Here is a 115,343-nt window from a genome sequence, read left to right as displayed (position 1 = left end):
GACAGGATCAACCACAGCACGGAATGCACCGGCTGGCGGCTGATCACCGTGAACAGCCCGCCGGTGATGGCGCTGATGGCGAACAGATAGAAGGCAAAGACGGTCATTGATCCTCATCCTCGTTATCGCCCATGACCTCTTGCGCCAATTCCAGCGCGCGGGTCATGGCCGGGATGCCGGCAAAGACCGACATCTGACCGATCGTTTCCACGATCTCTTGTTTCTTGGCACCGGCTTCCACAGCGTGGCGCACGGTCTGACGCACCGCCGCATCCGCCTGCGCGCCCTGACAGGTCAGCCCGGCCAGTGTCAGCAACAGGCGCGTTTTGGCATCCAACCCGTCTTTGTTGACGGTGTTGCCGAACATCATCTCCATGACTTCTTTTGGCATGGTCGGCCATAGAGTTTCGAACCCTTTGGGCGAGAAGCTCTCCATCGCAGGGTTCATCGCCTTGGCCATGTCCTGCGCCTGCTTCATCATCAGCTCAAACGGATTTGTCGGGGCGTCAGTCATCGGTACGGCGCGTCCATTTCTAGATTGCGGGCGATCTCGGCTTCCCAGCGCTCGCCGTTGTCGAGCAGTTTTTCCTTGTCGTAGAACAACTCTTCGCGGGTTTCCGTGGCGAATTCGAAATTCGGACCTTCGACGATGGCATCGACCGGGCAGGCCTCTTGGCAGAAACCGCAATAGATGCACTTGGTCATGTCGATGTCATAGCGCGTGGTACGGCGGCTGCCATCTTCGCGCGGTTCGGCGTCGATTGTAATGGCCTGTGCAGGGCAGATCGCCTCGCAGAGTTTGCAGGCAATACAGCGTTCTTCACCGTTGGGATAGCGACGCAGGGCGTGCTCACCGCGAAAACGCGGAGACAGAGGACCCTTTTCATGCGGGTAGTTCAGGGTGGCCTTCGGTGCGAAGAAATACTTCAGCCCCAACTTCATGCCGACCCAGAAATCCTGTAGAAGAAAATACTTGGCGGCACGGGTGTAGTCGATTTGGGTCATATCAGCCTCCTACGCTCCAACGCGCAAACGCGCCCCAGAACCAGTCGAATTTCGCCGCAAAGGCCACGAAGACTACCCAAGCCAGCGAGAAGGGCAGGAACACTTTCCAACCCAGCCGCATCAGCTGGTCATAGCGGTAGCGCGGCGTGATCGCCTTGACCATTGCGAAGAGGAAGAAGAAGAACGCCATCTTCGCGACCATCCACAACACGCCGTCGGGCAGGCCCGGGATCGGGGACAGCCAGCCGCCGAAAAACAGCAGCGTGGTTAGCGCGCACATCAGGAAAATGGCGATATATTCGCCAGCCATGAACAACAGGAAAGGCGTGGCCGAGTATTCGACCTGATAGCCCGCGACCAGTTCGGATTCCGCCTCTGGCAGGTCAAACGGTGGGCGGTTGGTTTCGGCCAGCGCCGAGATGAAAAACAGGAAGACCATTGGGAAATGCGGCAACCAGTACCAGCTGAAGAACCCAAAGCGCCCGTCTTGCGCATGCACGATGTCACCGAAGTTCATCGACCCGGTCGACAGGATCACACCGATGATGATCAGACCAATCGAGACCTCGTAGGAAATCATCTGAGCGGCAGAGCGCAATGAGCCAAGGAAAGGGTACTTTGAGTTCGACGCCCACCCCCCCATGATCACGCCATAAACCTCCAACGAGGACACGGCGAAGACATACAGGATGGCGACATTTATATCCGACAGCACCCAGCCGTCGTTGAACGGAATCACGGCCCAGGCGATCATCGCCAGAACAAATGAGGTCAACGGCGCGAGGATAAAGACGGTGCGGTCTGCACCCGCTGGGATAACCACCTCTTTAACCACATATTTCAGCGCGTCGGCCACCGTTTGCAGTAGGCCATAGACGCCCACCACATTGGGGCCACGGCGCATCTGAACCGCCGCCCAGATCTTGCGGTCTCCATAGACAAGGAACAACAGCGAAATCATCACAAAGGCCACAACGGCAAGCACTTGTGCCAGAATGATGAGGGCTATTCCGCCTGGGGTGTTAAAGAATTCAGCCATTGGTCCTCACACCGTGGGTATTCCGTTTTCCGCACGAAATGCTAAGGCCATGTGCCTGCGCAAAGTGCGTCTGGGTCGGCGCGTTGGTGTAAACAGCATCTGCAGCCGCTACGCCACCCTTTTTATTCCGTTTCATAGGCAAAACAGGGGCGAGCCCCTGTCCGACCAGCACAGGGTCGAGATGCGATATGACAGAGTTTCGGTTCATTCCGCCGCGATCTTTTCGCCTTTGCGTGCCTGCGTCTGCGCCGATAGCTCAGCCATCAACTGCGAGGCCCGTGCAATCGGGTTGCTCAGGTAGAAGTCCTTGACGGTGTGACGGAAGCTCGCCTTGCCCAGAGGGCCGAACTTCAGCGCCTGAACCTCGTTTTCGATCACCTCGTCGATACGGGCCAGATGCGGCACCGCCTCGATCAGCGCGGTGCGCAGTTGCGCCAGCGAGTCATAAGGCAGCGTCGCACCCAGTTCGGCAGACAAAGCGCGCAGGATCGCCCAGTTTTCCTTAGCCTCACCTGGTGCAAACCCGGCACGCATCGCCAGTTGCGGGCGGCCTTCGGTGTTCACGAACAGGCCGTTTTCCTCGGTATAGGCTGCGCCCGGCAGGATCACGTCGGCGCGGTGCGCACCTCGATCGCCATGGCTGCCCTGATAGATGACAAAGGCGCCGTCGCCGATTTCAACTTCATCGGCACCGAGATTATAGATCACATCCGCCGCGCTGATTGTATCCATGCCACCTTCGTTGGTGGCATCGACATCCATAGAACCAACACGTGAGGCGGCTGTGTGCAGGACAATCAAACCGCTTTCGGTATTCGCCGCAATGGTTTGCGCAGCGCCTAAAACCGCAGCGCCATCCGCTTCCTGCAATGCACCCTGACCAATGATGACCAACGAGCGTTTGCCCTTGACCTCATCATCTCCGCCCATATCCACCACCTGCTGCAATGCCGCACGATCATCGCCGACATGGTGGTAGTCATAGGTCAGATCGACTGCCGGGCCGACCACAGCAATCTCGGCCCCATACGCCCAGGCTTTGCGAATGCGCGCGTTCAGCACCGGCGCCTCATCGCGCGGGTTGGTTCCGATCAGCAGAATGCGCTCGGCGCAGTCGATATCTTCGATCGCGGCGGTCCCGGCATAGGCCGCGCGGTTGCCCGTTGGCAACTTGGCGCCATCGGTACGGCATTCGACAACCCCGCCCTGCCCTTCAATCATCTGCTTCAGAGCAAACGTAGCCTCGACCGGGGCCAAGTCGCCCACGATACCGACGGGCTTTTCAGCCCCTTTCAACGCCTCGGCCGCTTTGGTCAACGCCTCGGGCCACGTCGCCGGGCGCAGCTTACCGTTTTCACGCAAGTATGGCTTGTCCAGCCGCTGACGACGCAGGCCGTCCCACACAAACCGCGTCTTATCACTGATCCATTCTTCGTTCACGCCATCATGATTGCGCGGCAAAAAGCGCATGACTTCGCGCCCTTTGGTATCCACACGAATGTTCGAACCCAATGCATCCATCACGTCGATGCTTTCGGTCTTGGTCAGTTCCCAAGGGCGCGCGGTAAAAGCATAGGGTTTCGAGGTCAGCGCCCCGACGGGGCACAAGTCGATGATATTACCTTGCAGATTCGAATCCAGCGTCTGGTTCAGATATGACGTGATCTCGGCGTCTTCGCCCCGTCCGGTTTGACCCATCTGAGTGATCCCGGCCACTTCGGTTGTAAAGCGTACGCAGCGGGTGCAACTGATGCAGCGGGTCATCGCGGTGCCAACCAGCGGACCCAGATCCAGATCATCGACCGCGCGCTTGGCTTCCTTAAACCGCGTGCCCGACATGCCATAAGCCATCGCCTGATCCTGCAGATCGCACTCGCCACCCTGATCGCAGATCGGGCAATCCAGCGGGTGGTTGATCAGCAAGAACTCCATCACTCCTTCGCGGGCCTTCTTGACCATGGGCGAGTTGGTTTTGACCACCGGTGCTTGCCCTTCCGGCCCCGGACGAAGATCGCGCACCTGCATCGCACAAGAGGCCGCAGGTTTAGGCGGCCCCCCAACAACTTCGACCAGACACATCCGGCAGTTCCCGGCAATCGACAGACGCTCGTGATAGCAAAAGCGCGGCACTTCGACCCCGGCCTGTTCGCAGGCCTGAATCAGGGTCATCGCACCATCGACTTCGATTTCCTGTCCGTCGATGTTAACTTTGCGGAGGTCAGACATGATTTAAACTACCCTTTCAGGAATGTGCCGATAGCAGATTTTTTGGCGATTTCGCTTCGCCCTGCCGAGCACATCGTATCTGGAACGCCAATCACGATGCCGTTTCCTTGGATATAGCGAATAGCGTCGTCCTGTATCCGCTTCCGCGGCAAATTTCTTTCGAGATAGACAAAATCACTTTCCCGATACCCCTTGGCTTCTAGGTCGTCAGCTACCGTTTTCATGCTTTGCCTGATCTGCGAACGATTGAGCGACAAATTCGGACAACCGCCTGCAATCTGCTCTGCCATAGCGTTGGCAAAGGCCACATCATAGAGGCTCTGCGGAACCTGTGTACGAAACTGAGCGCGAGATGTGTCAGCGTCCAAAGCTTGGCTGGATGTTGACTCGCATCCAGCTAAGACCAAAAGCAAAACACCAGCAAAGCCCATCATCAAAGCTCTGAAACCCATACTCAATTCGCCCTCAAATACACGCCGATGGCGCTGTTTCTTTCAATTTCCGCACGCCCAAGCGTACAGAAAGAATTCGGCCGGCCATACGACACGCCATTTTGGGCCAGATAGGCCTCGCCCTTGGCGCGCATCCGGTCTTTTTCTGCATCCGAATCGACATAGGAGCGGATTTCACTGTCGGAATAGCCCAACTGGTTCGCTTTCGACCGCAAGCCCCACATCACACCAATCGCCTTCATACGCCGCCCGCTGATGGAGGGGCAGTATTCCGAAATTTCGTTCGCGATAGCGATGTAATAGAGTTCGTTGTCGATCTCTTTGACTTCGCGCAAGGGAGGTTTAGCCAAAGCAACCGCAGGCAGTGTCAGCGCCGTTGCAACGGCAAGCATTTTGATACCAGACATGACAAATCCTTTCGTCTTGGAAAGACCAAGACGACGGAGGCCAGCATTGCTATGCAATAGCAATGGGCCTGTCACGGCGTGATATGCAAAAACCCGCTTCATGGACGGCGGCAGCTCCCGGCAAAGGTTAGTCTGTCATCGTTGATCTGAAGGTTTTGTGGTTCGGTATCCGGCCCGACCTTCCAGTCGATCCTGGAGGATCCGAAATTCGCGATGCAAAACTTGGTGCCCTCATAACGGCCGGCCTCGCGTGCACCATCCAATGAGGCAGATACTCCTTTGATCACAACGGTGAAATCCGAAGGAGACGCTTTTTTGTTGATGTGCTTTGCTTTGGCTCTGAACGACTTGCCATCGAATAGAATACGATCTTCCGAAGGCTTAATCAGCCCGCAGGCCGAAACCGCCGCCAACAGTAAAACTGCGCCGATGAAGGAAACATTCTTGGTTCTGGTCACAAGATCAACAGTTCGTTCAATCATTAAAACGCCGCCACCAATGCCATGATCCCCATCACGAACATGCAAAGCCAGGCAACCACGTAAAGAACCGAGCGCAAGCCAGAGTTCGGCTTACCCAGTCCGCGCAGATGAACAAACAGCATTGCCAGACGCGAAACCAGTGCCACCGAGGCGAGCAAGTTTACCCAAAACGGGCTGACCCCCACCAAAATTGCCGCGATCGTAACCGCCGCAAAAGCAGGAAGCGTTTCAGTGCCGTTCAGATAAGCACGGTTCAACCGATAGGCCCTGTCTGAATAATCTTGCTCGGGCGTGGCGCCTGGCGCCAGCCCCTTACCCTGTTTGGCCACTGCCGAAAATGGGGCTAGGAACAGGACGACGAGGGTGAAGATCATCACCGATGCAAGTGCATGGCCATAGTCCGAGAATACTTCCATTTGAATCACTCCGCTGCCATCGCACCCGTGCGGCCCGATTTCTGGGCCTTGATGCGGTCTTCGATTTCTTCCCGGAAATTGCGGATAAGGCCCTGGATTGGCCAGGCTGCCGCATCACCGAGGGCACAGATCGTGTGGCCTTCCACCTGTTTGGTTACGTCAAACAGCATGTCGATCTCTTCCAACTCGGCCTCACCGCGCACAAGGCGATCCATGACGCGCATCATCCATCCGGTGCCTTCACGACACGGTGTGCACTGACCGCAGCTTTCATGTTTGTAAAACTTCGACAATCGCCAGATCGCTTTGATTATATCGGTGGATTTATCCATCACGATCACCGCAGCCGTACCCAGGCCCGAGCCCAGATCGTTGCGCAGGTGGTCAAAGTCCATGATCGCGTCGCGCATGTTCTCACCGCGCACACAGGGCACCGACGAACCACCCGGAATAACCGCCAGCAAATTGTCCCAGCCGCCGCGAATGCCGCCGCAATGGGTTTCGATCAGCTGTTCAAACGGAATCGACATCGCCTCTTCAACGACGCAAGGATTGTTCACATGGCCCGAGATCGCAAACAGCTTGGTGCCCGCGTTGTTCTGACGGCCAAAGCCTGCGAACCAGTCGGCCCCGCGACGCAAGATCGTCGGCACGACCGCAATGGATTCCACATTGTTCACCGTGGTTGGGCACCCATACAGACCTGCGCCCGCCGGGAACGGTGGCTTCATCCGCGGCATGCCCTTTTTGCCCTCAAGGCTTTCGATCAGGGCAGTTTCCTCGCCACAGATATAGGCACCCGCCCCGTGATGCAGGAACAGATCGAAGTCCCAGCCTGACCCAGCGGCGTTCTTGCCCAACAAACCGGCGTCATAGGCTTCGTCAATCGCGGCCTGCAGCGCCTCACGCTCGCGGATGTATTCACCGCGCAGGTAGATATAGCAAGTATGCGCATTCATCGCGAAAGAGGCGATCAGGCAGCCTTCGATCAGCGTATGCGGATCGTGGCGCATGATTTCACGGTCTTTGCAGGTGCCAGGCTCGGATTCATCCGCATTTACCACCAGATAGGACGGGCGACCGTCACTTTCCTTGGGCATGAAGGACCACTTCAGACCGGTTGGAAAACCCGCGCCGCCCCGGCCGCGCAGCCCTGAATCCTTCATCGTCTGGATGATCCAGTCGCGCCCGTTGCCGATCAGGCCAGCGGTGCCGTCCCAATGCCCCCGGGCCTGTGCACCGCGCAATGTACGCTCATGCATCCCGTAGATGTTGGTAAAGATCCTGTCCTGATCCTTCAGCATCATGTGTTACCTTCAGCTGTCCTGACGCATGCGCCAGAGTTGAAAAATGTTGACGCCCGCATAGATGAACCCGGCCAGCGCGGCAAAATCAAACAGCAGCGCATAGCGTCCCGGCAGTTCCATCGCAGGGCCAATGAACATGGTCATGGCAAGCCAGACCAGCATGGTCACGGCGATGACCACTCCGATATGTCGACCCTTGCGGGCCATGGCCTGTTCCTTGTCCTTGTCCATCTTGTCCTAAATGCCCAGAGCGGGCACGCATCCTAGTCTTCGTATGTACCGTCGTCCTTGGCCCGCTTGGCGAACTCGGTTTCTTCACCCGCCGCCAGCTTGGTGGCCTGATCAATCCAGCCGTCTCTCTCGATCCGGCCTTTGAACTTCAGCCGCGCATCAACCCAGGCAACCTGCTCAGGCGTCCATTTGGCGATCTGATCATAATGATAGAAGCCCAGCTCGTTCAGCGTCTTCTCAAGCTTAGGCCCGACACCTTTAAGCAGCTTCAGATCGTCCGACTTGCCGTCCCGCGCATCCGAAAGCGTGTCGGGCTGGTCTTCCGTGACCGCCTTCGCCTCAGCCGCCTGCTGCACCGCAGGTTTGGCCGGTGCGGGCGCCTTGGGTGGTTTCGGAGCAGCCTTGGTCGCCGCCGCCTTGCCATCCTTGCCCAGCCATGGCGTCAGGACCGGAACTTCGGTCCCGTCGATGCGTTTGACGGTATCCCCCAGATCTGAGGCCAACTGAACACTGGCGTTATACTGGGTTCGGCCGCTGTCATATTCGGACAGGCTGGTCAGCCCCTTCAGAGGCTCTGCCGCATAGCGCCCGTTCTGAGGGCCCGGTGTCGGCACTTTGCCAGCGGCCAGATCGTCGATGATCTTGCCAAAACCCTCAGCTGTCAGGTCTTCGTAATAGTCCTTGCCGATCTGCGCCATCGGCGCGTTGGTGCAAGAGCCCAGGCATTCGACCTCTTCCCAACTCAGCTTGCCATCGGCGGACAAAGCATGCGGCTTGGCGGCGATCTTGTCCTTGCAGACCGCAATCAAATCCTCGGCCCCGCAGATCATGCAAGAGGTAGTCCCGCAGACCTGAATATGCGCCACCGAGCCAACCGGCTGCAGCTGAAACATGAAGTAGAACGAGGCTACCTCGAGCACGCGGATATAGGCCATTCCCAGCATGTCGGCGACGGATTCAATCGCCGGGCGGCTCAGCCAGCCCTCCTGCTCCTGCGCGCGCCACAGCAGTGGGATGACTGCGCTGGCCTGACGCCCCTCGGGGTATTTGGTGATCTGCGCTTCGGCCCATTGCTGGTTGGCAGCGGTGAAGGCAAAGCTTTCGGGTTGTTCTGGATGAAGGCGGCGGAGCATTAAGCACATTCCCCATTTTCTGCCAATCCAAGTTTCCATAAATTTGGATCATTTGAATTATTGGACGAGATCACTTTGGCGTCCACTAGATCAAAAATGGCCCACAAAAATGGCTCTTGTCCGGCGGGACAGTTCTCAACGCCTGACCCCGCCAACAATCTAGAATACACCATGCAGCTTTCTGATGAGCTAAGTTTGCTCAACACATAGTTCGAAGCGCGCTCTTCAAGCGATCTGTAGTGCTCGAACACCTCCGGAAACTCGTCAACCGGATAACAACCTTTCGTTGCGCTACAGTCGGCTACTTTCTCCAGAATGTCTGGGGATAAAAAGAGGCAAAAATCACTCAAAGGCGCCGCCGATACCGCATGGCCCATAGGAAGGATAGCTAAGGTAAACGCTAAGAGCTTCTTCACCGATCAATCTCCCCGAACACAACGTCCATGGTGCCGATGATGGCTGCGACGTCGGCCAGTTGGTGGCCTCCGGCGATGTGGTCCATGGCTTGCAGGTGCAGGAAACCCGGCGCGCGCAGTTTGGCCCTGTAAGGCTTGTTGGTGCCATCGGCGACCAGATAGACGCCGAATTCGCCCTTCGGGGCCTCGACGGCGGCATAGACCTCACCCGCAGGCACGTGGAAGCCTTCGGTGTACAGCTTGAAGTGATGGATCAGGCTTTCCATCGAGGTTTTCATATCCGAGCGTTTCGGCGGGGTGATCTTGCCGCGCGCCAAAACATCTCCGGGGCAGTCGCGGATTTTGGCGATGGCCTGACGGATGATGTGCAGCGACTGGCGCATCTCTTCCATGCGGCAAAGATAACGGTCATAGCAGTCACCGTTCTTGCCGACGGGGATCTGGAACTCGAATTCATCATAGCATTCATAGGGCTGCGCGCGACGCAGGTCCCAGGCCAGACCCGATCCACGGACCATGACACCCGAGAAACCGTATTTCTGGATGTCGTCCTCGGTCACCACGCCAATATCGGCGTTGCGCTGTTTGAAGATGCGGTTTTCGGTCAGCAGACCATCAATGTCGTCGAGGATGGTGGGGAATTCGTGGCTCCACGTCTCGATATCGTCCAGCAGTTCCGGCGGCAGGTCCTGATGCACACCGCCGGGGCGAAAATAGGCCGCGTGCAGGCGGGCACCGCAGGCGCGTTCATAGAACACCATCAGCTTTTCGCGCTCTTCGAAACCCCAAAGCGGCGGGGTCAATGCACCCACATCCATCGCCTGCGTGGTCACGTTCAGCAAGTGGTTCAGAATGCGCCCGATCTCGGAATACAGCACCCGGATCAATGAGCCGCGGCGCGGCACCTCGACCCCGGTCAGCTTTTCGATGGCCAGACACCAGGCATGTTCCTGATTCATCGGCGCCACATAGTCCAGACGGTCGAAATACGGCAGGTTCTGCAGATACGTCCGGCTTTCCATTAGCTTTTCGGTGCCACGGTGCAGCAAACCGATGTGCGGGTCGCAACGCTCAACAATCTCGCCGTCCAGCTCAAGTACAAGCCGCAAAACCCCGTGTGCCGCAGGGTGTTGCGGACCAAAGTTAATGTTGAAATTGCGGATCTTCTGTTCTCCGCTCAGCGCGTCCGTGCTGCCGTCATCGTATCTTGAGCCGTCCATCAACGCCCCCGCTTATTCTTTTTTGCATCAGCCCGAACCCGGACCTTTTCGGCCTCGGCCACCTTGGCTGCAGCCCCCGCCAGAAGGACCCCCAGCGCACCCAGCACGATCAGTTCCCCCAGCATCATCATCTCAGCGGCGCTCCAGCTCTTGCAGTTTCAGCCCGACCCACCACAGCAACGCGATCGTGCCAAAGGGGATCAGACAGAGCAGGCACCAGTATTTGTTAATTCCGAAGAACGGCAAAATCTTCACCATCGGGATGATGGTCAGTGCAGATAGGATCAGCCACCAAATGCCACCCATTATTCGCTCTCCTGTTTCTCATCGCCGGGCAGGATGTAATTCGCACCCTCCCACGGAGACATGAAATCAAACTGACGGTATTCCTGCACCAGATTGACCGGCTCATAGACCACACGCTTTTGCGCCTCGTCATAACGGACTTCGGTATAACCGGTGGTCGGGAAATCCTTGCGCAGCGGATAGCCACGAAAGCCATAGTCGGTCAGGATTCGCCGCAGATCAGGATGGCCCGAGAAAAGGATGCCGAACATATCGAACACCTCGCGCTCGAACCAGTTGGCCGAGGGGTGAACGTCGACAATCGACGGCACCATGTCATCCTCACGGATCGACACGCGCAGCCGGATACGCTGGTTCTGGTACATCGACAAGAAGTGATAGACCACATCGAACCGCTTGGCCCGCTCGGGATAGTCAACGGCTGTGATGTCCACCAGGGTCGAGAACTTGCAACTGGCATCGCCGTTCAGAAATTCGATAAATTCCACAAGGTTCGACGGGGCCACGTCCACGTTCAACTCATCATGGGTGACATCCCAGGACAGAACGCAATCGGTCCGTTTGAGTTCCAGCTGCGCGCCGAGTTCTTTGAGTGCTTCGCTCATTGCCTCCTCCTCAGCGTACAATGGTGCCGGTGCGGCGGATTTTACGCTGCAGCTGCATCAGTCCATACAACAGCGCCTCAGCCGTCGGAGGGCATCCAGGCACGTAGATATCGACCGGCACAATGCGGTCACAGCCGCGCACAACAGAATAGGAATAATGGTAATACCCGCCGCCATTGGCGCAGGAGCCCATCGAGATCACATAGCGCGGCTCGGGCATCTGGTCATAGACCTTACGCAGCGCAGGCGCCATTTTGTTGGTAAGCGTTCCGGCCACAATCATCACATCCGACTGACGTGGGGACGCGCGTGGCGCGATACCAAACCGTTCTGCATCATAACGCGGCATCGAGGTGTGCATCATCTCAACTGCGCAACAGGCCAGCCCGAAGGTCATCCAGTGCAACGACCCGGTTCGGGCCCAGTTGATGATGTCCTCCGTCGAGGTCAGCAGAAAGCCTTTGTCCTGCAGCTCGGCATTCAGGGCCTGGGTGGCGACTTCTTTGTCGACGCCGGCGGTGTTTGCACCCGTCATCACTCCCATTCCAGGGCCCCCTTCTTCCATTCATAGGCAAAGCCGATGGTCAGAACGCCCAGGAACACCATCATGGACCAGAATCCGACATCGCTGATGTCTTTGAAAGCCACGGCCCAAGGGAACAGGAACGCAATTTCCAGATCGAAGATGATGAAAAGAATCGCGACCAGATAGAATCGGACGTCGAATTTCATCCGCGCATCGTCGAAGGCGTTGAAGCCGCATTCATAAGCGCTGACCTTTTCAGGGTCGGGATTGCGGACGGCCAGCACCACAGCGGCAAGAATCAAGACGATTCCAAGGCCCGCAGCGACGACCAGAAACACCAGGATCGGGAGGTACTCCCGCAGCAGGTCTTCCACGAATAGCTCCTTTCCTGCGCGTGCCCCGTAGGGGAGCGCCGTCAATTAGCGTGTTGACTGGACATTCTCTATCCGCGCGGGGTCAGAGGGTCAACCAAACACAACCGCATGGCACCCTAATATTCCGTTTCATTCCAGCCGAACTTCGATCCGTGAAACGCCCAAACCGACAGAACGTAAACCTAACTATTCCATACAGGTTTTCGCTTGTCGAAGAATGCGCTGATTCCCTCATGCGCCTCGTCAGTTTCCCAGCGCGCAACCAGCGCCCGGATCGTTTGGTCGATAACGGGATCGTCAACACGCGGCCCCAGACTATGGACCAAGGCCTTGGCCGAGGCCACCGCACCTGGCGCACATGACAAATAGGGTTCAACCTCGGCCTCGACAGCGTCCGCCATATCTTCTGCTGATACCGTTTTTGCCAATAGGCCCAAATCGACGGCCTCGGCCGCGTCAAACAATCGGGCCGACATAAAGACCCGCCGCGCACGTGCCGCCCCCATCCGAGCGACAACATAGGGGCCGATGGTAGCCGGGATCAGACCCAGTCGCGTCTCGGTCAGGCCCATTTTTAGGGTCTCGACACCTATTGCCACGTCGCAGACGGCGGCAAGGCCCACACCGCCACCAAAGGCGTTGCCCTGTAACGCTCCGATCAGCGGTTTGGGCATCACATTCAACGCCTGCAACATCTCGGCCAGTTTGCGTGCTTCGACAAAGCGTGTCTGAGGATCCGCTGCCATCTGGTCCTGCATCCAGCCCAGATCCCCACCGGCACAAAAGCTTTTGCCTGCTCCGGTCAGAACGGCTACGCGCACAGTGCCATCGCTGCCCAACTGCACCGCCGCTTGTGTCAGTTCCCGGATCATCTGCGCGGACATCGCATTATGCTTCTCCGGGCGGTTCAGCGTCAGGGTTGCAACGCCACGTGGATCAACCGTGACCGAGATCGTTTCAAACATCGCCTACTCCGCCCTCATGGCCAGTGCCATTTGTGCCGCTTGTTCCACGATCCCCAGATCAAGCCCCGTTTCGTATCCAAGACGCTCTAGATGCGCGACCACGGCTTCGGTGGCCACGTTCCCTGCGGCGCCGGGTGCATAGGGGCAACCGCCCAGCCCCCCGACTGCTGAGTCAAATGTCCGCACGCCCAGCGCCAATGCAGCGTCGATATTGTCGATGGCCCGACCATTGGTGTCGTGGAAATGTCCCGCCAAGCGGGTAACAGGCACCGTCTCACGCACCGCCAGAAGCATATGGGCGATAGTGTCCGGTGTTCCCTGCCCGATCGTATCCCCCAGCGATACCTCATAGCAGCCCAGCGCAAATAATGTGTCCGCAATCTCGGCCACCTTCTCGGGTGGGGTCGGACCATCATAGGGGCAGTCGGTCACGCAGGACACGTAACCGCGCACTGGCAGGTCAATATGGCGCGCAGCCTCTAGGATCGGTTTGAACCTCTCAATGGATTCGGCGATGGTCGCGTTGAGATTGGCCTTCGAGAACCCTTCCGAGGCAGATGCGAATACGGCAATCTCATCCGCTTTGGCAGACAAGGCGTCCTCGTACCCGCGCATATTCGGCGTCAGCGCCGCATAACGCACCTTACCAACCCGCTGGATCCCGGCCAGAACATCGGCACTGCCAGCCATCTGGGGCACCCATTTCGGAGACACAAAACTGGCAACTTCGATCCGATTGAAGCCTGCCTTGCTCAGGCAATCGATCAGAGCGACCTTCTCGGCAACAGGAATTTCCCGCTGTTCGTTCTGCAGCCCATCACGTGGCCCTACTTCAAAAATGTCGACCCGTTCACCCATAGTTTTTGCCTCCCGTTATGCCGTGTTGTCCCGACTGTGCCACGTTGCGGCGCAGCGGGACAGATCATTCCTCCTCCAGCCGGACCAGCGCCGCGCCGGCCTCGACCTGAGCGCCCGTTTCGGCCAGCACCTCGGCGATCACGCCATCACGGGCAGCCAGCAAGGAATGTTCCATTTTCATCGCTTCCAGAATGGCCAGTCGATCACCCTCTGAAACGGCTTGCCCTACGGTGGCGAACATGGCCTTGACCAGACCGGGCATCGGCGCCTCGACCACATTGGTATCACCCAAGGCGCTTGCATCGCGATCCAGCGGATCGACATGCTCAAACACTTGCCCATAGTCATCGAATACTGTGATTGTCGCACCAGCCAGTGCCACGGGCGGCATCGGGCGGTCATCAATGTACCAGCCTCCATTGCGCCGTTGCGCCAGAACCGTTGTGTCCTTGATCTGCCAGACCTGCCGGTCAGGTCCTTCGACCTGTACGTCTAGATCAATGAGCTCGCTATCGCACTTCAACTGGACGGCCCGGTGCAGCGGCGCCCACAGGCTGAAACCCGTGTCGGGCCCGGTCTCGACCAGATCAAGCGCCGTCATGGCTGCTGCAACAATCAAGCGCGCGCGCGCATCAGAAGTTCGGACCAGCCCGTCGATATCCCGACCGATCAGCCCGGTATCGACATCGCCCGCCGCAAATCCAGGTTGCCGGGTCAGCGCGCCAAGAAACGAGAGATTCGTGACCGTCCCGGCAACCTCGGTCCGCCGCAGAACCCGGTGCAGGTTTTCCAGCGCCACTGCACGCGTCGGGCCATGCACCACGACCTTGGCAATCATCGGATCGTACCAGTGGCTGATTGTATCGCCGGACCGCACTCCGCTATCGGCGCGGCATTCCGCAGGAAAGCGCAGATGTGTCAGCGTACCTGTTGCGGGCAGAAACCCTTTGGGCACGTCCTCGGCGTAAAGCCGGGCTTCGAACGCATGCCCGTTGATCGTCAGGTCATCCTGCGTTTTTGGCAACGCTTCACCCGAAGCGACTCGCAACTGCCATTCGACCAGATCAACGCCGGTAATCGCCTCGGTCACGGGGTGTTCCACCTGCAAGCGCGTGTTCATCTCCATGAACCAGAACCGATCCGGGCGCAGCCCGTCCGATGCATCGACGATGAACTCAACCGTGCCTGCGCCCTTGTAGCCAATCGCCTCGGCGGCGCGCACGCCCGCCTGCCCCATGGCCTCACGCATTTCAACCGTCATTCCGGGCGCCGGTGCTTCTTCGATCACCTTCTGGTGCCGCCGCTGCAGCGAACAATCGCGTTCGAACAGATGCACCGCCTGGGTGCCATCGCCGAACACCTGCACCTCGATATGCCGGGGCTTGGAAACGAATTTTTCGACCAGAACGGCATCGTTGCCAAAGGCGGTTTTCGCCTCTCCCCGCGCACTGTCTAGAGCCTCAGTAAAGTCTTCGGGGTGCTCTACCAGCCGCATCCCCTTGCCGCCGCCCCCCGCAACGGCTTTGATCAGCACTGGATAGCCGATAGTCTGGGCCGCGCCCGCCAGATGATCAGGGTCTTGGTTATCGCCGTGATAACCCGGAACCACGGGCACGCCCGCCTGCTCCATCAACACTTTTGCCGCGTCTTTGAGGCCCATCTTGCGGATCGCATCCGCCGAGGGCCCGATAAAGATCAGACCCGCAGCCTCAACCGCGTCAACGAAACCGGGGTTTTCAGACAGAAACCCATAGCCGGGGTGGATCGCCTGCGCGCCTGTATCCAACGCTGCCTGAATGATCACATCACCCTTTAAATAGCTGTCCGCCGGGGCCGCTCCACCGATATGCACCGCCTCATCCGCCATTTGCACATGCTTGGCCGAGGCGTCCGCGTCCGAATACACTGCAACACAGGACACACCCATTTTCTGAGCCGTTTCCACCACCCGACAGGCAATCTCGCCCCGGTTAGCAATCAGGATTTTGTTGAACATTGATCGCCTCCTACCACCATGACCCACTCTTTTCGTCTGTCAAATGCACGCGAACAAAGTTCGGCAACGGCCATGCATCCCGATCCATGCCGCTAATCTTGCCAAGATGACCATCGCGATATGCGTGGTGATAAAGTTCGGGGTGAATAGTGATCTCGATCTCAGCCAGCGCGCCTTCGACCTTAGTCTTTGTTCTGTCAATTTCGTCCGCAAGCTTGGCTTCATCGCTTTTACCCATCAAGATGCGTGGCAAAGCGATGTCACCGAACACTTTCTTCCCTACGGATAGGGCGATTGCCAAAATTAAATTACCGACCAATCCGCCAACGATATCCACAGCCGAGTTCAATCCGAAACTCCAACTCAACCAACCACGCTTACCCTTCTCGGCTGCGAGTTCTGCACGCATCCGATCAAATTCACGCGCAAAAACCTGGCGAAATTCGCGCGCAAACCGAACGCGACTGAAATCGTCTCGCCCAGAGAATATCTTTAACGCCGGGCGAACGAAGTAGCCGCCATTCGACCGATCAACAAATTCCTCGAAATCAAAGAGAAAAAAGTAGTCCTCCGGATCGCGAGAGTTGTGCACCAGAAAAACAGAAATCTCGGCTCTTTTAGTGAGGTCCGGCACTTTGACCTCAGGCATGGTATCAAGAATTTTCTTTTTTAGATTCATCGTATCTACATCCTGAACACGCCGAAACGTGTCTCTTCAATCGGGGCATTCAGGGCGGCACTCAGCGACAAGGCCAGAACATCGCGACTTTTGCGCGGGTCGATGATGCCGTCATCCCACAGCCGGGCCGAGGCATAGAGTGGGTGAGATTGTTCCTCGAACATATCCAATGTTGGGCGCTTGAATTCGATCTCTTCCTCAGCCGACCAACTGCCACCCTGCCGCTCGATCCCGTCTCGTTTGACGGTGGCCAGCACGCCCGCCGCTTGCTCGCCCCCCATTACGGAAATACGCGAGTTCGGCCAAGTCCACAGGAACCTGGGCTGATAGGCCCGCCCCGCCATGCCATAGTTCCCGGCCCCGAAAGAGCCGCCCACCAGCATGGTGATCTTGGGCACCGAAGTTGTGGCAACGGCTGTCACCATCTTTGCCCCGTGCCGCGCGATGCCTTCGTTTTCGTATTTGCGGCCCACCATAAAGCCGGTGATATTTTGCAGGAAGACCAGCGGGATTTTGCGTTGCGAACACAGCTCAACAAAATGCGCGCCCTTTTGGGCCGCCTCCGAGAACAGCACGCCGTTGTTGGCGATGATCCCAACGGGGCAGCCTTTGACATGGGCAAACCCGGTCACAAGCGTCTCACCAAAGCGCGGTTTGAATTCATCGAACCGAGAGCCATCGACGAGCCGCGCGATCACCTCGCGGATATCATAGGGCGTGCGCAGGTCGGCGGGAACAACGCCCAGAATTTCCTCGGGGTCATAAGCCGGGTCTTCGGGGCTGGCCCAATCCACGGTCTGCGGTTTGCGCAGATTCAGAGAACGCACCGCCTGCCGCGCCAAGGCCAGCGCGTGGGCGTCGTCCTCAGCCAGGTAATCGGCCACGCCGGACAGACGGGTATGGACGTCGCCACCGCCCAGATCCTCGGCGCTGACAACCTCCCCGGTCGCGGCCTTGACCAAAGGCGGACCTGCCAGAAAGATCGTGCCCTGATCTTTGACGATGATCGTCACATCCGACATCGCGGGCACATAGGCCCCGCCCGCCGTACACGAACCCATGACCACCGCGATCTGAGGGATACCCTTCGCGCTCATCCGGGCCTGATTATAGAAGATGCGGCCAAAGTGGTCGCGGTCGGGAAAGACCTCATCCTGGTTGGGCAGGTTCGCCCCGCCGCTGTCGACCAGATAGATACAGGGGAGTTGGCTTTCCTCGGCAATCTCCTGCGCGCGCAGGTGTTTCTTGACCGACATCGGATAATAAGTGCCGCCCTTCACGGTGGCGTCGTTGCAAACCACCATGACCTCGCGCCCCTGCACCCGGCCAATGCCCGCAATCACACCAGCGCTTGGCGCGGCATCGCCATACATCCCATGCGCCGCCGTCGCGCCGATTTCCAGAAACGGGGACCCTGGGTCCAGCAGGTTCGCAACCCGGCGCCTGGGGAGCATCTTGCCACGGGATTCATGCCGCGCGCGGGATTTTTCACCCCCGCCCAGACGGGCCGCTTCCGCAGCGGCAGAGATTTGCGCCAGCGCGTCGAGATGGGCCGCGCGGTTTGCTTTGAAACCCTCGGAGGCGGGCATGGATTTGGATGTGAGTTTCATTCCTGAACCTCTCTTTGAGCGTAAATCTGGAGTCGCTGCGCCGTACGCGCGTCTGCGAGGCGCATCGCCTCGGACAGCACACTGGTCAGTTGCGGTGGAACCGTAGGGCTTGGATCAAGGCGTATTGCCGGTTCTTTTGCGCGGGCAAATGCGAATCGGTAACTTCGGGATCGAAATGTGCCAGAGATGGTCTCGGGAAGATTCGTGATCGTTTTTTGTCGAATTTCGTCGATACTCATTTCGAGTTTAGAAAAGCACTGGTCCTGACTTTCCAGAATACCAACAGAACAAACATCGATTGCGAGCCCCGCACAAAGCGCCACATCCTGAGACGCTGCACCACGAACGTCAATCAATGTGCTTTCATCGGTCACTTTTTCCAGTGTCTCAATTAGGACCTCCGAAAAGGTTTGAAGGCATGATTTCATCAACGCATCAGCAAGGCGAAAATCTCCAGCTGCAACGAAAGACGGAAATGTTGCAAAGAAAAATGCGATGCTGACTAACATTCGACTCATTGCCTTACCTCACCCACCGCACGCGCCTTCAAATCCTTCCGGATCACCTTCCCCGTCACCGTCATCGGCAATTCTTCCAGAAACGCCACTTCGCGCGGATAGGAATACTGCGCCAGACGATCCTTGACCCAATCCTGCAACTCTCGCTCCGCAACCGTGGCTCCCGGTTTCAACACGACATAGGCCTTCACAATCTCAGTCCGCAAAGGATCAGGTTTACCGACCACACCAACTGTCGCCACCGCCGGATGGGTCAACAGGCAATCCTCGATCTCAGCAGGGCCGATGCGATACCCGGCGGAAGTGATCACATCGTCATCGCGGCCAACAAAGCGTAAGTACTCACCCTCCCACATGCCGCGATCTCCGGTGATCAGCCAATCGCCGCGGAACTTCTCGGCCGTGGCCTCAGGTCGGTTCCAGTATTCCAGCAGCATCGAGGCCGAGCCTCGGCGGATGGCCACGTCGCCCTCTTGATCTGTGGGCTGGCCATCCTGGTCGATCACTGCAACTTCATGCCCAGGAACCGGTTTACCGATGCAACCCGGGCGCACCGGAAAATCCTCAGCGCAGGAAGACACGACCATGTTGCATTCGGTCTGACCGTAGAATTCGTTGATCGTCAGGCCGAACGCCTGCTTCCCCCATTCCAACATCTCGGCACCCAGCGGCTCCCCTCCGGAAGCGACCGAGCGCAGACCGGGGATCGCCTGATCCGTGGCCTTGAGCATCCGCAATGCGGTAGGCGGAAAGAACACGTTCCGTACCCCGCCACGTGCGATCACATCCGCACAGGCCTCGGGGGTGAATTTCTCGAGCCGGGCCGCGACCACCGGAATGCCCAGCGCCAGCCCTGGCATCAACACATCGAACAACCCGCCAATCCATGCCCAGTCGGCGGGCGTCCACAGACAGTCATCTTCGCGCAGATGGTTGTGGCTGATCGAGACCCCCGGCAAATGGCCGGTCAAAACCCGATGCCCATGCAGCGCGCCTTTGGGGCTGCCGGTTGTGCCGGAAGTATAGATCAGAACTGCCGGATCCTCGGGACCGGTATCCGCAAAGGGCACCGGATCATCAGACGGAGCTATCTGATCGACCCGAACCGGTACGGCCAAATCCCCCAGCAGTGCAGCACCCTCTGCATCTGTCAACACCAGTTGCGCCCCTGCATCCGCGACACGCGAGGCCAGCGCGTCATGTTTGAACAATTTAAACAAAGGCACCGAAATCGCGCCGATCTTCCAGATCGCAAGATGCGCCGCCGCGCAGCCGGGTGACTGGCTGAGCAGTACTCCAACGCGATCCCCAGGCCGCACCCGATCGAGCAAGGCGAGTGCGATGTCATCGGCCAAGCGTCCGAGTTGTGCAAACGTGACGACCTTGCCCTCACCCCCGGTCAGATCGATGATCGCCGTCTGCTCTGGGGGCTGTTCCAAGCATTGCCGCGCCATGTTCAACCGGTCCGGCAGGTCCCAGCCCCCACCCTGATGCAAACCAGGTATGCCTTCAGCGGGACACATTGCCGAAACCCTTTGTTTTTCTAGGTCTTTTCTGAATCGAGCCACCAAAGACGGTCACGGGAATTTGATGCAGATCAGAGTCGGCGGGCTTTGCTTCATGCAAAACCCGGTCATCAACAAATCCAAAGGCCGTAAAATGACCAAGAAACTCGCCGCTTTGACCCTTTCGACCGCGCTCGTCGCGTTTGCTGCGCCCGTTTTCGCCCAAAATCAGGGCGACTGGACCGTTGGTGTCGGTGTCGGCTATCTCGACCCGAAATCCGACAATGGGTCCCTCGCCGGGCTGGATGCAGATGTCGATTCCGACACACGCCCGATCTTTACTGCCGAGTATTTCGTTCGGGATAATCTGGGTATTGAGCTGCTGGCCGCCACACCGTTCAGCCATGAGGTCACACTGGGTGGCAGCCTCGACGCAGGGACCGTCAAACACCTGCCGCCCACACTGTCGCTGAACTATCACTTCCCGACCAACTCGGTCTGGAAACCCTATGTCGGCGCGGGCATCAACTATACCATCTTCTTCGACGAAAAATCGGCTCTGGGTGATCTTGAGCTCGACAACTCGGTCGGCCTCGCACTGCAGGCCGGTCTGGACTATATGGTCACCGAAAAAGGCGCTGTTCGTCTGAACGTTCGCTGGTTCGATATCGACTCGGATGTCACACTGAACGGTGCCGATATCGGCACCGCTGAAATCGATCCTTGGCTGGTCGGCGTATCCTACGTTCACCGCTTCTGATCCTTTACACAGAACGCCCTGCCGTTACCTCGTCGGCGGGGCGTTTTTTTGCTCAGAGCATTTCGTTCATCAGTTCCCGTCCGATCAGCATCCGGCGGATTTCGCTGGTGCCGGCTCCGATTTCCATCAGCTTGGCGTCGCGGAATATGCGGCTGACCGGCGAATCCGACAGGAACCCCGCGCCGCCCATAGCCTGAACTGCCTGATGGGCCTGCGTCATGGCCTGTTCCGAAGCATACAGACAGCACGCTGCCGCATCTTGCCGGGTCACATCCCCACGGTCACAGGCCTTGGCGACCTCGTAGACATAAGCCCGGGCTGAATTCATGGCCGTGTACATGTCTGCAATCTTGCCTTGCATCAGCTGAAAGCTGCCAATCGGTTTGCCGAATTGCTTGCGCTCGGCCAAATACGGCATGACTTCGTCCAGACAGGCGGCCATGATTCCGGTTCCGATCCCGGCGAGCACAACGCGTTCGTAGTCCAGCCCTGACATCAGAACCGCGACACCCTTACCCTCTTCGCCCAGAACATTTTCAAAGGGCACCTCGACGTCATCAAAAATCAATTCCGCCGTGTTTGATCCGCGCATGCCCAGCTTGTCGAAATGGGGCGACGTGGAAAAGCCCGTCATCTCTTTTTCGACCAGAAAGGCGGTGATCCCTTTGGATCCAGCATCAGGATCCGTCTTGGCGTAAACGACCAGAGTATCCGCGTCCGGCCCGTTCGTGATCCAGTACTTGCTTCCGTTCAGCCGGTAGTGGTCGTTGCGCTTTTCCGCCTTCAGCTTCATCGAAACGACGTCTGATCCGGCGGACGCCTCAGACATGGCCAGCGCGCCCACATGTTCGCCGGAAATCAACCGAGGCAGATATTTCGCCTTTTGCTCTGGGCTGCCGTTCAGCTTGATCTGATTGACGCACAGGTTTGAATGCGCCCCGTATGACAATGAGATTGAGGCAGAGGCCCGGGCCACTTCTTCGACCGCGACGGTATGGGCCAGATAGGACAAGGCCGCGCCACCATATTCCTCGGGCACTGTAATTCCCAGCAGGCCCAACTCACCCATCTCGCGCCAAAGTTCATTCGGAAACGCGTTCGAGGCATCGACCTTCGCGGCCATCGGCTTCACCCGCTCTTGCGCCCAGCGATGCACCATTTCACGCAGTGCGTTCACATCTTCACCCAGATCGAATTGCATGGCCGCCGTGAACATCGAACTCTCCCAGTAAATGAACGATTGTTCAAATAATCTGCCATGACCATGAACCCGGGTCAAGCGCTGACCGAAAAAGGTTCACCCGCGAGCCGATCCGGAGCGTCACAAATTCACCATACTCGACGATTAGATCGCCAAAGCCGTTAAGGTTTTTGCTTCAAGGATTCTGCGAATGGCCCCAACCAATGTCATCGTAAATGGTACTTTTAATAGCGGTTCCGCAAATTGGTCTGGTACGGATATCGAAGCTGACCACACTGAGGGTGCCTATCTCGGGAATGGTTCATCGAATCGTGTGGCCGAAATGGATGGCAACGCAAGCCAAGTCACGGTGATGGAGCAAACCTTTACGCTGGATGACCCCAAATCCGGCGAGCTTAGCCTGGATTCCGCACTTAGGACGGCATCTAACTCAAATGCAGGCAGCGAAGGATTTACCGTCGAGATTCTGGACAGCAACGGCGTCGTTATCGCCTCGATGACTGTTCTGCCGACTGCGAACAGCTTTTCCACATTCACCATGCAGGTCGATTTCCCTTCCGCCGGTGACTATACCCTGCGCCTTACCGAACTTGGCCTTAATGATAGCCTTGGCGCCATTGTCGATAACATCGAGTTACTGGTGTGTTTTTGTCAGGGCACCTTGATCGAGACGGAACTCGGGGAACGTCCCGTTGAAACCTTGCGTGAAGGTGATCTTGTGCTGACCCGATCGGGGCTGAAACCTGTCAGATGGATCGGACAGCGGCATCTTTCGGCAACCGATCTGGCAATCAATCCAAACCTGAATCCGGTTCGAATCGCGAAATCCGCATTGGGGGACGGTTTGCCGAAACAGGATCTATTGGTTTCCCGGCAGCACAGAATGCAAATCTCTTCGGCGGTGGCGCAGCGCATGTTCGGATCGCCGGATGTGCTGGTCGCGGCCATCAAGCTGTCGGAATTGACGGGGATCGAGATAGACAACAGCCTTGATCAGGTTGTGTATTACCACCTGCTGTTCGACAACCATGAAATCGTTTTTGCAAATGGCGCCCCGAGCGAAAGCCTGTTGCTGACCGACACGTCACTGGCATCCGTTACGGCGCAGGCCCGCGAAGAAATCCAAATGATCTTTCCAAATCTGCTGGAAGCCAAAAATACGGTGCCGTCTTATCCGATCCCTGAAAATCGGCTGCAAAAACGACTGGTCGAGCGGCTGCGGAAGAACCAAAAATCCCCGCTCGAATCGCAGGCAATGTGATCAGGACTGGAACACCGCGCCGACTTCAGAGCGAATGATCCGTGCGATCAACCGGCAATCATCCAGTGAAAAAGTCAATGGCACCCGCATATCCATGATCCCGGTCAAAATGCGGTCACTCGCAGGCAGAGGCGCGCTTTCCACATATCGCCAACTGTCATAGCGCGAGGTAAACCCGGTGGGCTCTGCTCCGCCGAACCATTTCAGATCCACACCACGCGCCGCGCAGCGCTGCATCACAAGAGCAATCCGTTCGGGTGACCAGTCCAGCAGCAAGAACTGAATAGACGAGCCCACATAAGTTTCCGCCTCGGGTCGTTCGACAATGGTAAGTCCCGGCGTGCCGCGCAGCCCTTTTTCGATCTCGACATAGCGCTCATTCCACCGGTCAATCTGTTGTTCCAGGTTGCGAAGTTGCGGCCTAAGGATCGCGGCTCTCAAATTGTCCATGCGCCCTGAGACATTGGGCGTGGTGTACTTGATCCGCTCGAACACCTCTGGGCCCGGCGCTGCAAGGTGGCGCTCATACAGCATATAGGATCCTGAAAGGACCGTCGCCTTGGCAGCCAGTTCCTCGTCATCGGTGATCAACAACCCGCCTTCACCGGAATTTATGTGCTTGTAGGTCTGGCAGGAATAACACCCGATAACGCCCTGCCGTCCGGATTTTTGCCCGCGCCATGCGGCGCCCATCGTGTGCGCGCAATCTTCGATCACGGCCACACCGGCGGCATCGCAGATTTGCATCAACCGATCCATGTCACACAGATGCCCGCGCATATGGCTGAGCATCAGCACATCTGACTGATCCAGTTTGCTTTCGAGATCATCCAGATCAATCGTCAGCGCTTCGGTCACACCGACAAATACCGGCTTGGCTCCGATCGAGGCAATCGCCCCCGGCACCGGCGCCAGGGTGAAAGCGTTGGTCAGAACGGTATCTCCGGGCTGCACCCCTATCGCGCGCAATGCTGTCGCCAGTGCATAGCCGCCCGAAGAGACCGCCAGACAGTATTTTGCGCCGGTCTGCGCGGCAAATTCCTGTTCTAACAGGGCGGTCTCGGCCAGTTCGCCGGGCGAGACGTTATATCTGTGCAGCCGGCCATGACGCAAAACGGCCAGAGCCGCCTCGATCGCCTCATCCGGGATTGGTTCCTGCTGGGTGAAATTGCCAGTAAACTTCTCAGTCATCTTTTCGCTCTTGAGGCCGCGATGGGCCGGGGTCAAGGGGTCAGGCTGCAGCTCCGACCAAATCAAAAACAAGTTTCGGCAGGTCATCAAAATGATGCAACAGCGCTTCGGGTTTCAGCGCAGCCATGTCGTCGCCAGATGGCCCGAATGTTACAAGCACCGAAGGTACACCTGCAGCACGCGCCGTATTCCGGTCGGTGTCGGAATCCCCGATCAGAACGCACAGATCCGGGTGTCCGCCGGCCCGGCGGGCAGCTTCACGCAGGGGCTCCGGATCGGGTTTGCGAACCGGCAAAGTATCCGCGCCGACGAGTGAGCCGAACCGGTCGCGCACACCCATTTGGGTCAGCAGCTGATGTGCCAGAGCCTCGGGTTTATTAGTGCAGATACCAACGCCATAGCCGGCCTCTTTCAACTTTCCAACCGCGTCCAGCGCGCCTGGATAAAACCGGGTATGGGTGTCAATCGCCTCCGAGTACGCTTCTAAAAGCATCGGGTAATAAGCGTGAACAGCCTGCTCGTCATAGGCCCCAACCCGCTTCAAACCGTGGGTCAGCATCATCCGCCCACCACGCAAAGCGATACCAGCATCCTGCCCGTGGACCAGCACATCGCCGTGCCCCATATCGCGAAAACAATGGTTTGCGGCCTCCAGCAAATCCCCGGAAGTATCCGCCAGTGTCCCGTCCAGATCAAAGATGACTGTTCGCATTACGCCTCCTGCCTCGGCGGGTTTTCGCCACGTCTTGTTGCAAACGGCAATCTAGTTTGATGGCTGAACCGCTTGCGACTTTACCCTCAGCGGATAAAACGGACTGCAACAAAACACAAAGAGAAAACGATTTCATGAGTATCGCCCTTGTCATCCTTGCTGCCGGTAAAGGCACCAGGATGAATTCGGATATCCCGAAAGTCCTGCACCCGATTGCTCAGGCGCCTATGCTGGTCCATGCCATGCGCGCTGGTGCTGTTCTGTCGCCCGAGCGGACCGTCATTGTCACCGGGCACGGGTCCGAAGCCGTTGCCAAAGCAACCCTGGCCGAGGACGAGACCGCACAAATCGCCATTCAGGCCGAACAGCTGGGCACCGCCCATGCTGTCGCACAGGCGCGCGAAGCGCTGCAGGGTTTCAACGGCGACGTGGTTGTTCTGTACGGAGACACGCCCTTTTTGCAACCCGATACGTTGGAACGTATGATCGAAGCGCGGGCCAAGAACGATCTGGTTATTCTGGGTTTTGAGGCCGCAGATCCTGCACGCTATGGCCGGTTGGTTATGAACGGACAGGCCCTTGAACGCATCGTCGAATACAAAGACGCCTCGGATAAAGAGCGCGATATAACACTTTGTAACTCTGGTCTTTTGGCCTGTGACGCTGAATTACTGTTTTCGCTGATCGACAGCGTGGGAAATGACAATGCCGCCGGTGAATATTACCTGCCGGATGTCGTGGCAATCGCCCGATCCCGTGGCCTGAATGTCACCGCAGTCGCCTGTGACGAGGCACAGACGCTGGGTGTGAACTCACGCGTTGACCTGGCCGCTGCGGATGCGGTTTTTCAGGCCCGTGCCCGCGCCGAACTGCTGGATTTGGGGGTCACGCTGATGGCGCCGGAAACCGTCTATCTGGCCGCTGATACCGTCATTGGCCGCGATACGGTGATCGAACCCAACGTGGTCTTTGGCCCCGGTGTCACGGTGGAAAGCGGTGCAACGATCCGCGCGTTTTCGCATCTTGAGGGCTGCCATGTCAGCCGCGGCGCCATCGTCGGCCCCTATGCCCGCCTGCGCCCCGGCGCTGAGCTGGCAGAAAACACCCGCGTCGGAAATTTTGTTGAAATCAAGAATGCTGAAATCGCCGAAGGCGCCAAGGTCAACCATCTCAGCTATATCGGGGACGCAACGGTTGGGGCGGCGACAAATATCGGCGCGGGCACGATCACCTGCAACTATGATGGCGTGATGAAGCACCAAACGACCATCGGCCAGAACGTCTTTGTCGGATCGAACACCATGTTGGTGGCACCTGTCACCATTGGTGACGGCGCGATGACGGCCACCGGAACCGTGGTGACGCGCGATGTGGAAGCGGATGCTTTGGCCGTTGCGCGCGCCAAGCAGGACAACAAGCCCGGTTATGCGCGTAAATTGTTTGACATGTTGACGGCGAAGAAGGCTCGTCGCGACAAAGGAGCCTGACAGATGTGTGGGATTGTAGGCGTATTGGGCAAGCACGAAGCTGCCCCTATCCTGGTCGAGGCCCTAAAACGGCTGGAATACAGGGGGTATGACAGTGCAGGCATTGCTACGGTCAATGGCGGATCCCTGGGTCGGCGTCGGGCTGTAGGCAAGCTGGTAAACCTCAGCGACCTGCTGGTGCATGACCCGCTTCCGGGTAAATCCGGTATCGGCCATACCCGCTGGGCCACCCATGGCGCGCCGACAGTTTCAAATGCGCATCCCCACCGGGCCGGGCCGGTTGCCGTTGTTCACAACGGCATCGTTGAAAACTATCGGGAGCTGCGGACAGAGCTGGCGGAACACGGGATCGGGTTCGAAACCGAAACCGATACGGAAACCGTCGCCCTGATGGCTGAACATTACCTCAAATCAGGGCTGCCCCCGGTTGAGGCCGCCTATAAAACCATCGACCGGCTGGTCGGCGCATTTGCCCTGGCCTTTCTGTTTGACGGTGAAGATGACCTGATCGTAGCTGCGCGCAAAGGCTCGCCACTGGCAATCGGGCACGGGGACGGAGAGATGTTTGTCGGCTCGGACGCCATCGCGCTAGCGCCGCTGACGGATCGCATCACCTATCTGGAAGAAGGTGACCGTGCGGTTCTGACCCGCACATCGCTGGAAATCCGCAACGAAGCAGGTGAGCTTGCCAATCGCGAAACCCGCAAGATCAAAGTGGATCACAGCCGCGCCGACAAGGCCGGGCACAAGCATTTCATGGCCAAGGAAATCGCGGAACAGCCGATTGTGGTTGCCGAGGCGATCCGGTCCTACCTGCCCTCTGCCGGGGATCAGGTCGTTCTGCCGGGGGATCTGGATTTCACCAAGCTGGACCGTCTGACGATGGTCGCTTGCGGGACTGCTTTCTACGCCTGTTTGACCGCCAAATACTGGTTCGAGCAACTTGCCAGAATACCGGTCGAAGTCGATATCGCCAGCGAATTTCGCTATCGTGAACCTCCGATCCCGGAACGCACTATGGCGCTGTTTGTTAGCCAATCGGGTGAAACCGCCGACACGCTGGCCGCCCTGCGGTATTGCGACGGCAAAGCGGACAAGGTCGTCTCAGTCGTCAATGTTCCAGAAAGCTCGATCGCACGTGAAAGTGACATCGCCCTGCCGATCCATGCCGGGGTCGAGATAGGCGTCGCCTCGACCAAAGCCTTCACCTGTCAGCTGAGCGTGTTGCTGATGCTGGCGCTCAAGGCTGCCGCGGACCGTGGCACGTTGAACGACGAGGAACTTGCCGATCACGCCGCCGCGTTGCGCGGGCTGCCTTCGGTGCTGAACACCGCGTTGGATCAGAACCGGGCCATCAGGAAATCCGCCCAGCGCTTGTCCGAGGCGCGCGATGTTCTGTTTCTGGGACGCGGCCTGATGTACCCGCTGGCGATGGAAGGGGCGCTGAAACTCAAGGAAATCAGCTATATCCATGCCGAAGGTTATGCTTCGGGTGAGCTAAAGCACGGCCCCATTGCCCTGATCGACAAACACATGCCCGTGGTGGTTCTGGCCCCGCGAGACACGGTGTTCGACAAAACCGTGTCGAATATGCAAGAGGTCATGGCACGCAAGGGTAAAGTCATCCTGGTGTCCGATGATGACGGCATCGCCGAGGCCGAAGACGGGGTCTGGAGCACGATCCGCATGCCGCATGTGCACCCTAGCCTTGCGCCGATCCTCTATTCGGTGCCCGCTCAGCTGCTGGCCTATCATACGGCGGTGGCCAAGGGCACGGATGTGGACCAGCCGCGCAATCTGGCGAAATCCGTAACGGTGGAGTGACGCATGTCCAAGCAATTTCCGGCGCTGGATGACGCCCATCGCAAGTTTATCGAGGATCAGCATCTGTTCTTCGTCGGCACCGCCGGACCTGAAGGACGGGTCAATGTCTCTCCCAAAGGGATGGACTCGCTGCGGGTACTGGGGCCCAATCGGATTGTCTGGATGAACCTGACCGGCAGTGGCAATGAAACCGCCGGGCATTTGCTTGAGGTCAATCGCATGACCCTCATGTGGTGTTCCTTCACCACACGCCCGCTGATCCTGAGGACCTATGGCACCGCGCGTACATTGCATGCCGGGGACGAGGGCTGGGACGCGTTGGCCGGGCTGTTTCCCGACCACCGCAGCGCCCGCCAGATCTATGACATTGCGATTGACATGGTTCAGACCTCTTGCGGGTATGCCGTACCGTTCATGGAATACCAGTCCGAAAGGGACACGATGCAGAAATGGGTCGACGGTAAGTCCGATGACGATATCCGCGATTATTGGGTTGAGCGGAACCATCAGACGATCGACGGCAAGCCAACACGCGCTGCGGACCAATGACGCCCGTCACCTATCTTGACCAGATCCGGGCCCATGCCGACCCCGAGCGCGCCGTGCAGATGGCGGCTTATCACAAGGTCGAACGCCTCTATCTGGGCGTTGCAAATCCGGTTCTGAACGACCTGACCAAACTATGGCGACAGGAACTGGACGTTGCTGCGCGGGTGGATCTGGCTGACGCCCTCTGGCAGACCGATATCCACGAGGGCCGTCTGGCCGCAGCCAAGTTGCTGACCCAAGCCCGTATCCGCCCCGATGAGGCTGCTTGGGACCTGCTGCAAAGCTGGTTGCCAGATTTCGATGCCTGGGCGGTGGCAGATCACGCCTGTATGGCGATGCAGAAACGCTTGTCTGCGGACCCGGCGCGGTTGGATCAGGTCGAAAGCTGGACAGCGTCAGACCATATGTGGACACGGCGCGCCGCGCTGGTCGCCACCCTGCCCTGGACCAAGCAGAACCACCCTAAGCCAGAAGACCTGAACCGGCGCGACCGTATTCTTGGCTGGGCAGCGGGTTATGTGTCTGACCGCGACTGGTTCATCCAGAAAGCCGTTGCCTGGTGGCTGCGTGAGTTGTCGAAACATGACGCGGACCGAGTGGTTAACTTTCTGCGCGACCATAGTGCGGCCATGAAGCCCTTTGCTCGGCGTGAAGCTGGCAAATATCTGAAAGGTCAGTTGGAATAAACTTCCAGCTCGACAAGTTCGTCATAAGGCAAAAGCAGCGCCCGCATCGCATCCAGCGACAGCCTGCTTCCACTGCCTTGGGGCCCACGGGCCGGGACCAGCGTGATATAGGCCTGCGCCCCTGTTCTGGGCACGACAACGCGACCCGTGAACTCTGTCTCGACCAAAGGCGTTTCCATCCAGCGTCCCGGCGTTGTCGGGTCACCTAAGCTGGCAATGGTGGTCTTGGCGCCAACCCAACCTGCGGCGGTTGCGGGGACCCGAACGGATTCGGTGACGTCTGCTTCCGCGGCAACCTCTGGTTCAGCCGCAGGTTTGTCGCGACCGAAAACCCGATCAGTTGTCGAGCGGACAGTGTCACAGCCCGCAACAAGGATACAAATGGTCAGCAGAGCGTATTTCATGGCCTGAACTTAGCCCCCCTCACAGGACTGTGCCAGCACAAAGCACAGTTCAGGCTTGTCGCAGGCCAGTCGCCGCTTTACGTATGACGCATGACAGCTCCGCTTATCGACCCGTTCGCACGTGCCATCACCTATCTCCGCGTCTCCGTTACGGATCGCTGTGATTTTCGCTGTGTTTACTGCATGTCCGAAGACATGAAGTTCCTGCCGAAAAAGGACCTGCTGACGCTGGAAGAGCTGGACCGTATGTGCACGACCTTCGTGAAGATGGGCGTGGAAAAGCTGCGCATCACCGGGGGCGAGCCGCTGGTCCGCCGAAACATCATGTCATTCTTCCATGCCATGACCCGGCATCTGGACAGCGGCGCGTTGAAAGAGCTGACGCTGACAACCAATGGCTCGCAACTGCACCGCTTTGCTGACGATCTCTATGCGGCGGGCGTACGCCGGGTGAATGTGTCGCTGGACACGTTGGATGATGAGAAATTCAGCCAGATCACCCGTTGGGGCCGGTTGAAACAGGTTCTGAACGGAATTGATACTGCCCAAAAGGCTGGCCTGCGGGTCAAGATCAACGCTGTGGCCCTGAAGGGGTTCAACGAGGCCGAACTTCCAACAATCACCCAATGGTGCGCTGAGCGCGACATGGATCTGACCTGGATCGAGGTGATGCCGATGGGCGATATCGGGAACGAGAACCGTCTGGATCAGTACTGGTCGCTCAAGGATGTCCGCAAGGAATACGAAAGCCACTATACCGTGTCCGATCTGGCAGAACGCACTGGTGGACCCGCGCGATATGCGCGGCTTGAAGAAACGGGCCAGAAGATCGGCTTTATCACACCGCTGTCGCATAATTTCTGCGAAAGCTGCAATCGCGTCCGCCTGACCTGTACGGGTGAGCTGTATATGTGTCTGGGGCAAGAGGACATGGCCGATCTGCGTGCCCCCCTGCGAGATCATCTCGATACCGAGGTGCCGCTGGAACAGGCCGTCCGCGCGGCGATAAATCTTAAGCCCAAAGGTCACGACTTCGACTATTCCCGCCAGGCGGTCGACGGCAAGATGAGCCGCCACATGAGCCATACGGGCGGCTGACATGACCGCCCCCTCTGGCCAGCCGACGCTGCTTTACCGTTTGTATTGCAGCCTGACCGCCGTTGCTGCACCTTTGGCTTGGCGCACCGTGCGCAAGAAACTCCTGGCGGCAGATGTCCCGACAATTCGTCAGCATGAAAGGCTCGGCCATGCCAGCCTACCACGCCCCAAGGGCCGATTGATCTGGTTCCACGCTGCAAGTGTGGGGGAAACCCTGTCGGTCATCAGCCTGATCAAACGGCTGGGTGAACGCCTGCCGGATGCCCAGTTCCTGGTGACCTCGGGCACCCCAACTTCGGCGGCGCTGATCGAAAAACGGATGCCACCCCGTACGCGACACCAGTATCCGCCGCTGGACACCGCAGGGCCGGTCCGGCGATTTCTGGATCACTGGCGCCCCGAAGCCGGAGTATTTGTCGAAAGCGAAATCTGGCCACGCCTGATCGTTGACGCGGCTGGACGGGGAATCCCTCTGGCCCTGTTGAATGCCCGCCTGTCAGAGAAATCCGTCGAAGGTTGGAAAAAACGGCCGCAAACCGCACGATTCATTTTGGACAATTTCAGCCTGTTCCTGACCCAGAATGGCAAAACCGCCGCTAATCTGGTGGACATGGGGGCTGTGGCGGACCGCGTGCAACCGGGAACCAACCTCAAAGCGATGTCCGATCCGCTTCCGGTCGATAATTTTGTGTTGGAAGATATTCAGACCCAGATTGCAGGGCGTCCTGTGTGGATCGCCAGCTCGACCCATGCTGGAGAAGAAGAGATTGTTCTGGCCGCCCATGCGAAATTGTTGGAGCGCTGGCCCAACCTTCTGCTGCTGTTGATCCCGCGCCACCCCGAACGCAGGCAGGATGTGGCTGCGCTGTTGAAACAGGCTGGTCAAACTGCGGTATTCCGAACATCCGAAGGGCGTATCGACACCGAAACACAGGTCTATGTTGCCGACACACTGGGCGAGACTGGCACGTGGTACGCGCTTTGCCCGATCGTCTTTCTGGGCGGCTCACTGCATGAGATCGGCGGCCATAACCCGTTCGAACCCGCTCAGGCCGGGGCAGCGGTTATAACCGGACCCGGATACTTCAACTTTGCCGAAACCTTTGCGCCGCTCATCGAGGCCGGTGGCGCGATTGAGGTGAACTCGGCGCAGGCCCTGGCGGACGCGGTCACGACCTGGCTCAGCGATAAGGGCGCATTGGACACCGCGCGCGATGCTGCAAAATCCTGCGTCAACACGCAGAAATCCGCGCTCGATTCCATTGTCGAGACCCTGTGCGACCGGCTAAATCTGAAGACCACCGGCGTTTAGGGGCAGAGCATCTGCCTGCCCCTTGGGATCACGCCGCTGGCATCCTTTGTTCAACGATTTCGGCCCACCAACTGCATCCTGCAGGGATGGCCTCATCATTGAAGTTGTATTCAGGGTGATGCACTGCAGCGGTGTCCCCATTGCCCACCAGAATATAAGCGCCGGGGCGTTCTTCGAGCATAAAGGCGAAATCCTCGCCGCCCATGATCAGCGGAGCCTGGTCACAATCGCCCGAGACAGACCGCGCCACCTGGGCTGCGAAATCGGTTTGATCATCGCTGTTCACCATTACCGGATATCCCCGGTAATAGGTCACCTCAACCGCCCCTCCGAATGTGGCGGCCACTCCGGTGCAGATCTCGGTCACGCGCATTTCGGCCATATCTCGCATGTCCCGGCTCATTGTACGGACCGTACCGCGCAGCTTTACAGTCTGAGGGATCACGTTGAATGCGGTTGAAGAGGTTTCGAACGAGGTCACCGAAACAACCACCTGATCCACCGGGTCAGCGTTTCGCGCCGCGATGGTCTGGAGCGCCAGAACCGCCTGCGCCGCCATCACAGTTGTATCCACGGTTTCATGCGGCTTGGCTGCGTGGCCGCCTTTGCCTTCGAAAACGATGTCGAACTGATCAGTAGCTGCGAAAAACGCGCCAGGACGGATGGCGAAACTGCCCACCGGACGGCCGGGCCAGTTATGCATTCCGTATACTTCCTGAATGCCCCAGCGATCCATCATCCCGTCTTCACACATCTCACGACCACCGCCGCCGCCTTCTTCGGCAGGTTGGAAAATGACCACCACTGTCCCGTCAAAATTCCGCGTTTCCGAAAGGTATTTCGCCGCCCCCAACAACATCGCAGTATGACCATCATGGCCGCAGGCGTGCATCGCCCCATCGGTATTCGAGGCATAGTCCAATCCGGTCGCCTCACGGATCGGCAGCGCATCCATATCGGCACGCAAACCGATAACCTTGCCGCCCGTGTCCGCCTTGCCCTTGATCACACCCACCACGCCCGTTCGGCCAATTCCGGTGACCACCTCATCGCAGCCGAACTCTTTCAGCTTTTCCGCCACCAGCGCACTGGTGCGATGGGTTTCAAACAGGATCTCTGGATTTTGGTGGATATCACGCCGCCATTCCGTGATTTCACTCTGCAGTTCTGCGAACCGGTTTTTGATCGGCATGTGTATCTCCCAAAATCATCGTTCGTCGCTGTCACCGGGGCGCAACGCGCCGGATAACAGTACAATGAAAACAGCCAGCGGCAGCAAGGCCATGAATGCAAGACGCAATGTAAGCATCTCTGCCAGAAACCCAATAAGGGGCGGGCCAATCAACAACCCGCCATACCCTAATGTGGCCACGCTGGCGATGGCTTGACCAGGCGGGACATGCGGATCATTTGCCGCCCTGCTGAACGCAACCGGCATGATCACTGCATATCCAAGCCCCATCAGTCCAAACCCAACCAGAGCAATCCCGGGGCCATCGGCCGAGACCACAGCCAGCACCCCCAAGGCGGCGCATACCCCTCCGAAACGGGCCGTTGCGGTTGGTCCGAACCGCGCGATCACGACGCCGCCTGCAAGACGGAAGGCGACCATCGTGACCGAAAACACCGCAAATCCCAGCGCCGCGACACTTTCGGGCGCACCGGTCACATCCCGCAGGAAGATCGCGCTCCAATCTGCGACGGCCCCTTCACCCAACGCCCCGCACAGGGCAAAGAACCCGACAAGTATCAACCCACCCGACGGGAGGGCAAAAACCGCCCCGCCCGAGGGCGCAACACAGCGCGAATTCCACTGCACCCGGGACAGGGCCAATGTCAGCCCAACCACGAGGCCACCGGCCAGCAAAAAGTGCTGCATCACCGTCAGGTCCGCTTGCACCGCGCCAAATCCGCTCAACGCGCCCAAACCCGCCCCCAAGCTCCACATGGCGTGGAACGACGACATGACGGGCCTGTCATAGGCGCGCTCAACCTCGGCGGCCCAGGCGTTCATCGCCACATCCATCGAGCCGTGGAAGGCCCCGAATACGAACAGGAAAAACGCCAGCGCCCAAAAGCTTCCGGCAAAGGCCAGCAAGATAAGGGATGCGGTATAAAGAATGGCGATGATCCGTGTGATCACCACAGCCCCGAACCGATCTGTCAGACGTCCGGTAACCGGGAACGAACACACAGCCCCAGCCGCCATGAACAGCAAGCCGTAGCCAAGCGCTTCGTGCGACAGGTCCAGGTGATCCCTGACTGCGGGAATACGCGAGGCCCAGATCCCGAACAAAGCGCCGTTCAAAATGAACATGGCCGCCACGGCCCGCCAAGCGGCCATAATTCCGATCACGTATTTTCCTTTGCTCCGCGCCCGCACCTGTCAGTTCTACAGCCTAGGGAAGGTTTAGCAAACGCGGATTAGGCCAACCGCTTTCGTATATGCCTGATACCCAGCCAGACACACAGGACAACCGGCAAGGTTGCCGCCGCGGTCAGCATCCCCTTGCTGATCCCGGTGGCGGTCAACGGGTACAACAGATAGCTGGCCAGTGAGACCGCATAATAGCTAATCGCCACCACGGAAAGCCCCTCGACTGTGTGCTGCAACCTCAGGGCCAGATCAGCACGGCGGTCCATACTTTCCAGCAAGGCCTGATTCTGGGCGCTGCGTTCCACATCTACCCGGGTCCGCAGCAACTCACCCCCCCGGATCGCCCGGTCGGACAAGGTCTGCAGCCGACTTTCCGTGGCTTTCACTGTCCGAATTGCGGGCTCATACCTGCGCATCATGAAATCAGCAAAGGACTGACGGCCCTCGAACCTTTCCTCGCGCAATACCTCGATCCGTTGGTTCACGATGGCCTCATAGGCCCCGGTAGCCCCAAAGCGAAATGCGCATCGGGCAGAAAGTGTTTCCAATTCGATGGATGTTGACAGCAGATCCGGCAGTAGTTCGTCAGGATGCGCCGAGTTATCTGTCATCTGCCCCATAAGCCGGGTCAGCTTTCCATCCAGCTCTCCGATTTTCGGCATCAGTTGCTTGATTCGAGCAAAGCCCAACATGGACATGGCTTTGTAGGTTTCGATCTCGCACAGGCGCTGGATGATGCGCCCGGTTCGGCGCTGTCCTGTTCCCTTGGTCACGAAGAGCGCGAAGCGCATATGCCCAGCCGGATCAATCCGAAAGTCACTGGCACAAATCGCAGCATCATCCAGCACGCGCGCAACCGCAAGGCTTTCGGGTTCGAACCATTCGGCCAGCGCGGCTTTTACCGCCTCATCATCTGGTCTTTCAGTCACCCGAACCATGGCCGAGGTTATCCTCTGGCCCGGGCTGGCCATCAGCCAATCAGGTGGGAAAGCCTCAAAATCAGCGGGGTTGAAGGCCCGGTCACTGACATTCCGGGTGATCGCCGTATAGGTCACAAATTCCGTGTGCTGCTCCCACTTGAGCCAGTGACGCCCGATCTGACCCGCGTAATGCGTCGCGTCCGGCTGCGGGTGCTGCGCACCGTGTCGATCCAAAAGATTGACCAGATGGGCAATGTCTTCGCTCCGGTCCCGCGCTACCGCCGCCACGGGTTTCTTGATGGCCAAAAACGCAACGGTGCATGGCGTCGAGGCCACGGGAAACGGGCGCGCATGCAACTCGTTGGCCAGCGAATAGCGCAATGGATGATCGTCGATCGGCGTCATTGAATGCTCCGGCGTTGTCCGGCGCACTATACGACAGTTCAAAAATACATCAATTATCTTTTTATTTCAATAGCTTACATGGATACTACGGTATACAAACCCCTTATGTCATTGATTTGGCTGCCACAGTTCGATTGGGTTGCCCTCAGGGTCGTGAATACGTGCGAACTTTCCAACCTCGCTATCCCATTCCGGATTGGTCTCGACGGCAATGCCTGCGGCTTGCAACTGGGTCGTCATGGCAGACAGATCATCAACCCGAAAATTGATCATCCACTGCTGCTCGGCGCGGCCAAAATAATCGGTGTCCTGCGCAAACGGGGCAAAGACCGTATAGCCTTCGCGCTGCTTCCAGGGGACGGGATCGTAATGATGAACGCCAAGATGGGTCTCGTACCAATCCCGCAACGCTTCCGGATCTCTGGCGCGAAAAAACATGCCACCTATGCCGTTGACCTTTTCCATGGGGCACCTCCTAGTCTCTCTATAATAGCCCAAGGATACCACATTCCGCCCGCCTCATCTGGCCAAAAAAATCTTGGGGGCTTGGAGGCAAAGCCCCCAACATGACAAACAAGAAAAGGGCGCCCGAAGGCGCCCTTTGCATTTTGGTTAAGGCTTTAGATCAATCGATCATTGGCAGCAGCTTGTCCAGCGACTGTTTCGCGTCGCCATAGAACATGCGGGTGTTCTCTTTGAAGAACAGCGGGTTTTCGATACCCGAATACCCCGTACCCTGACCACGTTTGGACACGAACACCTGCTTGGCCTTCCAGCATTCCAGAACCGGCATACCGGCGATCGGGCTGTTGGGGTCTTCCTGTGCTGCAGGGTTCACGATGTCGTTCGAACCTATGACGATGGCAACATCCGTTTCCGGGAAGTCCTCGTTGATCTCGTCCATTTCCAGAACGATGTCATACGGCACCTTGGCCTCGGCCAGCAGAACGTTCATGTGGCCCGGCAAACGACCGGCAACCGGGTGGATCGCAAAGCGCACATTCTTGCCCTGCGCCCGCAGCTTGCGAACCAGTTCGGACACCGATTGCTGTGCCTGCGCCACGGCCATGCCATAGCCCGGAATGATCACCACGCTGTCGGCGTCATTCAGGGCTGCGGCAACACCGTCGGCCTCAATTGCAATCTGCTCGCCTTCGACAGCCATCTGCTCACCTTGCGGACCACCAAAGCCACCCAAGATCACACTGACAAAGTGCCGGTTCATCGCCTTACACATGATGTAGGAGAGGATCGCACCGGACGAGCCCACCAACGCACCGACCACGATCAGCAGGTCGTTGCCCAGCGAAAAGCCGATGGCCGCAGCCGCCCAGCCTGAATAGCTGTTCAGCATCGACACAACCACCGGCATGTCGGCACCGCCGATGCCCATGATCAGGTGATAACCAATAAACAAGGCGGCCAGCGTCATCAGGAACAGGGGCAGGAATCCGCCCGTGGACGTGTACCAGACCAGACAGATCAGCGAGAGCCCCGCCGCAGACGCATTCAGCGCGTGACCACCGGGCAGTTTGGTTGCCGTCGATGTGACCTTGCCAGCCAGCTTGCCATAAGCCACGACCGAACCGGTAAAGGTGATCGCGCCGATGAAGATGCCCAGGAACAGTTCCACGTGCAGGATTGCCAGCTCTGCCGCTGTCTTCTTGGCGATCAGCTTGGCAAACGCGCCCAGGTCGGACAGGTCGACGTCTTTGGCGGCATCAACAACCGCAAAAACTTCGGCGACATTCTTGATTTCAAAATGCGCGTTGAAACCCACGAACACAGCCGCCAAACCAACCAGCGAATGCATCGCAGCCACAAGCTGTGGCATCTCGGTCATCTGGACGCGCTGCGCCACATATTGACCGATCAGACCACCACCTATGATCAGCAGCAGTGACAGCAGCCACAAGCCCGAACCGGGGCCGACCAGCGTAGCGAAAACCGCCAGCGCCATACCGACGATGCCATACCAGACAGCGCGCTTGGCGCTTTCCTGGTTCGAAAGGCCGCCAAGCGAGAGGATGAACAGAACAGCCGCAACAACGTAGGCGGCAGTGGTGAAGCCATAATCCATGTGCCCGGCCTCCTTAAGATTTCTGGAACATGGCAAGCATGCGCCGAGTTACGAGGAAGCCACCGAAGATGTTGATCCCGGCCATGAATACGGACAGAGCCGCCAGCAGAATAACCAGGAACGACCCGGATCCGATCTGCATCACTGCGCCAACGATGATGATCGACGAGATCGCGTTGGTAATCGCCATCAGAGGCGTGTGCAGGCTGTGCGCGACGCCCCAGATCACCTGGAATCCCACGAAGATCGCCAGCACAAAGACGATGAAGTGCTGCATGAAGCTGGCCGGAGCAATCAGACCGATCAACAGCATTAGCGCACCGCCGATACCCAGCAAGGTGAACTGCTGTTTGGTTTGCGCCTTGAAGGCCGCAACTTCCTGCGCCTTTTTCTCCTCCGGGGTCAGCTCCCTGACCTCAGGCTTTTTCTGAGCGGCAATCGCCTGAACTTTCGGCGGCGGTGGCGGGAAGGTGATTTCACCTGCATGCGTCACGGTTGCGCCGCGGATCACGTCGTCTTCCATGTCATGGTTGATCTGACCGTCCTTTTCAGGCGTCAGGTCTGTCATCATGTGACGGATGTTGGTTGCGTAAAGCGACGAAGACTGTGCCGCCATCCGGCTTGGGAAATCGGTATAGCCGATGATGGTCACGCCATTATCGGTCACGATCTTCTCGTCAGCAACGGTCAGCTTGCAGTTGCCGCCTTTTTCCGCCGCAAGGTCCACGATCACCGAACCCGGTTTCATCGCTTGGACCATGTCCTTGGTCCAAAGCTCGGGCGCTTCGCGGTTGGGGATCAACGCGGTGGTGATCACGATGTCCATTTCCGGAGCAAGCTCGCGGAACTTGGCCAGCTGTGCCTCGCGGAATTCATCGGACTGAACACTCGCGTAACCGCCGGTTGCCGCGCCGTCCTGCTGGTCTTCTTCGAAGTCCAGATAGACGAATTCGGCGCCCATGGATTCAACCTGCTCCGCCACTTCGGGGCGTACGTCGAACGCATAGGTGATCGCACCCAGAGAGGTCGAGGTGCCAATGGCGGCCAGACCGGCCACGCCGGCACCTACGATCAGAACCTTGGCAGGCGGTACTTTACCAGCAGCCGTCACCTGACCGGTGAAGAACCGGCCAAAGTTGTTACCCGCTTCGATCACCGCGCGGTAGCCCGCTATGTTGGCCATCGACGACAGAGCGTCCATCTTCTGGGCACGACTGATACGCGGCACCATTTCCATGGCGATCACGTTGGCGCCCTTGGACTTGGCGGCCTCCATGCCCTTTTCATTCCCTGCGGGGTTGAAGAACGAGATCAATGTCTTGCCCTTGGCAAGACGCTTCAGCTCGGTTTCATTTGGCTGACGTACCTTGGCGACGATGTCGGCGGCTTTCCACAGCGCCGCCGCGGTTCCGATAACCTCGACACCCGCCTCTTTATATGTGGAGTCCGAGAACCCGGCCGCAGCGCCGGCCCCTTTCTCGATCAGGCACTCATACCCGAGCTTTTGCAGTTGACGGGCTGAATCCGGAGTCATCGCGACCCGGTTCTCACCGTCAAATGTTTCCTTTGGCGTTCCAATCTTCAACGGCGCGTCCCCCTAATTTTCGGTCAGTTCGCAAGGATAGTTGGCATTCTATCTGAAGAACCAGTTTTAACTGCGCAAGATTATTTCGCAAGCGCAGCATTGTTACGTCGTGTAAAATCCCGTCCACCTCAGATCCAGCGGCGGGTTTGCCTTTCATATCTGGCGAAATCCGTGCGAAAGGCACGGCGCATACGGTTTTCTTCCGGCACAATAAACCTGCGTTCCAAAATCCAGACAAAAACAGGCATCAACACCAAGGACAGCACCGCGTCGAAACGCAGAATCAAGCCGGCCAGAATAAGTACATCACCAACGTAGATCGGATTGCGGCTGCGCTTGAAGATACCTGTTTGAACCAGACTCGATGGAGTTTCATGCGGCAGTACGGTCGTTCGATGCCGACGAAACTCGGCAATCGCCAGCACGACAAGAACGACGCCGCCCCCGATCAGAAGGCCGCTGAGCAGGTCGGTAAACCCGCTGGCCAGCGACAGACCGAAGGACGCATAGGTCGCCTGCAGCCAGGCGAGAACGGCAAAGGCCGCCAACCAAGCGGGCGGAATGTCGAGTTTGCGCTTCATGCTTGTTCCTTTGATCCTGCGGTATGGATGTCGCATTTGTCGGGGTATGTACCGCTTTGCATCCACGAAAGCAAAACCACAGTTGGTCGCATCTGTGCATTTTCGGCCGAACGCGTAGACACGGCAGAACTGATCAGATAGCCCTTTAGTCAGACATTTGTCAGAATTCTGCACAGGACCTCCATGACTGATTTCGCTGCAACCAAAGCCATGTTCGATCTGCCGAATGGAACCATTTATCTGGACGGCAACTCGCTTGGCCCATTGCCACGTGCTGCCGCCGAACGGGTGAGTGGAATGATGACACACGAATGGGGTCAAATGCTGATCACCGGTTGGAACAAGGCCGGGTGGATGGGGCTTCCGACCGGGCTTGGCGACCGTATCGGACGGTTGATCGGGGCGGAACCGGGTACCATCGTGACCGGCGATACCCTGTCGATCAAGGTCTATCAGGCTGTTGCCTCGGCGCTGGAGCTTTGCCCCGACCGCAAGGTTGTGCTGTCTGATAACGGCAATTTCCCTTCGGACCTTTATATGGTCGACGGTCTGCTGCGTTCACTCGGATCGGAATACGAATTACGGGTGGTCGCACCCGAGGATGTTGCCGAAAACATCACCAAAGACGTCGCGGTTCTGATGCTGACCGAGGTCGATTACCGGTCTGGCCGGATCCATGACATGAAGGCGCTGACGGAACAGGCCCATGCGAACGGCACAATAACCGTTTGGGATTTGGCCCATTCCGCAGGGGCGATCCCGGTTGATCTGTCCAGCTGCAATGCGGATTTTGCCGTTGGCTGCAGCTATAAGTATCTGAACGGAGGCCCTGGCGCGCCGGCGTTCATCTATGTGGCGCCCCGCCATGCGGATCGCGTGCGCCCTGCATTATCCGGGTGGCTGGGCCATGAAGCCCCGTTCACGTTCGATCTGGATTACCGCCCCGGACAGGGTATCGAGCGGATGCGTGTCGGCACACCTCCGATCATCCAGATGACCGCGCTGTCTGCGGCGATGGACATCTGGGACATGGCCAACATCAAGGACGTACGCGCCAAGTCAATCGAACTGACCGAGCTGTTTATTTCGGGCGTCGAGGCCAACTGCCCTGACCTGAAACTGGCCAGCCCCCGCGACCCTGCGCAGCGTGGCAGTCAGGTTTCATTCCGTTTCGCCGATGGCTATGCCGCAATGCAGGCCTTGATCGCGCGCGGCGTGATCGGTGATTTCCGCGCCCCGGACATCATGCGCTTTGGGTTCACCCCGCTCTATATCGATGAGCAAGATGTAAACGGCGCGGTGGACATTCTGGCCGACATCATGACCAACCGGTTATGGGACGCACCGGAATTCAAAGTCAGACAGCGGGTTACCTGATTTCCAACGCTGCACCAATCATGGCGGCAAGGTTCGAGTTCATCCGGTCGAATTCTTGAAAATCCGTCGCGCTGATTTTGTTTCCCCGCAGCGCAGAGGCAATGGTCTCCGCAGTTTCTCTTGCGCCATCAAACAAACGGGCACGATCATTCGACGCTTCTTTCTGTAGCCACCCGGTATATAAAGATTGCAGCCGGGCCTCGCCCTGCGTGATGATATCCGAGGCCAGCGACTTTCCTGCATCTAACAGTTCCATCCCGTGTGGAGAGGACATGATCTGAGCCATACCATCGGTCTGCACGTGGATTGCCTGGCCGATGATCTGCGAAACCGAGCCGTCTGCCTGCAGGGCTTTCGCAACGGCTTCGATCTTCTCCTCATAGTGCAACTCGGTGAGTCTGCGCAGGATTGCCTCTTTGTTGTCGAAATACAGATACAATGCCGGGCGCGAGATCCCCACGCCCTTTGCGATTTCATCCATCGACGTCTTTTTAAAGCCGTAAGCCGCGAATGCCTTACGCGCCGAATCGAGTATGGCAAGGCACTTTGCGTCTAGCACGAAATCTCTCATCTGAACCTTTTGACACTTTTCACTCAATTTGTCAGTTGACACTCTGACACTCACACCCATTTATGTCAGAACGTCACTAAATGCCAAGAGGGAGACGCAGCCATGACGGCCAGCTTAAAGATAAATGGGACGTCATATGAGGTCGATCTACCCGAGGATGTCCCCCTTTTATGGGTTCTGCGCGACGAGATCGGACTGACCGGCACCAAGTTTGGCTGCGGGGTTGCGGCATGCGGCGCCTGTACCGTTCATATAGACGGAGAAGCCGTGCGCTCTTGCCAGGTTGCCTTGTCCGATGTCTGGGGTGACGTCACCACAATCGAAGGTCTGGGCAGCCCGGACGCGATGGCCAAGATACAGCAGGCCTGGGTTGACCATCAGGTTGCGCAATGCGGTTATTGCCAATCGGGTCAGGTCATGCAAGCCGCCGCGCTATTGGCCGAGAACCCCAGCCCCACGGATCAGGACATAGACGATGCGATGCAAGGCAATCTGTGCCGCTGCGGGACCTATCCCCGTATCCGTGCCGCGATCCATGACGCAGCCTCCAGACTGAAGGAGGCATAAGCGATGGCCTCCGTAGGAAAAATTCTTCGCCGCACGTTTCTCATCGGCTCAGCCGCCATTGTTGGCGGCGTCGCGTTTGGCGCCTATTATGTCAGCCGCCCGGCAGCTAACCCGCTGAAGCCTGGCGATGGGGAAACCGCGCTTAGCCCGTTCATCCTGATTGATCAGCAGGGCGTAACCCTGTTCGCGCCACGTGCCGAGATGGGACAGGGCGTAATGACCACTTGGGCAGCCCTGATTGCCGAAGAACTGGACGTCGAATTGGACGATATCCGGGTCCTTCACGGGCCTGCGGCAGCCGCCTATTACAACTCGGCCATTTTGGGTGAGAGCCTGCCGAACAAGGGATATGACATCTCGAATTTCCAGCACAATCTGGCACAGTCGTTGGGCGTTCTGGGCAAGGTTGTCAGTCTGCAGGTCACAGGCGGCTCGACCTCGATGCGCGATGGGTTCGAACGCATGCGCGAAGCCGGGGCCACAGCCCGGGAAACGCTGAAACAAGCAGCGGCTGATCGTCTGGGCCTGGAGCGTGACCAGTTGAAGACCGAAAACGGCGCCGTGATCGCGCCGGACGGGACGCGCATTCCCTATACTGAACTGGCTGAGGCCGCCGGACAGATCGAGCCCATGCAGGTCGAGCTGCGCGATCCCTCAGATTGGCATTTGCTGGGACAGAAACTGCCACGAGTCGACATGGTTGGCAAATCCACGGGCACGGCTGAGTTCGGCATTGACGTGCGCCCCGAGGGTCTGAAATTCGCCTCGGTTCGGATGAACCCGAAACTGGGCGGTGCGATGAACGGCTTTGACGCCAGCACTGCGGAATCCATGCCCGGCGTGGAAAGGGTGGTCGATCTGGGCAACGGTGTGGCCGTTATCGCCAATAACACCTGGCTGGCCATCCAAGCGGTTGAGGCAATAGACGTCGATTGGGCCGACGCCCCCTACCCGCCGGATACTGACGGTATCTTCGCAAAAATTGCCGAGGCATTTGACGACTCGCCAAATTCGACCATGCGTGACGATGGCGATGTTGAAACCTTGCCCGAAGGGGCCACCGAAATTACCGCTGAATATCAGGTACCCTATCTGGCGCATTCCACGATGGAGCCCATGAACGCCACCGCGCTGTTCACTGGTTCCAAGCTCGAGCTGTGGTGTGGCAACCAGGCGCCGACCTTCCTTCTTACCCGCGCTGCAAACACGGCGAATTTGGATAAAGAAGCGGTCGAGATTCACACCACCTATCTTGGGGGCGGATTTGGTCGTCGCGGAGAGCTGGATTTCATCGAAATCGCAACCAAAGTCGCCATAGCCATGCCCAATACTCCGGTCCAGACCACCTGGAGCCGCGAGGAGGACATGCGCCACGACTTCTACCGACCCGGTGCACTGGCGCGGATGCGTGGCGCGGTCAAAGACGGCAAGGCGGTTCTGATCGACGCGAAGGTTGCATCGCAATCCTGCACGCAACAGGCCGTAGAACGCATATCGGGCCTGCCCGGCGCTGGCCCCGACAAGGTCCTGGTCGAAGGTCTTTTTAACCAGCCCTATGCCGTGCCCAACTATCGCGTCAGCGGCCACATCGCCGATCTGGATGTACCTGTCGGGTTCTGGCGTTCGGTCGGCAATAGCCATAACGGGTTCTTCCACGAGACATTCATGGACGAGCTGGCCCTGGCCGCCGGTCGCGACCCGCTGGAGTTCCGTCTTGAGCTGGCCCAAACCGAGCACGCGCCTTCGGCAGCTGTCCTGCAAGCCGTCAAGGAAATGTCAGGTTGGACGGGTGATACGCCTGCCGGTGTTGGTCGTGGCGTAGCAATGACCTACAGCTTTGGCACCCCGGTAGCGCAGGTGATCGAGGTGGTCGATGAGGACGGCACCATTCGCATCGCAAAGGCGTGGATTGCCTGCGATGTGGGTCTTGCTTTGGATCCGGGAACGGTCGAAGCGCAGATGTTCGGTGGCATGATCTATGGCCTGTCAGCAGCCGTGATGGGTGAGATCACCTTCGCCAACGGTGAGGTCGAGCAATTTAACTTCCCCGACTATGACGCGCTGCGAATGCATAACGCCCCGGTGACCGAGGTTCGTATTCTGGAAACCAACCGCCATCTGGGTGGTGTGGGCGAGCCGGGAACGCCTCCGTCGATGCCAGCGCTTGGCAACGCCCTGTTCGACCTTACCGGCAAGCGCGCCCGCAGCTTGCCATTGATCAATCAATTCAATCTGCTGGTTTGATAGCAAAGCGCCGGTCCCTTCAATCAGGGCCGGCGCAGGGACTCAGGCGGTTTGTTTAACCAATCCCGATCGCACTCCTGCGGACCAGTCGCGTGCCGCATCGCCAAACGCCTCAAAAAGCGGCCGCGAGACAGGGTCATTGACCGCGTCCCATTCCGGGTGCCATTGCACCGACAGGGTGAAACCGGGCGCGTCCTGCACATAAATCGCCTCGGGCGTGCCGTCTGGTGCAGCGCCGTCAATCACAATGCGATGTCCAACAGTTTTGATCCCCTGCCCGTGCAGCGTGTTGGTCATCACCTCGGCAGCGCCCATCAACCGATGAAACACGCCCCCCTCGGTCAGGTTGACCACATGGCGCAGGGCAAATTTTTCTTCCAACGTGCCGTCGGGTGGCATCCGGTGGTTCATTCGCCCCGGCAAATTCCGGATTTCTGGATAAAGTGTTCCGCCCATGGCCACGTTGACCTCCTGAAAGCCGCGGCAGATGCCGAAAAAGGGCTGCCCTCTTTCGACACAGGCCCGCACCAAGGGTAACGTGATCGCATCGCGAGCCCGGTCGAAATCACCGTGCGCTTCGGTTGCGGGTTCGCCATATTCCTCAGGATGTACATTGGGGCGTCCTCCTGTCAGCAGGAAACCATCACAGACCTCAAGCAGTTCCTCGACACAGACATACCGCGGGTCGGCAGGGATCAGCATCGGCAAGCAACCCGAGACATTGGCCACGGCGTCCGAGTTCATCGTGCCGCCGGCATGAGTCGGATATTGATCGTTCATCAAATATGAATTGCCGATGATACCGACGACAGGTCGAGCCATTATTCTTTCCTAGTTCTTTCCGCACGTTCCGGGAAAGGTATCGACAGGGTCACAGGCGCGCAATAGCACATAGCCTGTGTGTCAGCGCAAGTCTCTGTTCACCCCTGCACAACAAGGGGCCTGATCGGACAACCGCCGAATAAGCCCTATTCGGTTTGCGCGCCGCTTGTGCCGCGTAAAGATCGGAGAGCCTTTGCCGGCTCTCCGAGTTCACCAAAGGTCAAACTTCGCCAGTCAGCCCGGCCGCTTCGATCCCGGCCATGGCAGCGATGGCGTCGTTATCCGACGTGTCGCCGGTCACACCGACTGCGCCGATTACGGCACCTTTTCGGTCACGCAGCAGAACACCGCCCGGAACCGGCACGACCTGACCGCCATAAACACCGTTTACGGCGGCCATGAAATAGGCCTGCGCCTCGGCGCGTTGCATCTGGGCTGTGCCCGCCATCCCCAGCATGACCGAGCCATAGGCCTTGCCCTGCGCAATCGCAAAACGACCAGGGGCAGCACCGTCTTCACGCTCAAACGCGATGACGTGGCCACCAGCATCAAGAACGATGACCGAGAGGGGTTTCAGCCCCAACTCGCGCCCTTTTTCAAGGGCTTTGCGGATAAGGGTACGGGCTTTGCGCAAAGAAATTACCATATTCGATCCAGTCATTTCTGTTGGGTTAAAGGCTGGCTTTCATCTCCAGACGGCGGGCGTGCAAGACAGGTTCAGTATAACCCGAGGGCTGAACACGGCCTTTGAAAACCAGATCACAGGCCGCTTGGAAGGCGATGCCGTCGAAACCGGGAGCCATTGGGCGATACGCCGGATCGCTATCATTCTGCCGATCGACCACTACGGCCATTTTCCGCATCGCGGCCATGACTTGCGCCTCATCGACAGTGCCATGATGCAGCCAGTTGGCCAAGGCCTGAGACGAAATCCGGCAGGTAGCACGGTCTTCCATCAGGCCAACATCATTGATGTCCGGCACTTTCGAACAGCCAACGCCTTGATCGACCCAGCGAACCACATAGCCCAGGATGCCTTGCGCGTTGTTTTCGATCTCACGCGCAATCTCATCATCGCTGAGGTTTCGGCCGCCCAGCAAAGGCAAAGCCAGCAGATCATCCAGCGTACCACGTGCGCCACCGGCAGCCAATTCGTCCTGGCGCTCTAGGACGTTGACCTTATGATAATGTGTTGCGTGCAGTGTCGCGGCAGTCGGCGACGGCACCCAGGCGCAAGTTGCGCCCGATTTCGGGTGACCGATCTTGGCGTCCAGCATGTCTCCCATACGGTCGGGCATCGCCCACATGCCTTTGCCAATCTGTGCCTTGCCCTTCAAGCCACATGCCAGACCGATATCAACATTGCGATCTTCATAAGACGCAATCCACGGCGTGTTCTTGATGTCGCCCTTGGGCAGCATTGGTCCTGCCTCCATCGAAGTGTGGATTTCATCCCCGGTCCGGTCCAGAAAGCCGGTGTTGATGAAGGCCACGCGCGATTTGGCGGCGCGGATACATTCCTTGAGGTTCGCCGAGGTGCGGCGCTCTTCATCCATAATACCGAGCTTTACGGTATTCCGCGGCAGGCCGAGGATGTCCTCAACCATATCGAAAATTTCGACGGCAAAGGCAACCTCTTCAGGTCCGTGCATCTTAGGCTTTACCACGTAGACCGAACCAGTGACCGAGTTGCCGCCATCGCGCTGCAGGTCGTGCATCGCAATCAGAGTGGTACACAGCGCGTCCATCAGACCTTCGCCGATCTCGCGCCCTTCGGCATCCAGAACGGCGGGGTTGGTCATCAGGTGCCCCACATTGCGGACCAGCATCAGCGACCGGCCCTTAAGAACACCAGCGCCACCGTCCGCCGCGGTAAAAGTCAGGTCATCGGCCAGTTTGCGTGTAAAAGTCGTGCCGCCTTTGCTGACCTCTTCGGTCAGATCACCCTTCATCAGGCCCAGCCAGTTGCCATAGGCAACCACCTTGTCCTCGGCATCCACACAGGCGACTGAATCTTCGCAGTCCATGATCGTCGACAGCGCCGATTCAAGATGCACGTCAGCAATACCGGCCGGGTCGGTGGCGCCAATGGTGCTGGAAGCGTCAATCACGACTTTGACATGCAGACCGTTGTTCTTCAGCAGAACAAAGTCCGGGTTTTCAGCGGCACCGCCAAAACCCACAAACTGCGCTGCATCTGCCAGCGCGGGCACCAGAACCCCATTTTCAACGCGCAGTTCTGACATTTCAGCCCACGATCCGCTGGCCAGCGGAGCGGCATCGTCCAGAAACCCTTTGGCCCAAGCAATCACACGTGCTCCGCGCGCATCGTCATAACCACCACCGACGGGAAGGTCGCCCATCGCGTCGGTGCCATAAAGCGCGTCATACAAGCTGCCCCAGCGCGCATTCGCAGCGTTCAGTGCAAAACGCGCATTGGTAATAGGAACCACCAGCTGAGGACCGGGAATCAACGCGATCTCGGGATCGACATTGTCGGTTTCGATCTGAAAATCACCGCCTTCAGCCACCAAATAGCCGATCTCGCGCAGGAAATCCTGATAGGCGACAGCATTATGCGGCTGGCCATTGTTTTCCAGATGCCAGGCATCGACGCGCCCCTGGATATCGGCCCGCTTTGCCAAAAGTGTACGGTTCTTTGGGCCCAACTCGTGAACCATTTGCGCAAGCCCGTTCCAGAAGGTGTCAGCCGCAACGCCTGTTCCAGACAGAGCATGCCCTTCTATGAATTCGGTCAGAATCCCGTCGACCTTGAGTCCGCTCCGCATCTGTCTGCTGCTCATGCCACATTCCCTCGTATGTACGCCGTTGTATACAGGCCCCAATTAGGGCGGATATTTCCGATAGGCAACATGTCTTGGTCAGTTTGGGTCTTTGGTCGTCAGGCCACTTCGACATCGACAGATACTTATCGCCTATTGAGCAAGCTTACTTGCACCGCTTGCAGCCCATCGCAGCAACCCATAACGTCGCGCCTGATACCAACCCATTCGAGGCCACCGATGCGCGACGCAGCCCCCACGACGATCTATCTGAAAGACTACACACCGTTTGGTTATCTGGTGGACAGCGTACATCTGACCTTTGATCTGGCCCCAAATGCGACCCGAGTGACTTCGCGCATCACCTTCCGGCCCAATCCTGATGCCTCAGACCGTCAGTTTTTCCTGCATGGTGAGCAACTGAAACTGATCCGTGCTACTGTTGACGGGGTTGAGATCACTCCAGACGTTACAGAGACCGGCCTGACAGCGGTTGTCCCCGACGCGGCATTTGTCTGGGAAGCCGAGGTCGAAATCGACCCAGGCAACAACACTGCGCTTGAGGGGCTCTACATGTCGAACGGCATGTATTGCACCCAATGCGAGGCCGAGGGGTTTCGCAAGGTCACCTTCTATCCCGACCGACCCGACGTGATGTCGATCTTCACCGTACGCATTAATGGCGCGTTGCCGGTTCTGCTGTCGAACGGCAACCCGACCGGCAAGGGGGATGGCTGGGCCGAATGGAATGACCCCTGGCCCAAACCCGCCTATCTGTTCGCCCTTGTCGCAGGCGACCTGATTACACATCCCGGTCAGTTCACAACCAAATCGGGCCGCGAGGTTGAACTGAACCTGTGGGTGCGCCCCGGTGATGAGGGAAAATGCGCCTTCGGTATGGAGGCGCTGAAGAAGTCGATGAAATGGGACGAGGACGTCTATGGCCGCGAATACGACTTGGATGTCTTTAACATCGTCGCCGTCGATGATTTCAACATGGGGGCGATGGAAAACAAGGGTCTGAACATTTTCAACTCGTCCGCCGTGCTGGCCAGCCCTGAGACATCCACCGATATGAATTTCGAACGGATCGAGGCGATCATCGCGCATGAGTATTTCCACAACTGGACTGGCAACCGCATCACCTGCCGCGACTGGTTTCAGCTGTGCTTGAAAGAAGGTCTGACGGTGTACCGCGATGCGCAGTTCACCTCGGACATGCGCTCGGCCCCGGTCAAACGTATCCACGATGCCATCGACCTGCGGGCGCGCCAATTCGCCGAGGATAACGGCCCGCTTTCACATCCGGTAAGGCCAGAGAGCTTTCAGGAGATCAACAACTTCTACACCGCGACGGTCTACGAAAAAGGCGCCGAGGTGATCGGCATGCTGAAACGTCTGGTAGGTGACGAGGCCTATGCGCAGGCGCTGGAGCTGTATTTTGATCGGCATGACGGTCAGGCCTGCACCATCGAGGACTGGATCAAGGTGTTTGAAGACACCACAGGTCGCGACCTGACCCAGTTCAAACGCTGGTACAGCCAGTCTGGCACCCCGCGCGTATCGGTGACCGAAGAATGGACTGATGGCATCTACACCTTGACGCTGAGACAGCGCACCGACCCGACCCCCGGACAGTCAGAAAAACTGCCGCAGGTTATCCCCGTTGCGGTCGGGCTGATTGGCGCGAACGGGGATGAAGCCATGCCCACAACCATTCTGGAGTTCACGCAGGAAACCCAAAGCTTTGCTTTCGAATACACAGTAGAAGGCTGGCGCTTGCAGGGTTGCGAAGGACCGGAACGCGTGTCCGGTGCCAATCCGCCCAAACCCACGGCCTCAATCCTGCGCGATTTCTCGGCCCCTGTGATTCTGGAACATGACCAGAGCAGCGCTGAGCGGGCCTTTTTGCTGGCTCATGACAGCGACCCGTTCAACCGCTGGCAGGCGGGGCGATCTTTAGCCGAAGACACGCTGATCAAGATGATCTTGACGGATGCGGCACCGGAAACGGATTATCTCGATGGCATCCTCGCCGTATTGCGCGACAGCGATCTTGACCCGTCTTATCGCGCCTTGATGCTGGGGTTGCCGTCCCAATCTGAACTTGCTGCGATGATGCATGAACAGGGTGTCACGCCCGACCCGATGGCCATTTGGACCGCTGTTGAAACGCTGCGGCAGGTAACGGCCCAGCACGTTCAGGATCTGCTGCCCCGCCTGCATAGCGAAACCAGCATCGAAGCAGCCTTTAGCCCGGACGCAGAACAAGCCGGCCAGCGGGCTCTGGGTGGGGCCGCATTGGCGTTGACCTCACGGTTGGACGGGGGTGCAAAAGCGGCCGAGGATTATCAGCGCGCCGATAACATGACCCTTCAGCTTTCGGCTTTGTCCTGCCTGTTGCGTGCGGGCAAAGGGGAACAGGAACTGAACGCGTTTTATGACCGGTGGCAAGATGACCGGCTGGTGATGGACAAATGGTTCGGCCTGCAGGTGGCGATGTCAGCCCCGGCAGAGACTGCAGATATCGTAAGCCACCTGACCGGGCACCCGGATTTCAACTGGAAGAACCCGAACCGTTTCCGGGCTGTTCTGGGGGCATTGGCGACGAATCACGCCGGTTTCCACCGTGCTGATGGAGCTGGTTATTCTCTGCTGGCGGACTGGCTGATCAAACTGGATCCGGTCAATCCGCAGACTACGGCGCGGATGTGTTCGGCTTTCCAGACGTGGAAGCGCTATGACGCAGATCGCCAGGCCCTTATCCGCACCCAGCTGACCCGCATCGCCGAAACGCCAGACCTTTCACGGGACACGACCGAAATGGTGACGCGCATCCTGAACGCATGACCCCCTATTCCTATACACGGCATAACAGGTCACCGCAGGTCATCGCCATTCTGCTGTCGGTCTATGCCGCGCTGGCTGTGTTGGTCATCGCCTTTGATGCCGTCTGGTGGCTGATTGGCCTGCTGGCCCTGTTCACCCTGCCCGCATTATGGGACTTTGCACAAAACACCCGTTCGGGGCTCCGGCTGGATCAGGATGGGCTGCGGTGGTTCTCGGGGCGGCGCGAGGCTGGCGTAAGATTGAGCGAAATCGACCATGTGCGTCTGGATACACGCTGGGATTTCTCGGTGCGCATGTCGCTGGTGCTGACCTCGGAAAAGCGGATTCGCCTGCCCGATGAGTCGACCCCTCCGCATAAGGAACTCGAGTCCCGCCTGAAAGAGGCTGGTCTAAAGGTTGAACGGCATCATTTCGGCCCATTTTGAAACGATCCCGAGCCTCAGGGCGCATTGACCGGAACAAAGCGACAATAAGACGGTTGTAGCTTGAATTTGAGCCAAATAGAGGCCAGTCTCTAAAGCTAGGTTACGATTTTTTTTGTTTCGAGTGTAAGCATGTTCCGGTTTCTGATGGCCCAAAAGGCCCGCGTTCCACATCCATCCTTGAAAATTGCGTCAGATTTCGACGCCGCCGATGCAGTGCTGGCCGCTGCTCTGCCAGATCAGGGTTCGGTAAATATCCCCGTCGCAAATGTCTCGGCCGATGAACTGATCGGTCAGGACGTCATCGAACTTGGCCGCGATCTGGCCCGCCAGGATCGGTGGGCAGACCTTTCTGCAAAGATGCGTGCCGCCGATGACGCGCGCGAAACTGCGCCCGATGGGATGCCAATCGCGGATTTGCTGGCATTCGGCGCTCGGTCCGATGTGGTGCTGGCGGTCGAACACGCTCTGTCCGATTATCGGGCATTGTCAGACTATGATCTTCTTGGCGGAATTTCTGAGCTTGAGGATGAAATGCGGGCGCATGAGGATGATCCGATGATCGCCCTTGTTGTGGCTATGGCGCATATTGACCTGGCCTGGGCGTGGCGCGGCACTGCGACAAACGCAGTTCTTCCCCCCTTGCACCGGTCTCGCTGCACCGCCCATTTCGACCGCGCGGCCGATATCCTGCCAAAATGCCGCGAAGCCGCGCCCAACAATGCGCTGGTTGCGGCTGTTGGCTGTGCTCTGCTGGCAGGTCAGCGCAAGTCCAATCTGCGCGTGGCTGATCAGTATGAACAGTTGATTACGCTGGACCCGCATAACCAACGCCATATGCGTGCAATGGGCACCCATTTGCTGCCACGCTGGTTCGGCAGCTATGAAGAGCTTGAGGTTCAGGCCCTGCGCAATGCAGCCCGTACCCATGACCTTTGGGGCGCCGGTGGCTACACTTGGGTCCAGTTTGATGCCATCGCCCTGGACGACGAAGCCTGCGCACAGCTGGATATCGAATATTTCCTGCAGGGTTTGCACGATATTCTGCGCAACCGTCCCGACCAGCAGATGGTCAATATGCTGGCTGCCTATTGTGCGATAACCATCCAGAACGGCCTTGGGGGGAATGAAAAGGCCGACGCGGTGCGCGCTCAGATCCACGACGCGGCCAACTGGCTGATCCGTGATCACCTGACCGAACTGCATCCGCTGATCTGGGCCCATGCGGCACAAGGGTTCAATAACTCGGTCCGCATCAACTCGCCCGAACGGTTTGCAGCCCGCGGGCACCGCGATGCGTTGCGGGCAATCGGTGACCTGTTTCGTGAGGAACTGCGCAGCGGCATGGATGTGACCTTTACTCCGACAGGGTTGCACCTGTCCGGACACTGATTCCCCCTTGCCCCTTTGGCGCGCCGGGCCTAATACGCAGGCTTAGACTTCTGCGGAAATGAGGCGCGCCATGCTCGACCTGACATACGAAATGCCTAAGCCCAAAACCATTGCCGGGGCCAAGCACGATTGGGAACTGGTAATCGGGATGGAGGTGCATGCGCAGGTCTCGTCCAATGCCAAGCTGTTCTCTGGCGCGTCGACCCAATTCGGGGCCGAGCCGAACTCGAACGTGGCCTTTGTGGACGCGGCAATGCCGGGAATGCTGCCGGTGATCAACGAATATTGCGTCGAACAGGCCGTGCGCACCGGGTTGGGCCTGAAAGCCGATATCAACCTGAAATCGGCTTTTGACCGCAAGAATTATTTCTACCCCGACCTTCCGCAGGGTTATCAGATTTCCCAGCTTTATCAGCCTATTGTCGGCGAAGGTGAAGTTTTGGTCGAGATGGGCGACGGCACCGCGCGCATGGTGCGGATCGAACGCATCCACATGGAACAGGACGCGGGCAAGTCGATCCACGACATGGACCCGCATATGTCCTTCGTCGACCTGAACCGAACCGGTGTTTGCCTGATGGAGATCGTCAGCCGCCCCGACATTCGCGGCCCGGAAGAGGCCGCCGCCTATATCGCCAAGTTGCGTCAGATCCTGCGCTATCTGGGCACCTGTGATGGCAACATGCAGAACGGCAATTTGCGAGCAGACGTGAACGTCTCGATCTGTTTGCCGGGGGCCTATGAAAAGTATCAGGAAACACAGGATTTCTCGCATCTGGGCACCCGTTGTGAGATCAAGAACATGAACTCGATGCGCTTCATCCAGCAAGCCATTGAGGTCGAAGCCCGCCGCCAGATCGCGATCGTCGAAGGTGGTGGCAAGGTCGATCAGGAAACCCGCCTGTATGACCCGGACAAGGGCGAGACGCGTTCGATGCGGTCCAAGGAAGAAGCGCATGACTATCGCTACTTCCCTGACCCTGACCTGCTGCCGCTAGAGATCGAGCAGGCCTGGGTTGACGACATCGCCGCCAACCTGCCCGAGCTGCCTGACGATAAAAAAGCGCGTTTTATCAGCACGTTCGGACTGACGGACTATGACGCATCGGTGCTGACTGCTGATGTTGAATCGGCTGCCTATTTCGAAGAGGTCGCGCAGGGTCGCAATGGCAAACTGGCTGCAAACTGGGTCATTAACGAACTGTTTGGCCGCCTGAAAAAGGAAGATCACGAGATCACCGACTCGCCGGTTTCACCTGCACAGCTTGGCGGCATCATCGACCTGATTTCCTCGGACGCGATCTCGGGCAAGATCGCCAAGGACCTGTTCGAAATCGTCTATACCGAAGGCGGAGATCCGGCGCAGATCGTCGAAGACCGCGGCATGAAGCAGGTGACGGACACGGGCGCGATCGAGGCCGCTTTGGACGAGATCATAGCCGCCAATCCGGCACAGGTCGAGAAGGCCAAGGTAAACCCGAAACTGGCCGGCTGGTTCGTTGGTCAGGTGATGAAGGCGACTGGTGGCAAGGCCAATCCCAAGGCCGTCAACGAGCTGATTGCCAAGAAACTGGGATCGTAGATCTTTCGGTTTTACTGATTTCGGCGGCGGGACTTTAGCCTTTGCGCAAAGTCCCGCCGCTTGTCATTTGTGGCACCAGGCCCGCACCAGCAGATGTGCCGGAATTCGCCCGCCGCGCTATGATGACTTTCCCATTGTGATCAACCTGCTAGATTACCCGGAACTTACAGGTAGGAATTCCGATGCCCCGCTACGAATACAAAGTTGTCCCTTCCCCCCAAAAGTCTGCCAAGACCAAGGGTGAAAAGTCAGCCGAGGGACGTTTCGCTGCTTCTATTGAACAAGTGCTAAACCAGATGGGGCAGGATGGCTGGGAATATCAACGCGCCGAGTTGTTGCCCAGCGAGGAACGCTCCGGCCTGACCGGCAGCACCGTGAACTGGCGCAATGTCCTGATATTTCGCCGTGAAATTGATATGCCTGTTGCCCCGACACCTGGCCCGACCGAAACGAAGGATGGCGTTGCTCTTGCTCAACCTGTTCCTGGTCCCGATACCGTTCAGGCCCCGGCCCCCATTGCAGAACAGGCCAAAGAGCCGCCTTTGTCGCTGAAAGGTGCTGAAACAGAAAAATCGGAAGACGAAACTGCAGAGACTGAAGGTCAAAAAACCTGATTGCCCTAACCGGGCCTGTCAAAAAAAACGGCTGTCAGGAGTAGCGTTTTGAATCTCAGCTCGTGACGTCGCGAATTAACGTGTCCCATTGGGCAAAGACCTGATCCGGGGACAGATCGGCCTTTAGCGTAGGTGACACCTTGGACATCTGCGCCCTGAGGTCGGGTTCATGGATCAGCTTCAGCACTGCCTGTTCCAAACCACTGACATCGTTGACGGGAACCAGATATCCGTTCCGTCCGTTTTGAATAAACTCTGACGGACCGTAATCGCAATCGAAAGACACGACCGGTATCCCGCTGACCGCCGCCTCAGCGACGACATTGTGAAACCCTTCGAACCGCGAGGTCGCTACCAGAATGTCTGCGCGCTGCGCCCATTCCCCGACCTCGATCGTATTGCCGGGCAGCCGAGCAACCGACTGTAGCCCCAGATCATCGCGCAGTTTCTGCAGATTTTCCCGCTCGCTGCCCTCACCATAGATAATCAGCCTGGTATCTGGAGCTTGGGAATGAATGCGCTGCATCGCCTGCAGCAGCATGTCGAACCCTTTTTGCCGAACGAGGCGGCCAACCGCGACCAGTTGCACACCCTGCCTCGTGCCAGAGGCTTCAACTCGCTCAAAGGGGAGGATCGGGTTCGGAATAACCATCCCCTTCTTGCGCAAAGTGAAGGGAAGATCCGCCAATCCGCGATGTGTCAGCCCGACAACCTTTGCTGCCTTTATCCCCGCAATCCCCTGAAGCGGTGCCCAAAGGGGATGTGCGTCCTGCCGCAGCGGATTATTGCGTTCAGAAATGATAACGGGAATCCCGGTTCCAACGCTTGCCAGAAGAGTCTGAACATTCACCTTGGTCAGGAATGAGATTACAACGTCCGGTCGAAATTTCTTTATGACAGAGCGGATATGCGTAATACGTGACGCCTGTCCCGTCGCCTTTTCTGCAACGCTGAGTTCAACATCGAGATGCATCGGGAAATAGGGACCATCGGTCGGCATCTGAAAACCGGTAACGTGAACAGCACAACCGCGCCGGGCAAAATGCCCTGAAACCATGGCGATTACTTTCTCTGCCCCCCCAGGCCCAAATCCAGCCTGCACAAAAAGAACTCTCAAAACCAAATACCTGAAAAACATCCCGTCAATGGAGGGTAGATTAGGGCCCGCGTTCGAGCAACTGTTATGCATGGAATGTTTTCACATTCAGGCTGAATTTCCTGATTTGTTGCAATCAGTGCAAGAAACCGGTCGAAATCACCAAAACGCCGAAAAATTACCGGCCGGCTTTCACCTATCCAACCCGCGACCCTGTGCCAATCTCTGAACGATCACGGCAAAACCCGCGAATTGTCTTCGCTGCAGGGGTGCGACCGTTCCGGGCCGCGTTACAAAAGCCTGCCTAAACACCGATATCCAATGCCAGAGCATGGATCCGCGGCACGATATCTCCAAGCGCCTTGTGCACTGCGCGGTGGCGGGCAACGCGAGATTGCCCCTCGAATGCAGCCGCGCGGATTCGGATGTTGAAATGGCTTTCACCACCTTCTTGGAATCCGGCATGCCCGCGGTGGCTTTCGCTGTCGTCAACGATTTCAAGCTCATGTGGATCAAACGCCGATTGCAGGCGGCTTCGCATTTCTTCGGTCACGGTCATTTTTACGCTCAGCGGCAAAAATATTACCGCCCCCCTCTTCTACTTTCGGCTGCTTAGACTAAACTGCTGCCTCCGAGTCGAGAAGATGCGTTCTTAAGGATCATAGCATGACGAAATCAGACCCATTTGGATTCGATATGTCCGTCTCCAGCGCGAAGAAAAAAAACCCGCGTGGACGGCGTGGTATGTCTGGCGCGTCTGAAACTTCGGTGCGAATCTGTGACCATGAGGGCTGTGAAGAGCCTGGTAAATTTCGGGCCCCGAAAGCACCGGATGTTTTGGATGATTTCTTCTGGTTCTGCCAGCAGCATGTGCGCGAGTATAACCAGAAATGGAATTTCTTCGACGGCACGACCGAGGCCGAAATGAATGCTCAACAGTCTAAGGACAAAGTCTGGGAGCGTGAAACCAAACCCATGGGCGATCCCGAGGCACGTGCCTGGGCCCGTTTGGGAATCGAAGACCCGCACCAGGTGCTGGGCGCGAACAGTACCCAGAACAAAGGGCGCACTACAGGCGGAGGCGGCCGCCGCCTGCCCCCGACCGAACGTCGCGCTATCGAGATTCTGGAAGCCAATGACAGCTGGTCCAAGGCCGAAATCCGAAAGACCTATAAAAAGCTGATCAAGGTGTTGCACCCCGATATGAACGGCGGCGACCGCTCGCAGGAAGAGCAGCTGCAAGAGGTTGTCTGGGCCTGGGACCAGATCAAAGACAGCCGGAACTTTAAATAGGCGTTTTAATTGCTGGCCATACCCTGCAGCGCCAGCACTTCGGGGCGTTTCAAGCAACGTAACCGCGTTCGTGGAACCAACGCCTCAGCACACAGTTCAGGGAATAGCGCGCGCAATTCGTCGACGTCTTCGCGGTGAAAGGATTGCAGCGCCCTGTCGCCCAGAAACAGGCTTTCGCTGCGCAAGCCATTGGATGTCAAAATCTCGTGCCGTTCGCAGGCAATGTGAAAATATTCTACCGGCTTATCGGGCGACACTTGATAGACCGTATCGCCATTGACCAAATGGATGGCAGCCGAAAAAACCTTTGCTTCGCCAAACAATAACTCGGCCCGCCAGCCTTCCAGCACGATCCGATGCTGAGGCGACACGTACAAATCCTGATCCGGCACCCCTTTGCCCAGGGCATTTCTCCGGATGCAGACAGGTCTGAACTTTGGCCTGCTGTGCAAAGCCATAGTGCTAAGAACCCTTTTGCCGATCCAGACAATAGGCGTTGCCCCGCCATTCGAGACGAGCACCCTGTCGCCAGCAACCAATTTCTCGACCGGGACCGGTCCGTTGTCGGTATCAATCAAAGTCCCGGAAACAAAACAGGGCGGGTCTGTTGGATCAAGATCCGAGGTCGTGATCTTCCAGTTCCCCAATGTCATCGGGCCCGTCGGGTTCGCCGTGTCCCAGGCATAAACCTGGCCGCCCACCCGAATGAATTCGCCAGATTCCCCTGTGCCACGGTAATTGCCTTGGCCAAGATATGTGTAGGTCTGGAACGTTGCCCCACCATCGAACGAGATCGTCGAGCCAGAGATAATGGCAGGAACGGTCGTGTCCTGAACGATCAGGTCTCCGCGGCCAGTGCTGTTGACAGTATGGAGAAGGGCATCAAAAGCCATTGGTCAGGCCCAGGATGCTGACGACCGAATGCGCCAACAAATGACCATGGAAAGGACAGAACTAAAAGCAGCCTGAACCAAGCTTCTCATAAACCACCTCACTCGTAACCCATCAAAACTCACCAATATGTTCAGTCTAAAACACAGTTACCCCCAAACTAAGTGATATTTTCATATTTGAATGCATATTGTTGCCTGCTGGCCAACAATATCGCCTGATGTAAAAGTGCAATTTCACCAAGACCATCTCCTTAGGTGTAATCCGATTGGGCACTGTGCCTTTATCTGAAACGAACGGAGGCGGTATGCCGAGCGCGTCAATACGAATGAAACTGCGCCTCAGTCTTTTAGCCTCGCCGCTTCCCCTTGCCCTTACCCGCAATATGTTGCACCACACACGGGTTCAGAAGCCCGCGCGGGGGCCGCGGTATCAGGATAAGGACGACAGGCATGGATTGGCCGATTGACGCAAACGCAAAACCAACAGAAGAGATTTCGGTCCGAGATGTGTTCGGCATCGATTCTGACATGCAGGTCAAACGCTTTTACGAACAGACAGAACGGGTTCCCGAGATCGACCCGACATATAAGTTCGACCCAGATACGACGCTGGCAATCCTCGCAGGGTTTACCCATAACCGCCGCGTGATGATTCAGGGTTATCACGGCACCGGTAAATCGACCCATATCGAACAGGTTGCCGCACGCCTGAATTGGCCGGCTGTGCGTGTGAATCTCGACAGCCATATCAGCCGGATCGACCTGATCGGCAAGGACGCGATCAAACTGCGCGACGGCAAGCAGGTTACGGATTTCCACGAAGGAATTCTGCCCTGGGCTCTGCGTAACCCTGTTGCGATCGTCTTTGACGAATACGATGCCGGGCGCGCAGACGTGATGTTTGTGATCCAGCGCGTTCTGGAAACCAATGGCAGCCTGACCCTGCTGGACCAGAACGAGATTCTGACCCCGCACAAGTATTTCCGCCTGTTTGCCACCGCCAATACTGTTGGCCTGGGTGACACGACCGGCCTGTATCACGGCACACAACAGATCAACCAAGCCCAGATGGACCGTTGGTCTCTGGTCGCGACGCTGAACTACCTTAGCCATGACGCAGAAACGATGATCGTTCTGTCCAAAGCGCCGCATTACAACACTGCCGAGGGCCGCAAGATCGTCGCTCAGATGGTCACCGTTGCCGATCTGACTCGGACTGCGTTCATGAACGGTGATCTTTCGACCGTGATGAGCCCCCGAACGGTAATCAACTGGGCCCAAAACGCCGAGATTTTCCGCAATGTCGGCTATGCTTTCCGCCTATCCTTTCTGAACAAATGCGACGAGCTGGAGCGCCAGACAGTGGCCGAGTTCTATCAGCGGTGTTTTGACGAGGAACTCCCGGAAAGCGCTGCAAGCACCAGCTTGGGATAACAAATTATACGGAATTGCCGGGGGCTTGTGCGTGGCACAGGCTTTCGGAAGCTCTGGTAGGGCCACATCATCAAATGCTACGAAAGTTAGCCTTTATGCATTATTGGCCAAATGTGCCTGTGCAACTTCTTGAGCCGCATCTGGAGCCAACAATCCATCGTCGTCAAGTTTCCAGATTCCAATGTGATTGTCACAGAATTCGCGAAGATGACCGCGTTTACTGACGTCTTCCGCCAATTTGGTTAAACTATCTGCCGCCTCTGTGAAGTTATGCATGGCATAATCATCAAAGTCCTGGGTTTTCCACGGCCGATCATCGCCGAAATGAAACGTCAGACTGACATTCTTGAGCATCAGCATTCGTTTCGAGTGCGCAGCGAGATTGAATAGCATTGGCTGTATGACCCCAGACATCCCGAGGCAGGAATCTGTGCGGACAAATTGATCGAAAACTTCTTTGGAAAAAATAAAGCAGTCGAAACCCGGATGCTGCATACCGACCTCACCCATAGACAGGGGGTCATGGGAAAACCCATGCGCATCGCCAAATGTCCGACAATTGATCGTGATGGCATCGAAACCACCCGCAATAAGCTGACGTACCGCGCCATAAAAATAGGGCTGAAGACAAATATCTGCATTAGTGTAGATTACAAAATCTCCGGGTTTCGCAACGGATGCACCCTTTTCCAGAACATCAAACAAAAGTGGCAAAGGCCGAGGAATTCGAAACGTTCCGACATCCAGAACCGTGCGTTTCAGTTTTGTCGCAACTTGCAGGCCGTAATGGGCCTGAATCAGATCTTCGTCCCCATGCACCGGAACCTGCACCAAAGTTGTTTCACCTTCACCAGCCAACGGATCTGATTAGGCAGTCACCATGCTATCCAACGTAGCGCGCTGGACATCATTCATCGCTCCGTCGACAGAAAAGAAATTGACGATATGCACTAGGTTGATTGGGTCAGGATCTTTGTATTTGGGATCGAAAACGTGAACTATCTCACTCAGCGGCGTTGAGGGTGACTGACAGAAAACATTCTCGGCTAGCCAGCCCGAGGGCTGTAAATCTATGGTCTGCCTTTTGATCCCGAACAATTTTCGAATTTGTCTTCAGAGTCCCATAAAACCGTCCCAAACAAATAACTATATCACGCGTTCGTGTACCGTTCGTTTTGCATTGTACTGACGGAAAAGTCACCCCCAGTTAGAATCACAGGCCACGCAGAAGCCGGGCGTTGCCTCTTTTCTACAGGTCCGGCGTTTTTGCAATTCGGGCGTGCCGCTGATTACCCGGAAAACAAAGCCGACCCTATGGTCAAGACCTATGATTGGCTCTAGGTTGCCCGAGTAGAACAAGACCGGACCTGCCACCGATGAGCAAACCCAAAGACAACCCCGCTGATCCGTTCAAGAAAGCTCTGGCCGAAGCCACCAAAGTGATGGCCGACGATCCGGAACTTACGGTGAGCTATACGGTCGACCCGTCGGGCCTGTCGGGTGAGTCGATGCGGTTGCCTCAGGTCTCGCGGCGCATGACGCGGGAAGAGGTTCTGTTGGCGCGCGGGACCGCGGATGCTTTGGCTTTGCAGCGACGCTATCACGATGATGCTACTCATAATCGCTATGCGCCTCCGGGTGACATGGCCCGCGATCTGTACGAGGCGATGGAGGTTGCCCGGTGCGAAGCGATGGGTGCGCGGGACATGCCAGGCACTGCGTCCAACATCGACGTCAAGATCGGGCACGAAGCGATCCGGCGTGGGTATGATCAGTGCAAACAGCCAGCTGACGCGCCTCTTTCGGTGGCCGCCGGCTATCTGATCCGGCATCTGGCCACTGGTCGCGACCTGCCGCCTGCGGCTGACAATGTCATGAACCTGTGGCGCGGGTTTATCGAAGATCAGGCGGGGGGCGTACTGGAGAACCTTGACGAGGTGCTTTCGGACCAGGCCGAATTCGCCAAGTTTGCACGCCAGATGATCAAGGATCTGGGCTATGGCGATCAGCTGGGCGATGACCCGGATGAGCTGGACGAAGATCAGGAAGATCAGGCCGAAGACGACGCCGAAGAACAGCCCGACCCCGACAGCACTGGTCAGGATGATCAGGACGAACAGGACGCGGATGCGACCCCTGAGCAGTCACAGGAAGAACAGCAGGATCAGTCTCAGGCCCAAGTCTCCATGGATGAGATGGCCGAGGATGAAATGGGAGAAGAGGCCGAGATGCCCGAGGGCGAGGCCCCGCTGGAGCCGCCTGCCCCTCCGCCTGCATCCGATGCTGATCCCGACTATAAGGTCTACCTGAGCACCCATGACGAAGAGATCGCCGCCGAGGATCTGGCGGAGCCCGCTGAGCTGGAACGCCTTCGGGCCTATCTGGATCAACAGCTAGAACCGCTGAAAGGCGCCGTCAGCCGTTTGGCTAACAAATTGCAGCGCCGGTTGCAGGCGCAACAGAACCGCAGCTGGGAGTTCGACCGCGAAGAAGGCATTCTGGACGCGGGCCGTCTGGCGCGTGTTGTTGCAAGCCCAACCACACCGCTGAGCTTTAAGGTCGAGAAGGATACTGAGTTCCGCGATACGGTGGTGACGCTGCTGTTGGATAATTCGGGCTCGATGCGCGGGCGACCTATTTCGATCGCGGCGATCTGCGCGGATGTTCTGGCACGCACGCTGGAACGCTGCAACGTCAAGGTCGAGATTCTGGGCTTTACCACGCGAGCGTGGAAAGGCGGGCTGGCGCGCGAGGCCTGGCTGAACGATGGCCGCCCACAGCAGCCCGGTCGTCTGAACGATCTGCGCCATATCATCTACAAAGGCGCGGATGCCCCGTGGCGACGCGCCCGACCCAATCTGGGGCTGATGATGAAAGAAGGTCTGCTGAAGGAAAATATCGACGGCGAGGCGCTGGAATGGGCGCATCGCCGGATGATGGCACGGCGCGAGCAGCGCAAGATTTTGATGGTAATCTCGGACGGGGCGCCGGTCGATGATTCAACGCTCAGCGTGAACCCAGCAAACTATCTGGAAAAGCACCTGCGCGATGTGATCGGGATGGTCGAAAAGCGCAAGATGGTGGAATTGCTTGCCATCGGCATCGGCCATGACGTGACCCGGTATTACGACCGCGCCGTGACCATCACGGATGTCGAGCAACTGGCCGGAGCCATGACCGAGCAACTGGCCGCTCTGTTTGACAGTGATCCGCGCGCACGAGCACGGGTGATGGGAATGAAGAGAGTAGGCTGAATCGCCTTTTCCATAACATGGCGTCGCGCGCTCCAAACTGATAGAGGTATGACATGTTTCAGTCCTTCGCCGTGACCGCACGGCCGGAACAGGGCCCGCCCCGGCTGGCCGATCTGCGGACCGAATTGGCACGCGACGGGTTGGACGGTTTCTTGGTCCCGCGCGCGGATGTGCATCAAGGCGAGTATGTGGCCCCGCGCGACGAACGGCTTGCCTGGCTGACCGGGTTCACAGGTTCGGCCGGGTTTTGCGTGGTTTTGGCAGATAAGGCCGGCGTCTTCATTGACGGACGCTATCGCACGCAGGTCAAAGCGCAGGTCGCCGCCGATTACACACCTGTTCCATGGCCCGAGGTCAGCCTTGCCGCGTGGCTAAAGGAACAACTCCCGCAGGGTGGTCGGGTTGGCTTTGATCCGTGGCTACATTCGGCGGGTCAGATCGCGAAAACGCAGACCGACCTTGAAGGCCGAGATATTACACTGGTGCGCAGCGACAATCTGGTGGACCGGGTTTGGCGGGATCAACCCGATCCACCAATGAACCCGGTAAAGCTGCACCCGATCGAATTCGCGGGCGAAAGCGCAGACAGCAAAATCGCGCGTCTGGCGCAGTCCCTGCAGGACGCGGGCTGTGGCGCAGCGGTGATTACGCTGCCCGACTCGATCATGTGGTTGTTGAACATTCGGGGCTCCGATATCGGGTACAACCCGGTGGCGCATGGGTTTACTATACTGCATGCGGATGGCCGCGTGGATCTGTTCATGGCGCACCAAAAGCTGAACGTGGCGATGGCCGATTCAGTCACAGTTCATGCGCCGGACACGTTTTTGACGGCTGTCGCAGCGCTTGACGGTAAGGTTCAGGTTGATCTTGGTACGCTGCCACAGGCAGTGGCCGATGTGCTAGAGGGGCAGATGGTCGATGGCGGCGACCCTTGTGCGCGGCCCAAAGCCTGCAAGAACCCTGCCGAAATCGCAGGCAGTGCCGAGGCACATCTGCGCGATGCTGTCGCTGTGGTCGAAACGCTATGCTGGCTGGATGCGCAAGCCGCTGGCAATGTTACGGAAACGCAGGTGGTCACTCGGCTTGAGGAGAACCGGCGCAAGGATAATGCCCTGCAGGATATCTCGTTCGATACGATTGCAGGGACAGGACCCAATGGCGCGATCATGCATTACCGGGTGACCGAGGAAACCGACAGCCTGCTGCAAGACGGTCATATCTTGGTGCTGGACAGCGGCGGACAATATTTGGATGGCACGACTGATATTACCCGGACCATTGCTATCGGCAATGTGGGTGAAGAAGAAAAAGCCTGCTTTACTCGCGTGCTGAAAGGCATGATCGCCATGTCTATGCTGCGCTGGCCTGCCGGGTTGGCTGGACGTGATATCGAATCCGTGGCGCGTATGCCCCTATGGGCAGCGGGTCAGGACTTTAATCACGGTGTCGGGCACGGCGTCGGTGCCTATCTGAGTGTGCATGAGGGCCCTCAGCGTCTGTCCAAAGCCAGCCATGAGCCTTTGCTGCCGGGCATGATCTTGTCGAATGAGCCGGGTTATTACCGCGAAGGTGCCTTTGGAATCCGGATTGAAAACCTTTTGGTGGTGCAATCTGCCCCTACCCTGCCCAGTGGTGACGCGGAACGTCCCATGTTGGAATGGCGCACATTGACCTATGTCCCTATCGACCGACGCTTGGTTCTGACCGATATGCTGACGGCAGTCGAACGCGACTGGCTGAACGCATATCACCGCGAAGTTGCCGAAAAAGTTCGACCAAGGCTGGGAGATGACGCCCAACTGTGGTTGGATGCCGCAACCGCACCGATCTGACACCGCATCGTTACATATACCGGGCAGTGGACAAGCGGGAAACCGGACCAGAGGAAAGAGCAAAGATGACCGAGATCACCATTCGCAAGACACCAGGCAAATGGAGCGTCCGTTCAGGAGGCGCCATTCTGGGTGAAACCACAAATGCTCTTGAATTGCTCGAGGGCGATCTTGATCCGGTCATCTATTTCCCTCGTACCGATATCGCGATGGCATTTCTGGATGTTACCGACAAGGTCACGCAGTGCAAACACAAGGGCCAAGCCACGCATTTTTCGATCGTCAACAAATCCTCGGTCACTGAAAACGCTGCTTGGAGCTATGAAGACCCGATCCATTCTGCCTTAGACATCAAAGGCCATGTCGCCTTCTACCCGCTTGATTCCGTGAAGGTCGAACAAATCTGACGCATGTCCCAGATGCGCAATACCTCTACTCAATCTAGTTGTTGCACAATATGAAAGGCCAGATCGCTTTGGCCTTCACGTCAAAATCTGGCTCGAAGTAAGAGAACGATCCTTTACGCTGGATACCACGAAAGTATCAAACGAGCCCGACCTGCACCTTGGGATTTCTCGCTGCGCCTAAACTAATAACTGCTTTTTCCGGTATTCATGGCTCAGTTTCTTGGCAAAACCCACGCCCAAAATGGTCTGTTTTTCTGGCACCAAATAGATTTGCTTTTTGTCGATCTAATGCCGCAATCAATGTGAGTTTAGAGAGTTAAACTGAAGCCTGCTCAAGATCTAAAACTCATCAAATTCCGGAACATTTCCAAGCCTAATGATGAAGCTTGGCGCCCCGACCTCGCCACTGTTCGGGTCCTCACTGACCATGTAGGCATCAGCGCCAGCGCAATCGTCGGATAGCGCTTCCCTTTCTGCTCTGTTTTGTGCCTCTGCTGCCGTGGAATATTCAAATTGCTTGCCAATTTTCAAGCTTCCTTGCCCTCCGCGACCGGGCTTATTTTCCACATATGTCTGGCAGATATAGTGAATTTTTTCTGAGCTCTCATCTGAGATTGTCATGGCAGTATCCGTAAAATGAGTATGGGTGCGATTGATGCATGGGAAAAAAATGCTCGCTAGCCGCTTTGTTCGTGTTTCGATCATTCCAGTCGCGCAAAAAGAAGGGGCGACTATCCTGTCACCGCTTTTTGACGGGCTTCGGCGGACAGGCTTCAGATAATGTATTCGCATCCCTTTCGAGCCGAGTTTTGCGGAGCCGGGCATTCTTGATCTGTCTTTGCTCTGCTTCTTCGTTGACCATTTCTCTAACGATCCGCGTTGTTTTGTCCATCGGTGTTTCCGCCTTGGGAACGTGTGCATTGAAGACAGTTTTTTTTGTCAGCTTTGCCAATGGTTATTCTCCTAACCGTTTTCAACGGTTCATTTATCAGTTGAGTGTTCAAATCGATGCCAGGTGATTGCCTGATCCTTGAGAGACATGCGCGTGTCGTGAATGACTGCCACGGAGCAGCTTTGTCTTAACGTCAGGAGCGGACATAGCATTCATCAATGCACTATAGTTCATTTGGAACTTCATTTCCGATCCTACGCTTTGCGTCGAATGGTAAGTGCCAACGACAAGATGATCGCTTGTTGCACCAATAAGCCTATATCCAGGGGGCATCGAAAGCCCCAAAATGTCCGTATCTTGCTGACCAACGGCCAGGATTATTTGTGTGCTCTGTCCGCTTTTCGGGACGAGGTGAAGTCTTTTGAATACCGGATCGCAGATGCTCTGAGGGTGAGATGCAGGTTTGGACCCTGTTTCAATTACCTCAGCGACAAGCGTAAATGCATCTGTATACATCCCGCGTATCTGATCTCCGGAAACCGGATCAACGCCCAGAAGTATTGCTTCCCCCAGCCTTAGATCATTGATGCGACAAACTGGGTGTCCGCCGAGGGCCCAAGGAAGGTTGGCCGAGTTTCCGCCAGATACCGTGTGAAGGAAGGGACCACACTGCCCCTCTGTTTCATTCGCCAGTTCAGATAGGGCCTCCATATCTGCAGCATTCGGGGCAATTCCCCCCAGACATGCAAAGTTCGCTCCGATGCCTTTCAGCGTAACGCCGGGCATGTCCACCACTTGCTGTGCAACCGAGCCGAGGTCCTTTGGCATGATCCCTTCGCGCAGATCGCCCATCTCAACCATCAGGATAATGCCGTGAATGCAGTCTTTCCGGATCGCGGCGGCGGCCAGAGCGGTAATCACGAGGATTTCTGTATTGTAGCTCGCCTCACAGTATTGGATGACCTGATCGACCTGGCTCAGCGTTGGTGTACGGATCAATGTGATCGGGCATGTCATGCCCGCGTTGCGTAACCTTCGCACGTTACTAAGCCGCGCTTCCGCAAGCCCCACAGCGCCGCCGTCGAGCATAGCCTGAGCGATGGCTGGATGCCCGCACACCGCCTTGGTCACACCGGTGACACCGATGCCGCGTGTCTTGAGGCGCTCGACAACAGTCTTCGCATTGTGACGTATCTTGCTCAGATGCACCTCAATGCGAGGGGTACTCATATCGCAGCCACGGGTGTGGAGTGATGTAACCCAGGGTAAGCGGCAACAACCATTGCAAGCAAATGCGAAGCCGGCCGGCTGAGTACATCCGTTACCGGCAGCCCGAGTATTTGTGACTGTGCGGCGATCGTGTCGGTTACCTCGGCCTCGGACATCCCCTCATGATTGAGCGTGACACCAATGACCTTTGTGTCAGCAAATGCTTCGATAAGGGCAATCTCACTTGCAGGCTTGGGCATCGGCATATTGGGAAAGTCACAGCGATGCGCGCGCTTTGGAGCGTGCTGGAGGATTACGGCGTCCGGCTGGCTGCCCCGCAGGATAAAGGCGGATGTGCAGAATGCCGGATGGCTCAACGCCCCTTGACCTTCGATCAATATGACATCGGGTCGTTCAGACTCGGAAGCGTCAACGATCGCGCCTTCAAGTTCGCCGCAACAGAACTGCGGCGGCACGGCATCCATTGCCACCCCATATTTTGCACCCTGCATCAAACCTGTCTGGCCCGTACCAACAAGGACAGTCTTGATGCCTCTTGCGTTCAAGGCACGGGCTAAAACAGTCGCTGTTGTCCGCTTTCCAATGGCGCAGTCGGTTCCAAGAACCGCTATGCGCAGTGCTTTCACACCTGCAATACTTCCATCGAACAGGCGCATATCCTTGCTGGGTTTAGGTTTGCGAATATCTCGGATGGTGACTTTGCGTTCGGCCGCAAAAGAGGCGATTTCTGGATCATCGCCCAGATACTCATGCAATCCACTGACGATGTTCATACCAAGTGATATCGCGTCGAGAACAACGTCACGATCTGTCGATGAGAGCCTGCCTGTAGATGGTGCCATCCCGTAAATGAGGGTATCTGGGATTACGGCTTCATGGACAACAGCAGCGTCCAGACTTCTGAAGACCGGAATGTGGTTTACATTATCGTCAAGAACCAACCCGCTGTCTTTGCCGTCGTGATCGCTATCTATGACAGACAGGATCCTGTAGGCCTCTGAATGGCGAACGAGGCCATTTGCAGTTTTGCCATCCGCCTTGGCAAAGTTACCTTGGCAATAGACAATCGCAGTTGGCGGCAAGATGATCTGAGTGGCAGAAGTTGATCTTATGGGTTCGTCGCTGGTCAATGGTGGCGCCTGCGCCCCGCTAACAGGACGACGGATCGTGTTTGCCACGTTAAAGTCGGTTTTCATGATGTTTCCTTTGTGTGGTCGACACCCAAGGCAACACGGTCGTCACCATCGGATACCAAAGTCGAAATAGTCGCGCCGCGCGCTCAGTTATCGAGAACGCACAGGCCTTTAGATGACTTGAAATTCTTGTTGCAGTTCCAACGGTTTCCGGACCTGTCAAGATGGGCATTCGCAGGAAGCTCTATTGTTTCGCAATTCACACCTGAGGTCGCGTATCCCCGCTCGCACTTCCATCCCGTGCCGTACGTTGCATCGTCCAAGTAGGCATGTTCAGGGATCACGACGGCCGCGCACGTGCCATCCTGTACAAAATATCCACGTTCACATGTCCAGGGTTGGCCGTATCCTGATGAATTCAGATACGCGTTGGCCGGGACCACAATGGCGACGCAACGGTCGTCCAATGCTTCGAACCCACGTTTGCATTCCCACGCGGGTCCATAGGTCGTATCAGCCAGATAAGCGTTTGCGGGTACGACAATTTCTTGGCACGTATCGTCGATTTTGAGAAAACCGCGAGAGCAATGCCAACGTTCACCTGATGAATCAAGGAATCCGCCATCGGGTACAATCACCGCAACACAGGTCGCTTCATCGTTCTCGCGAAAACCATGAAGACATTCCCAACCTAAACCATAGGTACGGTTGGTCGGATAGGCATTTGCTGGCACTATAACAGCCGCGCAGACGTCGCCACTCAACCTATACCCGGCGTTACATTTCCAACCGTCACCGTAACTCGTTGCAGTGGCATTTTCTGGCACCGATTGCGATGTAGATTGAGAGAATGCAGGCATCGAAAATAAAAGCAAAGCACCGAGTGTAAACCCGATCAGCGCCGCACTCATCTGAATGCCTAGTAACAGATTTGCGCGCCAAGTCGTCCGAAAGAGTTGCGGCATTGCCTTTGCCTTATGATCCATCCAGCTCAAGCCCCGCGATACAGGCATCTGCGAGGTCGCGGCTTGGCGAATCTGACCCCGGCAGTGTTGCCCAACCTGTATCCATCATGGCCTTGCGGCGGTTGAAGCCCGAGGCCTCTTGCAGTGTTTCGATTATTTCTTCACGCTTGGGGTCAGCGGTTGACCTGTTCAGGCAGACCGGCACCATCGCAAGCGTTACTTCTTCGCTAGCATGGTCTTTCGCCAACTCTTGAGCGCTGCCGCTGGTTGTCCATCCGCCCCAGGTAAAGCCAAGGATTGAGACCGCAACCGCACCACACAAAGCACCGTAGATGCCTGGTTTCGTCCATTCTGGAAATGTCATTTTAGATCCTCTGGCGGAGAAAGCGCCGCCTCGCTGTTTTATGTCTTTCTGCGCAATCTTGATCTTGCGCCCAGGCCATTCCCAGGACGCGATGGTCGATAGGCGCAGTTCTTGCCTATCGGAAGCTCATTTGATCAACGGTTGCGTTGTGGTTTATTGGCAAGCCATCGGTGCGTCTGATCACCACAAACGGATCAACTAACGTCACAAGCGATGTGGTCGTGCGCGAAAACATCGGCAACTTTCCCAAACATCATATCCAAGTAGAGGACGTGACAGCTGAATTTTCATGATGGAAGAACTTAGTTCGCTCTAGCAGGCGATACGCCTGGGCTGCAGAAAACCAGAACTTTAGTGTTTTCTATATAACCACTTGGAGACGCAATTACAACGCTCGTGGCCCTACCGCTGTTCCCAAGGCCCCGATACCGATCAAAAAAATGGTTTCAACCTGGCATTTGCTTTGTGTATCGGCAAATCCGTGACCACTTATGTAGCCTTTTTACTATGTCACTCTGAAACTGGCATTCGCTGCATCAAGGAAAACATGCGGTGAGGGCAGATAATGCTTGGACGTTTTACCGAAAAAGTGTGGGTTTGTCTCTGATCTCACATGCTGTTTTGAGTGTGCCTCGCCAAACATTTCTGAGCGATTTTTTGGATGATGACAGGTTGGACTGACGCGCAGGGAAAAATCGGAATTTGGCGAGAAAACGGGCGTGGGTAACGCCTGAGACGCGCCGCCAAACGGATCGGCTGGGCGCCTCACCGACCTAGCCACGACCGATTTCGTCAAGCAATTCGGCTGTCGTCACCTGACGGCAGTAGCCTTTGATCGTTTGCAGGGAATTGTCGTGACGCTCTTGCGTGTAGGTCATGCAGGCATCCGTCACTTGGGTGACCAGATAGCCCAGATCACAAGCATCGCGAATTGCGCTTTCGACGCATTGATCGGTCACGATCCCTGCCAGCACCAATTGCTTTATGCCGAGATTGCGCAGCACGTAATCTATGTGGGTCGAGACAAAGACTGAGGACGAAGATTTTGGAAACACGATCTCATCATCGGCTGGTGCCAGTTCGTCGATCACCTTGCCGTCCCAGGATCCTTTGGGCACGTTGAAGCCCGTGATTTTGTAATCCAGAGATCTGTCGCGCCCGTCTTTGGTCAGACTTTCAATCGTTGTGTAAAGAACCTCGATTCCCGCCGCGCGAAATCCCTTTTGCAAGGCTTGCATATTAGGTACGATACGGGATTTCAGCTGCTCAAAAAACCAGCCAAACTTTGCGTCAAACTCGGCATTTGTCAGCCCTTCGAATTCAGCACCATCCCTGTGGGCTGCAAAGTTCTGCACGTCAATAAACAGCAATCCCGATTGGTCATGTTCTAGTGGAAGATCGCGGGTCAATTCCATGTCTGTCTCTGCTTTCAAATGTTTGCCCAAGAGGTCTAATTTTATGAATGAGGGGGATCATGACGTCCATACTAAAAGAAAATAAAATTCCAAAGTCAATTCAATTTAGATTGACAGAAAATATTTTTCCACCACCATATAGCGCATGTTGATCAGAGACCGCATCGAAAACGCAGCCGATATGCTAACCAGCGGAGAGCGCAAACTTGCTGCAGCTATCCTGTCGGATTACCCATTTGCTGGCCTTTCCTCGATCCAGGAGCTGGCAAAACACGCCGAGGTGTCACCGCCTTCAATCTCACGGTTTGTTACCAAGATTGGACTTGATGGATATCAGGATTTCCAACGTGATCTTATCGCGGAATTGAAAGAAGGGCACCGCTCGCCTGTTCAACTCCACCAGGCGGAACGGCCCGTTCATGGGGGATATCTGAAGGACTTTATTTCCAAATCGGCCAGCCAGATGGCCATGGCGGCTGATGCTATCACCGAAGATCAGTTTAACCAGATCTGCACCCTTCTGACCGACCCGAAACGCAGCGTTTACGTGCTGGGTGGCCGGATCAGCGATACGATCGCCAAGCATCTTTCGTTCCACCTGCGTCAGATCCGCAAGGATGTGTTTCATCTGCCTGATACGCCTGAAGGCTGGCCAGAATATCTGTTGCGGATGCGGCCCGGGGATATCCTTTATGCTGTTGATTTTCGCCGCTACCAACCGGCGCTGGAGCAGCTGTCGCTTGTTGCCTCACGCGATCGGAATGCCCGTGTGATCCTGATGACGGACAAATGGATTTCACCGATTGCCAAACACGCCCATGAGGTCATGCCGGTGCCAATTGATAGCGGCACCTTGTGGGATACTTACTCGGCGGCTCTCTCGGTGACCGAGGCCATCGTGACGCGGATCGCCGAGGACAACTGGGAACAGACCCGAGACCGCATCAAGGCCTGGGATGCTTTGCGCTTTACTCAAGAGGAAAATGAAAAATGACCCTGCCGCTAATTTTTGCTGCCATATCCGATGTTGCCGGAAAGGTGCGCGGCAAAGCCTTTCCCGCTGATCAGTTGGAAAAACGGCTGGTGCGGGGGGTCGGCTGGACCCCTACCAATGTGCAGATCACCTGTTTCGACATAATCGCTGACAGCCCGTTCGGCGCGCTAGGTGATTTGCTTTTGATTCCCGATGCAAACGCAGAGGCCCGGGCGACATTTGGAGATGTGACCGAGCATTTCCTGATGGGCGATGTCGTCACGCTTGACGGGGATCCTTGGGCCTTTTGTACGCGCGCTATCCTCAAATCCGCGCTGAAGCGCCTGCATGATGTGGCGGGCATTCATCTGATCTCGGCGTTCGAGCACGAGTTTCAACTGAAAAGCCCACCGGCGGTGGAAAATCAGGGATACGGACGCGAAGGGTTCGAGATTCAGCGGAAGCTTTGCGAAGTGCTGATGGCGACACTCGCCGAAAACGGGCTTGAACCAGACAGTATCATGAAGGAATTCGGCCCCAATCAATACGAGGTCGTTATCGGCCCTGCCAAGGGTGTGCGCTCGGCAGATGAGGCGGTAATCCTGCGCGAGCTTACTCGCTCGGCAGCGCGTCATCTGGGTGAGGCCGCAACCTTTACGCCAATCCGCGATGTGGCGAGCGTCGGCAATGGCGTTCATATCCACATGAGCTTTGTCGACGATGCCGGCGAGCCGGTCACATTTGATGCAAGCGGCCCCTGCGGGATGTCCAGACTTACTGATGGGTTCGCTGCTGGCGTGCTAAAATACCTGCCTAACATTTTAGCGCTGACGGCACCGTCCGTCGTGTCATACGAACGCCTTACTCCGCACCGGTGGTCGGCTGCGTATAACAATCTCGGGTTCCGAGACCGCGAGGCCTCGTTGAGGGTCTGCCCTGTGACGGCAAAGGACCCCGCTTCAATCGCCAGACAATTCAACATTGAATACCGAGCGGCGGATGCAGCGGCGTCGCCTTACCTGGCTTTGGCCGCTGTTGTACATGCTGGTGTTCAGGGGATCGAAGATGGGCTGAAAGCGCCTGCGCCGACCGAGGAAGACCTGTCGCTTCTGTCAGCGGACGATCTCACGGCGCGTGGATTTGTGCGCCTGCCCGAAACGCTTGAGGCCGCCCTCGAGGCGTTTCAGGCGGATACGACAGTCACCGGTTGGTTTGGTCCAGATTTCGCGAGCGTCTACGCCGCCCATAAGGCTGCAGAAATCGACGCGGTAAAAGGCATGGACACAGCACAGAAATGCGCCGCGTATGAAGGAACATACTGATGAGCGCGCCCTCTGACAGAGCATTGGTTCCATTTGTCAGCGTCGAAAACATGCGGGCCCTGGTCCATAAGCATGGCCTACGGGACTGCCTTGCAGAATTGGCCAATATGATCGAAGCCGATTTCAAACGCTGGCCGGTATTTGACAAGACACCGCGCGTGGCGTCCCATTCTAAGGTCGGTGTTATTGAACTGATGCCAACCTCTGATGGTGTGGATCACACCTTCAAGTCCATGAACGGGCACCGATCGAACACCAAGGTCGGCCTGCAAACCCTAACCGCCGTTGGTGTGCTGGACTCTGTTGATACCGGCTATCCACAGCCCTTTTCTGAAATGACCCTTCTGACGGCGCTTCGCACGGTGGCAACATCGGCGATGGTGACGCGTATATTGGCCCCAAAATCAGCTAAAACCGCTGCGAGTATCGGCTACAGGATATTCTGATGCGCAATGACATTTCTGTAGAGTACCCAAAACAGACGCGCATCAAGGGCGATATCCAGCAACTCGACCCGGATCACGCGGTCAACGAACTGTGGCAGGTTCTAACCGGTTCTAAAAAGGGACGAACCTCCGAAGATCAGATCACGGTTTTTGATGGTGTTGGCTTTGTGGTCGAGGATTTCTCGGCCACGCGCTGGCTGCACCAAAAAGCGACTGACGACGCCCCAAGCGAAATGCTGGATCTGATTGCCGACCCGCACGATCCCAAGGATCTGCTCGGTATGATAAGACGATACACACACCGTGCGGTCCAAGCTGCATGAATTTGTGTACTCATACCTTATTGGGGCCGAACGATCCTGCGCCGATTGACGTCGTTAATGCGGATAGCACGTCGGAGATCGTGCTGCTGTGTGAGCATGCAGGCAATGCGGTCCCCGAGATGCTTGGAGATTTGGGCGTCCACCGCGACGTCATTGAAAGCCACCGCGGCTGGGACATTGGTGCTCAGAATGTAGCGCGCCAGTTGGCTGAACAGTTGAACGCGCCTCTCGTCGTCCAAAATTACTCACGGCTGGTATTTGACTGTAACCGTCCCCCTGACAGCCCCTTGGCGGTCCCTGCGATCAGCGACCAGGTTGAGGTGCCGGGGAACAGCGCGATCACCGAATTGAGCCGGGCCATGCGTGTCGATGAAATCTTCCGACCTATGGATGCAGAGTTGAATCGGCTCTTTGCCAACCGTCCGCGTCGTGCCGCGTTTTCGATCCATTCCTTTACACCGCATCTCGATGGCAAGGACCGGCCTTGGCAGGCAGGCTTTTTAAGCCGCGGTACAGGCGGTGCTGCCAAAGCATTGATGGCACATATCGCGCAGCGCCGCCCTGACATGACCTTTGCGTTGAACAAGCCCTATCAGATCGAAACTGAGGGCGATTGGTTTATTCCAGCGCATGCAGAACCCCGTGAGCTTGTGCATTGCCTGATTGAAATTCGAAACGATCAAATCCGCGAACAATCGCAAGTCGGGCTGTGGGCGGATCTGCTGGCAGACGCAATCCTTACAGCAGTAGCGGACATTCCCTCATGAGCATCGCCCCCCTTCATACACATCCCGGACGCTTGCGGGCGTCCAACTTGCTCCGGACGGCGGCGGCGGTTGCTGTGCTGCTGGCTGTGGTGCTTGGGCTGACGTTGATTTTTGGACGCACTGGCGAGCGGATTGCTGTACAGATGTGTGTCAATGTGGTCGCTGTAGTGGCCCTTGCGATTTATTGCGGCAACACGGGCATTGTGTCTTTCGGGCATGGCGCGTTTTTGGCGCTAGGCGCTTATCTGTCAGGCATTCTCACCATGCCTGCTGCTCTTCAACGTTCTGCCCTACCGGATCTACCGTCATTTCTGGCAGGCCATGAAGTAACGATCTGGGTGTCGCTGCCGGTGGTCGCCCTTGCTGGACTTGCCTTTGCAGCTCTAACCGGAAGCGCCATCGCTCGGCTTGTGGGTGCGTCTGCCACGATTGCCACACTTGGCCTGCTGATCATCGCCCATGGCGTGGCCATCGCCGCACGCGAGATCACACGCGGCAGCCAGACGTTTTACGGTGTGCCAAGGGTGACAGATCTGGTTCTGGCCCTCGGCGCGGCCACGGTCGCAATCCTGCTGGCCCGTTGGTATCGCGAAAGCCGTTTGGGCCTGTTTTCCCGCGCGGCCCGTGACGATGAGGATGCCGCAACAGCACTTGGCATCAATGCCCGACGCACAAGATTCATCGCTTGGTGTGCCTCTGGTACCATGGCGACAGTCGCGGGTGCACTTTACGGGCATATGCTGGGGGCATTTTCACCCGCATCCTTCTACCTTGGGCTCGTCTTTGCGCAGGTGGTCATGATGATTGTCGGCGGAATGTCATCGGTTGGCGGCGCAGTGGTCGGGGTGATCGCGGTGACGCTGCTGCAGGACACTGTGCGCCAGTTCGAAGGCGGCTCAACTGTGCTTGGCGTCACCTTGCCCGAGGTCTTTGGCCTGACGACGATTGTCTTGGGGCTTGCCATCCTGCTGGTGATCTGGGCGCGACCTCAGGGTCTGGTCGGAGGCTTTGAACTTGGCCCTGGCGCCGATGCAAATCTGCTCGGGCGCCTGAAGTCCCGAGTAGCCCCTGCGCGCACGCCCGAGCCCGTCGTCCCAGCCACGCTGAAAGCATCAAACCTGTCAAAAAGTTTCGCAGGCGTCAAAGCCGTAAGAGACGTCAGTTTCGAAGCTCCGACTGGGCGCATCACTGGCCTGATTGGCCCCAACGGTGCTGGCAAGTCCACGCTTGTTAACTTGCTGACACGCGCCTATCAGGCGGACACCGGTTCTGCGCATATAGGCGAGGTTGACCTGACCCGTGTCGCGCATCACAAAGTGCCAGGCTTTGGTGTCTCGCGTAGCTTCCAGAACTTGCGCCTGTTCAGCGGTCTGACAGCCTACGAAAATGTTCTTGTTGCCGCTTTGGCCGCAGGTCACGACCGCAAGACTGCCGCGGCTATCACTCTGCGTGAACTGGATGCCTTTGATCTTGAGGAAGTCGCCGGGTATCGCGCCGACAGCCTGCCATATGGTGCCCGCAAGCGCCTGGAAATCGCCCGCGCTTTGGCACAAGACCCTAAGATTCTTTTACTGGATGAACCGGCCGCTGGCATGAATCCCGGCGAAACAGATGACCTGGCTGATCGGCTGATTAAGGTCGGCAAAACACGCGGCATCGGTGTCCTTCTGATCGATCATGACCTGAGGTTCGTGAATCGCCTGTCGGACTGGATCGTGGTGATGCACCAAGGTGGCGTCATCGCGCAAGGCACGCCTGAAGACGTGCGCGCAAATCCCAAAGTCATCGAGGCTTACATCGGCAAAGGGCGCACAGCCCAAAAAGCAGAAATTAGCGAAACCAACCGAAGTCAACCAACAGAGGTAGCAATAAAATGATACGTAATGCCCTTCTTCTTTCAACAGCAGTTATCACCGGCCTGGCTGGAACAGCGATGGCTGAGAGTTATAAAATCGGCGTAATGTCCGCGCAATCGGGCTATCTGGCCCCCTATGACGGACCCGCCTATGCCGGGTTCCAGTTCTGCATTGACGAAATGAACGCCAAGGGGGGCCTGAACGGCACAACACCGGTTGAGTTGATTGTGCGCGACACCCGGTCTGACATCGCCGAAGGCGTTAAAGTTGTACAGGAAATGATCGATGACGGCGCGCAGTTCATCGTGGCGTCAGCCGATGCCGATCCGACAATCGCGGCGGCCCAGATCACAGCGGCTGACAGCATCCCAACAATGACCTTTGCCGGAACAGCCCCGGTTCTAACGCAAGTCGGTGAACATGTCTTTGGCAGTTACCCCGCGGACAACCAACAGGCCGCCGTACTGGCAGGCCACGCACGCGAGCAAGGGTTCGAACGTGTCTGGCTCGTGAAATCCCCAGACAGTGCCTACACATTGGGTGGGCCCGAGTACTTTGGCGAGGCCTTCACATCGCTTGGTGGTGCCGTTGTCGGGGAAAGCAACTATTCGCTGAACCAGCCCGACTTTTCTGCCATCGTGACGACCATCAAGAATGCGGATACCACCCCGGATGTGATCGTCACATGGGCTTGGGAGCCTGATTTCCCGGCCTTCATCCGTGCGCTGCGCGGTGCCGGGGTTGATACCCAGGTGATGGGAGGTGACGTACTCGATTCACCAACCGTACGCGGCCTTGGTGATGTCGTCACAGGCGTAGCGCATACATCTGGTGGCTTCCCAGACGAAGGCTCTGCCTATGCCGATTTCATCGCGCGGTTCTCTGCTGCAAAGGGGATCACGCCTGACAACAATTACTACGTCAATGGCTGCGATATTGCGCATATGATCGAGGATGCTGTCGCAGCGGCTGGCACGACAGACCCTGCTGCCGTGACTGCCGCGATGGCCGGCATTGAGAATGGTGAGGGTATCATGTCCAATTTCACTTTCGCGGGGACCGACCGGATGCCTCTGCGTGATGTTGTGGTCGCACGGATTACCGATGCAGGCGAAAAAGAGTTTGTCCTGCGCACCTCAGCTGATCCCGCAATCCTGCCACAGCCGTAAGGTCTGAACCCAATGGAAACAGCACTCGATATCCAAGGCTTGCACGTCCGCTATGGCCCAATCCGCGCGGTTCAGGGCATTGACCTGATCGTCCCCAAAGGCGGCATAACGGCGCTTTTAGGGGCCAATGGCGCAGGCAAGACCACGACGGTCATGGCCATCGCAGGTGCTTTGCCCGTGGTATCGGGCGCTGTTTCCCTTTTTGGCAAGGATATGACAGGGGCCGCACCCGACGCCATTGTGCGGGCGGGTGTGGCCATCTCACCGGAAGGACGCCGCGTGTTTGCGCAGCTGACGGTCGAAGAAAATCTTGTGCTGGCCGGATCAATTCTGGGCGACGAGAAGCTCAGCGCCAAACGTTTGGCCGAGATGAAAGAGCGTTTCCCGATCCTGGGCGAACGCCGCCGTCAGATGGCGGGGCTTTTGTCGGGGGGCGAACAACAGATGCTGGCGGTGGGACGTGCCTTGATGAGCGGACCGCGCTTGCTGTTGCTGGACGAACCGTCGCTTGGCCTTGCGCCGCAGGTCGTGGATCAGATTTTCGACATCGTAGAAGAATTGAAAGCCGACGGTATTTCAGTGCTTCTGGTCGAGCAAAACGCGGCTCTTGCCCTGGACATTGCCGATCATGCTGTCGTGCTGGCGAATGGCGCTGTTGCCGCTGCCGGTGCACCGTCGGAACTAGCAAATGACGCGGTCTTGCAATCCGCATATCTGGCGGCTTGAGCGATGGATGTTCTTCTTCAACAAATGATCAACGCGCTTAGCCTTGGGGGAATTTATGCGATGCTGGCCCTGGGGCTGGCGATTGTGTTCTCTATTGTGCGATTGATCAATTTCGCGCATGGCGAAATCATGACGTTCGGGGGCTATGGCATCTTTCTGGCCATGAGCTTTGGCCTGCCGCCGATCGCCGCTCTTGTTGTCGGGCTTGGCGCTTCTGTGTTCATGGCCATGGCAATGGAGCGTACAGCGTTTCGCGCCATGCGCGGCGCGGATGTCGTTGCACTTTTGATCACATCCTTCGCGGTATCCGAGATCCTCAAAGTTCTGTTCCAGAACGGAATTTCCGCCAGACCCGTCCCGATCTCTTTTCCAGCGTCATGGTCTGGCACCTATCATATCGGCCAGACGACATTTGGCATTATCCCGACCGTATCAATCATCGTAACATTTTCAGCCCTTGCAGGCCTGACATTCGTGTTGCGGCGCACAACGATTGGCATGGCCATGCGCGCCGCTGCCGAAGATATCGAGATGCTCAAACTGCTGGGTATCAAGGCCAACCGGGTCGTTGCTGTGGCTTTTGCCCTGTCAGGGCTACTTGCGGGTATTGCCGCTGTCATCTGGACGGCACAACGCGGGTCAGTGGATCCACTGATGGGATTTTTCCCCGTTCTCAAGGCCTTCATTGCGACCGTACTTGGGGGTTTGGGCAGCTTGGGCGGCGCTGTCCTTGGAGGGTTCATCGTCGGCGGGCTGGAGGTTCTGCTACAGGCTTTCCTGGCAGACAGTCTGGCCCCATACCGGGACGCAATGGTTCTGGCCTCAGTCATCTTGCTGCTGCTGTTACGCCCGGATGGCCTCCTTCCAGCGGCGAATGCCAACAGATCGTAAGGAGCGGTGTTGGCGCATAGTTCATCACTCGCTCGGATTGTTGCCCTCAGAGCGCGATGACAGACAAAGAGTGTGCAAATCGGATTCTGCGGAAATTGAATCTAACTTTCAAAATCAGACATTGGTGCAGCCGCAGCGGAACTGGGCTACGCCGCACAGCCGTTTTTTGGCCAGATACCGACAAGTGTCCGCAATAGATCAGAATTCCTCGATGTTACGGCCAATATTGCATGACCCGCTAGCTCGAAAAGATTCTGGGAAGCTGTCGACGGCTCAAAGTTGCGCGTCGTTCCACAAATTCCAGAGCGTCAGTGAGGTAAAGTTAGTCCTTCACCAGCACTCCAAGGCCTGATGCTTTTCAGCCAGAAAGCTCAGTTCTGCACAGCTTGTCAGATCGAACACATGAGCCTCTGGATTTCGACTGGCCACGCCCGGTAGGTGCAGATCCAAAGATCGTATCGCTTCAATGCCTCGCCTGTTTCAAGGAACAAGATGGACAAAGACCAATGTTCCAGGGGCCTCTGTTATGAATGTTCTTCTGCAGCCGTGGCTGCCAACGCGCGGTTATAGGCCTTTAGCGCATCAATATGGTAGAGCGTACCGACTGGCGTCTCAGCTCCGTCATTACCGCTCACCACCACCGGTATGCAGAGGATTTCGTCTCGGTCGAAGAACGGCATCGCTGCCTCAAGCGTAGCGCTTGCTTGAACAAAAAGACCCTGATCAATCAAAACCTGTGCTTCTTCCCGGGTGATTGAACGTGCATCGCCAAGCGGTCGCATCACTGCGCCTGCGCGCAACATCGCCAGAAGATAGGCCTGTGGCCCCGCGGCCAGATGCACATTGCGCCGTTCCAGTTGGGTCAGGAAGAAGGATCGATCCACGAGGCGCGAAGCCAGCGCCGTGGACATTGAAACCGACACCATCACCGCCAGACCGATCTGCCAATCTCCGGTCAGTTCAAAGACAATCATCGTGGTCGAAATCGGGGCACCAAGCACGGCAGCGGCCACCGCGCCCATCCCGGCAAATGCGTAGAGGGTATGGGTACCCGATACATCGGGCAGCAAACCCGTTGCAATCAACCCGAATGCCAACCCGGTTAACGCACCTATCATCAGCGAGGGTGAAAACACACCGCCACCCATACGTCCCCCCATCGTGATCGCAACAGCCACAGTTTTGATGATTGCGAACAGGATGGCGGTTGTCAGAACCAAATCTCCGGCCAGAGCCCGGATCGTGGTTTCGTATCCAACGCCGATGATGTGGGGAAACCAGATCGCGATCAGTCCCAACATTGCGCCTGATACAGCAGGACGCAGCCATCCGGGCAAGGACAGCCGGCTTTGAATGTGATTGCCAATATCTTCTGCAAAAAAGATCGACCGCATCAGAAGCAAGGCCACCAACCCGCAGATCAACCCAAGGATCAGAAACGCGGGCAGCTCGACATAGAATTGCAGTGATCCGGGCGTATCCAGAGTGAATTCGGTCACGTCGCCGTATTCCAGCCGGTTAATCACCGTCCCGGCGACCGAAGCGATAACGATGGGCGCAAAAGCATGCACCGCGAAATGGCGCAGCACCACCTCAAGCGCGAACAGAGCACCGGCAATGGGTGAGTTGAAACTGGCCGAAACCGCCGCCGCCACTGCACATCCCAGCAAATCACGCCCGGTAATTCCGTCGGCATGGATACGATTACTGACCCAGGTCGAGATCACGCCTGCCATATGCACAACCGGCCCTTCTCGACCCGTAGATCCACCTGTGCTGAGCGTAATCAGCGAGGAGAAAAAAGACGCGATACCCGCCTTGCCTTCGACCCGACCATCGGTGAGGGCAGCGCCTTCGATTACATCCGCAACCGAACGCACGCGCCCGTCATCGGTATACCGGTGCAGGATGATGCCAACGATAAGACCGCCGATGATCGGTGTGATCAGGATCAGGAACCACGGCAGCTTTTCCACATGGCTGTGCAGCAACGAGATATCCCCGGTGTCGTAGACATAGGCCTGCAATGCCTGAATTGCCTTACGAAATCCCAATGCCATAAAGCCTGCGGCAATCCCGATCGCCAGCGCGATGAACCAGAACTGGATTTGGCTGGGCCCGCGCCTGCGCATCACCCGCCACGCGTCCTTCATCGCGGCCAGAGCCTGGTTGAGCTGGTTGCGCAGAACGGTGCGGGTTGACTGGGTCATTTGCCCTCGGGGGATCAGAATACACCCCTTACTAAGCCACGGAGGGCACGGTTAAAAGCCGGATCGCGCGTCTGTGAGGGCCTATGCGTCCAGAAGGGCACGGGCAGCGGCACGCGCTTCGTCCGTGATCGTGTCACCGGCGACCATCCTGGCAATTTCGTCCACCCGGTCGGCTTGGGCCAATGGAACCACGGTCGACAGGGTTTGCCCGTCGGTCACATGTTTCTGAACACGCCAATGATAGGCGGCACGGGCGGCGACCTGCGGCGAATGCGTCACAACCAACACCTGCCCCCCCTGCGCGAGCGCAGCCAGACGCCTGCCAACAGCATCCGCGGTCGCGCCGCCAACACCCCTGTCGATCTCATCAAAGATCATCGTGCGCGCGCTGTCATCGCCGGTCAGACAGACCTTGAGCGCCAGCAAGAAGCGGCTCAGTTCACCGCCCGAGGCGATTTTGTTTAACGGTCCAGACGGTGCACCGGGGTTGGTGGCAACGGTGAACGCCACAGCATCCGCACCTTCGGGGCCGGGATCGGACGGGGTGATCTCGGTCTGGAACACAGCGCGTTCCATTTTCAGCGGTGCGAGCTCGGCCATCACTGCGGTGTCGAGTTTCGACGCTGCCCGCTGACGCAAGGTGCTGAGCGCCTTGGCAGCTTTGTTGTAGGCGGCCTGTGCGGTCTCAACCGCAACGCGCCTGTCGGCCAGATCAGCGTCACCAGCATCCAAACGGTTCAGCCGCTCACGCAAAGTCTCCGCGAACCCGCCCAAGTCGTCCGGGGCAACGTCATGCTTTCGGGCCAACGCACGAATGGCGAAAAGCCGTTCCTCGACTGCCTCCAGTTCAACCGGATTGAAGTCCAGCGCCTGAAGACTGGCATTAACGCCATCTTGCGCCTCGCCCAATTCGACCAGTGCACGCCCGAGTGCGGCAACAGGCTCTTCCAACTGCCCGCCCGCATTATCGGACACGCCTTCCAACCAGCGCAGAGCATCAGACATCGCGCCCTCGGCCCCATCGCTGCCAAGCAAGTCATAGGCACGGGCGACGTCATCGCGAATCCGCTCTGCCCCTTGCATCATGCGGCGCCTTGCATCCAGTTCGGCATCCTCGCCGGGCTGCGGATCAAGCTTATCAAGCTCAGTGACCGCATGGCGCAGAAATTCTTCCTCTGCCCGCATGGCAGCCAAGGCAGATTCGACCTCAGACAAAAGCTTGCGCGCGCGCGACATCTCGGACCATGCGGAGCGCACAGTGGCCAGTTGCCCCCCTGCCCCGGCAAAATCATCCAGCATCGCGCGGTGGCCACGTGGGTTCAGCAGGCCGCGATCATCGTGCTGGCCATGCAGTTCCACCAGGGTTTCCGACAAGGCCCGCAGCACCTCGCCCGAGCAACGCCGGTCATTGACCCATGCGGTTTTCCGTCCCTCGGCTGTGTTCACGCGGCGCAGGATCAGCTCTTCGCCTCCGGGCAATCCGGCTTCGGCCAAAATCGCATGTGCGGGGTGGTTTTCGTGCAGCTCGAACTCGGCCACAACTTCGCCCTGAGCTGCCCCCTGACGCACCAGCTCTGCCCGCCCGCGCCAGCCCAGAACGAACCCAAGCGAATCCAGTAGGATCGACTTGCCCGCGCCGGTCTCGCCGGTCAACGCGTTCAATCCCGGCTGGAACGTCAGTTCCAACCGGTCGATGATCAGCATATCGCGGATATCAAGGGCGCGCAGCATCGGGTCTCAGCGTCCCACGCCTTTAGCCATGGCGATTACAACCACTGACCTTTGACGGTCTGGCGATAAATCGTGCTGAGCCAGTTGTTGCCGCGGCTTTTGAGTTTCAGCCCGCGAGAGGTCAGCAGCTTATAGCCAGCGTCATACCATTCCGAGGATTGGTAGTTGTAACCCAGAATTGCACCGGCCGATTGCGCCTCATCCACCAGACCCAACGAGAGATAGGCCTCGATCAGGCGATAGAGCGCTTCAGCGGTATGCGAAGTTGTCTGAAAATCCTCTACCACAACGCGGAACCGGTTGATCGCGGCAGTATAGTGATCCTGACGCAGATAATAACGTCCGATCTCCATTTCTTTGCCAGCCAGATGGTCAAAGGCCAGATCGAATTTCAACACGGCGGAGGTGGCATATTCGCTGTCCGGATAGACCTCGATCACCGTGCGCAATGACTGAAGCGCCTGGAACGTCAGGCCCTGATCGCGGCCCACCTCGTCAATCTGGTCATAATAGCTGAGTGCCAACAGATATTGGGCATAGGCCGCATCTTCGTCGGTTGGATAGAAATCTATATAGCGCTGTGCCGCTGCACGGCTTTCTTCGTAATTCTCATCTGCATGGTACGAAAACGCCTGCATGATCAGCGCGCGCTTTGCCCAGTCAGAGTAAGGGTAAAGACGTTCAACCTCTGAGAAGTACCACGCCGCATCGTCGGAACGATTCTCCGACAGCTCAAATTCCCCACGCGTGAAAATCTGTTCGGGGGTGAACCCTTCTAGGTTCTGATTGCGGTCAGCGCCCCCGCTGTTGCACGCTGTCAAAACTGCTGTCAGAAGTACCGCCCCTGCGAATCTGACCGCCGCTTTGGTGCCTATCATTCCGCCAATCCTTGTCGTCTTGCTTAATGGGAATACCCCGGTTTGGGCCTTGGTCTAGCACATAAAATTCCAGTGCAAAACGCCTTAGTAGGCCCTTTGGCGGATTTGTCAGCAGAGTGGAACCAATCAGGCGACTTCGGGGATTTCGTCCCAGACCAGACCCTGCCCGGGCAGACGCGCGGCCTGTTCGGGGGTACACAGGATCGGACGCACAGCACCGGGCGTTTCAAACAGCTTGCGCAGCAGCGTGTTTGTCATCGCATGACCAGACTTGTCGCCGGTGAAATGACCCAGAATCGGTCCACCCGCCAAATACAAGTCACCCAGAGCATCTAGCATCTTGTGACGCACTGCCTCGTCTGCGTGGCGAAGGCCACCCGGGGTCAGAACTTCGTCGCCCTGAACGACCACAGCATTTTCAAGCGTGCCGCCAAGAGCCAAGCCGTTCTCGCGCATCGCTTCGACGTCGGTACGACGGCAAAATGTCCGGCAATCACTAAGCTCGCGTGCAAAAGAGCCATTGCACATATCCAGCGTCTTAGTCTGACGACCAATGGCGCTGTCTTCAAAATCGATATGAAAATCGATAATCAAACCGTCCGCAGGCGCAATCGAAGCACTGGCACCCTCACGGGTTGCGGTCACAGGTTTAAGAACTTCATAGGCCAGGACCGGGCTTGCCTGACGACGCACGCCTTTCAACATGATGCCACGAACGAATTCAATCGAAGACCCGTCCATGATCGGCACCTCGGGGCCATCAATCTCGATCAGCGCATTGTGGACACCGCATCCAGCCAAAGCTGCCATGATATGCTCGACGGTGGAAACCGTAACGCCTGCTTCATTGACCAGTCGGGTACAAAGCGGGGTACGATCGACCACATCGTAGATTGCAGGGATCAACGCATTGCCCAGCTCGATATCCGTCCGTTTGAACCAGATGCCGTGGCCAGCAGCAGCCGGCTTCAGGATCATCGTCGCAGGCTTACCGCTGTGCAGCCCCAGGCCTGTAAACGTGATCGGAGATTTGAGCGTATGTTGCAAGTGTGACCTCGGTGAGTGGCGTCCGACCTGTGATGGCCGTGTTGGCATTCAACTAAGGAAGCAGGTCAAAAGGCTCAACTCACTCTTTGCAACCGAATGAAACATGAATGTGACAGGTCGGCAAAACCCTGCTCACATAGGGATAATGCACTGTTTTAAAATAAGAAAGGGCCGCCAAATGGCAGCCCCTCTTTAGTATATTGTTACCGCGATCAGTTGGCTTGACGGCGAAGGAAGGCCGGTATTTCGATCCGATCCTGCTCCGGGTCGTCCTCGACATGTGCAGGTGCCGTAGCGTCAGATTGGCGCAATACCGGCTGCTGGCGGGCCGGTTGCTGCGCCGGAGTATCGGCTGCGTGGCCGGTCATGCGATCAATCAGGCGGTTAAAACCAAATCGCGGGCGGTCGGCATCCCCATGATTATCGGAGACCTCCTGCGGTCGAGGCGCAGGATGACCTCTTTCAGCCGGAGGTACATTCTGGACGGCTGCCTGCAAGCGCCTCAGCGCTTCAGGTGACGGCGATCCTGCGGGTGCTTGCGGCTGAGGTGCGACAAAGCTTTCTGGGGCGTATTCGACCGGCTCGGGAGTCGGCTCGAATTCGGCCACGCGCGGCTGATAGGCCGGGGGTGGCAGGCCGTCATCATCCTGTTCTGCGCGCGGTTGGAACTGCGGTTCCATCGGCTCTTCAGTTGTTTCAAACAGCGAAGGTTCACGCGTTGGTTCGGGCTGAGGTTCAGGTTCGGCGCTTGCCGCCACTGACATTTCTTCCAGGGCCGCTTCCTCTGCAGAAACCGAACGGGTCAGCGGTGCCGACATCGAACGACGCGCGACAGGCACATCATCCTGTTTTTCGCTGGCGTCGATACCTGTTGCCACAACCGAAACGCGCATGCCGCCTTCCATTGCGGTATCCAGCGTGGAGCCGACGATGATATTCGCCTCTGGGTCCACTTCCTCACGGATACGGTTTGCGGCTTCGTCCAGTTCGAACAGGGTCAGGTCGTGGCTGCCGGTGATGTTGATCAGAACGCCCTTGGCGCCCTTGAGGCTGATTTCATCCAACAGCGGGTTCGCGATGGCCTTCTCGGCGGCCTGAACCGCGCGATCTTCGCCGGTGGCTTCGCCCGTGCCCATCATCGCCTTGCCCATCTCGTCCATAACGGCGCGAACATCCGCGAAGTCGAGGTTGATCAGGCCCGGACGCACCATCAAGTCGGTCACGCCTTTGACACCCTGATACAGAACGTCATCCGCCATCGAAAACGCCTCGGTAAACGTGGTCTTTTCGTTGGCCAGACGGAACAGGTTCTGGTTTGGAATGATGATCAGCGTGTCGACAACGCGCTGCAAGGCTTCAACACCGTCTTCGGCCTGACGCATCCGCTTGGCGCCTTCGAACTGGAAAGGCTTGGTCACAACACCGACGGTCAAAACACCCAATTCACGCGCTGCCTGCGCGATGATCGGTGCGGCACCCGTGCCGGTGCCACCGCCCATACCGGCCGTGATGAAGCACATATGCGCGCCTGCCAGATGGTCTACAATCTGCTCGATGCTTTCTTCGGCCGCTGCCGCACCCACTGTCGGACGCGCGCCCGCACCCAGACCTTCGGTGACTTTCACGCCTAGTTGAACTCGTGACGAAGACTGGCTTTGCTGCAGCGCCTGGGCATCGGTGTTGGCAACGACAAAATCGACACCGTCCAACTGTTTTTCAATCATGTTGTTGACGGCGTTACCGCCCGCTCCGCCAACGCCAAAAACTGTAATCCGAGGCTTCAGCTCGTCGTGCCCGGGCATCGAAAGATTCAATGTCATGCTTCTGTCCGCCTGTTTATATAACCCGCCAACGCGGTGTTTTTCTTACCTATCCACTAACAATCCTACCGATCCAAACGGCAAACGTCACGCCAAAAATCGCGAAAATCCACAAAATATGGAGGAAATAAGGCACCTGGAAACAGTATTTGGCAGAGATTGCCAGATGTTGCGGAATTATCTCAAAGCACCACAAAACATGCGACGCTCGCGCCACTGTTGACGGGCGCGTCACTTGCAATTCATTCACATTCTGTCTGCGGAAAACTGCTCAAGCCCTCTCGCAAGGCCTCTGACGGACCCTGTGGATATCTTGCGGGATTTTGACAGCCCCTGCAAGATATTTCTTTAGCTAATTGGGGCACTTGGGCAGTTAAGACCTTTCTCAGAAATGTCCCTGACCTCTTGAATTTCTGTCCTGGAGAAACCGACCATTCGCACCATCAACTGGTCTTCATACAAAAACGGCCACCAGCAAACTGGCAGACCATCCTCGTCATCGTCGTACAGAAAGCAAATCTGCCCATTAGGAGTTGTAATTTTCCCGTACACACAACCCTTGCCCTCCATACGCCAGACCGAGAGAGTCGGGCTCAGGAACTCTTCGGTGCCGACCAGCATTCCGCTGTCATAGACGTGAAACTTTACGGTCTTTCCTTGAACGGCCCCCAGGAAGGCTTCGGGTGTGATACGGGTCTGAGCCTCTATCGCTGACGGCACAGCCATGACCAGCGCCGCGATCGCGGCCTTACCAGTTGTCACGGAACCACCGCACAGCGCGCTTGAACGGGCGTGCGGAATAGGTGTCTACGGGGATTTCAAAATCCCACCATTCATCCTGTGGGTTGGCTGCAAACAGGCTTAGCCCCACAACCGAAGAGAACCCCGGCCCTGTGGCCGATTGCGGCAACCCATGGACCCGCAGCGGGCGACCAAGGCGAACACGCTGGCCCAGAATACGAGAGGCCAACCCGTCCAGCCCCATGATTTGGCTACCGCCTCCGGTCAGGACGATCTGCTGACTGGGCATGTGCTCAAAGCCAGCCGCATCCAGCCGGACACGCACTTCTTCCAGGATTTCTTCGACACGTGGACGCATGATACCTATCAACTCTGCCCGGCTGACCGTACGGCGGTCATGTTCCCAATCGCCGGTATCACCGCCAATGTCGATCAGGTCGCGGTCATCCGCGCCTGTCGCGTGAACGCCGCCATTGAATGTCTTGATCCGTTCGGCAACAGACGCCGGAACGCCCAGCCCCATCGAGATGTCACTGGTCACATGATCCCCACCCATGCGCACGCAATCGGCATAGATCATGTGTTTCTTCATGAATATTGACACGCTCGTGGTGCCACCGCCCATGTCGATACAGGCCGCACCCAGTTCCTGTTCATCCTCAACCAGCGCCGAAATACCCGAGACATAGGCCGAATTTGCGATACCGGCCAATTCGAGATCGCAACGCTTGATACAGCGCACGATATTCTGGATTGCAACCGCGTCCACGGTCAGCATGTGCATATCGACGGCCAGCGATTGCCCCATCTGACCCCTTGGGTCGATCAGGCCCGATCGGTTATCCAGCGCAAAATTCACCGGCTGAGCATGTAGGACTTCGCGGCCCGCACCATAGTCGGGCACGTCACAGGCATTCAGAACCCGGCCGACTTCGGCCTCGGTTACCAGCTGACCTTCCAGATCCACCTGGGCATCCAAACCATAGGACCGCGGGTTTGCCCCCGAGAAACAGGCGATCACATGGTCGACACGGATATCTGCCATTTTCTGCGCGGCCTGAAGCGCGGTTCGAATGGCGCGCTCGGTCTCCTGCATCGCAGTGACTTCGCCAAATTGCACACCACGGGACCGCGTGGTCGCGGCACCGATCACCCGAAACCCGGATTGTCCGGCCAGAGACCCGATGCCACTGTCCTCGTGCAAACGCCCGGCGCCGTCGAACCGCAGAACAAGGCAGGAAATCTTTGAGCTCCCGACATCCAGAATAGCGACAACGCCGCGTTGCATCGCCTGCCTGCGCATTTGCCGCATGGCCCGTTGGGACTGATAAAGATCGGTCATCATTGTCGTTACTGCCCACTACTCACATCTACTTTTGTATTCCACCAGTCTTCGCTGGCGGCTTTGGTCATTCGGATTGTTGGTCGCTGACCCAGGCGCATATCCACCACGGCCACATCGCGTTCCAGAAGATCCTGAACCTCGTTCACGGCCAACACGCGTTCCAATGCGCGCACTGGCCGTTCTGTCGGCAACATGATGCGCTGACCGCGATCCAGAACCAGATCCCAGCGACGTTCGCCAATTCGCACCAGACCGCGCACCCGATTGCCAAGACTGCTGGCTGTGGCAGTCAGTTGCAGCGCTTCGGGTACATAGGAATCCGCGCCCTCACCCGCGATCAGTGGCAGATTGGAGTGATCCTGCCGCGATGCGATGATTTCAACATGCGCGCCAGTTTCATCCAGCAATTCGACCCCTCGGCGGGTACGCCAGACAATGGCGGGCTGCCGTTCGACAACATCCACCTGCAGGATACCTCCTGGACGGATGCGCACAGAGGCTGATTTAACCGGATCCAATCCTGTGATCGTTTCGCGCATCTGTTCGACATCCAGGTCCCAGGAACTGATTGGGAAGTCCAGCGGCACCACTTCACGAATGTCTTCCGAAAGGTTGGTTCCCGCCCCATCAATCGCCATCAGGTTGACCATGAATTCTGGTCGCTGCTGGATCGAGATTTTCACATCATGGACATGAGCCACAATCGCTTCGCGCCGGTCCTGAGAGCTGAAATACCCGCCAAGCGCAGCACACACAGCGAAGACCGGCAGCCCGTATTTCAGGCCACGGCGAACACCAGGCGTCAACATCCAGCGCTGCAACCGATAGCTTAGGCGGGACGGCGCCGGATCAAACGCCGATGACTTACGCCCCCAAAGTCGCCGCAGGCGGAACTTGGGTTCTACATTGTTGCGGTCCCCCGAAGCGAAATCGGCATCCGGACCGGCAAGTGGCTTTGACCGATGGATAACCGGCGCACGGGTGGCTGTCAGCGGTCGCATGATGCGTCCTCCACCATCCATGCGCAAAACTGGCCGAAGGTTATCCCGCAATGCGCGCCCTGTTCCGGAGCCAGTGACGTCGGCGTCATTCCTGGCTGGGTGTTGGTTTCCAGCAGGAACAAGCCCTCTGCGCCCTTGCTGTCATCCCACCGAAAATCTGTGCGGCTGACGCCTTTGCAACCCAACAGATCATGCGCCTGTTTGGCAAAGCCCATACACAGGTCAAAAATGTCCTGCGGGATTTCAGCAGGCAGCATATGCCACGACCCGCCCGGCTTGTACTTGGCATCGTAATCGTACCAGCCATCCGTCATGATTTCTGTCACGGTCAGGGCGCGGTCGCCCATGACTGTGACGGTCAACTCGCGGCCAGCCACATATTGTTCGACCATTACCAGTTCGGGCATGTCGTCTGCCAGTTTCGGTGGAGTGTTGGCGCCCTCATGCACCAGATAAATGCCGACGCTGGAACCCTCGTTGTTGGGCTTGACCACATAGGGCGGTTCCATCGTGTGACGCGCGGCAACTTCGGATTTGGCCTCGATCACACTTTCGGCGACTGGCAGACCCGCGATACGGAACGCCGCTTTGCTGCGCTGCTTGTCCATGGCCAACGCCGAAGCCAGCACACCCGAATGGGTATAGGGAATACGCAACCACTCCAGCAGACCCTGCACGCAGCCATCCTCGCCCCAGCGACCATGCAGAGCGTTGAAGACCACATCCGGCTTGATATCCAAAAGGCGCGCATAGAGGTCCGGACCCGCGTCCAGTTCGACCACTTCAAAGCCTTCTCCCCTTAGGGCGGCTGCGCATTCGCGCCCAGAGCTGAGAGACACCTCACGTTCCGCCGAGGGTCCACCCATCAATACCGCCACTTTGGGGTTTGTCCTGCTCGAACTACCCACGTCGTGCGCCTCAAATCCTGCGGACCTTATGTGGTGGTCCGTCCTGCTTTATGCCTTTGATCCGTCGCCCTATTTTGCCTGTTTTGGGTCTGACGGTCGGAGCTTTAATCTGTCAGCGGATCACCGACCCGCATGATTTCCCACTCTAGCGTGATGCCGCTTGTTTCGTAAACCTTTTTTCGCACATCTTCGCCCAACCCTTCGAGGTCGGCAGCGGTGGCAGAGCCGGTGTTGATCAGAAAATTGGGATGCTTGGGGCTCATCTGCGCTCCACCCCGCATCACGCCCCGCATTCCCGCGTCGTCGATCACCTTCCAGGCCTTGAGGTCATGCACATCATCCGCGCGACCGGTTGAGGAAAATCCCGCCGGATTGCGAAAGGTCGAGCCCGCGCTGCGATCTTTGGTCGGCTGGGTCTCATCCCGCTTTTTCAACTGCGAGTCCATGCGGGCATGCAGTTCATCAGCATCATCTAGGGGGCCTTCGAACGTGGCCGAGATCAGCACCGCCCCCTCAGGCAGATCCGACTGACGATAGCGAAAATTCAGTTCTTCGGGCGTCAGATCGACGACCTGCCCTTGCCGCGTAATGATCGTCGCCTTGCACAGAACATCCGCCGTATAGCTGCCATAACATCCCGCATTCATCCGCACAGCCCCGCCAATCGACCCCGGAATGGTTCGCAAAAACGTCAGGTCCACGCCCGCATCAGCTGCCTTGCGCGCCACATGCCCATCCAGCGCCGCCGCGCCTGCGGTGACAATGTTGCCCTCAATCGAGATGCCATTAAATCCCCGGCCCAACCGGATCACTACGGCGCGCAGCCCTCCGTCCCGGACGATCAGGTTCGAACCGACGCCCATCGGGAAAACCGTGATATCGTCAGGTAAGTCGCGCAGAAACTGCTGCAGGTCTTCTTGGTCGGCGGGTTGAAAAAGGTAATCCGCCGGTCCTCCGACCCGCAACCAGGTCAGATCATTCAGCGGGCGGTTCTGGGTGAGCTTGCCGCGTGGCGAGGGAACAGAAGTCATGGCCGCTAATTCGCGGATTTGAACCGCCAAAGCAAGCTGTATCCGCTATTGCGCGGCACCCAGGATCCGACGCAACCACCGGCCCAGATAAATCACGGGCCAACGCAGTACCGAGATCCCAGCAACCAGAACAATCAACCCGATCCATGGGCCGTTCTGCAGCGTGACATAGCCAACGATAGGAATACCCGCAGCAATCAAGAAATAGGCGCGGGTCCAGTGATTATCCTTGCTGGGGATCATCGCCAGCACATTCGCAACAACTCCCCACAGGGCGGCAAGGGCAATGGACCAATTCATTCGTCGTCCCCTCGGCCTGTCCAACGTTGCCAATAGTGGCGAATTGGGTTGCGGAACATGGATGCAAAAGCCGCAAAGCCCAGGACCGAAAAGAACCAGCCGAAATCGTAACCCAGCCAGACAATCAGCGCCGGCGCAACGATACCCAACACAATCCCCGGTGGAAATTGCAGGCGCATCGGTAGCATGGCCACGATAGTCGACGCTATGACCCACAACCCTGCAAATAATACCGAGTACGCCAAATCTTGCCTCCGAGACCGCTTTTTCTGCGGTTGCACGATCACTCTTTAGGGTTGCACCACAAAAGAGTCCATTACGTCACATCGCCTGTTATTTCTGCAAGCGCGAAGGCAGGCCATTGGCCCAGGCGCTGATCGTACCGGCTCCAAGGCAGACAACCATGTCTCCGGGGCGGGCCTGTTCACGAACCAGACGTTCAAGATCGGATTCGTCCATCAAAGCGCGGGCATGTCGATGCCCATGCCGGATGAGCCCCTGAACCAGGTCATCGCGGGACGCCCCTTCGATCGGGTCCTCTCCGGCAGCGAAAATATCGGCGATGGCAACAACGTCGGCGTCATTGAAACAGGTACAGAAATCATCGAACAGATTAGACAAACGCGAATACCTGTGGGGTTGATGGACCGCGATCACACGGCCTTCGGTGGCCTGGCGTGCGGCTTTCAGAACCGCTGCGATTTCAACCGGGTGGTGACCGTAATCGTCGATGATCGTGACACCATCGACCTCACCCACTTTGGTAAAGCGACGATTGACGCCACCGAAATTAGCCAACGCTTCGCGGATTTCGGCGGCTTTCATGCCCAGATGGCGGGCAACAGCAACCGCAGACAACGCGTTCGAGACGTTGTGGTCGCCTGGCATCGGCAGGGTGCAGCCCTCGATCCTCTTGTCTTCGTATTGCAGGTGAATGTCGAAATGTGCGACGCCGCCCTTATAGGTCAGGTTCTCGGCCCGCACATCCGCCTGCGCGTTGAAACCATAAGTCCGCACGCGCCGGTCTGTGATGCGACCCACCAGTGTTTGCACTTCGGCGTGGTCGGTGCAGCAGACGGCAAGCCCGTAAAACGGCAGGTTCGAGACAAATTCGTAGAACCCGTCGCGCAGCTGGTCGAAATCGCCCCAATGCTCCATATGCTCGGGGTCGATATTGGTGACAATGGCAATGGTCGCAGGCAGACGGTTGAACGAGCCGTCGGATTCGTCCGCCTCGACCACCATCCATTCGCCCTGCCCCATTCGCGCATTCGAGCCATAAGCGTGAATGATACCGCCATTGATCACGGTCGGGTCAAATTCCCCTGCCACCATCAGTTCAGCCATCATCGTGGTGGTGGTGGTCTTGCCGTGGGTTCCGGCAATGGCAATGTTGGATTTCAAGCGCATCAACTCGGCCAGCATATCGGCCCGACGCACCACTGGCAGGCCCCGCGCACGGGCACCGTCCAGCTCCGGGTTGCCCGGTTTGATCGCGGTCGACACCACAACCACGGCGGCGTTCTCAAGGTTTTCAGCGCTTTGACCGACAAAGATCTCGGCGCCCAGACCAGCAAGGCGGTCGGTGATTTTCGACGCTTTCAGGTCCGAGCCCTGCACCCGGTAGCCCAGATTCAAAAGCACCTCGGCAATGCCCGACATCCCGATCCCGCCGATACCCACGAAATGGATCGGCCCGACATCCTGCGGCAGTTTGGTTGCTGGGGTCATGCGGTCTCCTTCTGGGCCAACTGTTCGACCTGGGCGACCAAACGCTCGGTCGCGTCCGGTGCGCCGGTCGATAAGGCGGCATGGGCCATCTTTTGCGCGGCTTCGGGGTTTGTCAGAACTGCGGTGATTTGCTGTGTCAGCGAAGGAACGTCAAGCAGGTTCTCTGGGATCATGATTGCCCCTCCGGCCTGAACCAGCCCGCGTGCATTGGCGGTCTGATGATCGCCCGCTGCGGCGGCATACGGGATCAGGATCGAGGGCCGTCCGATGACGGATATATCCGCCACACTTGACGCGCCTGAGCGTGATATCACCAGCTGCGCATCGGACATACGACGGGGCACATCCTGAAAGAACGGTTTCACTTCGGCACGGATACCGTGGTCGTCATAAAACGCGGAAACACGGGCGCTGTCTTCGTCGCGGGCCTGATGTGCGACACGAATATGTCGGCGCATCTCATCAGGCAGCGCGGCAATCGCTTCGGGCACAATCTGACTAAGGATGCGCGCCCCTTGCGAGCCACCCATCACCAGGATCGACATCGGGTAATCGCCCGGTGGGATATAGCCTGCCGCAGCCCGGTCCAGCACAGCGGCCCGAACCGGGTTGCCGGTATGTATGCCCTTTGCACCGTCCGGCAGATCAGTCGGCCAGACACCACAAGCCACCTGCGCCACGCGAGTCGCAAACAGCTGGTTCACACGGCCCAAAACGCCATTCTGTTCATGGATCATACGCGGGATCTTCAACATCGTCGCAGCGCCCAGCGCCGGGATTGAGGGATAGCCGCCAAAGCCGACCACGACGTCCGGTCGGTCGCGCAACATCTGAAACGCCATACCGGCGACACCACCTGCGATCTTGGGACCGACCATCAGTTTGGCGGGCAGTCCGCCACGGGCGAATGTGGCCGAGGACGCCTCGACAATTTCAGTCGAATGCGGAAAGCCACCCGTATATCGTGCGCCGCGCGTATCGGTGGACAAGCGCACACGCCAGCCCCTGTGCAGCATCGCCTCGGCTAGCGCCTGAGCCGGGAACATGTGGCCCCCGGTCCCGCCAGCCGCAATCAGAAGGTAGGGTTTGCCCATCAGCCTCGTCCGCGTAGAATATCACCAAGTTCGCCCTGTGGGCGGGTGCGGGTAAACGCCAGAAGCATGCCGATTGCAATACCACCTGCAATCAGCGAGGACCCACCATAGCTGACGAACGGCAAAGTCATGCCTTTGGCAGGCAAAAGGCGCACGGCGACGCCCATATTGATCATCGCCTGAACCCCGAACATGCAGGCCAGACCGGTGCCCGCCAGGCGGATGAACATGTCGCGCTCGCGCATCAGCCGCAGCAATGACCGCACGACGATCAGCGAATACAGTGCAATGATGATCAGCACCAGGATCAGGCCATATTCCTCGGCCGCGACAGCGATGATGAAATCCGTATGGGCATCGGGCAGCGACCATTTCACCTGCCCTTCACCCACGCCGACACCGAAAAGCCCGCCCTCGCGGATCGCATTGGTGGCATAGCCCAGCTGGGTGGTCGGATCGACCTCTTGGTTCAGAAACCCGTCAATGCGTCGGGCGAAATGTTCCGAGTTGGAATAGGCGAACATACCGCCAAGCACGACAAACCCCGCCATACCAACCAGCAACAACATCGGCGCACCGGCAACGAAATACATCACGCCCCAGCCAAACAGGATCAGGCAGGCCTGACCAAAATCGGGCTGCATAACCAACATGGCGACAATCGCCATGCACAGCGCAAAAGACCATAGCCGACCGGGCGGGCCGTTGATCTGTTGTGACGCGGCCAGCAACCAGGCCGCCACAACGATAAACCCGGGTTTCAGAAATTCAGACGGCTGCAGCGAGGCAAAGCCAAGCGAATACCAGCGCACCGCACCTTTGCCAAAATCTGTGCCAAAGACGGGAAGGAAGACCAGCGCGACAAAAGCAGCAAGAAACCCCAACACCGCCAGACGTCGAACCAGTGTGGGCGACATCATCGAAGTCAGCAGCATCGCAACAAGCGCCATTCCGCCGAACAACGCCTGGCGTTCAACGTAATGGAACGGATCGAACCCGTTGCGACCAGCCAGCGGCGGCGATGAGGCCAGCCCCAGCAACAGCCCGATGACAAACAGGATCAGTACGCAGGACATCGTCCAACGATCAATCGTCCGCCACCACTTTGGTAGAATCGGTTCTCCGCGCTGGTCCTGGACCGCGCCATACACCATCTCAGTCATGAGATACCGCCACTATCTGCCTCGTCAACGCCCCGTTTTCGGGGTCTATGTGCGAGTCTACAGGGGTTTTAGCGTTTGGGCTAGTGGAATGACGCCGCGACAGGGGGAAATTAGCGCCTTCAAGCCAGTGATCCGCTTCAGGGCTTCCCGTACCGGGCGTTCGGATCACCTAGGGAACAAGATCGTAGTGCTTTATCCTTCTGGATTCGACCAATTCAGCCTTTTTTCCCAGTCGAACTGTGACTTGGGAAATGCGTGTGATCACTGAACCGCCCTCCTGTGCAGTGCGTCAAATTGAGCTTCCTTGTCGGGCGTATTCTGGCACATGGTATTCCGGCCAACATCACAAGTGTTCCAACTGCCAATTTCAGACCATTTTCCCAAACCAATCAGAGGACGGAGCCACAGTCACGGACAGACGTTTGCAGCGCGCGTTTACGTCTCCCCCTTGCCATCCCAGTCATTCCACGCCATCCCCCGAGCATGACTTATGATACGATCATCCTGGGCGCCGGTGCTGCTGGCTTGATGTGTGCAGCCCATTGCGTTGGGCGCGTTCTGGTGATCGATCACGCGAAGGCGCCGGGTGAGAAAATCCGCATCTCGGGCGGCGGGCGGTGCAATTTCACCAATATGTATGCCGGGCCGGGCAACTTCCTGTCTCAGAACCCGCATTTCTGTAAGTCCGCATTGGCGCGCTACACGCAGTGGGATTTCATTGAAATGGTCGGGCGTCATGACATCGCTTGGCACGAGAAAACACTGGGACAGCTGTTCTGCGACGGTTCCTCGAAACAGATCATCCAAATGTTGCTGGATGAAATAGAGCGCGCCGGGGCCGAGCTGTGGGTAAGGACCGAGATGAAGGACCTGTGCAAAACCGACACTGGTTTCGCGCTGACGGTTGAACGCGAGGGACAGCGTCATGCCCTGACCTGCACCAATCTGGTTCTGGCCACGGGTGGCAAGTCGATCCCTAAAATGGGGGCGACGGGTCTGGCTTATGACATCGCACACCAGTTTGGATTGCGGATGACCGAGACACGCGCGGCTCTGGTGCCGTTCACCTTTACCGACGGCAGATTCAAGGACCTGTCCGGTGTCTCGCTGCCGACGCGGCTGTCGAACGACCGGACCAGCTTTGACGAGGCTTTGCTTTTCACCCATCGCGGCCTCAGCGGACCAGCTGCGCTGCAACTATCCTCATACTGGCGCGAGGGTGAGGCGATCCGGGTCAACCTGATCCAGGATATGCCACTGTTCGACCTGCTGCGAGATCAGCGCCAAAACAGCGGACGCAAAGCCCTGACTACTGAACTTTCCCGGCAGTTACCCGCGCGATTGGTCGATTTCCTGAGCCAACACATTCCCATGCAAGGCAATTTGGCCGACCAATCGGACACCGCCCTTTCGGACCTGGTCGAGGCCCTGTCGAACTGGCATCTGACCCCGTCCGGGACCGAAGGCTATCGCACCGCCGAGGTCACGCTGGGCGGCATCGACACCGATGATCTGTCGTCAAAAACGATGGAGGCCAGGGATGTCCCCGGCCTCTATGCGATAGGTGAAGCGGTGGATGTCACCGGTTGGCTGGGCGGGTACAATTTCCAATGGGCATGGTCCTCAGGCCATGCCGCTGGAACTGCAATCGCCAGTCGTGGTTAGCCGACACGGTATTTGCGCGGCACTAGCCGACGACGTTGTACCCACGGCCACGCATGCAGTTACGCACCAACACTTCTTTGTTCTGGTTCTTGTTGATCACATCCGCACCGGCGCCAACCAACGCACCTGCAACTGCAGCACGGCCCAGATTATCGCTGCTGTCCTGTACGATCCCGGTCACTGCGGCTGCGCCAACGGCGCCGATGGCTGCATTCCCGGCCGTGGTGCCATCAACAGATGCCTGCGATGCCGCAAGCTGTTGGCACTGCTGCAGATCAACGTTGTAATTAGGGCCAACCGGACCATCGATGATCGGCTGGTAGTTTGCGCCAGTGTTGGTGCAGGCACCCGCAATCAGAATGGCAGGCAGGATCAGGGAAAACTTACGATATGGCATAGTCATAACCTCGTGTTGAATTTGACGGGTAGCAAAACCAAAAAATATGGCGCGTCAAGCTGATAGCTTCTCAGCTTGGCCCAACCGGCGATCTATTGCAAATGGCGTGTCCTAAAGCCGTTTGCGAACCTGTTCGGCAAAATCCTCACCGCGTTGTTCGAAATTGTCATATTGATCAAAACTGGCTGCGGCAGGGGCTAGCAAAATCGTCTCGCCCGACTGCGCGTCGTTCATTGCCTGTTCAACGGCTTCTGCCATTGTGGTGCAAACCAGGGTATCTGCCTGTAACTGCATTGCAAATCCGGCAGCTTCGCGCCCGATCACATAAGCCTTGAGCACATGTTCACTGGCTGAGTTGAGTGCAGACAACCCGCCCTCTTTCTCAAGCCCGCCACAGATCCAGCGGACCTTCTTGAACGCGTTCAACGCCTTTACTGCGCTGTCGACATTGGTCGCCTTTGAATCGTTCACATAGGTGACCCCATCCGCTTCGGCGATGATCTGACTGCGATGCGGCAGGCCCGGATAGCTGTGCAAAGCATCCTGAATGATCCGAGGGGCCAACCCCAACGCGCGGCACGTGGCGTAGGCGGCACAGGCATTCTGGTGATTATGTGCACCGGGCAGACCTTTGATCTCGCGCAGGTCAATCGACCCCGCCTGTCGCCCCTTGCGATACTCCGACAGGAACCCTTTGCGCGCAAATACCTGCCATCCGGGTCCGGTCAACTTGCGGGCAACTGAGATACGGATCACCCGGTCATCCGTCGGCGCTTCGGCCAGCTGACCAGCCAGAAAGGCGCCTTCATCCTCATCCACGCCGATCACGGCACGGTCAGGGCCACCTTCGGCAAACAGACGGCGCTTGGCGGCGAAATAGCCCCCCAAGCCACCGTGACGATCCAGATGATCCGGTGACAGATTGGTGAAAACGGCCACATCAGGTGTCAGCGACCGCGCAAGCTCTGTCTGATAGCTCGACAACTCCAACACCACGACCGAGCCATTGCCCCCTGGATCAATGTCCAAAACGCCTCGGCCGATATTCCCCGCCAGCTGCGACTCACGGCCAGCTTCGGTCAGGATATGATGGATAAGTGCGGCGGTGGTTGATTTCCCGTTCGACCCGGTCACCGCGACCACGCGGGGCGGAGTATCGAGATTGTCCCATTCCGACCCAGCGAACGAGCGGAAAAACAAACCGATATCGTTATCCACCGGTACCCCGGCCTCAAGCGCGGCCGCCACAACCGGGTTAGGCTCTGGGTACAGATGGGGGATCCCCGGCGACACGATCAGAGTGGCGACATCATCAAACGCCCCGTGACGGCCTAGATCGCGGCATGTGAACCCTTCGGCTTCAGCCGCCGCGCGTGCAGCCGGATTATCATCCCAGCAGACGGGTTCAGCCTTACCGGCCCGCAAGGCGCGCGCCGTGGTCAGGCCAGACCGACCCAGCCCCAGAACCGCAACTTTCTGTCCTGAAAACCCTTTGACCGGGATCATATTTCCCACCTTCTTTCGACTTCAAATGCGCCGACACACTGCACAGATGAACCTGCCATTGGCAAGATCGACAGCAGGTTTGTGCGCAGCGCGAGCCCGGCCCAACAGGAGGCGGCGGGCCGGCTGTCCTCCGAACCTGGCGGGAGCCTTACCGGACCTTCAGCGTCGCAAGCCCAATCATCGCCAGGATTAAAGAAATGATCCAGAACCGGATCACGATGGTGGGTTCGGCCCAGCCTTTTTTCTCATAGTGATGATGGATCGGCGCCATCAGGAACACGCGGCGTCCTGTGCGTTTGAAGTACAGCACTTGGATGATCACGCTCAGCGCTTCGACCACGAACAGACCTCCGACGACGGCAAGGACCAATTCGTGTTTGGTGGCCACCGCAATCGCTCCCAAAGCGCCGCCCAAGGCAAGCGATCCGGTATCGCCCATGAACACGGCCGCAGGCGGCGCGTTGTACCATAGAAACCCAAGGCCAGCGCCGAACAGGGCCGAGGTGAAGATGAATATCTCACCGGTTCCGGGAACGTAGTGCACATCCAGATACTCGGTAAAGTCGACCCGGCCCACCGCATAGGCGATGATCCCCAGGGTCGATGCCGCGATCATTGCGGGCATGATCGCCAGACCGTCCAACCCGTCGGTCAGGTTCACCGCATTTGCTGAGCCAACAATCACGACAATCGCAAAGGGAATGTAGAATATCCCCAGGTTAAGCAGCGTGTCTTTGAACACCGGTACCGCAAGCTGATTCTGCAGCGACTCAGGGTGGTGCATCGTGGCCCAAATAGATGCCAGAACCGCGATAATCACACCAAGTCCTAACCGCATTTTTCCAGAAACACCTTTGGTGTTTTGCTTGGAGACCTTGGCATAGTCATCTGCAAACCCAATGGCGGCATAGGCCAACGTTACGAATAAGACCATCCAGACATAGGGGTTGTCCCACCGTGCCCAAACCAGTGTCGATGTGACAAGCGCGCCCACGATCAGCAAGCCGCCCATGGTCGGCGTACCCGCCTTGGAAAAGTGCCCCTCGGGGCCATCATCCCGGATCGGTTGCCCTTTGCCCTGCTTGCGACGCAGAACATTGATCAGCGGTTTGCCAAAAATAAACCCGAAAATCAGCGCTGTCATAAAGGCACCGCCTGCCCGGAACGTGATGTACCTGAAGAGGTTGAAAAAATCCCCTCCGTCCGACAGGCCGGTCAACCAATAGAGCATATCAATACCTTTCCCGTGCGGCGATCATGGCTCAAGCGCGTCCCCTTGCCCCATTTCCCGCAAACCGTCAACAATTCGCGCCAGCGCCATGCTGAGTGATCCTTTGGCCAGAACAGTGTCGCCTGCGCAGATCAGCTCTGGCAGCCGTTCAGCCATCTCAACGCTGGTCTCAAACCAAAGTCCGCGCTTTTCCGCTGGCAACGCATCGTAAAGCGCTTTCATAAGCGGGCCAATGCAGTGAACCTGATCCATCTGCGTCATAGCCGCGACATTCGCCATCGCTGCATGCATGGGGATCTCTTGCGCGCCCAGCTCTTTCATATCACCCAGAAACGCGATCCGGCGCCTGCCCTGTGAGGCGGCCAAAACTTCCAAGGCAGCCTTCATCGAAGTTGGGTTGGCGTTATAGCTGTCGTCCAGCAATTCGACCTGACCACCATCCGCCAGTGAAATCTGCTCGCGAACGCCGCGACCTTTTACCGGCAACCAGTTGCCCAAGCCTGCGATGGCTTCGTTCAGGTCGACACCAAGTTCAACGCAGGCCGCCAATGCCCCAAGTGCATTCATGACAAAATGAGTGCCTGCTGATTGCACATCAAAGGAGATGGCTTTTCCGTCGACCCTGGCCGTTGCATGGACCGAGTCCGGTTTCTGCGCAACATCGGTCAGCACGTAATCTGACGCAGCGCGCCCAAAATCGACGATCCCTGCTCCGGCCTCATCTGCGTATTGGCGCAGGATGTCGGCGTGTTCGATATCCGCATTCACGATGGCCGCACCGCCCGGGACCAACCCTTCGAATATCGCGGCTTTCTCTTTCGCTATACCTGCGACGGACTCGAATGCTTCCAGATGGACTGCCGCGACGGTGGTAACCAAGGCCACATGCGGGCGGGCCTGACGCGCCAGCGGAGCAATCTCTCCGGGGTGGTTCATCCCGATTTCTATCACGGCAAATTCAGTGTCGCGCGGCATCCGGGCAAGCGTCAGCGGCACACCCCAATGGTTGTTGTAACTGGCAACGCTGGCATGGGTTTTCCCCTGCGTTTCCAGAATATTGGCCAGCATTTCCTTGGTCGATGTCTTGCCGACACTCCCGGTCACGCCAATCACGCGCGCCTCTGTCCGCGCGCGGGCCGCCCGCCCCAGCGCCTCAAGCCCGGTCTGCACGTCCTCGACGATCAGTAACGGCGCGTCCGGGGAAACGCCTTCGGGTATCTGCGAGACCAGCGCTGCGCCTGCGCCCTTCTCAAGCGCTTGCGTCACAAAGTCGTGACCATCGCGCGCCGCCTTCAGCGCAACAAACAGATCTCCGGGCTGCAATGTGCGGGTGTCGATGGATACGCCATTGACCTGCCAATCGGCGGTGGCACGCCCGCCAGTGGCCGCAACAGCCTCAGCCGCAGCCCAGAGCGTCATGCCACCCTCCCATCGAGGGCGGCCACGCTGATGCTGGCCTGTTCTACGTCGTCGAAAGGTAAAACCTGATCGCCCACGATCTGGCCTGTCTCGTGCCCTTTACCGGCGATCAGCAGCGCATCACCCGGTTGCAGGGCATCTATGCCGCGCAGGATGGCTTCGGCACGATCACCCACTTCGGTTGCCTCGGGCGCGCCCAGCATCACCGCAGTACGGATAGTAGCTGGGTCTTCGGTGCGGGGATTGTCGTCGGTGACAAATACCACATCAGCGTTATTGGCCGCAGCCTTGCCCATCAGCGGGCGCTTGGTCGCATCACGATCTCCGCCGGCACCGATGACGGCGATCAGCCGGCCCATAACATGAGGGCGCAAAGCCTTGAGTGCCGTGGCCACAGCATCTGGCGTATGGGCGTAATCGACAAACACAGCAGCCCCGTTTTCACGCGTCGCAGCCAGTTGCATCCGTCCCCGGACCGTCGTCAGGTGCGGCAGGGTCTCGAAAACACGCGTGGGATCTTCGCCACCAGCGATCACCAGCCCACATGCCAGCAGGATGTTTTCAGCCTGGAACCCACCGATCAGGTTCAATCGGGTCTGATATACCTTACCCTGCCACGAAAACCGCAGATCCTGCCCGGTTGCATCAAAGCGCTGATTGAGCAGACACAGATCTGCATCACCCAATCCAACGGTCAGCACATTTTGCCCACGGGTTTCAGCGATACGACGAACCTGCCCACCCTTTGGATCGCTCATGTTGACCACAACCGTGCCGTCCTGAGGCAACACGCGGTCGAAAAGTCCTGCTTTGGCGGCAAAATACGCCTCGAAGGTTTCGTGATAATCCAGATGATCCTGGGTGAAATTCGAGAAACCCGCTGCTGCCAACTGTACCCCGTCGAGGCGGCGCTGCTCGAGACCATGCGAGGATGCCTCCATCGCGGCATGTGTCACACCGTTCTCAGCCGCTTCGGCCAAACACCGATGCAGGGTGATCGGTTCGGGCGTTGTATGCGCCAAAGGGGCCGTCCATGCGCCTTCGACCCCGGTTGTGCCCAGGTTGACGGCGGCATGACCCAGTTCCATCCAGATTTGGCGGACAAAGGTCGCGACAGAGGTTTTACCATTGGTCCCCGTCACAGCCACGATGGTCTGAGGCTGCTTTCCGAACCACAGTGCTGCGCATCCTGCCAGCGCCTGCCTTGGGTCTTCAACCACCACCAGCGCGGCATCCGTCCCCGCAAGCACGCCCGCTGCGACCTCGGCCCCTTCGGCATCGGTGAGGATTGCGGCGGCCCCCATGCGCAGAGCATATTGAATGAACTCTGCGCCATGGACCCGCGTTCCCGGAAGTGCCGCAAACAGATAACCGTCTTTGACCTCGCGGCTATCAACGGCCAACCCGGTAATCTCAGGGTTTGCACCCGCACGTGCGGTCAGGGCCAGTTGGCTGAGTTTCTTAGTCCTAGTGCCCATGACCCACCTTTCGCCGGACGCCTAATTCGAGGTCAGCGTTATAGCAGCGCGCGCCTCAGGCTCAAGCCGGGGGCGCAATCCCAACAAGGGCGCGACACGCCCGATCAGCTCCGCAGCCACAGGTACGGCTGTCCACCCTGCTGTACGGCGTTTTTCGCCATAGGCCACGATGGAAGGTTCATCCAGAGTGACGATCAGCACGTATTTCGGATCATAGGCCGGGAAGATCGTCGCAAAAGTGGCGATGACTTTGTCATCATAGTACCCACCGCGCGGTTTCGGTTTGTCTGCCGTACCGGTTTTACCTGCCACGTCATAGCCGACGACATCGCCAAAGCTGGCGGTGCCATCGGTGACAACCTTGCGCAGCATCTTCTGCGCCTGCGTCGCCGCCCCCAGAGACATCACGCGCGGGCCATATTGTGACCCGCTCCGGCGCAAAATGGTCGGGCTGACATAATATCCGCCATTGGCAATCGCCGCATATCCCGCCGCCAGATGCATCGGGCTGGTCGACAAGCCATGGCCATAAGAAATGGTCACTGTGCTCAGCTCACCCCATTTCTTGGGCTTGAGCGGTTCGCCGCCTTTTGCTTCGACAATCTCGAACGGGGTCGGTTCGAACATGCCCAGCGAACGCAGGAATTCCTGTTGCCGCTGCGCGCCAATTTGCAGCGCCAGACGCCCAGTACCCCGGTTCGAGCTGTGAACGATCACATCCGCCACGCTGATCTTGCCGTAATTCTTGCCGTTGAACTCACCAATCGGAAAACGACCGATTTTCATCGGACCCGAGGTGTCGATGATCGTTTCAGAATTCACCAGACCAAGCTGAATTGCCTGCGCGGCGGTGAATATTTTGAACACCGATCCCAACTCGTACACGCCCTGCACATAGCGGTTGAACAAGGGGCTGTCCGATGGATCGAACCCCGAGGTCGGGGGGCGCGGGCGATCATTGGGATCAAAGGATGGCAGCGACGCCGCCGAGATGACCTCGCCCGTATGCGCATCCATCAAAACGGCTGAGGCGCCTTTGGCGTTCATGATCTTCATGCCACCAAAAAGCACCTGTTCGACAGCGGCCTGTACGGTCAGATCCAGCGAGAGTTGCAGCGGCTTGTTTCCGTTGGCAGGGTCCCGCAGATAATCGTCGAACTGCTTTTCAATCCCGGCCACGCCGATCACCTCGGCAGCGCTCACGCCTTCACGCCCAAAACCTGACCCGCCAAGGATATGTGCTGCCAGCTTGCCATTCGGGTAAAGGCGCATTTCGCGGGGCCCAAACAGAATACCTGGATCACCGATGTCATGCACGGCTTGCTTCTGCTCGGGCGAGATGCGCTTTTTGATCCACAGGAACTTGCGGTTGCCGGTGAAATCCTTGATCAGACGGTCTTTTTCCAAATCCGGGAAGATTGCCACCAGTTGATCCGCGGCGGCAATCGGATCGATCATCAACGGCGGCTGGGCATAGACGGAATAGGTGTCCAGATTGGTGGCCAGAATGCGCCCTTCGCGGTCAACAATATTGGCGCGCTGCATCGCGATTGTGGCACCGGGGGCGTTGGCCAAGGGTTCTTGCGCCTCGGATGTCGCAAGCATCCCCATCCGAACGCCAACCACCGAGAAGGCGCAAAAGAAGAAAAGACCCAGCACCAGCAAACGGCCCTCGGCCCGAGCGCGGGCCCTATCCTTCATATCTTCATGGCGCTTCTGGATGTTTTCGCGCTCGATAACCTTGGGGTTTTCACCGCGTGCGCGCGCATCCAGGACACGGGCCAGAGGGCGGAGGGGCGTGCGCGTCATGGGAATTGCACCTCTCCCAACGCCTTAATGTTGGTTATCGCCTGCAATTCGATGGGATCGACAATCGGAAGATCCGGATCCTCGGCATAGGCAACCTGATCCGCGCGTCCAAACTGCTCAGCTCGCAAGGGCAGCAGGCCGAGACGTTCAAAATTCAGATCCGCCAGCTCTCGAAGACGATCAGGACGGTTCAAATAAGCCCATTCCGCATTCAAAACGGCCAGTCGGACCTGCGCCGCGCCGATCTCTCGTTGCAGTGTTTGCGTCTCTTTCACAACTTGCTGGGTGCGGTAGTTCTCTTGATACGCCCAAAGGGCCACCCCGAACACGGCCAAGGCAGTCAACACATACAATACACTCTTCATTTTGCCCTTCCCCCTAGTTGCGGCATCCCAATGGCGCGGGCTTCAATTTCCCCCGCCGGAGCCTCGGTGCGCACAGCAACACGCAGCTTGGCTGAGCGCGAACGCGGATTTTCTTGTAATTCCTGCTCGTCCGGCCCCACTGCCTTACGGGTTTTGAGCGTAAATTGCGGCAGGTCCTGCTCAATTTCGGGCGCATAGCGATTGGCCCGGCCGGTTTTGCCCGCCCGCGACTGAAAGAACCGCTTGACCATGCGGTCTTCGATCGAATGAAACGTAACAACAGCCAGCTGCCCACCCGGTTTCAGCGCGCGTTCAGCGGCCATGAGGCCCTGGAACAACTCTTCATATTCAGCATTCACCGCGATGCGCAGCCCCTGAAAACTGCGTGTGGCTGGATGCGATTGGCCGGGTTTTGGCCGGGGCAGGCAGGATTCGATCAGCCCCACCAACCGCAAGGTGGTTGTGATCGGCTCTTCCGCCCGCGCCTTGACGATAGCCCTGGCAATTCGCCTGCTGGCGCGTTCTTCACCATAGTGAAACAGGATGTCGGCGAGCTGCGCTTCGCTTGCGGTGTTGACCAGATCAGCCGCGCTTTCGCCGTCCTGGCTCATGCGCATGTCCAGCGGGCCGTCCTTCATAAAGGAAAAGCCACGCTCGGCCAAATCCAGCTGCATGGAGGAAACCCCAAGGTCCAGCACCACCCCGTCCAAGTTCTGCGCGTATTCGTCCAGACGCGAAAAGACGCCGGGCTGCATCACCAGCCGATCACTATAGCCCTTGGCCCAGTCCGCGGCCATTTCAAAGGCCAGCGGATCACGATCAACGCCAACGACCTTGTCCGCGCCTGCCTCGAGCAGGCCACGAGTATATCCCCCGGCACCAAAGGTTCCGTCCAACCAAACACCCGACACCGGAGAGACCGCAGCCAGCAAAGGGCGCAATAATACCGGAATATGTGGTTTGTCAGAAGAGGTTTGCGCACCGGCCATGCCGTCACGCGTCCCCGACGCCATCTAGGAACACCAAAGGATCGAAATCCTCGGGTTGATCATCCAGCCATTCCTCGGCGGCCGCCAATTCATCAGACTCGTAGGTTTCAGGCTTCCAGATCTGGAACGTGTCGCCAGCGGCAATAAAGAAGGCTTCACCCTCTAGGTCAATCTTGCTGCGCAGCTTGGCGGGTAGAACCAGACGCCCGGTCTCATCCACGTTTGTCGGAAAGGATTGTCCGTGGAACATGCGCTGCAGTGTCTTCCGCTGCATTGAACCCCGTGGAAGCGCATCAATCTTGGCGTCAACTTCGTCAATCGCCTGCATGGTATAGCATTCAAGGAATTTGCGCCGGTGGTCGCCATAAACAATTACAAGTTCGGGATTGTCACCGGGCTGCCAGTTGGGGTCAGAAGCCTCAAGCACACGGCGAAACGAGGCCGGGATCGAGACCCTGCCCTTCGTGTCCACCTTATGGTGGCTTTCACCTCTAAACCTGCGCGCCAAGACGACTGTCCCTTTCGCTTGCGCCCCACTTGAAATTCTCACTCCCCCCAGAATTAAAACGGCGGGTTGATCTGCTGCCACTGATCAACCCGCCGCATTGACCCGCTTTGCGGGATGTCCAGCTGCGCGCGCCACCTGGGGGGATGTCTGCTCGCCCGCGCGCCGGATCTCTTGATTGATGAAAGCGAGATGCCTGTATGAAACCTGATTTTATTGGTTCGGGGTCGTTTAGCGCCCCATGTGCCTCGTCCTCATCGGATAACCAAGGGATGGCATGGGAATTCATGGAAATCAATAGAAAATTTCTCACACTCACGTCCCAACTCACAATGCAATCGATAAGAAAATGAATGGAAACTCTATTTATACACCAGAATTAGAACACAACTACCTCAAAGCAACCATATATAGACAAATCAGAGAAATTATGAGCATCCCATGAATTCCCAACATTTTTTCACTTTCATCGATTCCCGGTAGATAGAGCCAGCAAATCCTCCATTCCAAACTACGAATCAACAAAGGTGGCTCGGTTCCCACGCACTCCCAAGTTACTAAAAACCACCTGAACCCACGATTTCCCATATACGCACGACCACAGCCATTCGGCTTCTTCGATAACCGTACCGAAGCAATCGGACCTTACGTCACGATCCTATGGTTTTCAGTGGAACCGCATTAGAAGCGACACCCTTGGCGCAACTCAAACCCATATTTTTAAGGCATATTCGATTGCCAACATTCAACTCTTTGATATCCATGCATTTGCTGCATAGCAGCATTGACGACGTCAACTATTGTGCAATCGCAGCATTTGCTTATTTTCATCCTCAAGCAAACGCCGAAACACTTCGGCACCAACACACGAAACGGGTTACGCAGATGGGTGTAGCAACACAACAAACCGCTCTGAGAAGCGCTCCGGCATTCGGCCTGGCTTCGATGATCGAAACCGCAAAGATCCGGTTTGCACGCTATCGGGCCTACCGCCAGACGGTTAACGAACTGTCCGAGCTGTCCGATCGCGAGTTGGCCGACCTGGGCCTGCACCGCTCAATGATCCGTCGGCTGGCAATGCAGGCCGCAGAAGAACAATTCGCGCGTTAAGCGCACAGCAATACAGAGATCAGACCCTACTCCTCCCTTGGGTCTGTAATCTGCGGCAACGTCTCTCCTCCTCCCTGACGTTGCCGCCTTTTATACCGGCCCTGAACGCCGGAAGCAGATACATCGGGGCTCTCCTCCTCCCTGCCCTGATGTTGAAAGTACGCGGCGACGTCTCTCCTCCTCCCTGACGTCGCCGCGTCTTCCTCATACCGGGATCAAACCCGGGTTCGGATACATCGGGGCTCTCCTCCTCCCTGCCTTGGTGTTGAAAAGAACGGCGGTTTCCTTCCTCCTCCCTGGGAACCGCCGTTTTTCGTTTCCCCCAAAGAAAAAGGCGCCCACCCAGGCGCCTTTCAAAACATTGAGCATGCGCCGTCAGGCGCATTCCTTTTGGTTAAAACGGAACGTCGTCCTTCGGAAAAAGATACTGGGCAACAACCTTCTTGGTGCCCGCCTTGTCGAACGCGACCTCAACCTTGTCGCCCTCGATGCCCTCCACTGCGCCATAGCCGAATTTCTTGTGAAACACCCGTTCACCCAGCGTGAAACTTGCCACCGCGGTTGCGTCGATCACCGTGTTGCGGGTTTCGCGCGGTTGCGACATGCCATATTGTCCCTGCCGCGCCTGCAGCCGTTTCCAGCCGGGTGAGTTATAGACATTTGCCTCAGCCGCGCGGGTTTCGATCCCGGCCGACGGCTGCCCCCCGCCATAGAGCCCCGGAGGCGTCAGAACCTCGACATGCTCCTCGGGCAGTTCGTCAATAAACCGTGATGGCATCGAATTCTGCCATTGCCCGAACACCCGGCGGTTGGCGGCGAAGGAAATCGTACAGACCTCTTCGGCACGGGTGATGCCCACATAGGCTAGACGCCGTTCCTCTTCGAGCCCCTTGATTCCGGTCTCGTCCATCGACCGCTGCGACGGGAACAACCCGTCCTCCCAACCCGGCAGGAACACGGCGGGAAACTCCAGCCCCTTGGCCGCATGCAGAGTCATGATCGAGACCTTTGCCCCATCCGTTTCCTTTTCATTGTCCATGACCAGGCTGACATGTTCCAAAAACCCTTGCAGGTTCTCGAAATTGTCCAGTTGGTTGACCAGTTCCTTGAGGTTTTCCAGCCGGCCCGGCGCCTCGGGCGTTTTCTCATTCTGCCAATGGGCGGTATAGCCGGATTCATCCAGCACGATCTGCGCCAGTTCGATATGCGTGCGCTCGGGCGCGCCATAGCGGATCGGAGACACCCCGTCATCAATGACGGTGTCATCATCCACTTCGATCCGTGGTCCGCGTGTCATCGCATTCCACCGAGCCAGCCCGTCGGTCAACTCGCGCAGCGCCTTGCCACCCTTGCCCTTGATCAGCCCCTGTTCGACCACGATCCGCGCCCCTTCGACCAGGGACACCCCGTTTTCACGCGCCACCACCTGAATGGTCTGCTGCGCCTTGTCACCAAGGCCGCGCTTGGGCGTGTTAACGATCCTCTCAAACGCCAAATCATCCTCGGGGCTGACCACCAGCCGGAAATAGGCCATGGCATCGCGAATCTCCATCCGCTCATAAAACCGCGGCCCGCCAATCACCTTGTAGGGCATCCCAATGGTCAGAAACCTATCCTCGAACGCGCGCATCTGGTGCGACGCGCGCACGAGGATAGCCATTTCGTCCAAGTTCATCGGGCGCACGCCACGCGTCCCGCCCTGCATCGCGTCGATCTCTTCTCCGATCCAACGCGCCTCTTCCTCACCATCCCAATGTCCAATCAGGCGAACCTTTTCACCCTCTTCTCTGTCGGTCCAAAGCTCTTTGCCCAACCGGCTTTCATTGCCCCGAATAACGTTCGAAGCCGCCGCCAGAATATGCGGGGTCGAGCGATAGTTCTGCTCCAACCGCACCACGAAAGCGCCGGGGAAATCCTTTTCAAACCGCAGGATGTTACCCACCTCAGCCCCGCGCCAGCCATAGATCGACTGATCGTCATCGCCAACACAGCAGATATTCTTATGCCCCCCGGCCAGCAGACGCAGCCAGAGATATTGGGCGACATTGGTATCCTGATACTCGTCGACAAGGATGTAGCGGAACCAGCGTTGGTATTGCTCCAGCACATCCGGGTGGGTTTGAAAGATCGTCACCACGTGCAACAGCAGATCGCCGAAATCCACCGCATTCAGCTCACGCAGGCGGGTCTGGTATTGGGCATAAAGCTCAATGCCTTTGTTATTATAAGCTCCGGCATCCGCAGCAGGCACCCTATCTGGCGTCAGCGCGCGGTTTTTCCAGTCATCAATGATCCCGGCCAGCATCCGCGCAGGCCAGCGTTTGTCGTCGATATTGGCTGCCTGAGTCAGTTGCTTGAGCAAGCGCTTTTGGTCATCAGTATCCAAAATAGTAAAATTCGACTTGAGGCCCGCCAGTTCGGCATGGCGGCGCAACAGTTTGACGCAGATCGCGTGGAACGTTCCCAGCCACGGCATCCCTTCGGCAGGTCGGCCCAGCATGCGCCCGACCCGTTCTTTCATCTCGCGCGCGGCCTTGTTGGTGAAGGTCACGGCCAAAATCTCGTTCTCGCGTACCCGATGCGATCTGAGCAGATGGGTGATCCGCGCGGTCAGTGCCTTGGTCTTGCCCGTGCCGGCACCTGCCAGCATCAAAACCGGACCGTCCAGCCGCTCGACCGCTTCGCGCTGTGCCGGGTTGAGTTCGTTCAAATAGTCGGCAGCCACCGCAGGCATCGCCCGCGCCGACAGCGATGCGCCCTCGAAGGCGTCCATTTCGTCAAAACTGCTCATACTCTCAAACTACGCCGGATGGGCGCAAAGGGAAAGGCTTTGTTCACGGCTTGTTCACAAGCTTTTAAGATTTTCCTTGCGTTCAATTCCAACCAAATGAAGCGGCGTTCGACTGATGCCATTAACTCTCTGTAAAGCCTTAGGTCAGATGCTTGGCTCAAAGGTTTGGGAGCATATGGATATGGCATTGGCTGAGCGGGGGACGATCAATCATCGACTCAAATGGACCGGGATAACCCTATTGCTGATCAGCCTCGCCATTGGTGCGGGTTGGGGTGTCTATCGGCTTCCTTCGCCCTTGGTGGAACGGATGCTGCGGACAGATATCCTCAAACAGTCAGAATTGTGGAAACGCAGGGTTGTTTTGCACCTTGAAGACCCCGAAACAACGCTGCGAACCGGCCATATAGATGGGCATGATGCAGAGTTTCTGACGTCGATGCCCGAAGCATCGGATGTCTACCGGTTCAGGTTGTTCGACACGAGTGGACGCGTGGTCTGGTCCACTCGTCAAGGTGAGGTCGGCCTGCGCGAAGACAGCGCGTTCTTTCGCGCCGATGTTGCCCGGGGAATGGTGTACTATTTACAAGAGGTTGTGCCCCTATCCGAGATTGACGGCCTGGACTTGCACACAGGCAACATTCAGAACTCCAGTGCGCATCACATAGTCAAAGTCTTTATGCCGGTTACAAAAAACGGTCGCTTCATCGGTGCGATAGAGTTTTTTACCGATATCTCGGATTTGCGGGCGACCTTCATAACCCGGCTGAGAATTTCGCTGATCGTTCTAAGCGGTGTGGCCCTGTTGGCGCTGGCGATGGTGTCATTGGTGACCTACAGGACCAACCGGGCGCAACTGCGCTCTTTGCACAAACAATCCGAGAAAGAGCGTGATCTGATGGCTGACCAGTTGCGGCTGGCGCGTGAGGTGCGGCTGCTAGGGGAGCTGAACGAGTGGCTGCAATCCAGCCGTTCTCTGGATGAGCTGTTCGACATGGTCTCACGTTTTATGACCCATATCCTGCCCGAAGCAGAGGGCAGCGTTTACGTCTACTCGAACTCGCGCGATGTGCTTGATGGCTGCGCCAGTTGGAACGGCGGCACCCATAAGGCACATATCCACCCTGAGGGGTGTTGGGGCTTGCGACGGGGTCGCACCTATGAATTCGGCGCCTCCGAGATTGATTTCATCTGCGAACACGCAGAGCCGCATGACGGGCGTCCGTATTTCTGCTTTCCGATTCTGGCACATGGCGAAACGGTGGGCTTGCTGCATCTGCGCGCGTTTGAAGATCGCGAAGAAGAGTTCCATGTCAGCAGGAAGCTGGCGCAACTCTGTGCCGAACAGATCAGCATGGCCATCGCGAATGTCAGGATGCGCGATCAACTGCACGACCAATCCGTGCGCGATCCGCTAACCGGGCTGTTCAACCGTCGCCATATGACAGAAACCCTACGCAAATCCATTTCGCGCAGTCAGCAGACCGGTGTACCGCTTAGCCTGATCGCCGTTGATGTGGACCACTTCAAAAAGTTCAACGATACCCATGGCCATGATGCAGGCGACATGGTCTTGCGCGCGGTCGGTGCCGCATTGGAGCAGGGCTGTGATCGGGATGAAATTGCCTGCCGCATCGGTGGTGAGGAATTCATGCTGATCTTGCCGGACAACACCCCGGATGACGCGGTGAGCCGTGCCGAGAAATTACGGCAGTCGGTCGAAGCGGTTTCGGTCCGATACGGTGACAAGTCGCTTCCGCGAATAACGATTTCGGTTGGTGTATCGCATTACCCGGCGCATGGCACCATGCCGCAAGATTTGATGCGCGCCGCCGATGACGCGCTATATATGGCAAAAGACAAAGGGCGCAATCAGGTGCAAGTCGCCAAGGGAACGCCAACCGAAACCGGGTCCGCTGATAGCAACGGCCAAAAGGTTCGGACTTCAGGCCCAGTCGCGGCGGCGTGAAGCTCTAGCTAATACTTAGCAAAAACTTCAGTTACCCGGCGCCTGACTGCGCGGGCAAGGTAGCCACTTCTATACTTGTTAGCTTTCTCCAAGATCTTGGCCACATCGCGATCTTGCCAACCGTCCTAGCCAGCCCTATCGCTTTTGAGCGGCACAATCCCTAGACTCTTAAACGGTCGGTGATCTTTCAGAGGATTGGATAAAGAAGTAACGCAATAATTTGAGGCAAGCAGCACGCAAACGATCTGCCCAAAACCTCTCGGGGCTGCACATCCACGATAACCGGACACGGTCAGGCCTTTCGTTCCCAACGTTCTTGAAGTCAATCGGCTCGGCACCCGGCACGACCATGCGCGCAACTTGCCTGCTGTGTCGAAACTTGGGAAAGCACCTGCCGACCGTGGCCAAAAAGTCTTTAATGAACACGCCAAATCACGCCGCAATTCACCAGTCTTGATGCCGCAGCGCAGCAAGGCTATCAAGCATTCACCA

Annotated in this window: 108 protein-coding genes and 1 pseudogene (1 of these 109 only partly in view); 32 read left to right on the top strand and 77 right to left on the bottom strand. The window is 57.5% G+C overall.

What is annotated here, in order from left to right:
- From AC2FLB_RS05680 to AC2FLB_RS05555, 26 genes are all read right to left on the bottom strand, one after another.
- Positions 1–107, bottom strand: the 5' portion of a protein-coding gene (locus AC2FLB_RS05680) for an NADH-quinone oxidoreductase subunit J (protein WP_496708811.1). 496 nt of this gene lie to the left of the window's left edge; 107 of the gene's 603 nt are visible here — the first part of the coding sequence; its start codon is at positions 105–107; its stop codon lies off the left edge, out of view.
- Positions 104–514, bottom strand: a complete 411-nt coding sequence (locus tag AC2FLB_RS05675) for a carboxymuconolactone decarboxylase family protein (RefSeq protein WP_142634878.1) — start codon at positions 512–514, stop codon at positions 104–106. Before AC2FLB_RS05675 ends, AC2FLB_RS05680 begins: the two co-directional genes overlap by 4 nt.
- The gene (gene nuoI / locus AC2FLB_RS05670) at positions 511–1,005 is read right to left on the bottom strand and encodes an NADH-quinone oxidoreductase subunit NuoI (protein WP_037307839.1); all 495 of its coding nucleotides are present in this window, start codon (positions 1,003–1,005) and stop codon (positions 511–513) included. The genes AC2FLB_RS05675 and nuoI overlap by 4 nt, the downstream gene beginning before the upstream one ends.
- Before the next feature lies 1 nt (position 1,006).
- Positions 1,007–2,044 carry an NADH-quinone oxidoreductase subunit NuoH gene (nuoH, locus tag AC2FLB_RS05665; RefSeq protein WP_496690845.1) on the bottom strand — a complete coding sequence of 346 codons (1,038 nt, stop codon included), beginning with the start codon at positions 2,042–2,044 and terminating at the stop codon, positions 1,007–1,009.
- Positions 2,045–2,248: 204 nt separating this feature from the next.
- Positions 2,249–4,270, bottom strand: coding sequence for an NADH-quinone oxidoreductase subunit NuoG (gene nuoG, locus AC2FLB_RS05660; RefSeq protein WP_496708810.1), 2,022 nt, complete (start codon positions 4,268–4,270; stop codon positions 2,249–2,251).
- Between the two features lie 8 nt (positions 4,271–4,278).
- Entirely contained in the window at positions 4,279–4,704 is a 426-nt protein-coding gene (locus AC2FLB_RS05655) for a DUF5333 family protein (protein ID WP_142634883.1), read from the bottom strand.
- Positions 4,705–4,724: 20 nt separating this feature from the next.
- The gene (locus AC2FLB_RS05650) at positions 4,725–5,129 is read right to left on the bottom strand and encodes a DUF5333 domain-containing protein (protein ID WP_496690848.1); all 405 of its coding nucleotides are present in this window, start codon (positions 5,127–5,129) and stop codon (positions 4,725–4,727) included.
- Positions 5,130–5,227: 98 nt separating this feature from the next.
- Positions 5,228–5,611 carry a hypothetical protein gene (locus AC2FLB_RS05645; RefSeq protein ID WP_496690849.1) on the bottom strand — a complete coding sequence of 128 codons (384 nt, stop codon included), beginning with the start codon at positions 5,609–5,611 and terminating at the stop codon, positions 5,228–5,230.
- On the bottom strand, positions 5,611–6,027 hold the full coding sequence (locus AC2FLB_RS05640; RefSeq protein WP_496708809.1) for an MAPEG family protein: 417 nt from the start codon (positions 6,025–6,027) through the stop codon (positions 5,611–5,613). The genes AC2FLB_RS05645 and AC2FLB_RS05640 overlap by 1 nt, the downstream gene beginning before the upstream one ends.
- 5 nt (positions 6,028–6,032) lie before the next feature.
- Entirely contained in the window at positions 6,033–7,331 is a 1,299-nt protein-coding gene (gene nuoF, locus AC2FLB_RS05635) for an NADH-quinone oxidoreductase subunit NuoF (RefSeq protein WP_142635179.1), read from the bottom strand.
- A 12-nt stretch (positions 7,332–7,343) separates the two neighbouring features.
- Positions 7,344–7,565: a DUF5337 domain-containing protein gene (locus tag AC2FLB_RS05630; protein WP_142634889.1), complete on the bottom strand. Its 222-nt coding sequence runs from the start codon at positions 7,563–7,565 to the stop codon at positions 7,344–7,346.
- A 32-nt stretch (positions 7,566–7,597) separates the two neighbouring features.
- Positions 7,598–8,698 carry an NADH-quinone oxidoreductase subunit NuoE gene (gene nuoE / locus AC2FLB_RS05625; RefSeq protein WP_496708808.1) on the bottom strand — a complete coding sequence of 367 codons (1,101 nt, stop codon included), beginning with the start codon at positions 8,696–8,698 and terminating at the stop codon, positions 7,598–7,600.
- A complete protein-coding gene (locus AC2FLB_RS05620) occupies positions 8,698–9,114 on the bottom strand; it encodes a hypothetical protein (protein WP_496708807.1) in 417 nt (138 codons plus the stop codon). The genes nuoE and AC2FLB_RS05620 overlap by 1 nt, the downstream gene beginning before the upstream one ends.
- Positions 9,111–10,334, bottom strand: coding sequence for an NADH-quinone oxidoreductase subunit D (locus AC2FLB_RS05615; RefSeq protein ID WP_496708806.1), 1,224 nt, complete (start codon positions 10,332–10,334; stop codon positions 9,111–9,113). Before AC2FLB_RS05615 ends, AC2FLB_RS05620 begins: the two co-directional genes overlap by 4 nt.
- Positions 10,334–10,465 carry a hypothetical protein gene (locus AC2FLB_RS05610; RefSeq protein WP_496708805.1) on the bottom strand — a complete coding sequence of 44 codons (132 nt, stop codon included), beginning with the start codon at positions 10,463–10,465 and terminating at the stop codon, positions 10,334–10,336. Before AC2FLB_RS05610 ends, AC2FLB_RS05615 begins: the two co-directional genes overlap by 1 nt.
- Position 10,466: 1 nt before the next feature.
- Positions 10,467–10,640, bottom strand: a complete 174-nt coding sequence (locus AC2FLB_RS05605) for a hypothetical protein (RefSeq protein WP_170433422.1) — start codon at positions 10,638–10,640, stop codon at positions 10,467–10,469.
- The gene (locus tag AC2FLB_RS05600) at positions 10,640–11,245 is read right to left on the bottom strand and encodes an NADH-quinone oxidoreductase subunit C (protein ID WP_496708804.1); all 606 of its coding nucleotides are present in this window, start codon (positions 11,243–11,245) and stop codon (positions 10,640–10,642) included. The genes AC2FLB_RS05605 and AC2FLB_RS05600 overlap by 1 nt, the downstream gene beginning before the upstream one ends.
- A 10-nt stretch (positions 11,246–11,255) precedes the next feature.
- Positions 11,256–11,789, bottom strand: coding sequence for a NuoB/complex I 20 kDa subunit family protein (locus AC2FLB_RS05595; protein ID WP_037307875.1), 534 nt, complete (start codon positions 11,787–11,789; stop codon positions 11,256–11,258).
- A complete protein-coding gene (locus AC2FLB_RS05590; protein WP_496690852.1) occupies positions 11,780–12,145 on the bottom strand; it encodes an NADH-quinone oxidoreductase subunit A in 366 nt (121 codons plus the stop codon). The genes AC2FLB_RS05595 and AC2FLB_RS05590 overlap by 10 nt, the downstream gene beginning before the upstream one ends.
- A 182-nt stretch (positions 12,146–12,327) precedes the next feature.
- Positions 12,328–13,110 (bottom strand): crotonase/enoyl-CoA hydratase family protein, encoded by a 783-nt coding sequence (locus AC2FLB_RS05585; protein ID WP_496708803.1) that lies wholly within the window; start codon positions 13,108–13,110, stop codon positions 12,328–12,330.
- Positions 13,111–13,113: 3 nt separating this feature from the next.
- Positions 13,114–13,968 carry a hydroxymethylglutaryl-CoA lyase gene (locus AC2FLB_RS05580; protein WP_142634903.1) on the bottom strand — a complete coding sequence of 285 codons (855 nt, stop codon included), beginning with the start codon at positions 13,966–13,968 and terminating at the stop codon, positions 13,114–13,116.
- Between the two features lie 64 nt (positions 13,969–14,032).
- Complete coding sequence (locus tag AC2FLB_RS05575) at positions 14,033–15,964, bottom strand: acetyl/propionyl/methylcrotonyl-CoA carboxylase subunit alpha (protein ID WP_496708802.1); 1,932 nt, start codon at positions 15,962–15,964, stop codon at positions 14,033–14,035.
- A 10-nt stretch (positions 15,965–15,974) separates the two neighbouring features.
- Positions 15,975–16,643, bottom strand: a complete 669-nt coding sequence (locus AC2FLB_RS05570) for a hypothetical protein (protein WP_496701731.1) — start codon at positions 16,641–16,643, stop codon at positions 15,975–15,977.
- Between the two features lie 5 nt (positions 16,644–16,648).
- Positions 16,649–18,253 (bottom strand): carboxyl transferase domain-containing protein, encoded by a 1,605-nt coding sequence (locus tag AC2FLB_RS05565; RefSeq protein ID WP_496690856.1) that lies wholly within the window; start codon positions 18,251–18,253, stop codon positions 16,649–16,651.
- Positions 18,250–18,762, bottom strand: coding sequence for a hypothetical protein (locus AC2FLB_RS05560; protein WP_142634912.1), 513 nt, complete (start codon positions 18,760–18,762; stop codon positions 18,250–18,252). The genes AC2FLB_RS05565 and AC2FLB_RS05560 overlap by 4 nt, the downstream gene beginning before the upstream one ends.
- Positions 18,763–18,767: 5 nt before the next feature.
- Entirely contained in the window at positions 18,768–20,294 is a 1,527-nt protein-coding gene (locus AC2FLB_RS05555) for an AMP-binding protein (protein ID WP_496708801.1), read from the bottom strand.
- 136 nt (positions 20,295–20,430) lie between these two features.
- On the opposite strand from AC2FLB_RS05555, the gene AC2FLB_RS05550 reads away from it, so the two are divergent.
- Positions 20,431–21,036 (top strand): OmpW/AlkL family protein, encoded by a 606-nt coding sequence (locus AC2FLB_RS05550; RefSeq protein ID WP_142635181.1) that lies wholly within the window; start codon positions 20,431–20,433, stop codon positions 21,034–21,036.
- Between the two features lie 52 nt (positions 21,037–21,088).
- Here the strand turns inward: AC2FLB_RS05550 and AC2FLB_RS05545 are convergent, their stop codons facing one another.
- Positions 21,089–22,252, bottom strand: coding sequence for an isovaleryl-CoA dehydrogenase (locus tag AC2FLB_RS05545; protein WP_496708800.1), 1,164 nt, complete (start codon positions 22,250–22,252; stop codon positions 21,089–21,091).
- A 175-nt stretch (positions 22,253–22,427) separates the two neighbouring features.
- Here AC2FLB_RS05545 and AC2FLB_RS05540 point away from each other — a divergent pair, with 175 nt between their 5' ends.
- Positions 22,428–23,498 carry a Hint domain-containing protein gene (locus AC2FLB_RS05540; RefSeq protein ID WP_496708799.1) on the top strand — a complete coding sequence of 357 codons (1,071 nt, stop codon included), beginning with the start codon at positions 22,428–22,430 and terminating at the stop codon, positions 23,496–23,498.
- Here the strand turns inward: AC2FLB_RS05540 and AC2FLB_RS05535 are convergent, their stop codons facing one another.
- Together AC2FLB_RS05535 and AC2FLB_RS05530 are read right to left on the bottom strand one after the other, a co-directional pair.
- Positions 23,499–24,689 carry a DegT/DnrJ/EryC1/StrS family aminotransferase gene (locus tag AC2FLB_RS05535; protein WP_271950215.1) on the bottom strand — a complete coding sequence of 397 codons (1,191 nt, stop codon included), beginning with the start codon at positions 24,687–24,689 and terminating at the stop codon, positions 23,499–23,501. It abuts the gene before it with no gap.
- 40 nt (positions 24,690–24,729) lie between these two features.
- Positions 24,730–25,401 (bottom strand): HAD-IA family hydrolase, encoded by a 672-nt coding sequence (locus tag AC2FLB_RS05530; protein ID WP_142634920.1) that lies wholly within the window; start codon positions 25,399–25,401, stop codon positions 24,730–24,732.
- A gap of 134 nt (positions 25,402–25,535) precedes the next feature.
- Between AC2FLB_RS05530 and glmU the strand changes: the two genes are divergently transcribed.
- Genes glmU through AC2FLB_RS05510 form a run of 4 tightly spaced genes read left to right on the top strand, consistent with a single transcriptional unit; the run spans position 25,536 to position 29,947 of the window.
- Entirely contained in the window at positions 25,536–26,888 is a 1,353-nt protein-coding gene (glmU, locus tag AC2FLB_RS05525; RefSeq protein ID WP_271950216.1) for a bifunctional UDP-N-acetylglucosamine diphosphorylase/glucosamine-1-phosphate N-acetyltransferase GlmU, read from the top strand.
- A 3-nt stretch (positions 26,889–26,891) separates the two neighbouring features.
- A complete protein-coding gene (gene glmS, locus AC2FLB_RS05520) occupies positions 26,892–28,712 on the top strand; it encodes a glutamine--fructose-6-phosphate transaminase (isomerizing) (RefSeq protein WP_496690861.1) in 1,821 nt (606 codons plus the stop codon).
- Positions 28,713–28,715: 3 nt separating this feature from the next.
- Positions 28,716–29,261, top strand: a complete 546-nt coding sequence (locus tag AC2FLB_RS05515; RefSeq protein ID WP_496690862.1) for a pyridoxamine 5'-phosphate oxidase family protein — start codon at positions 28,716–28,718, stop codon at positions 29,259–29,261.
- The gene (locus AC2FLB_RS05510; RefSeq protein ID WP_271950220.1) at positions 29,258–29,947 is read left to right on the top strand and encodes a DNA alkylation repair protein; all 690 of its coding nucleotides are present in this window, start codon (positions 29,258–29,260) and stop codon (positions 29,945–29,947) included. The genes AC2FLB_RS05515 and AC2FLB_RS05510 overlap by 4 nt, the downstream gene beginning before the upstream one ends.
- Here the strand turns inward: AC2FLB_RS05510 and AC2FLB_RS05505 are convergent.
- Positions 29,935–30,351 carry a hypothetical protein gene (locus AC2FLB_RS05505; RefSeq protein WP_496690863.1) on the bottom strand — a complete coding sequence of 139 codons (417 nt, stop codon included), beginning with the start codon at positions 30,349–30,351 and terminating at the stop codon, positions 29,935–29,937. The genes AC2FLB_RS05510 and AC2FLB_RS05505 overlap by 13 nt on opposite strands.
- Before the next feature lie 90 nt (positions 30,352–30,441).
- Here AC2FLB_RS05505 and moaA point away from each other — a divergent pair, with 90 nt between their 5' ends.
- Positions 30,442–31,449 (top strand): GTP 3',8-cyclase MoaA, encoded by a 1,008-nt coding sequence (gene moaA, locus AC2FLB_RS05500; RefSeq protein ID WP_496690864.1) that lies wholly within the window; start codon positions 30,442–30,444, stop codon positions 31,447–31,449.
- 1 nt (position 31,450) lies between these two features.
- Positions 31,451–32,761, top strand: a complete 1,311-nt coding sequence (locus tag AC2FLB_RS05495) for a 3-deoxy-D-manno-octulosonic acid transferase (RefSeq protein ID WP_496708798.1) — start codon at positions 31,451–31,453, stop codon at positions 32,759–32,761.
- 28 nt (positions 32,762–32,789) lie between these two features.
- Here AC2FLB_RS05495 and AC2FLB_RS05490 read toward each other — a convergent pair whose 3' ends face one another.
- The 7 genes from AC2FLB_RS05490 to AC2FLB_RS05460 form a co-directional block, all read right to left on the bottom strand.
- Positions 32,790–33,953, bottom strand: coding sequence for a M20 aminoacylase family protein (locus AC2FLB_RS05490; RefSeq protein ID WP_496708797.1), 1,164 nt, complete (start codon positions 33,951–33,953; stop codon positions 32,790–32,792).
- Between the two features lie 15 nt (positions 33,954–33,968).
- Complete coding sequence (locus AC2FLB_RS05485) at positions 33,969–35,117, bottom strand: MFS transporter (RefSeq protein ID WP_496708796.1); 1,149 nt, start codon at positions 35,115–35,117, stop codon at positions 33,969–33,971.
- Positions 35,118–35,185: 68 nt separating this feature from the next.
- Positions 35,186–36,463, bottom strand: a complete 1,278-nt coding sequence (locus tag AC2FLB_RS05480) for a DUF3422 family protein (protein WP_142634941.1) — start codon at positions 36,461–36,463, stop codon at positions 35,186–35,188.
- 108 nt (positions 36,464–36,571) lie between these two features.
- Complete coding sequence (locus AC2FLB_RS05475) at positions 36,572–36,928, bottom strand: VOC family protein (RefSeq protein ID WP_496689734.1); 357 nt, start codon at positions 36,926–36,928, stop codon at positions 36,572–36,574.
- 160 nt (positions 36,929–37,088) lie between these two features.
- Positions 37,089–38,543, bottom strand: coding sequence for an NAD(P)(+) transhydrogenase (Re/Si-specific) subunit beta (locus AC2FLB_RS05470; protein ID WP_496690868.1), 1,455 nt, complete (start codon positions 38,541–38,543; stop codon positions 37,089–37,091).
- A 13-nt stretch (positions 38,544–38,556) separates the two neighbouring features.
- On the bottom strand, positions 38,557–40,128 hold the full coding sequence (locus AC2FLB_RS05465; RefSeq protein WP_496708795.1) for a Re/Si-specific NAD(P)(+) transhydrogenase subunit alpha: 1,572 nt from the start codon (positions 40,126–40,128) through the stop codon (positions 38,557–38,559).
- A 128-nt stretch (positions 40,129–40,256) separates the two neighbouring features.
- On the bottom strand, positions 40,257–40,709 hold the full coding sequence (locus AC2FLB_RS05460; protein WP_496708794.1) for a methyltransferase family protein: 453 nt from the start codon (positions 40,707–40,709) through the stop codon (positions 40,257–40,259).
- A gap of 183 nt (positions 40,710–40,892) precedes the next feature.
- On the opposite strand from AC2FLB_RS05460, the gene kynU reads away from it, so the two are divergent.
- Positions 40,893–42,086 carry a kynureninase gene (gene kynU, locus AC2FLB_RS05455; protein WP_496708793.1) on the top strand — a complete coding sequence of 398 codons (1,194 nt, stop codon included), beginning with the start codon at positions 40,893–40,895 and terminating at the stop codon, positions 42,084–42,086.
- Here the strand turns inward: kynU and AC2FLB_RS05450 are convergent.
- Positions 42,079–42,645, bottom strand: a complete 567-nt coding sequence (locus tag AC2FLB_RS05450; RefSeq protein ID WP_246097152.1) for a TetR/AcrR family transcriptional regulator — start codon at positions 42,643–42,645, stop codon at positions 42,079–42,081. The two genes, kynU and AC2FLB_RS05450, sit on opposite strands and share 8 nt — an antisense overlap.
- A 114-nt stretch (positions 42,646–42,759) precedes the next feature.
- Between AC2FLB_RS05450 and AC2FLB_RS05445 the strand changes: the two genes are divergently transcribed.
- Positions 42,760–43,224, top strand: coding sequence for a (2Fe-2S)-binding protein (locus AC2FLB_RS05445; RefSeq protein WP_496690871.1), 465 nt, complete (start codon positions 42,760–42,762; stop codon positions 43,222–43,224).
- Between the two features lie 3 nt (positions 43,225–43,227).
- Positions 43,228–45,468, top strand: a complete 2,241-nt coding sequence (locus AC2FLB_RS05440; protein WP_496708792.1) for a xanthine dehydrogenase family protein molybdopterin-binding subunit — start codon at positions 43,228–43,230, stop codon at positions 45,466–45,468.
- A gap of 42 nt (positions 45,469–45,510) precedes the next feature.
- Here the strand turns inward: AC2FLB_RS05440 and AC2FLB_RS05435 are convergent, their stop codons facing one another.
- The 3 genes from AC2FLB_RS05435 to AC2FLB_RS05425 all read right to left on the bottom strand — a co-directional run bounded on the left by AC2FLB_RS05435 (position 45,511) and on the right by AC2FLB_RS05425 (position 49,094).
- The gene (locus tag AC2FLB_RS05435; protein WP_496690873.1) at positions 45,511–46,290 is read right to left on the bottom strand and encodes a gamma-glutamyl-gamma-aminobutyrate hydrolase family protein; all 780 of its coding nucleotides are present in this window, start codon (positions 46,288–46,290) and stop codon (positions 45,511–45,513) included.
- A 220-nt stretch (positions 46,291–46,510) separates the two neighbouring features.
- Positions 46,511–46,936 (bottom strand): GlcG/HbpS family heme-binding protein, encoded by a 426-nt coding sequence (locus tag AC2FLB_RS05430; RefSeq protein ID WP_271950308.1) that lies wholly within the window; start codon positions 46,934–46,936, stop codon positions 46,511–46,513.
- 25 nt (positions 46,937–46,961) lie between these two features.
- Positions 46,962–49,094 (bottom strand): malate synthase G, encoded by a 2,133-nt coding sequence (locus AC2FLB_RS05425; protein WP_496708791.1) that lies wholly within the window; start codon positions 49,092–49,094, stop codon positions 46,962–46,964.
- 219 nt (positions 49,095–49,313) lie between these two features.
- On the opposite strand from AC2FLB_RS05425, the gene pepN reads away from it, so the two are divergent.
- The 5 genes from pepN (at position 49,314) to AC2FLB_RS05400 (ending at position 55,933) form a co-directional block, all read left to right on the top strand.
- The gene (gene pepN / locus AC2FLB_RS05420) at positions 49,314–51,923 is read left to right on the top strand and encodes an aminopeptidase N (RefSeq protein ID WP_496708790.1); all 2,610 of its coding nucleotides are present in this window, start codon (positions 49,314–49,316) and stop codon (positions 51,921–51,923) included.
- Positions 51,920–52,348 carry a hypothetical protein gene (locus AC2FLB_RS05415; RefSeq protein ID WP_271950240.1) on the top strand — a complete coding sequence of 143 codons (429 nt, stop codon included), beginning with the start codon at positions 51,920–51,922 and terminating at the stop codon, positions 52,346–52,348. The genes pepN and AC2FLB_RS05415 overlap by 4 nt, the downstream gene beginning before the upstream one ends.
- 129 nt (positions 52,349–52,477) lie before the next feature.
- Positions 52,478–53,737, top strand: a complete 1,260-nt coding sequence (locus AC2FLB_RS05410; protein WP_281994894.1) for a hypothetical protein — start codon at positions 52,478–52,480, stop codon at positions 53,735–53,737.
- A 70-nt stretch (positions 53,738–53,807) separates the two neighbouring features.
- Positions 53,808–55,319, top strand: a complete 1,512-nt coding sequence (gene gatB / locus AC2FLB_RS05405) for an Asp-tRNA(Asn)/Glu-tRNA(Gln) amidotransferase subunit GatB (RefSeq protein WP_271950243.1) — start codon at positions 53,808–53,810, stop codon at positions 55,317–55,319.
- 182 nt (positions 55,320–55,501) lie between these two features.
- Positions 55,502–55,933: a DUF4177 domain-containing protein gene (locus AC2FLB_RS05400; RefSeq protein ID WP_496677550.1), complete on the top strand. Its 432-nt coding sequence runs from the start codon at positions 55,502–55,504 to the stop codon at positions 55,931–55,933.
- Positions 55,934–55,988: 55 nt separating this feature from the next.
- On the opposite strand, the gene AC2FLB_RS05395 is transcribed toward AC2FLB_RS05400, so the two are convergent.
- Both AC2FLB_RS05395 and AC2FLB_RS05390 read right to left on the bottom strand, forming a co-directional pair.
- A complete protein-coding gene (locus tag AC2FLB_RS05395; RefSeq protein WP_496690877.1) occupies positions 55,989–57,050 on the bottom strand; it encodes a glycosyltransferase family 4 protein in 1,062 nt (353 codons plus the stop codon).
- 283 nt (positions 57,051–57,333) lie between these two features.
- The gene (locus tag AC2FLB_RS05390) at positions 57,334–57,588 is read right to left on the bottom strand and encodes a BolA family protein (protein ID WP_142634975.1); all 255 of its coding nucleotides are present in this window, start codon (positions 57,586–57,588) and stop codon (positions 57,334–57,336) included.
- A 107-nt stretch (positions 57,589–57,695) separates the two neighbouring features.
- Between AC2FLB_RS05390 and AC2FLB_RS05385 the strand changes: the two genes are divergently transcribed.
- Entirely contained in the window at positions 57,696–58,322 is a 627-nt protein-coding gene (locus AC2FLB_RS05385) for a J domain-containing protein (protein ID WP_496689725.1), read from the top strand.
- Between the two features lie 5 nt (positions 58,323–58,327).
- Here AC2FLB_RS05385 and AC2FLB_RS05380 read toward each other — a convergent pair whose 3' ends face one another.
- Positions 58,328–59,215, bottom strand: coding sequence for a Hint domain-containing protein (locus tag AC2FLB_RS05380; RefSeq protein WP_496708789.1), 888 nt, complete (start codon positions 59,213–59,215; stop codon positions 58,328–58,330).
- Positions 59,216–59,665: 450 nt separating this feature from the next.
- Between AC2FLB_RS05380 and cobS the strand changes: the two genes are divergently transcribed.
- Complete coding sequence (cobS, locus tag AC2FLB_RS05375; protein WP_496690879.1) at positions 59,666–60,649, top strand: cobaltochelatase subunit CobS; 984 nt, start codon at positions 59,666–59,668, stop codon at positions 60,647–60,649.
- Positions 60,650–60,742: 93 nt separating this feature from the next.
- Here the strand turns inward: cobS and AC2FLB_RS05370 are convergent, their stop codons facing one another.
- A complete protein-coding gene (locus tag AC2FLB_RS05370) occupies positions 60,743–61,507 on the bottom strand; it encodes a hypothetical protein (protein ID WP_496708788.1) in 765 nt (254 codons plus the stop codon).
- A 518-nt stretch (positions 61,508–62,025) separates the two neighbouring features.
- On the opposite strand from AC2FLB_RS05370, the gene cobT reads away from it, so the two are divergent.
- The 3 genes from cobT to AC2FLB_RS05355 all read left to right on the top strand — a co-directional run bounded on the left by cobT (position 62,026) and on the right by AC2FLB_RS05355 (position 66,145).
- Positions 62,026–63,903 carry a cobaltochelatase subunit CobT gene (cobT, locus tag AC2FLB_RS05365; RefSeq protein ID WP_496706505.1) on the top strand — a complete coding sequence of 626 codons (1,878 nt, stop codon included), beginning with the start codon at positions 62,026–62,028 and terminating at the stop codon, positions 63,901–63,903.
- Between the two features lie 53 nt (positions 63,904–63,956).
- Complete coding sequence (locus tag AC2FLB_RS05360) at positions 63,957–65,738, top strand: aminopeptidase P family protein (protein WP_496708787.1); 1,782 nt, start codon at positions 63,957–63,959, stop codon at positions 65,736–65,738.
- 65 nt (positions 65,739–65,803) lie between these two features.
- A complete protein-coding gene (locus tag AC2FLB_RS05355) occupies positions 65,804–66,145 on the top strand; it encodes a DUF427 domain-containing protein (RefSeq protein ID WP_142634990.1) in 342 nt (113 codons plus the stop codon).
- A 339-nt stretch (positions 66,146–66,484) separates the two neighbouring features.
- Here the strand turns inward: AC2FLB_RS05355 and AC2FLB_RS05350 are convergent, their stop codons facing one another.
- The 7 genes from AC2FLB_RS05350 to AC2FLB_RS05320 all read right to left on the bottom strand — a co-directional run bounded on the left by AC2FLB_RS05350 (position 66,485) and on the right by AC2FLB_RS05320 (position 72,144).
- Positions 66,485–66,766, bottom strand: coding sequence for a hypothetical protein (locus AC2FLB_RS05350; RefSeq protein WP_282021446.1), 282 nt, complete (start codon positions 66,764–66,766; stop codon positions 66,485–66,487).
- Positions 66,767–66,884: 118 nt separating this feature from the next.
- Positions 66,885–67,097 carry a hypothetical protein gene (locus AC2FLB_RS05345; protein WP_281972780.1) on the bottom strand — a complete coding sequence of 71 codons (213 nt, stop codon included), beginning with the start codon at positions 67,095–67,097 and terminating at the stop codon, positions 66,885–66,887.
- Between the two features lie 48 nt (positions 67,098–67,145).
- Entirely contained in the window at positions 67,146–68,267 is a 1,122-nt protein-coding gene (locus tag AC2FLB_RS05340; protein ID WP_496708786.1) for an alanine/ornithine racemase family PLP-dependent enzyme, read from the bottom strand.
- A complete protein-coding gene (locus AC2FLB_RS05335) occupies positions 68,264–69,463 on the bottom strand; it encodes an N-acetyltransferase DgcN family protein (RefSeq protein WP_496708785.1) in 1,200 nt (399 codons plus the stop codon). The genes AC2FLB_RS05340 and AC2FLB_RS05335 overlap by 4 nt, the downstream gene beginning before the upstream one ends.
- Positions 69,464–69,546: 83 nt before the next feature.
- Positions 69,547–70,311: a hypothetical protein gene (locus AC2FLB_RS05330; protein WP_496677570.1), complete on the bottom strand. Its 765-nt coding sequence runs from the start codon at positions 70,309–70,311 to the stop codon at positions 69,547–69,549.
- A gap of 64 nt (positions 70,312–70,375) precedes the next feature.
- Positions 70,376–70,729: a hypothetical protein gene (locus AC2FLB_RS05325; protein WP_142635000.1), complete on the bottom strand. Its 354-nt coding sequence runs from the start codon at positions 70,727–70,729 to the stop codon at positions 70,376–70,378.
- A gap of 773 nt (positions 70,730–71,502) precedes the next feature.
- Positions 71,503–72,144 (bottom strand): cysteine hydrolase family protein, encoded by a 642-nt coding sequence (locus tag AC2FLB_RS05320; protein WP_496701675.1) that lies wholly within the window; start codon positions 72,142–72,144, stop codon positions 71,503–71,505.
- 145 nt (positions 72,145–72,289) lie between these two features.
- Between AC2FLB_RS05320 and AC2FLB_RS05315 the strand changes: the two genes are divergently transcribed.
- From AC2FLB_RS05315 to AC2FLB_RS05280, 8 genes and pseudogenes are all read left to right on the top strand, one after another.
- Complete coding sequence (locus AC2FLB_RS05315; protein ID WP_271950266.1) at positions 72,290–73,138, top strand: MurR/RpiR family transcriptional regulator; 849 nt, start codon at positions 72,290–72,292, stop codon at positions 73,136–73,138.
- Positions 73,135–74,439 carry a glutamine synthetase family protein gene (locus AC2FLB_RS05310; protein WP_496708784.1) on the top strand — a complete coding sequence of 435 codons (1,305 nt, stop codon included), beginning with the start codon at positions 73,135–73,137 and terminating at the stop codon, positions 74,437–74,439. The genes AC2FLB_RS05315 and AC2FLB_RS05310 overlap by 4 nt, the downstream gene beginning before the upstream one ends.
- A pseudogene (locus AC2FLB_RS05305) lies at positions 74,439–75,208 on the top strand (Rossmann-fold NAD(P)-binding domain-containing protein). The gene AC2FLB_RS05310 and the pseudogene AC2FLB_RS05305 overlap by 1 nt, the downstream one beginning before the upstream one ends.
- On the top strand, positions 75,205–75,975 hold the full coding sequence (locus AC2FLB_RS05300) for an N-formylglutamate amidohydrolase (RefSeq protein WP_496708783.1): 771 nt from the start codon (positions 75,205–75,207) through the stop codon (positions 75,973–75,975). The pseudogene AC2FLB_RS05305 and the gene AC2FLB_RS05300 overlap by 4 nt, the downstream one beginning before the upstream one ends.
- Positions 75,972–77,852, top strand: coding sequence for a branched-chain amino acid ABC transporter ATP-binding protein/permease (locus AC2FLB_RS05295; RefSeq protein WP_496708782.1), 1,881 nt, complete (start codon positions 75,972–75,974; stop codon positions 77,850–77,852). Before AC2FLB_RS05300 ends, AC2FLB_RS05295 begins: the two co-directional genes overlap by 4 nt.
- Positions 77,849–79,000: an ABC transporter substrate-binding protein gene (locus AC2FLB_RS05290; RefSeq protein WP_142635012.1), complete on the top strand. Its 1,152-nt coding sequence runs from the start codon at positions 77,849–77,851 to the stop codon at positions 78,998–79,000. The genes AC2FLB_RS05295 and AC2FLB_RS05290 overlap by 4 nt, the downstream gene beginning before the upstream one ends.
- Before the next feature lie 12 nt (positions 79,001–79,012).
- Positions 79,013–79,726, top strand: a complete 714-nt coding sequence (locus AC2FLB_RS05285) for an ABC transporter ATP-binding protein (protein WP_496702094.1) — start codon at positions 79,013–79,015, stop codon at positions 79,724–79,726.
- Positions 79,727–79,750: 24 nt separating this feature from the next.
- Positions 79,751–80,617: a branched-chain amino acid ABC transporter permease gene (locus AC2FLB_RS05280; RefSeq protein WP_496708781.1), complete on the top strand. Its 867-nt coding sequence runs from the start codon at positions 79,751–79,753 to the stop codon at positions 80,615–80,617.
- Between the two features lie 524 nt (positions 80,618–81,141).
- On the opposite strand, the gene AC2FLB_RS05275 is transcribed toward AC2FLB_RS05280, so the two are convergent.
- The 15 genes from AC2FLB_RS05275 to ftsW all read right to left on the bottom strand — a co-directional run bounded on the left by AC2FLB_RS05275 (position 81,142) and on the right by ftsW (position 97,617).
- A complete protein-coding gene (locus AC2FLB_RS05275) occupies positions 81,142–82,827 on the bottom strand; it encodes a chloride channel protein (protein ID WP_142635018.1) in 1,686 nt (561 codons plus the stop codon).
- An 81-nt stretch (positions 82,828–82,908) separates the two neighbouring features.
- Complete coding sequence (gene recN, locus AC2FLB_RS05270; RefSeq protein WP_496708780.1) at positions 82,909–84,558, bottom strand: DNA repair protein RecN; 1,650 nt, start codon at positions 84,556–84,558, stop codon at positions 82,909–82,911.
- 35 nt (positions 84,559–84,593) lie between these two features.
- Positions 84,594–85,436 (bottom strand): outer membrane protein assembly factor BamD, encoded by an 843-nt coding sequence (locus AC2FLB_RS05265; RefSeq protein ID WP_142635022.1) that lies wholly within the window; start codon positions 85,434–85,436, stop codon positions 84,594–84,596.
- Positions 85,437–85,562: 126 nt separating this feature from the next.
- Positions 85,563–86,483, bottom strand: coding sequence for a UDP-3-O-acyl-N-acetylglucosamine deacetylase (gene lpxC / locus AC2FLB_RS05260; protein WP_185956629.1), 921 nt, complete (start codon positions 86,481–86,483; stop codon positions 85,563–85,565).
- A 212-nt stretch (positions 86,484–86,695) separates the two neighbouring features.
- On the bottom strand, positions 86,696–88,303 hold the full coding sequence (gene ftsZ / locus AC2FLB_RS05255; protein ID WP_271950278.1) for a cell division protein FtsZ: 1,608 nt from the start codon (positions 88,301–88,303) through the stop codon (positions 86,696–86,698).
- Positions 88,304–88,651: 348 nt separating this feature from the next.
- A complete protein-coding gene (locus AC2FLB_RS05250; RefSeq protein WP_271950279.1) occupies positions 88,652–89,065 on the bottom strand; it encodes a hypothetical protein in 414 nt (137 codons plus the stop codon).
- Positions 89,052–90,386, bottom strand: coding sequence for a cell division protein FtsA (ftsA, locus tag AC2FLB_RS05245; RefSeq protein WP_281972769.1), 1,335 nt, complete (start codon positions 90,384–90,386; stop codon positions 89,052–89,054). Before ftsA ends, AC2FLB_RS05250 begins: the two co-directional genes overlap by 14 nt.
- An 8-nt stretch (positions 90,387–90,394) precedes the next feature.
- The gene (locus AC2FLB_RS05240) at positions 90,395–91,390 is read right to left on the bottom strand and encodes a cell division protein FtsQ/DivIB (RefSeq protein WP_142635027.1); all 996 of its coding nucleotides are present in this window, start codon (positions 91,388–91,390) and stop codon (positions 90,395–90,397) included.
- Positions 91,378–92,256 carry a D-alanine--D-alanine ligase gene (locus AC2FLB_RS05235; RefSeq protein ID WP_496708779.1) on the bottom strand — a complete coding sequence of 293 codons (879 nt, stop codon included), beginning with the start codon at positions 92,254–92,256 and terminating at the stop codon, positions 91,378–91,380. Before AC2FLB_RS05235 ends, AC2FLB_RS05240 begins: the two co-directional genes overlap by 13 nt.
- A 146-nt stretch (positions 92,257–92,402) precedes the next feature.
- Positions 92,403–93,329 carry a UDP-N-acetylmuramate dehydrogenase gene (gene murB / locus AC2FLB_RS05230; RefSeq protein WP_496708778.1) on the bottom strand — a complete coding sequence of 309 codons (927 nt, stop codon included), beginning with the start codon at positions 93,327–93,329 and terminating at the stop codon, positions 92,403–92,405.
- A 45-nt stretch (positions 93,330–93,374) separates the two neighbouring features.
- Positions 93,375–93,629 carry a DUF2484 family protein gene (locus tag AC2FLB_RS05225; protein ID WP_142635031.1) on the bottom strand — a complete coding sequence of 85 codons (255 nt, stop codon included), beginning with the start codon at positions 93,627–93,629 and terminating at the stop codon, positions 93,375–93,377.
- Positions 93,626–93,910 carry a DUF2484 family protein gene (locus AC2FLB_RS05220; RefSeq protein ID WP_496708777.1) on the bottom strand — a complete coding sequence of 95 codons (285 nt, stop codon included), beginning with the start codon at positions 93,908–93,910 and terminating at the stop codon, positions 93,626–93,628. Before AC2FLB_RS05220 ends, AC2FLB_RS05225 begins: the two co-directional genes overlap by 4 nt.
- Positions 93,911–93,962: 52 nt before the next feature.
- Complete coding sequence (murC, locus tag AC2FLB_RS05215) at positions 93,963–95,360, bottom strand: UDP-N-acetylmuramate--L-alanine ligase (protein ID WP_282021454.1); 1,398 nt, start codon at positions 95,358–95,360, stop codon at positions 93,963–93,965.
- Positions 95,357–96,454, bottom strand: a complete 1,098-nt coding sequence (locus AC2FLB_RS05210) for a UDP-N-acetylglucosamine--N-acetylmuramyl-(pentapeptide) pyrophosphoryl-undecaprenol N-acetylglucosamine transferase (protein WP_496708776.1) — start codon at positions 96,452–96,454, stop codon at positions 95,357–95,359. The genes murC and AC2FLB_RS05210 overlap by 4 nt, the downstream gene beginning before the upstream one ends.
- Positions 96,454–97,617, bottom strand: a complete 1,164-nt coding sequence (gene ftsW, locus AC2FLB_RS05205) for a putative lipid II flippase FtsW (protein WP_496689711.1) — start codon at positions 97,615–97,617, stop codon at positions 96,454–96,456. The genes AC2FLB_RS05210 and ftsW overlap by 1 nt, the downstream gene beginning before the upstream one ends.
- 483 nt (positions 97,618–98,100) lie before the next feature.
- Here ftsW and AC2FLB_RS05200 point away from each other — a divergent pair, with 483 nt between their 5' ends.
- Positions 98,101–99,282 carry a BaiN/RdsA family NAD(P)/FAD-dependent oxidoreductase gene (locus AC2FLB_RS05200; RefSeq protein WP_496690899.1) on the top strand — a complete coding sequence of 394 codons (1,182 nt, stop codon included), beginning with the start codon at positions 98,101–98,103 and terminating at the stop codon, positions 99,280–99,282.
- 22 nt (positions 99,283–99,304) lie between these two features.
- Here the strand turns inward: AC2FLB_RS05200 and AC2FLB_RS05195 are convergent, their stop codons facing one another.
- From AC2FLB_RS05195 to mraZ, 9 genes are all read right to left on the bottom strand, one after another.
- Positions 99,305–99,679 (bottom strand): glycine zipper family protein, encoded by a 375-nt coding sequence (locus tag AC2FLB_RS05195; RefSeq protein ID WP_246097157.1) that lies wholly within the window; start codon positions 99,677–99,679, stop codon positions 99,305–99,307.
- A 111-nt stretch (positions 99,680–99,790) separates the two neighbouring features.
- Complete coding sequence (gene murD, locus AC2FLB_RS05190) at positions 99,791–101,185, bottom strand: UDP-N-acetylmuramoyl-L-alanine--D-glutamate ligase (RefSeq protein ID WP_496708775.1); 1,395 nt, start codon at positions 101,183–101,185, stop codon at positions 99,791–99,793.
- 148 nt (positions 101,186–101,333) lie between these two features.
- A complete protein-coding gene (gene mraY / locus AC2FLB_RS05185) occupies positions 101,334–102,416 on the bottom strand; it encodes a phospho-N-acetylmuramoyl-pentapeptide-transferase (RefSeq protein WP_496708774.1) in 1,083 nt (360 codons plus the stop codon).
- Between the two features lie 24 nt (positions 102,417–102,440).
- Positions 102,441–103,835 carry a UDP-N-acetylmuramoyl-tripeptide--D-alanyl-D-alanine ligase gene (locus AC2FLB_RS05180; RefSeq protein ID WP_496708773.1) on the bottom strand — a complete coding sequence of 465 codons (1,395 nt, stop codon included), beginning with the start codon at positions 103,833–103,835 and terminating at the stop codon, positions 102,441–102,443.
- Complete coding sequence (locus tag AC2FLB_RS05175; RefSeq protein WP_496708772.1) at positions 103,832–105,313, bottom strand: UDP-N-acetylmuramoyl-L-alanyl-D-glutamate--2,6-diaminopimelate ligase; 1,482 nt, start codon at positions 105,311–105,313, stop codon at positions 103,832–103,834. The genes AC2FLB_RS05180 and AC2FLB_RS05175 overlap by 4 nt, the downstream gene beginning before the upstream one ends.
- Positions 105,314–105,334: 21 nt before the next feature.
- Positions 105,335–107,122, bottom strand: a complete 1,788-nt coding sequence (locus AC2FLB_RS05170; protein ID WP_496708771.1) for a peptidoglycan D,D-transpeptidase FtsI family protein — start codon at positions 107,120–107,122, stop codon at positions 105,335–105,337.
- Positions 107,119–107,487 carry a cell division protein FtsL gene (gene ftsL, locus AC2FLB_RS05165; protein ID WP_496708770.1) on the bottom strand — a complete coding sequence of 123 codons (369 nt, stop codon included), beginning with the start codon at positions 107,485–107,487 and terminating at the stop codon, positions 107,119–107,121. Before ftsL ends, AC2FLB_RS05170 begins: the two co-directional genes overlap by 4 nt.
- Positions 107,484–108,476, bottom strand: a complete 993-nt coding sequence (gene rsmH, locus AC2FLB_RS05160; RefSeq protein ID WP_496708839.1) for a 16S rRNA (cytosine(1402)-N(4))-methyltransferase RsmH — start codon at positions 108,474–108,476, stop codon at positions 107,484–107,486. The genes ftsL and rsmH overlap by 4 nt, the downstream gene beginning before the upstream one ends.
- Before the next feature lie 4 nt (positions 108,477–108,480).
- Positions 108,481–108,948: a division/cell wall cluster transcriptional repressor MraZ gene (gene mraZ / locus AC2FLB_RS05155; RefSeq protein WP_246097158.1), complete on the bottom strand. Its 468-nt coding sequence runs from the start codon at positions 108,946–108,948 to the stop codon at positions 108,481–108,483.
- A gap of 918 nt (positions 108,949–109,866) precedes the next feature.
- Here mraZ and AC2FLB_RS05150 point away from each other — a divergent pair.
- Positions 109,867–110,091 carry a DUF1127 domain-containing protein gene (locus tag AC2FLB_RS05150; RefSeq protein ID WP_496708769.1) on the top strand — a complete coding sequence of 75 codons (225 nt, stop codon included), beginning with the start codon at positions 109,867–109,869 and terminating at the stop codon, positions 110,089–110,091.
- 394 nt (positions 110,092–110,485) lie between these two features.
- Here AC2FLB_RS05150 and AC2FLB_RS05145 read toward each other — a convergent pair whose 3' ends face one another.
- Positions 110,486–112,882: an ATP-dependent helicase gene (locus tag AC2FLB_RS05145; RefSeq protein ID WP_496708768.1), complete on the bottom strand. Its 2,397-nt coding sequence runs from the start codon at positions 112,880–112,882 to the stop codon at positions 110,486–110,488.
- 181 nt (positions 112,883–113,063) lie between these two features.
- Between AC2FLB_RS05145 and AC2FLB_RS05140 the strand changes: the two genes are divergently transcribed.
- Positions 113,064–114,851, top strand: coding sequence for a sensor domain-containing diguanylate cyclase (locus AC2FLB_RS05140; RefSeq protein WP_496708838.1), 1,788 nt, complete (start codon positions 113,064–113,066; stop codon positions 114,849–114,851).
- Positions 114,852–115,343: the final 492 nt, after the last annotated feature.

The organism is Ruegeria sp. CDSA236, from assembly GCF_059611285.1.
This window is presented reverse-complemented; position numbering and strand designations above follow the sequence as displayed.

Bases quoted from the DNA above. Each gene is read 5' to 3' on its own strand.
- AC2FLB_RS05675 (WP_142634878.1), bottom strand. From the start codon at position 514: ATGACTGACGCCCCGACAAATCCGTTTGAGCTGATGATGAAGCAGGCG.
- nuoI (WP_037307839.1), bottom strand. From the start codon at position 1,005: ATGACCCAAATCGACTACACCCGTGCCGCCAAGTATTTTCTTCTACAG.
- nuoH (WP_496690845.1), bottom strand. From the start codon at position 2,044: ATGGCTGAATTCTTTAACACCCCAGGCGGAATAGCCCTCATCATTCTG.
- nuoG (WP_496708810.1), bottom strand. From the start codon at position 4,270: ATGTCTGACCTCCGCAAAGTTAACATCGACGGACAGGAAATCGAAGTC.
- AC2FLB_RS05655 (WP_142634883.1), bottom strand. From the start codon at position 4,704: ATGATGGGCTTTGCTGGTGTTTTGCTTTTGGTCTTAGCTGGATGCGAG.
- AC2FLB_RS05650 (WP_496690848.1), bottom strand. From the start codon at position 5,129: ATGTCTGGTATCAAAATGCTTGCCGTTGCAACGGCGCTGACACTGCCT.
- AC2FLB_RS05645 (WP_496690849.1), bottom strand. From the start codon at position 5,611: ATGATTGAACGAACTGTTGATCTTGTGACCAGAACCAAGAATGTTTCC.
- AC2FLB_RS05640 (WP_496708809.1), bottom strand. From the start codon at position 6,027: ATGGAAGTATTCTCGGACTATGGCCATGCACTTGCATCGGTGATGATC.
- nuoF (WP_142635179.1), bottom strand. From the start codon at position 7,331: ATGCTGAAGGATCAGGACAGGATCTTTACCAACATCTACGGGATGCAT.
- AC2FLB_RS05630 (WP_142634889.1), bottom strand. From the start codon at position 7,565: ATGGACAAGGACAAGGAACAGGCCATGGCCCGCAAGGGTCGACATATC.
- nuoE (WP_496708808.1), bottom strand. From the start codon at position 8,698: ATGCTCCGCCGCCTTCATCCAGAACAACCCGAAAGCTTTGCCTTCACC.
- AC2FLB_RS05615 (WP_496708806.1), bottom strand. From the start codon at position 10,334: ATGGACGGCTCAAGATACGATGACGGCAGCACGGACGCGCTGAGCGGA.
- AC2FLB_RS05610 (WP_496708805.1), bottom strand. From the start codon at position 10,465: ATGATGATGCTGGGGGAACTGATCGTGCTGGGTGCGCTGGGGGTCCTT.
- AC2FLB_RS05605 (WP_170433422.1), bottom strand. From the start codon at position 10,640: ATGGGTGGCATTTGGTGGCTGATCCTATCTGCACTGACCATCATCCCG.
- AC2FLB_RS05600 (WP_496708804.1), bottom strand. From the start codon at position 11,245: ATGAGCGAAGCACTCAAAGAACTCGGCGCGCAGCTGGAACTCAAACGG.
- AC2FLB_RS05595 (WP_037307875.1), bottom strand. From the start codon at position 11,789: ATGGGAGTGATGACGGGTGCAAACACCGCCGGCGTCGACAAAGAAGTC.
- AC2FLB_RS05585 (WP_496708803.1), bottom strand. From the start codon at position 13,110: ATGTTTGAAACGATCTCGGTCACGGTTGATCCACGTGGCGTTGCAACC.
- AC2FLB_RS05580 (WP_142634903.1), bottom strand. From the start codon at position 13,968: ATGGGTGAACGGGTCGACATTTTTGAAGTAGGGCCACGTGATGGGCTG.
- AC2FLB_RS05575 (WP_496708802.1), bottom strand. From the start codon at position 15,964: ATGTTCAACAAAATCCTGATTGCTAACCGGGGCGAGATTGCCTGTCGG.
- AC2FLB_RS05570 (WP_496701731.1), bottom strand. From the start codon at position 16,643: ATGAATCTAAAAAAGAAAATTCTTGATACCATGCCTGAGGTCAAAGTG.
- AC2FLB_RS05565 (WP_496690856.1), bottom strand. From the start codon at position 18,253: ATGAAACTCACATCCAAATCCATGCCCGCCTCCGAGGGTTTCAAAGCA.
- AC2FLB_RS05560 (WP_142634912.1), bottom strand. From the start codon at position 18,762: ATGTTAGTCAGCATCGCATTTTTCTTTGCAACATTTCCGTCTTTCGTT.
- AC2FLB_RS05555 (WP_496708801.1), bottom strand. From the start codon at position 20,294: ATGTGTCCCGCTGAAGGCATACCTGGTTTGCATCAGGGTGGGGGCTGG.
- AC2FLB_RS05550 (WP_142635181.1), top strand. From the start codon at position 20,431: ATGACCAAGAAACTCGCCGCTTTGACCCTTTCGACCGCGCTCGTCGCG.
- AC2FLB_RS05545 (WP_496708800.1), bottom strand. From the start codon at position 22,252: ATGTTCACGGCGGCCATGCAATTCGATCTGGGTGAAGATGTGAACGCA.
- AC2FLB_RS05540 (WP_496708799.1), top strand. From the start codon at position 22,428: ATGGCCCCAACCAATGTCATCGTAAATGGTACTTTTAATAGCGGTTCC.
- AC2FLB_RS05535 (WP_271950215.1), bottom strand. From the start codon at position 24,689: ATGACTGAGAAGTTTACTGGCAATTTCACCCAGCAGGAACCAATCCCG.
- AC2FLB_RS05530 (WP_142634920.1), bottom strand. From the start codon at position 25,401: ATGCGAACAGTCATCTTTGATCTGGACGGGACACTGGCGGATACTTCC.
- glmU (WP_271950216.1), top strand. From the start codon at position 25,536: ATGAGTATCGCCCTTGTCATCCTTGCTGCCGGTAAAGGCACCAGGATG.
- glmS (WP_496690861.1), top strand. From the start codon at position 26,892: ATGTGTGGGATTGTAGGCGTATTGGGCAAGCACGAAGCTGCCCCTATC.
- AC2FLB_RS05515 (WP_496690862.1), top strand. From the start codon at position 28,716: ATGTCCAAGCAATTTCCGGCGCTGGATGACGCCCATCGCAAGTTTATC.
- AC2FLB_RS05510 (WP_271950220.1), top strand. From the start codon at position 29,258: ATGACGCCCGTCACCTATCTTGACCAGATCCGGGCCCATGCCGACCCC.
- AC2FLB_RS05505 (WP_496690863.1), bottom strand. From the start codon at position 30,351: ATGAAATACGCTCTGCTGACCATTTGTATCCTTGTTGCGGGCTGTGAC.
- moaA (WP_496690864.1), top strand. From the start codon at position 30,442: ATGACAGCTCCGCTTATCGACCCGTTCGCACGTGCCATCACCTATCTC.
- AC2FLB_RS05495 (WP_496708798.1), top strand. From the start codon at position 31,451: ATGACCGCCCCCTCTGGCCAGCCGACGCTGCTTTACCGTTTGTATTGC.
- AC2FLB_RS05490 (WP_496708797.1), bottom strand. From the start codon at position 33,953: ATGCCGATCAAAAACCGGTTCGCAGAACTGCAGAGTGAAATCACGGAA.
- AC2FLB_RS05480 (WP_142634941.1), bottom strand. From the start codon at position 36,463: ATGACGCCGATCGACGATCATCCATTGCGCTATTCGCTGGCCAACGAG.
- AC2FLB_RS05475 (WP_496689734.1), bottom strand. From the start codon at position 36,928: ATGGAAAAGGTCAACGGCATAGGTGGCATGTTTTTTCGCGCCAGAGAT.
- AC2FLB_RS05470 (WP_496690868.1), bottom strand. From the start codon at position 38,543: ATGGATTATGGCTTCACCACTGCCGCCTACGTTGTTGCGGCTGTTCTG.
- AC2FLB_RS05460 (WP_496708794.1), bottom strand. From the start codon at position 40,709: ATGAAGCGCAAACTCGACATTCCGCCCGCTTGGTTGGCGGCCTTTGCC.
- kynU (WP_496708793.1), top strand. From the start codon at position 40,893: ATGACTGATTTCGCTGCAACCAAAGCCATGTTCGATCTGCCGAATGGA.
- AC2FLB_RS05445 (WP_496690871.1), top strand. From the start codon at position 42,760: ATGACGGCCAGCTTAAAGATAAATGGGACGTCATATGAGGTCGATCTA.
- AC2FLB_RS05440 (WP_496708792.1), top strand. From the start codon at position 43,228: ATGGCCTCCGTAGGAAAAATTCTTCGCCGCACGTTTCTCATCGGCTCA.
- AC2FLB_RS05435 (WP_496690873.1), bottom strand. From the start codon at position 46,290: ATGGCTCGACCTGTCGTCGGTATCATCGGCAATTCATATTTGATGAAC.
- AC2FLB_RS05430 (WP_271950308.1), bottom strand. From the start codon at position 46,936: ATGGTAATTTCTTTGCGCAAAGCCCGTACCCTTATCCGCAAAGCCCTT.
- AC2FLB_RS05425 (WP_496708791.1), bottom strand. From the start codon at position 49,094: ATGAGCAGCAGACAGATGCGGAGCGGACTCAAGGTCGACGGGATTCTG.
- pepN (WP_496708790.1), top strand. From the start codon at position 49,314: ATGCGCGACGCAGCCCCCACGACGATCTATCTGAAAGACTACACACCG.
- AC2FLB_RS05415 (WP_271950240.1), top strand. From the start codon at position 51,920: ATGACCCCCTATTCCTATACACGGCATAACAGGTCACCGCAGGTCATC.
- AC2FLB_RS05410 (WP_281994894.1), top strand. From the start codon at position 52,478: ATGTTCCGGTTTCTGATGGCCCAAAAGGCCCGCGTTCCACATCCATCC.
- gatB (WP_271950243.1), top strand. From the start codon at position 53,808: ATGCTCGACCTGACATACGAAATGCCTAAGCCCAAAACCATTGCCGGG.
- AC2FLB_RS05400 (WP_496677550.1), top strand. From the start codon at position 55,502: ATGCCCCGCTACGAATACAAAGTTGTCCCTTCCCCCCAAAAGTCTGCC.
- AC2FLB_RS05390 (WP_142634975.1), bottom strand. From the start codon at position 57,588: ATGACCGTGACCGAAGAAATGCGAAGCCGCCTGCAATCGGCGTTTGAT.
- AC2FLB_RS05385 (WP_496689725.1), top strand. From the start codon at position 57,696: ATGACGAAATCAGACCCATTTGGATTCGATATGTCCGTCTCCAGCGCG.
- AC2FLB_RS05380 (WP_496708789.1), bottom strand. From the start codon at position 59,215: ATGGCTTTTGATGCCCTTCTCCATACTGTCAACAGCACTGGCCGCGGA.
- cobS (WP_496690879.1), top strand. From the start codon at position 59,666: ATGGATTGGCCGATTGACGCAAACGCAAAACCAACAGAAGAGATTTCG.
- cobT (WP_496706505.1), top strand. From the start codon at position 62,026: ATGAGCAAACCCAAAGACAACCCCGCTGATCCGTTCAAGAAAGCTCTG.
- AC2FLB_RS05360 (WP_496708787.1), top strand. From the start codon at position 63,957: ATGTTTCAGTCCTTCGCCGTGACCGCACGGCCGGAACAGGGCCCGCCC.
- AC2FLB_RS05355 (WP_142634990.1), top strand. From the start codon at position 65,804: ATGACCGAGATCACCATTCGCAAGACACCAGGCAAATGGAGCGTCCGT.
- AC2FLB_RS05350 (WP_282021446.1), bottom strand. From the start codon at position 66,766: ATGACAATCTCAGATGAGAGCTCAGAAAAAATTCACTATATCTGCCAG.
- AC2FLB_RS05340 (WP_496708786.1), bottom strand. From the start codon at position 68,267: ATGAGTACCCCTCGCATTGAGGTGCATCTGAGCAAGATACGTCACAAT.
- AC2FLB_RS05335 (WP_496708785.1), bottom strand. From the start codon at position 69,463: ATGAAAACCGACTTTAACGTGGCAAACACGATCCGTCGTCCTGTTAGC.
- AC2FLB_RS05330 (WP_496677570.1), bottom strand. From the start codon at position 70,311: ATGAGTGCGGCGCTGATCGGGTTTACACTCGGTGCTTTGCTTTTATTT.
- AC2FLB_RS05325 (WP_142635000.1), bottom strand. From the start codon at position 70,729: ATGACATTTCCAGAATGGACGAAACCAGGCATCTACGGTGCTTTGTGT.
- AC2FLB_RS05320 (WP_496701675.1), bottom strand. From the start codon at position 72,144: ATGGAATTGACCCGCGATCTTCCACTAGAACATGACCAATCGGGATTG.
- AC2FLB_RS05315 (WP_271950266.1), top strand. From the start codon at position 72,290: ATGTTGATCAGAGACCGCATCGAAAACGCAGCCGATATGCTAACCAGC.
- AC2FLB_RS05310 (WP_496708784.1), top strand. From the start codon at position 73,135: ATGACCCTGCCGCTAATTTTTGCTGCCATATCCGATGTTGCCGGAAAG.
- AC2FLB_RS05300 (WP_496708783.1), top strand. From the start codon at position 75,205: ATGAATTTGTGTACTCATACCTTATTGGGGCCGAACGATCCTGCGCCG.
- AC2FLB_RS05295 (WP_496708782.1), top strand. From the start codon at position 75,972: ATGAGCATCGCCCCCCTTCATACACATCCCGGACGCTTGCGGGCGTCC.
- AC2FLB_RS05290 (WP_142635012.1), top strand. From the start codon at position 77,849: ATGATACGTAATGCCCTTCTTCTTTCAACAGCAGTTATCACCGGCCTG.
- AC2FLB_RS05285 (WP_496702094.1), top strand. From the start codon at position 79,013: ATGGAAACAGCACTCGATATCCAAGGCTTGCACGTCCGCTATGGCCCA.
- AC2FLB_RS05280 (WP_496708781.1), top strand. From the start codon at position 79,751: ATGATCAACGCGCTTAGCCTTGGGGGAATTTATGCGATGCTGGCCCTG.
- AC2FLB_RS05275 (WP_142635018.1), bottom strand. From the start codon at position 82,827: ATGACCCAGTCAACCCGCACCGTTCTGCGCAACCAGCTCAACCAGGCT.
- recN (WP_496708780.1), bottom strand. From the start codon at position 84,558: ATGCTGCGCGCCCTTGATATCCGCGATATGCTGATCATCGACCGGTTG.
- AC2FLB_RS05265 (WP_142635022.1), bottom strand. From the start codon at position 85,436: ATGATAGGCACCAAAGCGGCGGTCAGATTCGCAGGGGCGGTACTTCTG.
- ftsZ (WP_271950278.1), bottom strand. From the start codon at position 88,303: ATGACATTGAATCTTTCGATGCCCGGGCACGACGAGCTGAAGCCTCGG.
- ftsA (WP_281972769.1), bottom strand. From the start codon at position 90,386: ATGACCGATCTTTATCAGTCCCAACGGGCCATGCGGCAAATGCGCAGG.
- AC2FLB_RS05240 (WP_142635027.1), bottom strand. From the start codon at position 91,390: ATGCGACCGCTGACAGCCACCCGTGCGCCGGTTATCCATCGGTCAAAG.
- AC2FLB_RS05235 (WP_496708779.1), bottom strand. From the start codon at position 92,256: ATGGGTGGACCCTCGGCGGAACGTGAGGTGTCTCTCAGCTCTGGGCGC.
- murB (WP_496708778.1), bottom strand. From the start codon at position 93,329: ATGACTTCTGTTCCCTCGCCACGCGGCAAGCTCACCCAGAACCGCCCG.
- AC2FLB_RS05225 (WP_142635031.1), bottom strand. From the start codon at position 93,629: ATGAATTGGTCCATTGCCCTTGCCGCCCTGTGGGGAGTTGTTGCGAAT.
- murC (WP_282021454.1), bottom strand. From the start codon at position 95,360: ATGACCCCAGCAACCAAACTGCCGCAGGATGTCGGGCCGATCCATTTC.
- AC2FLB_RS05210 (WP_496708776.1), bottom strand. From the start codon at position 96,454: ATGGGCAAACCCTACCTTCTGATTGCGGCTGGCGGGACCGGGGGCCAC.
- ftsW (WP_496689711.1), bottom strand. From the start codon at position 97,617: ATGACTGAGATGGTGTATGGCGCGGTCCAGGACCAGCGCGGAGAACCG.
- AC2FLB_RS05200 (WP_496690899.1), top strand. From the start codon at position 98,101: ATGACTTATGATACGATCATCCTGGGCGCCGGTGCTGCTGGCTTGATG.
- AC2FLB_RS05195 (WP_246097157.1), bottom strand. From the start codon at position 99,679: ATGCCATATCGTAAGTTTTCCCTGATCCTGCCTGCCATTCTGATTGCG.
- murD (WP_496708775.1), bottom strand. From the start codon at position 101,185: ATGATCCCGGTCAAAGGGTTTTCAGGACAGAAAGTTGCGGTTCTGGGG.
- mraY (WP_496708774.1), bottom strand. From the start codon at position 102,416: ATGCTCTATTGGTTGACCGGCCTGTCGGACGGAGGGGATTTTTTCAAC.
- AC2FLB_RS05180 (WP_496708773.1), bottom strand. From the start codon at position 103,835: ATGACGCTCTGGGCTGCGGCTGAGGCTGTTGCGGCCACTGGCGGGCGT.
- AC2FLB_RS05175 (WP_496708772.1), bottom strand. From the start codon at position 105,313: ATGGGCACTAGGACTAAGAAACTCAGCCAACTGGCCCTGACCGCACGT.
- AC2FLB_RS05170 (WP_496708771.1), bottom strand. From the start codon at position 107,122: ATGACGCGCACGCCCCTCCGCCCTCTGGCCCGTGTCCTGGATGCGCGC.
- ftsL (WP_496708770.1), bottom strand. From the start codon at position 107,487: ATGAAGAGTGTATTGTATGTGTTGACTGCCTTGGCCGTGTTCGGGGTG.
- rsmH (WP_496708839.1), bottom strand. From the start codon at position 108,476: ATGGCCGGTGCGCAAACCTCTTCTGACAAACCACATATTCCGGTATTA.
- AC2FLB_RS05150 (WP_496708769.1), top strand. From the start codon at position 109,867: ATGGGTGTAGCAACACAACAAACCGCTCTGAGAAGCGCTCCGGCATTC.
- AC2FLB_RS05145 (WP_496708768.1), bottom strand. From the start codon at position 112,882: ATGAGCAGTTTTGACGAAATGGACGCCTTCGAGGGCGCATCGCTGTCG.
- AC2FLB_RS05140 (WP_496708838.1), top strand. From the start codon at position 113,064: ATGGCATTGGCTGAGCGGGGGACGATCAATCATCGACTCAAATGGACC.